We start from the raw sequence: 113290 nt of genomic DNA, 5'->3' as shown, positions 1-113290 counted from the left end.
CGGTGAGGGCGAGCGGCAGCACCGCCCGCGGGTGCGGCTTGACCAGGACCGGGTTCCCGGTGGCCAGGGAGGCGAAGAGGGCCGGGTAGCTGTTCCAGGTCGGGAAGGTGTTGCAGCCGATGAGCAGCGAGACGCCGCGGCCGACCGGGGTGAAGGTCTTGTGCAGCGCGAGCGGGTCCCGCTTGCCCTGCGGCTTGGTCCACTCGGCCTCGCCGGGGGTGCGCACCTGCTCCGCGTAGGCGTAGGCGACGGCTTCGAGGCCGCGGTCCTGCGCGTGCGGGCCGCCGGCCTGGAAGGCCATCATGTAGGCCTGACCGCTGGTGTGCATCACGGCCTGCGCGAACTCGTGCGAACGGGCGCTGATGCGGGCCAGGATCTCCAGGCAGACGAGGGCGCGGGCCTCGGCGCCCGCCTCGCGCCAGGCGCGCATGCCCGCCCGCATCGCGGGGAGCAGGACGTCCGGGTCGGCGTGCGGATAGCTGATGTGCAACTCGGGTCCGTACGGCGAGACCTCGTCGCCGGTCCAGTCGTCCGTACCGGGCTGGTCCAGGTCGAGGCGGTTGCCGAGCAGGGCGTCGAAGGCGGCCTTGCCCTCGGGGAGGGAGAGGCTGCCGTTCTCCCCGTAGGCCTTGGGGTGCTCGGGGTGCGGGGACCAGTAGGCGCGGGAGCGGATCGATTCCAGGGCCTTGTCGAGGGTGGGCCGGTGCTTCTCGATCAGCGCGGACACGGGCAGGGCGGCGGCCATCAGGGACCAACTCCTCCTTTGACCGGCTCCTCTTCGAGCCGGGCGAGCTGGGCAGGAACGGGCGGACAGAGTTAGAGTAACCGAACGATCGGTCGGGACAAGAGGGTCCGCTGAACCTGTGGAAAACCCCGTGCGGGAGGATCGCGAGCATGACAGCAGTCGACCCCAGCAGTCCCGAAGGCCCCGAGACCCCCGGTGCGGGCGACACCGTGGGCGTCGTCGGCACCGGCACCATGGGCCAGGGCATCGCCCAGGTCGCGCTGGTCGCCGGGCACACCGTGCGGCTGTACGACGCCGCGCCCGGCATGGCCCAGGCGGCGGCGGAGGCGATCGCGGCGCGCCTGGCGCGGCTCGTGGACAAGGGCCGGATGAGCGCCGCCGACCGCGAGTCCGCGCTCGTCCGGCTGCGTCCCGCCGCCGAGCTGGCGGAGTTCGCCGACGCCGTGCTCGTCGTCGAGGCCGTACGCGAAGACCTCGCGATCAAGCAGGAGTTGTTCGGCGCCCTCGAAGACCTCGTCGCCCCCGACTGCCTGCTCGCCACCAACACCTCCTCCCTCTCGGTCACCGCGATCGGCGGCGCGCTGCGGCAGCCGGGCCGGTTCGTCGGCCTGCACTTCTTCAACCCCGCCCCGCTGCTCCCGCTGGTCGAGGTGGTCTCCGGTTTCGCCACCGACGTCACCTCGGCGACCCGCGCGTACGAGCTGGCCCGCGCCTGGGGCAAGACCCCCGTGGCCTGCGCGGACACCCCCGGATTCATCGTCAACCGGATCGCCAGGCCGTTCTACGCCGAGGCCTTCGCGGTCTACGAGGGCCAGGGCGCCGACCCGGCCACCATCGACGCGGTGCTGCGCGAGTCCGGCGGATTCCGGATGGGCGCCTTCGAACTGACCGACCTGATCGGCCAGGACGTCAACGAGTCCGTCACCCGTTCCGTCTGGCACTCCTTCTTCCACGACGTGAAGTTCACGCCCTCGCTCGCCCAGCAGCGCCTCGTGGAGTCCGGCCGGCTCGGCCGCAAATCCGGCCAGGGCTGGTACGGCTACGGGGAGGACGCCGAGCAGCCCGAACCGCACACCGCCGAACCCGCCGAACCGCCCGCCCATGTCGTCGCCGAGGGCGACCTCGGCCCGGCCGCCGACCTCCTCGACCTCATCAAGGCGGCGGGCATCCCCGTACGCGAGGAGGAAGAGGACCACGGCACCCGGCTCGTGCTGCCCGGCGGCGGCCAACTCGCCCTGGCCGACGGGCAGACCTCCGTCGAATTCCGCGATGTCGTCTACTTCGACCTCGCCTTCGACTACCGCAGCGCCACCCGGATCGCCCTCTCCGCCTCCCAGGACACCAGCCCGCGCACGGTCGCCGAGGCCGTCGGCCTCTTCCAGGCCCTCGGCAAGAAGGTCAGCCTCCTCGGCGACGTACCCGGCATGATCGTCGCGCGCACCGTCGCCCGCCTCATCGACCTCGCCCACGACGCCGTCGCCAAGGGCGTGGCCACCGAGGAGGACATCGACACCGCGATGCGCCTCGGCGTCAACTACCCGGCCGGTCCCTTCGCCTGGAGCCGCACCCTCGGCCGCACCTGGGCCCACTCCCTCCTCGACGACCTGCACATGCGGGACCCCAGCGGCCGGTACGCCCCCTCCCTCGCGCTCTACCGGCACGCCTACGCCTCCGAGAACCGGGAGTCCGCCCCATGACCGGTGCCAAGCGGGACACCTACACCCCGGACTCGCTGCTCGCGGTCGCGGTGACCGTCTTCAACGAACGCGGCTACGACGGCACCTCGATGGAGCACCTCTCCAAGGCCGCCGGGATCTCCAAGTCCTCGATCTACCACCATGTCTCGGGCAAGGAGGAACTGCTGCGCCGGGCCGTGAGCCGCGCCCTCGACGGGCTCTTCGGCATCCTCTCCGAGGAGGCGGCCCTCGGCGGCCCGCCGGTGCAGCGCCTGGAATACGTGACGCGGCGCATGGTCGAGGTCCTCATCGCCGAACTCCCCTATGTGACGCTGCTGCTGCGGGTCCGCGGGAACACCGACACCGAGCGCTGGGCGCTGGAGCGCCGCCGCGAGTTCGACCACCGGATCGCGGAACTGCTCCGGGCGGCCGCCGCCGAGAACCAGGTCCGCACCGACGTCGGCGTACGCCTGGCGGCCCTGCTGGTCTCCGGGATGATCAACTCGATCGTGGAGTGGTACCGCCCCGGCGGCGGCCCACTGGCCGAGCGGGAACTCGCGGACGCGGTGGTGCGGGTGGTGTTCTCGGGGGTGCGGGGGTAGGGCGGGGGCCGGTCGGTGGGGCTGGGAGTACGGAGCCGGGGGCTGGTGGGGTTCGTAGCCGTAGCCGTAGCCGTAGCCGTAGCCGTAGCCGGACTCGGACTCGGACTCGGATCACTCGGGCCCGGACTCGAACCCGGAGCCGGACTCGGCCCCGGAGTTGAGGGCTGGGCGCTCGGCGCGTGGCAGGTGTCGGCTGACAGGTAACAGCTGACAGATGACGGATGACGGATGACGGATAGTGAAATCTGTCATCCGTCATCTGCTACCTGGCATCTGTTTCCCGCCACCCGGCCCCCCTCACACCCCCGGCTCCAGATCCTCCTCCTCGAAGACCAGCAGCGTCCGGGTGCTCAGTACCTCCGGGATGGACTGGAGGCGGGTGAGGACGAGTTCGCGCAGGGTCCTGTTGTCGGGTGTGTGCACCATCAGGAGGACGTCGAAGTCGCCGCTGACCAGGGCGATATGGGAGGCGCCGGGGAGTTCGCGCAGCTGCTCGCGGACGGTGCGCCAGGAGTTCTGCACGATCTTCAGGGTGATGTACGCCGAGGTCCCCTGCCCCGCGCGCTCGTGGTCGACGCGGGCGGAGAAGCCCCGGATCACGCCGTCCTCGACCAGGCGGTTGATGCGGGCGTAGGCGTTGGCGCGGGAGACATGGACGCGTTCGGCGACCGAGCGGATGGAGGCGCGGCCGTCGGCGCGGAGCATGTGCAGGATCTGGCGGTCGACGGCGTCCAGCGGACGGGGCGGAATCCACGGTTCGGGCGTCTGCGGCGGGGGCGGAGGCTCGTCGCGGACGGGTTCCCCCTCGGCCATTCGTTCAGATGCCATGTCCTCTCGCCTCCTTACCATGGACGTACTGCATTCATCTCAGGTTGTGCAGAACCGATTGTCCACAGCCTTGAGGCGCCTGTAGCCAAAATGTGCCGCTGACCGAACAATCGGTTGGTGAGGCGCATCACAGCCCGTTGCGCCCCGGATCCGGTCCCCCACGAAGCGATCCTCACGAGGAGGTGCACGCGGTGAAGAGGAACAGCCCGACGGTTCTCGAGCAGCGGGGCGCTTATCGGCCCACCCCGCCGCCCGCCTGGCAGCCACGTACCGACCCCGGCCCGCTGCTCCCCGACGCGGAGCCCTACCGGGTGCTCGGCACCGAGGCCGCGCGCAAGGCCGACCCCGCGCTGCTGCGGCGCCTGTACGCCCAGCTGGTGCGCGGCCGCCGCTACAACGCGCAGGCCACCGCCCTCACCAAGCAGGGCCGCCTCGCCGTGTACCCCTCGACGACCGGCCAGGAGGCCTGCGAGATCGCCGCGGCGGACGTCCTGGAGGAACAGGACTGGCTCTTCCCCAGCTACCGCGACACCCTCGCGGCGGTGGCCCGCGGCCTCGACCCGGTCGAGGCCCTCACCCTGCTGCGCGGCGACTGGCACACCGGTTACGACCCCCGCGAGCACCGCATCGCGCCCCTGAGCACCCCGCTGGCCACCCAGCTGCCGCACGCCGTCGGACTCGCGCACGCCGCGCGGCTGCGCGGTGACGACGTGGTGGCCCTCGCCATGGTCGGCGACGGCGGCACCAGCGAGGGCGACTTCCACGAGGCGCTGAACTTCGCCGCCGTCTGGCAGGCCCCGGTGGTCTTCCTGGTGCAGAACAACGGCTTCGCGATCTCCGTGCCGCTGGAGAAGCAGACCGCGGCGCCCTCGCTCGCCCACAAGGGCGTGGGGTACGGAATGCCGGGCCGCCTCGTCGACGGCAACGACGTCGCCGCGGTCCACGAGGTCCTCACCGAGGCCGTCCGGCGGGCGCGCTCCGGCGGCGGCCCCACCCTGGTCGAGGCGCTGACCTACCGCATCGAGGCGCACACCAACGCCGACGACGCCACCCGCTACCGCGAGGAGGACGAGGTGGAGGTCTGGCGCGAGCACGACCCGATCGCCCTCCTGGAGCGGGAGTTGACCGAGCGCGGGCTGCTGGACGACGAGGGCAGGCAGGCCGCCAAGGACGCGGCCGAGACGATGGCCGCCGAGCTGCGCGCCCGGATGAACGCCGACCCGGTCCTCGACCCGATGGACCTCTTCCAGCACGTCTTCGCCGAGCAGACCGGCCAACTGCGGGAGCAGGCCGCCCAGTTGCGCGCCGAGCTGGACGCGGCGGCGGAGGACCAGCAGCACGACGAGCTGGGAGGGACCGGACGATGACCACCGCTGCCGCGAAACCGGCGACCATGGCGCAGGCCCTCGGCCGCGCGCTGCGGGACGCCATGGCAGAGGACCCCACCGTCCATGTGATGGGGGAGGACGTCGGCACCCTCGGCGGTGTCTTCCGTATCACCGACGGGCTCGCCAAGGAGTTCGGCGAGGACCGCTGCACCGACACCCCGCTCGCCGAGGCGGGCATCCTCGGCACCGCCGTCGGCATGGCGATGTACGGGCTGCGTCCCGTCGTCGAGATGCAGTTCGACGCCTTCGCCTACCCCTCCTTCGAGCAGCTCGTCTCGCATGTCTCGCGCTGGCGCAACCGCACCAGGGGCGCCATGTCGCTGCCGATCACCGTGCGCGTCCCGTACGGCGGCGGCATCGGCGGCGTCGAGCACCACAGCGACTCCTCCGAGGCGTACTACGTGGCCACCCCCGGACTGCACGTGGTCACCCCGGCCACCGTCGAGGACGCCTACGGGCTGCTGCGCGCCGCCATCGCCTCCGACGACCCCGTGGTCTTCATGGAGCCCAAGCGGCTCTACTGGTCCAAGTCGGCGTGGAATCCGGAGACCCCCGGCGAGGTCGAGCCGATCGGCCGCGCGGTGGTCCGCCGCACCGGCCGCAGCGCCACCCTGCTCACCTACGGCCCCTCGCTGCCGGTGTGCCTGGAGGCCGCGGAGGCGGCCCAGGCCGAGGGCTGGGACCTGGAGGTCGTCGACCTGCGCTCCCTGGTGCCCTTCGACGACGAGACGGTGTGCGCCTCGGTACGGCGTACCGGCCGGGCCGTGGTGGTCCACGAGGCCACCGGCTTCGGCGGTCCCGGCGGGGAGATCGCCGCGCGGGTCACCGAGCGCTGCTTCCACCATCTGGAGGCCCCGGTGCTGCGGGTGACCGGCTTCGACATCCCCTATCCGCCGCCCATGCTGGAGCGGCACCATCTGCCGGGTGTGGACCGCATCCTGGACGCGGTCGCGCGGCTGCAATGGGAGGCGGAGGGCTGATGGCGCAGGTGCTCGAATTCAAGCTGCCCGATCTCGGCGAGGGTCTGACCGAGGCCGAGATCGTCCGCTGGATGGTGCAGGTGGGCGATGTCGTCGCCATCGACCAGCCCGTGGTCGAGGTCGAGACGGCCAAGGCGATGGTCGAGGTGCCCTGCCCCTACGGCGGCGTGGTCACCGCCCGCTTCGGCGAGGAGGGCACCGAACTCCCGGTGGGCGCACCCCTGTTGACGGTCGCGGTCGGCGGTACGGAACCGGGGGCGCCCACCCTGGACTCGACCGGCGCGGCACCCGGCGCCGAGCCCGTCGCGGGCGCCACCGGTACGGGCCGGGGCGCCGCCGCGGGGACGTCCACGGACTCCTCCCCGGCCTCCGCCACCGGACAGGGCTCGGGCTCCGCCGAATCCTCCGGCAACGTCCTCGTCGGCTACGGCACGGGCGCCGCCCCCGCCCGGCGGCGCAGGGTGCGCCCCACGCAGGGCTTCGGCGCCGCGCCCGCCCCGTCGGGGGACGCGGCCTCGACCCCGGCGGCCGGAAGCTCCCCCCGCGGGGCGGCCGGAACCGCGGGCACCACCCGCGCCCATCCGGCACCCGCCGCGGCCGAGCCCGCGCTCTCGGCTCCGTCCTCCGCCCCGGCGGGGGCCGCAGGCACCGCCTCGGTGCACGGCGACGGACCCGTCCCGGTGATCTCCCCGCTGGTGCGGCGGCTGGCGCGCGAACACGGCCTGGACCTCAGGGAGTTGCCGGGTTCCGGGCCGGAGGGGCTCATCCTGCGCGGAGACGTCGAGAACGCGATCCGCGCCGCGGGGGCCGCGACCCCCGCGGACCGGGCCGCCGCGCGCCCGGCCGGACAGACCTCGGCGGCAGCGGCACCCGCGGCCGCCCAGCCGGTGCCGTCCCCGGCGGCCGGAGCCGCCTCGCTCCAGCCCGGTACCGAGTCGGTGCGCAGCAACCCCCTCGCGGGCTCGGCGGCGGCCGGTGCCCGGATCCCGCTGCGGGGCGTACGCGGGGCGGTCGCCGACAAGCTCTCGCGCAGCCGCCGCGAGATACCGGACGCCACCTGCTGGGTCGACGCCGACGCCACCCTGCTGATGCGGGCCCGTACGGACATGAACGCCGCGGGCGGGCCGAAGATCTCGGTGATCGCCCTGCTCGCCCGGATCTGCACGGCGGCGCTGGCCCGCTTCCCGGAGCTGAACGCGACCGTCGACACCGAGGCGCGGGAGATCGTGCGCCTGGACCAGGTGCACCTGGGCTTCGCCGCGCAGACACCGCGCGGTCTGGTGGTGCCGGTGGTCCGGGACGCGCAGGCCAGGGACGCGGAGTCGCTCAGCGCGGAGTTCGCCCGGCTGACCGAGTCGGCGCGGGCCGGAAACCTCAGCCCGGCCGAGCTGACCGGCGGGACCTTCACCCTGAACAACTACGGGGTGTTCGGGGTCGACGGTTCCACGCCGATCCTCAACCACCCCGAGGCCGCGATGCTCGGCGTCGGGCGCATCGTGGACAAGCCCTGGGTGCACCAGGGCGAGTTGGCGGTCCGCAAGGTGGTGCAGCTCGCGCTCACCTTCGACCACCGGGTCTGCGACGGCGGTACGGCGGGCGGCTTCCTGCGGTATGTGGCGGACTGCGTGGAACAGCCGGCGGTGCTGCTGCGGACACTGTGACGCAGACCCCGCCGCGAGCGGCGCTTTTGGCCCCGTGACGGCCGCCGGAAGCGCCCATACTCGGGGCATGAGCGCTTCCGCCTCCGAGGCACCCGCCCCGCGCTTCGACGCCGTGATCCTCGCGGGCGGCGGGGCGCGGCGGCTGGGCGGCGCCGACAAGCCGGGGCTCCGCGTCGGGGGGCGCCGCCTCCTCGACCGGGTCCTCACGGCCTGCGCCGACGCGGAGCGCACCGTCGTCGTCGCGGCCCCGCGCCCCACGGTCCGCCCGGTGCACTGGACCCGCGAGGAACCACCCGGCTCGGGTCCGGTGGCCGCACTGGCGGCGGGCCTGCGCGCACTGGACGGCGGCATCGGACCGTCCGCGCGGGTACCGGCGTCCGGGGGCGGGCCCGGTGGCGCGCCCGGGCCTGGGGGCGAGCGTCCCGCGGTCACGCGCGCGTCCGCCTCCCCGGAGGCGGCGGCCGACCCGGCGCCCCCGTACGTCCTCGTCCTCTCCGCCGACCTGCCGTTCCTCGACGAAACCGTCGTACGGCGACTCCTGCGCGAGCTGGACGCCGCCACCCCGGCGACTCGGGACGCCACCCCGCCGACCGCTCCGGATGCCGTCCGCCGAGAGGGCACCGAGGCCTTCGGACAGGAGGACGCCGTCCTCCTGGTGGATGCCGAGGGGCGGGATCAGCCGCTGGTCGGGGCCTATCGGACCGAGGCCCTTCGGCGTCGGCTCGAGGAGATGGCCGCCGCGTACGGCGGTCTGGAGGGGCTGCCGCTGCGGCGGTTGACCGAAGGGCTCGCCCTCGGCCGTCTGGCCGAGTCTCCGGATTCCGTGGCCTCGTTCGACTGCGACACCTGGGCGGATCTGGCCACCGCCCGTACACACATCAGGGAGCATGGGCACGTGCTGGACGAATGGATCTCCGCAGTCAAGGACGAGCTGGGTATCGACCTGGACGTCGACACCGCCGTACTGCTCGACCTCGCCCGGGACGCGGCGCACTCCGTCGCCCGCCCCGCCGCACCGCTGACCACCTTCCTGGTCGGGTACGCGGCGGGACGTGCGCAGGGCGGCCCCGAAGAGGTCGCCGAAGCGGCGCGGAAGGCCGCGGCCCTCGCCCTGCGCTGGGCCGAGGAGCAACCTCCCGCGCCGGAAGCCTGATGACCGCCCCGCACGGCACCCCCTCCCGCCGGGGGAGGACGAACGGAGAGGACCCCTCCGTGGACGAGGACTTCGGCGCGGCGGAGGCACTGGCTCTCGTCAGGGACGATGCCCGCCGCGAGACCCGGAGCGGTGCACGGCAGGACGCCCGCCCGGACACCCGGCCGGACGGCCCCTCGCACGAGGAAGCCCGGCGCGACGAGGCCTCCGGGCGAGCCGAGGCACCCCGCCCGGCTGCCCGGCGCGAGCAGCCCTCACGCGAACGAGCCCGCGAGCAGTACCCACACGACCAAGCACCATACGATCAAGCCCCACGCGACCAAGACGCCCCACGCGACCAAGACGCCCCACGCGACCAAGCTCAACAGGCGCCCCCAGCAAGGGAAACCGCCCGTACGGCCGCGGACCCCGAGGTCTTCGACTTCGACGCGGTCGAGGACCCTGCCGGGACGCCGACGGCAGCTGCTCCCGACCCCGCACCCCGCAACGCCATGACCCCTGACCCTGGGCCCTCCAACCCCCCAACCCCCCACCCCGCAACCCCCTGGCACCAAGCGCGCCGTATCGCGGAGCGGGCGGTGGCCGGGGGGCGGGCGCCCGAGCGGGTGGCGTTGGCGGGGGCGGGGGGACTGGTGCTCGCGGCGCCGTTGGCGGCGCTCACGGATCTGCCGCCCTTCGACACCTCGGCGATGGACGGCTGGGCGGTGGCGGGGCCCGGGCCCTGGCAGTTGCGTGCCGGGGGTGCGCTCGCCGGGCATGCGGAGCCGAAGGGCCTGGAGGACGGCGAGGCGGTGGCCATCGCGACCGGCGCCCGGGTTCCGTATGGCTCAACTGCCGTGCTGCGCAGCGAACATGGGCAGGTCGACGCCCGGCAGCGGCTGCATGCCGTCCGGGAGAGCGGCCAGGGGCAGGACATCCGGCCGCGTGGTCAGGAGTGCCGGTCCGGGGACCAGTTGCTGCCGCTGGGCACCGTGGTCACCCCGGCGGTGCTGGGGCTCGCGGCGGCCGCCGGGTACGACGGGCTGCTGGTCGTGCCGCGTCCGCGGGTCGAAGTCCTGGTGCTCGGCGATGAGTTGCTCACCTCCGGGCTGCCTCGGGAGGGGCTGATCCGGGACGCCTTGGGGCCGATGCTGCCCTCCTGGCTGCGGTCGCTCGGCGCGGAGGTCACCGCGGTGCACAGGCTCGGGGACGATGCCGAGGCGCTGCGTACGGCGCTCGCGGAGTCCACGGCGGAGGTGCTGGTCACGACGGGCGGTACGGCCGCCGGTCCCCTGGACCACGTACATCCGACCCTGCGGAGACTGGGCGCCCGGCTCCTGGTGGACGGCGTCGAGGTGCGGCCCGGCCACCCGATGCTCCTCGCCCAACTCCCCGACGGGCGGCACCTGGTGGGGCTCCCCGGCAATCCGCTGGCCGCGGTCTCGGGGCTGCTGACGCTGGCCGAACCCCTGCTGCGGGTGCTGTCCGGCCGTATCGCCGCCCGGCCCGGCGCCGTGGCCCTGCGCGAGGAGGTGCCCGGCCACCCGCGGGACACCCGGCTGGTGCCCGCGGTGCTGCGTGAAGGGGAGGCGGTGCCACTGCACTTCAGCGGACCTGCGATGCTGCGGGGCATCGCCGGTGCGGACGTGATGGTCGTGGTCCCGCCCGGCGGTGGACGTGCCGGTGAGGAACTGCTGACCCTTGACCTTCCGTGGTCGGCCTTCGGTGACGGAGAGTGTTTCACGTGAAACTTCCGGGCAATGACGCCATAGCCCGTGAGGCGGACGAGCACATCGTCACCCGGCGGGTGCAGTTGCCGCGCAGGGTGGTCGAAAGGCCGCTCCGGCAGGTCAGCAAGCGGCTGTTGATGGCGCTGCTGGTACTCGTGGGCACCGCGCTGATCGTCTACTTCGACCGCGCGGGCTACGGCGACAACTCCGACGACCACGTCGATCTGCTCGACGCCTTCTACTACGCGACCGTCACGCTCTCGACCACGGGCTACGGGGACATCACCCCGGTCAGCGACGGCGCGCGCACGATCAACATCCTGGTGATCACGCCGCTGCGCGTGGTCTTCCTGATCATCCTGGTCGGTACGACTCTTGAGGTGCTCACCGAGCGGACCCGGGAGGAATGGCGGCTGAATCGCTGGAGGTCCACCTTGCGTGACCACACCGTCGTCGTCGGCTTCGGCACCAAGGGCCGCTCGGCGATCAGAACCGTCTGCGCGACCGGGCTCAAGAAGGAGCAGGTCGTCGTGGTCGATCCCAGCGGCAAGGTCATCGACGCGGCCAATGCCGAGGGCTTCGTGGGCGTGGTGGGGGACGGTACGCGCAGCGATGTGCTGCGCCGCGCCGAGGTCCACAAGGCACGCCAGATCATCATCGCCACCCAGCGCGACGACACCGCGGTCCTGGTCTCCCTGACCGCGCGTCAGCTCAACAAGGGCGCGAAGATCGTCGCCGCGGTACGGGAGGAGGAGAACGCACCCCTGCTGCGGCAGTCGGGCGCGGACTCCGTGATCACCAGCGCCAGCGCGGCGGGGCGTCTGCTCGGCCTCTCGGTGCTCAGCCCGAAGGCGGGCCGCGTGATGGAGGATCTGATCCAGCAGGGCAGCGGGCTCGACATCATCGAACGCCCGGCCATAAAAGCCGAGGTGGGCCTGAGCCCCCGGGAGACCGACGATCTGGTCGTCAGCGTCGTCCGCGGACACCGGGTGCTCGGCTACGACGATCCGGCCGTGGGGAAGCTCCAGTTGACGGACCGCCTCATCACCATCGTCCGCTCGACCACCTCCCCGCACCCGGAGATCAAGGCCGCCCCGCGCGAACGGGACTAGCCTCGGCGCCTCCCCGCGCAGCGGACGACCGGCCGCGGACGTCGTCCGTGGTGGCGCCCGAGCACCCAGGGCGCGGCCCCGCCGCACTCGTACGCCGTACGTGAGGTCGTGGGCGCCCGGAACCTCGTTCCCCCCGGGTGCCTTCGCCTCCGCTGTCCCGCCCTCGTCGCCCGCCCTTGAGATTCTCTGTCCACAGCCTGTGGACAGAGAATCCCGACTGACGACCCCGCGCACACCTCCCGGCGAACCGCCCGCCGCGTCCACAGCCTGTGGACACCGAGACGACGCGCCGGGAACGGAAGCCTGAGAGAGCGCCGAACTGGCCCGGAGCGAGGGCGACGGAGGCCACAGCGGAGGACCGCGGGTCGGCCGGGGGGTCGGCGGTAGCGTCGTCCTCATGTACGCGATGACGATTCCCGAGCCCGGCGGACCGGACGCGCTCGTCTGGGCCGAGGTCCCCGATCCGACCCCCGGCGAGGGGGAGGTGCTGATCGAGGTGGCCGCCGCCGCCGTGAACCGCGCCGATCTGCTGCAACGGCAGGGCTTCTACGACCCGCCGCCCGGCGCCTCGCCCTACCCCGGCCTGGAATGCGCGGGCCGGATCACCGCGCTCGGCCCCGGGGTCGCGGGCTGGGCGGTCGGCGACGAGGTCTGCGCACTGCTGGCCGGTGGCGGCTACGCGGAGCAAGTGGCGGTACCGGCAGGGCAGTTGCTGCCGGTACCCGCGGGGGTGGACCTCGCCGACGCCGCCGCGCTGCCCGAGGTCACCAGCACCGTCTGGTCGAACGTCTTCATGGTGGCCCACCTGCGCCCCGGCGAGACCCTTCTCGTGCACGGCGGCGCGAGCGGCATCGGCACCATGGCCATCCAGCTCGGCAAGGCGGTGGGTGCCAAGGTGGCCGTGACGGCGGGCAGCGCGGAGAAGCTCGCACAGTGCGCCGCGCTCGGCGCCGAGATCCTCGTCAACTACCGGGAGCAGGACTTCGTGGCGGAGGTCAAGGCCGCCACGGACGGTGCCGGGGCCGATGTCATCCTCGACATCATGGGCGCCAAGTACCTGGAGCGGAACATCAAGGCGCTGGCCCGCAACGGCCGTCTCGCCATCATCGGGCTCCAGGGCGGCACCAAGGCCGAGATCAACCTCGGCGCCCTGCTCGCCAAGCGGGGCGCGGTCACCGCCACCTCGCTCCGCACCCGCCCCGTCGCCGAGAAGTCGGCGATCATCGCGGCGGTACGGGAGCACGTCTGGCCGCTGGTCGAGGCGGGCCAGATCCGCCCGGTCATCGACCGCCGCATCCCGCTCAGCCAGGCCGCCGAGGGCCACCGCGTCCTGGACTCCGGCAGCCACATCGGCAAGGTCCTCCTGACCCGCTGACCCGCTGACCCGCTGACCCGCTGACCCGCTGACCCGCTGACCCGCTGACCCAGCCCGGAGTGGCCCGGCGCCGGGAGTGGCCCGGTGCCGGGCGCCGGGCCGCCGGGCCGCTGCTCCGCCCGGCCCACCCCGGATGCCGGACCCACCCCCTCATGTGAAGCTGACCGCGTTGATCTTGGCGGTTTCGGTACGACCCTGAGGGGGCCGCCGTCGTGACTGAACGGCACAGCCAGCTCCGTACGCCCAGCCATCTCCGTACGCACAGTCAGTTCGAGACGGGCAGTCGGTTCGAGACGGACAGTCAGTTCGAGACGGACAGTCAGTTCGAGACGGACAGTCAGTTCGAGACGGACAGTCGGTTCGAGATGGGCAGTCGGTTCGAGATGGGCAGTCGGTTCGAGACGGGCAGTCAACTCAAGACAGACGGCCAGTTCGAGACGGGCAGTCGGCTCGGCACGCGCGGCGAGCCCCGTACGCAGAGCGGGCCCGGCACACGCAGGCGTACCGCGACGTCCTCGCGCCCGCCCGAGACCAGGACCCGACTCCGGGGCGGACCGGGACTACGGTCCGCCCCCGCCGCCGGACTCCCCCTCGCCCTGGCCGCCCTGCTGCTCGCCCCCACCCCGGCCGAAGCCAGCCCTTCCTCGGCAGCGAGCCCTTCTCTGACCGCCAGCCCTTCCTTGACCGCGAGCCCTTTCCTGACCGTCCGCTCTTCCCTGGCCGCCAGTCCTCCCCTGGCCGCCAGTACCGCGATGCCCTCCGCCGTGACCGCGGCACCGCACCTCGCCCCGCTCACTCGTCCGAGTGGTGTTGCCCCGGGGGTACGCCCGGGGCCGTACGCCCCCGCCGGACCGCACTCCGCACCGCGCACCGCGGCGGCCCCCCTCCCTCCCGCGCCGCTGCCCGGCCTCGACCCCGCATGGACCCGGAACCGTACGGAGGACGCCCCCCGGACCCGCACCGAGGACGCCGACCGGAACCGTACGGACGAAGCGACCCAGAACCCCGCGGAATCCGCGTTCGCCTCCCTCTCCTCGCTCCCCTCGCTCCTGCTCCTGCGACCCGGCACCGCCGCCGCCCCCGCCTGGTCGGGCGACCAGCCCGGCGGCCTCCCCGGTGCTCTGCTGGACCGGCTGCCGGGCGGCCCCCCGGACGCCCTGCACCCCGAGTCCCGATCCGGCGAACTCCGCCCCGGCGAACTCCGCCCCGGCGAACTCCACCCCGACCAACTCCGCCCAGGCGAAGCCCACTTCACGGAACCCCGCCCCGGAGAACCGCACCCCGGAGAACCGCACCCCGGAGAACCCCACCCCGGTGACTCCCGTGCCGGAAGCCGTCCGGGCGAGGGCCGTGACCGCCCCGGCCGCAGTGAGGCACCGGAACGCCCCGGTCAGGGGAACCGCCCGGGGGAGTCCTCCCCGGCGCCCTCCGCCACCCGCGGCCCCCGGGATCCCGGCGCGGCGACGCCCTCCGCCTCCGGGCGCGGCCGGGGCGAGGAGGACGCGGCTCGGCACCCGGAGGCGGCGTCCCCGCACGACCGGTCCCCGCGCGACCCGTCCTCGCAGGCCGCCCCGCGGTCGCCGGAGGACGAGGCGGCGGGCTCCGTTTCGCCGGGGCCCGGGGAGGGCCGGGACGGCACGGCGCCCGGGACCCCGGCCGCGGGCGCCGCCGAACCGCTCATCGATGTGCTGCCGCTCGGCGTCGGGATGGTCCTGATCGGACTGGGTCTCGGCTTTCTCGGGGTGCGGGTGCGCCGCGGCTGAGCCTTCGCCGCGGCCCCGGCGGCGCGCGGAGGGCGGCTGACCGGGGCGGCACGGTGCACGGCCGGGGCGGTGAGCGACAATGGCCGCATGGAGATGCCGAGGAACGAAAGATCGTCGGAGAACCCCCAGGTCCTGGTCGTGGGCCAGGACGGGATGGCGCTCGGTGGTGGGGACGACGACTCCCGCGAGGTCCCGGTGACCGACATGGTGGAACAGCCCGCCAAGGTCATGCGCATCGGCAGCATGATCAAGCAGCTGCTCGAAGAGGTGCGGGCGGCTCCGCTGGACGAGGCGAGCCGTCAGCGGCTGAAGGAGATCCACGCCAGTTCGGTCAAGGAGCTGGAGGACGGCCTCGCGCCCGAGCTGGTCGAGGAGCTGGAGCGGCTCTCGCTGCCCTTCACCGAGGAGGCCACCCCGAGCGACGCGGAACTGCGTATCGCGCAGGCGCAGTTGGTGGGCTGGCTGGAGGGGCTCTTCCACGGGATCCAGACCACGCTCTTCGCCCAGCAGATGGCGGCCCGCGCCCAGTTGGAGCAGATGCGGCGCGCGCTGCCGCCCGGTATGGGCGGCGAGGAGGACGACCAGCACCTCGGCCCCGCCGCCGGACGCTCGGGCGGACCCTACCTGTAGCCGAGCCGCTCGGCCGGGCCCGTACAGCCCGGGGCCCGAGGAGGAAGCGGGCCGTACGGTCCGGGGCCCGACGAGGACGGCCGCGCGTCCAGCCCGTAGCCGGCGAGGAGTCGGGCCCGTACCAGTAGTGGCGTTCAGCCGACGAGAGAAGCCCGGGACCTGTCTGCCGAGGTCCCGGGCTTCTCTGCCGAGCTGGTGATGTCCCGTCCCGGGGTCAGCCCTGCGGCGGGTTGCCCGTCGAGACGTCGAGCTGGAGCTCCGGTGGATCGCCCTTGTCGAACTCGGTGCCGGCCTTCGGGGACTGCCGCATCACGGTGTCCTCGCCGTAGGTGTTCTCGTCGACCCGGGTGATGTCCGAGCGCCAGCCGGCCGCCTGGAGGCAGGCCTGCACCGACTTGAGGTTGGTGTAGGTCAGGTCGGGGACCTGGAGCCGGTTCTCGTCGTTGTCGGCGATCTGCGGCTCGGTGCACTTGGTGGTCTCGATGGTGTCGTCCGGGTTGGGCCCCCGGTGACCGGCCACCGGGCTCTTGGTGTCCTCCTCCTTGCCGCCGTCACCGCCGCCGCCGGAGAGCGCGAGCGCGGTGATGAGGCCGCCGATGGCGAGCAGGGCGACCACGATGGAGCCGACGACGACCGGCATATTGCTCTTCTTGCCGCCGCCCGCGGGGCCGATCGAGGTCGGACCGCCCATCTGGTACGGCGCCGGGGTGCTCGGCCCCTGCGGCTGGTACGCGGCCGGGGCCGGGGTCTGGTACCCGCCCTGCTGCGGGTAGCCGTACCCCGGGGTCGGCGCGGGCGTGGTGTAACCGCCCTGCTGGTACGGGCTCTGGACGTGGCCGCCGGGCGGGACCGTGCCGTCGACCGGCGGGAAGACGGCCGAGCCGACGCCGGAGCCGTTCGCCGTCTGCGCGCCCGGCACGATGCTCGGGGCGGCGGGCTGGAGGGACTGGGCGATGCGCAGGCACTCCTCGCGCATCGACTCGGCGCTCGGGAAGCGCTCGTTGGGGTTCTTGCGCAGGGCGCGGGCGACGATGGCGTCCACTGCGGGGGGCAGCGCGCGGTTGATGGAGGAGGGCGCGACCGGCTCCTCCTGGACGTGCGCGTAGGCGATGGCCAGCGGGGAGTCCGCCTCGAAGGGCAGGCGCCCGGTGGTCAGCTGGAAGAGCATGATGCCGACCGAGTACAGGTCGCTGCGGGCGTCGACGCCGCGGCCGAGGGCCTGCTCGGGGGAGAGGTACTGCGGGGTGCCGACGACCATGCCGGTCTGCGTCATCGAGGTGACCCCGGACTGCATCGCGCGGGCGATGCCGAAGTCCATCACCTTGACCACGTTCCGCTTGGTCATCATGACGTTGCCGGGCTTGATGTCCCGGTGCACCAGGCCCATCTCGTGGCTGATTTCGAGCGCTGCCAGCACATCCGCGGTGATCTTCAGGGCACGATCGGCGGGCATCGCGCCGTACTGCGCGACGTCCGCGTCGAGGACCGAGCCGAGCGGCTTGCCCTCGATGTACTCCATGACGATGTACGGGGTGGTGGCGCCGTCGAGGACGTCCTCGCCGGTGTCGAAGACGGAGACGATGTTGGCGTGGGTGAGCCGGGCCACGGACTGGGCCTCGCGGCGGAAGCGCTCGCGGAAGGCGGGTTCACGGCCGAGTTCGGTGTGCAGGGTCTTGATGGCGACGTGCCGGTCGAGCACCGAGTCGTAGGCAAGGTGGACCGAGGCCATGCCGCCCTCGCCGAGCAGATTGCGGAGCTGGTAGCGGCCCGCGGCGACCGATCCCCCCGCATAGCGGCCCTGCGCGCCGTCCTGACTCATGTCGTGCGTCCCCCATCGGCGCGTGGCGGTGGCTCCTGCCCCGCGGCTGGTGATCGGTAACTCTGATTACTGGCCAAGTCTGCCCGAGGCCTCTGACACGTCAAGCTCGGTGCCCGTTCCGTGACCGTACGGGCAAGAAGCGTCGCGCAAGCGTTACAGCCGTGTCGGGTGCGGCACATCCCGGGGTGCTGCGGGCGCCGGTCCGGGCCTCGCGGGGGCGCCCTCGGTGCAAGGGGGGACGGCCTGTCATGAGGAGGCTGTAGCGTGGGCGGGCCAAGACGGTGAAGCAACGCCCGCGCGGATCGCGGATGATGACGACGGCGAGGACTGATGGCACAGACGCAGCGCTCTCAGGGCTCGCCCGACCCCGAAGCGACTGGCGGAATGTCCGATGCGCCCGAGTTGTGGGGTAATAACGGGCTGGTGGGTGACGGCCGGTACCGGCTGACCCACCGCCTCGGCCGCGGCGGCATGGCGGAGGTCTTCGCCGCCGAGGACGTCCGCCTCGGCCGCACCGTCGCCGTCAAGCTGCTCCGCGCCGACCTCGCCGAGGACCCGGTCTCCAAGGCCCGCTTCACGCGCGAGGCCCAGTCGGTCGCCGGGCTCAACCACCATGCCGTGGTGGCGGTCTACGACTCCGGCGAGGACGTCGTCGGGGGCAACACCGTCCCGTACATCGTGATGGAGCTGGTCGAGGGCCGCACCATCCGCGACCTGCTGATCAACGCCGAGGCGCCCGGCCCGGAGCAGGCGCTGATCATCGTCTCCGGTGTCCTGGAGGCGCTCGCCTACTCGCACCAGCACGGCATCGTGCACCGCGACATCAAGCCCGCGAACGTGATCATCACCACCTCGGGCGCGGTCAAGGTGATGGACTTCGGCATCGCCCGCGCCCTGCACGGCGCGCAGTCCACCATGACCCAGACCGGCATGGTGATGGGCACCCCGCAGTACCTCTCCCCCGAGCAGGCCCTCGGCAAGGCCGTCGACCACCGCAGCGACCTCTACGCCACCGGCTGCCTGCTCTACGAACTCCTCGCGCTGCGCCCGCCGTTCACCGGCGAGACCCCGCTGTCCGTGGTGTACCAGCACGTCCAGGACATGCCGGTGCCGCCCTCGGAGTACGCGGACGAGGCCCCGCCGGAGCTGGACGGGCTCGTCATGCGCTCGCTGGCCAAGGACCCCGACGACCGCTTCCAGACCGCCGAGGAGATGCGGGCCCTCGTCCAGTACGGCCTCCAGATGCTCTACGACCGGGGCAGCCACACCGGCACCTGGAACACCGGCCCCGTCACCATGCACGAGGGCGGCGTCACCCCCGCCATGGGCGTCCCCGGCGCGGCCGCGCAGCAGCACCCCGACTACGGCACCCGGCCGGTCCCGCAGCCCATGCTGCGCCCGATCGGCGGGGACGACGGCGGCTTCGACGGCGGGGGCGGCAGCTACCGCGAGGGCGGCGGCTCCGGCCGGGGCGGCCGCGGGCGCGCCTGGATCTGGGTCCTGGTGCTGCTCGCGCTGATCGGCCTGGGCGTCGGCCTCGGCCTCGCGCTGAGCGGCAACGACAACGGCAAGAAGCCCGACCCGGACCAGTCGGTCACCGACTCGCCCAGCGAGGACACCTCGGAGCCCAGCGAGGAGCCGACCGAGGAGACCACGGACGAGCAGACCGACCCCGGCGGCAACACCGGCGGCCAGACCGACGTCACGCCCACCGACGAGCCGAGCGAACCGACGGACGAGCCGACCGACGAGACCCCGACCGAGCCGACCGGCGAGCCCACCGACGAGCCGACCGAGCCGACGGACGAACCCACCGACACCCCCACCGAGACCGACGGCGGCAATGTCGGCGGCGGCCCGGGTGTCCCCACCGGCGAGACCCCGGACGAGGACGACGAGGGCTTCTGAGCGGGAGCGGTCCGGAGCTGTCCGGGAGCGGTCCGGAGAGGTCCGGGAGCGCATCGGAGAGGTCCGGGAGCGGACCGTAGCGGTCGTGCCCCGGCGGACCGTAGCGGTCGTGCCCCGTCGGACCGGAGTGGTCGTGGACCGGAGCGGTTCAGTGCGCCCCCGGCGACTCCGGTGACGGGCGGGGCCCCGGGATCGAACCGGCCGAGCGCTCCCGCTGCTCCAGCCGTGCGAAGTCGCGCTCCAGGCCGTCGTCGGCGGAGTGGGTGGTCACGAACTGCGGGGTCAGCCGCACGTAGACCGGATCGAAGGGCGCCCCGTCGACCGTGCCGGGGCCGGGCCCGAAGCGGGTGATCTGCTCGTCCGTGGGCCGGACCGCCTCCCCGGTGCCGATGACCTGGACCGCCCACTGGCCCGCGCCGGGCGCGGTGGTCGCGACATTGTCGGCGCCGTAGGCGACCACGGAGCCGATGACGGCCTCGTGGTAGCCGTGCCCCTTGTGCATCCGGAGCATCAGATGGCCGTCGGCCACGATGTGCCGCGCGGCGACCACGAAGGGCATGGCACGCCTGCTCGCGGCCAGGCGTCCGTATGCGGAGCGGCTGAGCAGGTGGATCGCGCGCTGTTCGTGGCTGGGCATGTACACCAATGTCGCCCGCCGCGGGGGCCCGGCTTTAGAGGCCCCGGGCCCCGGTTCCGGGGCCGTAAGTCCCGAGTGAGCCCAATCCGGACGCGGCCGCACGAAGGCGGAGCACCACGACGAATCCCGAAGCCGGCGCCGCGGCGAGGGGCCTCCGCACGGGCCCCAGGCCGACAGGTCTCCGTACGAACCCCCGGCCGACGAACCTCAGGGCTGCTGCCCCGGTCCGCCCTTCTCCGCCTCCCGCCGCGCGACGAAGGCGGCGGCCTGGGAGCGGCGCTGCATGCCGAGCTTGGACAGCAGGCTGGAGACGTAGTTCTTGATGGTCTTCTCGGCGAGGTGGAGCTGCTCGCCGATGGCGCGGTTGGTCATGCCCTCGCCGATCAGGGCGAGGATGCGGCGCTCCTGGTCGGTCAGGTCGGCGAGCTGGTCGTCCTGCTCGCCGGTCTTGCCGTCGCGCAGGCGCTCCAGGACCCGGGCGGTCGCCACCGGGTCGAGCAGCGACTTGCCGGCGGCGACATCGCGTACCGCCGAGAGCAGTTCGCTGCCGCGGATCGCCTTGAGGACGTAGCCGCTGGCCCCGGCCATGATCGCGTCGAAGAGGGCCTCGTCGTCGGCGTAGGAGGTGAGCATCAGGCATTTGATGCTCTCGTCGGCGGAGCGGATCTCGCGGCAGACCTCCACGCCGCTGCCGTCGGGCAGCCGCACGTCGAGGACGGCCACGTCGGGGCGGGCGGCCGGGATGCGGGCCCGGGCGTCGGCGGCGGTACCGGCCTCGCCGATCACCTCGATGTCGCCCTCGCCGGCCAGCAGCTCGTGGATGCCGCGCCGCACCACCTCGTGGTCGTCGAGCAGGAAGACCCGGATCGGACCACCGCCCTGGGGGTCGACAGCGGGGTCGCGCATATCCGGATCTGGCACATTCAGTCCGTTTTCAGGCACGCTGTCAGTGTCACACAAGGACGGAGTCACACCACGACAAGAACGGAGCTTTCCGAGAGGATCCCGGGACGGGCCCGGGGTAGCAGGGGGTCCGTCCGGCGTCCGGCCCGCGTCAACAAGCCGACTCTTCCCGAGTCCGGGGTGACCGGGATAACGTTCGCGTGTTCCGGCTCACGGCAAAGCTGTGACCAGCGGCTGGTCCCCTCGCCTCGTTTTACTTGGAAATCCAAGTAAAAACGCAGGTCAGAGGGGGGATCGCGGATGTGCGAAGCACTGGGTAACGTGCCCTGTGCAGGGCTCGCCGGAACGTGCGTTATTTCCTGTTCACTGCCTGCTTCCGGTCGAGCCGCACCCACCCCGTGCGCGGGACGGACAGCAGGCGAGCCGCCCTTCCCTGCTTCTCGGAGCCGGGGAGACACCGGCTCCCGGCAGATCCCGGGGGCCGGACCGACGGAGGAGCACACGTGACCGTGGAGAGCACTGCCGAGCGGAAACCACGCCGCACCGGTGGCAACCAGCGCGCCAGCGCGAAGAAGGCAGCCCCCGCGAAGAAGGCAGCCGGTACGAAGAAGGCCGCCGCAGGCAAGGCCGCGCCCGCCGCACAGCCGGAGACCGACCTCGTACAGCTGCTGACGCCCGCGGGCAAGCGGGTCGAGCAGCCCGAGTACGAGCAGTACGTCGAGGACATCACGCCCGAGGAGCTGCGCGGCCTGTACCGCGACATGGTCCTCACCCGCCGCTTCGACGCGGAGGCGACCTCGCTGCAGCGCCAGGGCGAGCTGGGCCTGTGGGCCTCGCTGCTCGGCCAGGAGGCGGCGCAGATCGGCTCGGGCCGGGCCACCCGCGAGGACGACTACGTCTTCCCGACCTACCGCGAGCACGGCGTCGCCTGGTGCCGCGGGGTCGACCCCACCAACCTGCTCGGCATGTTCCGCGGCGTGAACAACGGCGGCTGGGACCCGAACAGCAACAACTTCCACCTGTACACCATCGTGATCGGCTCGCAGGCGCTGCACGCCACGGGCTACGCGATGGGCGTGGCCAAGGACGGCGCGGACTCCGCGGTGGTCGCCTACTTCGGCGACGGCGCCTCCAGCCAGGGCGATGTCGCGGAGGCCTTCACCTTCTCCGCGGTCTACAACGCCCCGGTCGTCTTCTTCTGCCAGAACAACCAGTGGGCGATCTCGGAGCCGACCGAGAAGCAGACCCGGGTGCCGCTCTACCAGCGCGCCCAGGGCTACGGCTTCCCCGGCGTCCGCGTCGACGGCAACGACGTACTGGCCTGCCTCGCCGTGACCCGGTGGGCGCTGGAGCGTGCGCGCCGCGGCGAGGGGCCCACCCTGGTCGAGGCGTTCACCTACCGGATGGGCGCCCACACCACCTCCGACGACCCGACCCGCTACCGCCACGACGACGAGCGGCAGTCCTGGGAGGCCAAGGACCCGATCGCCCGGCTGCGCGCCTACCTGGAGTCCGAGAAGCACGCCGACGAGGCCTTCTTCACGGAGCTCGAGGAGGAGAGCGAGACCCTGGGCCAGCGGGTGCGCGAGGTGGTGCGGTCGATGCCCGACCCGGATCACCTGGCCATCTTCGAGAACGTCTACGCCGACGGGCACGCGCTCGTCGACGAGGAGCGTGCGCAGTTCGCCGCCTACCAGGCGTCGTTCGCGGACACCGGTGCCGAAGGCGAGGGCAAGTGACCATGGCCGTGGAGAAACTCCCCCTCGCCAAGGCGATCAACGTCTCGCTGCGCACCGCGCTGGAGACGGACCCGAAGGTCCTCGTCATGGGCGAGGACGTCGGCAAGCTCGGCGGCGTCTTCCGCGTCACCGACGGGCTCCAGAAGGACTTCGGCGAGGACCGGGTCATCGACACCCCGCTCGCCGAGTCCGGCATCGTCGGCACCGCGATCGGCCTGGCGCTGCGCGGCTACCGCCCCGTCGTGGAGATCCAGTTCGACGGTTTCGTCTTCCCCGCGTACGACCAGATCGTCACCCAGCTGGCGAAGATGCACGCCCGCGCGCTCGGCAAGATCAAGCTGCCGGTCGTCATCCGCATCCCCTACGGCGGCGGCATCGGCGCGGTCGAGCACCACTCGGAGTCCCCGGAGGCGCTCTTCGCGCATGTCGCGGGCCTCAAGGTGGTCTCCCCCGCGAACGCCTCCGACGGCTACTGGATGATGCAGCAGGCCATCCAGTCCGACGACCCGGTCATCTTCTTCGAGCCCAAGCGGCGCTACTGGGACCGCGCCGAGGTCGACACCGAGGCCATCCCGGCCCCGCTGCACGGCGCCCAGGTGGTCCGCCCCGGCACCGACGCCACCCTGGTCGCCTACGGCCCGATGGTGAAGGTCTGCCTGGAGGCGGCCGCGGCCGCCGCCGAGGAGGGCCGCTCCCTTGAGGTCGTGGACCTGCGCTCGATGTCCCCGATCGACTTCGACACCGTGCAGACCTCGGTGGAGAAGACCCGCCGCCTGATCGTGGTGCACGAGGCGCCGGTCTTCCTCGGCACCGGCGCGGAGATCGCCGCCCGGATCACCGAGCGGTGCTTCTACCACCTGGAGGCCCCCGTGCTGCGGGTCGGCGGCTACCACGCCCCGTACCCCCCGGCGCGCCTCGAAGAGGAATACCTGCCGGGTCTGGATCGCGTGCTCGACGCCGTCGACCGCTCGCTGGCGTACTGAGAAGAGGCGTGACCACCATGACGCAGTCCCAGGTACGCGAGTTCAAGATGCCCGACGTCGGTGAGGGGCTCACCGAGGCGGAGATCCTCAAGTGGTACGTCCAGGCCGGTGACGAGGTCACCGACGGCCAGGCGGTGTGCGAGGTGGAGACCGCGAAGGCCGCGGTCGAACTCCCGATCCCCTTCACCGGCATCGTCCGCGAGCTGCGGTACGAGGAGGGCACCACCGTCGACGTCGGCCAGGCGATCATCACGGTCGAGGTCGGCGGCACCGGCGGGGCCCCGGCCCCGGCCGCCCCCGCCGAGGAGCCCGCGCCCGCCGCCCCCGCCGCCGACGACGAGCAGCCCAAGGGCCGCCAACCGGTCCTGGTCGGCTACGGCGTCGCCGAGTCCTCCACCAAGCGGCGCCCCCGCAAGTCCGCCCAGCCGGAACCGGCCGCCGCGGCGGTGCAGGCCGAGCTGAACGGCCACCCGGCCCCGGTCGCCCCGGTCGCGGAACCGGCACCCGCGCCCGCCCCGGCCCCGGCGGCTCCGACCGCCGCGGCCGGTGCCCGCCCGCTGGCCAAGCCGCCGGTGCGCAAGCTGGCCAAGGACCTCGGCGTGGACCTCACCACGGTCACGCCCACCGGTCCGGACGGCATCATCACCCGCGAGGACGTGCACGCGGCGGTGGCTCCGGCGCCCGCGGCGGCCCCGCAGGCTCCGGTGGCGCCCGCCCCGGCTCCGGCCGCCGCCCCGGTCACCGCTTCGGCGGCCGGTGCGCGCGAGACCCGGATCCCGGTCAAGGGCGTCCGCAAGATGACCGCCCAGGCGATGGTCGGCTCGGCCTTCACCGCGCCGCATGTCACCGAGTTCGTCACGGTCGACGTGACGCGCACGATGCGCCTGGTCGAGGAGCTGAAGAAGAACCCGGACGAGTACGGCATGCCGGCGGGCCTCAGGGTCAACCCCCTGCTGCTCATCGCCAAGGCCCTGCTCGTCGCGGTCCGCCGCAACCCCGAGGTCAACGCGGCCTGGGACGAGGCCGCCCAGGAGATCGTGCTCAAGCACTACGTGAACCTGGGCATCGCCGCCGCCACCCCGCGCGGCCTGATCGTGCCGAACATCAAGGACGCGCACGAGCAGTCCCTGCCTCAACTCGCCCAGTCCCTCTCGGAACTGGTCGGCACCGCCCGGGAGGGCAAGACCTCCCCGGGCGCCATGCAGGGCGGCACCCTCACCATCACCAACGTCGGCGTCTTCGGCGTCGACACCGGTACGCCCATCCTGAACCCGGGCGAGTCCGCGATCCTCGCGGTCGGCGCCATCAAGCTCCAGCCCTGGGTCCACAAGGGCAAGATCAAGCCCCGCCACGTCACCACGCTCGCGCTCTCCTTCGACCACCGCCTCATCGACGGCGAACTCGGCTCGAAGTTCCTCGCGGACATCGCAGCGGTCCTGGAACAGCCCAAGCGCCTGTTCGTCTGGGGCTGACCACCCTTCCGGTGAGCCTCCGCAGAGGCTCACGACATGGCGGAAACCGCGGCCCGGCTGGAGGGTTACTCCGGTCGGGCCGTGGGGTTTCGCTCCGATCGAGCAGATCCGCTAGGAGTTGCAGCCACGCCGCCCTTCGACTTCGCCACATCCGGCTACAGCGGCGGTGGCGGTGCATGTGTCGACGTCGCGGCAAACGTTCCTGGCGTCATCGCCGTCCGCGACTCCGAGCAGACGGACAGCCCCGTCCTCCGCTTCACCCCCGCCTCCTGGTCCGCCCTCCTCGGCGAGCTGCGCGTGGATGAGCTGAGCGCGCCATGAGCCCTGAAGCGCGGTTCGCTGGTTGAGTAGGTCCCCCAGGAGCCGTGGTCGTGCGGGAGGGTTTGCGATGCGCAAGGTGACCTATGCGATGGGGGTCTCGCTCGACGGGTACATCATCGGGCCGGACGGCGGCTTCGACTGGTCGGAGCCCGATGCGGAGGTCTTCCGGTTCGTCACCGAGGAGATCCGGGGGGTCGGTGTCCATCTGATGGGGCGGCGGCTGTACGAGACGATGCTGTACTGGGAGACCGCCGAGCAGGACCCGGGGCTCGACGACTCCGAACGCGCGTGGGCGGCGCTGTGGAATCCGCTGCCCAAGGTGGTGTTCTCCAGGACGCTTTCGGCGGTGCGGGGCAATGCCCGGCTGCTCTCCGGTGGTCTGGCGGAGGAGATCGGGCGGCTGCGGGCCGAGCCGGGGGAGGGCGAGATCGCGATCGGCGGCGCGGGGCTCGCCGCCGGGGCCGCCGCCGCGGGGCTGATCGACGAGTACCGGCCCAGGGTCCACCCGGTGCTGGTCGGCGGGGGCGTCCCGTTCTTCCCGCGGAGCGAGCGCCGGGTGGATCTCGAACTGGTGGAGAACCGCGCCTTCGGCTCGGGGGTCGTCTGCTTCCGCTATCGGGTGAGGCGGTAGGGGCCGTACGCCGAGCTCGTACGCGAAAGGGCCCCCGGCCGAAACCGGAGGCCCCTCCCGCGTACGTACGGACGTACGTACGGACTCCCCTGCGGAAGCCCCTGCTTCGCCTGCTGCGGCTACTTCGCCTGGGGCTTGCGTACCGAGATGTTGAGTTCGCGGAGGCGGGACTCCTCCAGCTCGGTGGGGGCGCCCATCATCAGGTCCTGGGCGTTGCCGTTGAGGGGGAAGGAGATGGTCTCGCGGATGTTGGGCTCGTCGGCGAGGAGCATCACGATGCGGTCGACGCCGGGGGCGATGCCGCCGTGCGGCGGGGCGCCGAAGCGCAGCGCGCGGAGCATGCCCGCGAACTCGCGCTCCACGGTGTCGCGGTCGTAGCCGGCGATCTCGAAGGCCTTGATCATGATGTCCGGCTCGTGGTTCCGGATGGCGCCGGAGGAGAGCTCGACGCCGTTGCAGACGATGTCGTACTGCCAGGCCAGGACGTCCAGCGGGTCCTTCTCCGCCAGGTCCTTCATGCCGCCCTGGGGCATCGAGAAGGGGTTGTGCGAGAAGTCGATCTTGCCGGTCTCCTCGTCCTTCTCGTACATCGGGAAGTCGACGATCCAGCAGAAGCGGAAGACGTCCTCCTCGAAGTGGCCGGAGCGCTTGGCGGCCTCGACGCGGACCGCGCCCATGATCTTGGAGACCTCCTCGTACGCGCCCGCGCCGAAGAAGACGGCGTGCCCGGCGGCGAGGCCGAGGCGCTCGGTGAGGACCTTGACGTTCTCCTCGGTGAGGAACTTCGCGATCGGGCCGGAGAGCGAGCCGTCCTCGGCGACGCGGACCCAGGCGAGGCCCTTGGCGCCCTGCTCGACGGCGTAGTCGCCGAGCTGGTCGAAGAACTTGCGGGGCTGGTCCTGCACGGCCGGCACCGGCAGGGCGCGTACGTGCTTGCCGGCGAAGGCCTTGAACTCGCTGCCCTCGAAGACGTCGGTGATGTCGACCAGTTCGAGCTGGGCGCGCAGGTCCGGCTTGTCGGAGCCGTACTTGTCCATCGACTCGCGGAAGGGGATCCGCGGGAAGGGCGAGGTGACGTGGCGGCCGCCGCCGAACTCCTCGAAGAGCTCGGTCATCATCTTCTCGATCGGCTGGAAGACGTCCTCCTGCTCGACGAAGCTCATCTCCACGTCGAGCTGGTAGAACTCGCCGGGCGAGCGGTCGGCGCGGGCGTCCTCGTCGCGGAAGCAGGGCGCGATCTGGAAGTACCGGTCGAAGCCGGAGACCATGAACAGCTGCTTGAACTGCTGCGGGGCCTGCGGCAGCGCGTAGAAGCGGCCCGGGTTCAGGCGGGAGGGGACGACGAAGTCGCGGGCGCCCTCGGGGGAGGTCGCGGTGAGGATGGGGGTCGCCATCTCGTTGAAGCCGAGGGCGGTCATCTTCGAGCGGATCGCGGCGACCACGGCGGAGCGCAGCATGATGTTGCGGTGCATGCGCTCGCGGCGCAGGTCGAGGAAGCGGTACTCCAGGCGGCGCTCCTCGTTCACCCCGTCCTCGGTGTTGATGGTGAAGGGCAGCGGTCCTGCCGCGCCGAGCACCTCGACCTCGGCGGCCTCCACCTCGATCTCGCCGGTGGGCAGCTCGGCGTTGATGTTGTCGGCGCCGCGGGAGACGACCTTGCCGTCGACGCGGACCACGGTCTCCTTGGAGAGCTTGTCCAGCGCCTCGGCGGCGGCGGTGCCCGGGCGGGCCACGAGCTGGGTGATGCCGTAGTGGTCGCGCAGATCGATGAAGAGGATGCCGCCCAGGTCTCGGCGATTGTGCAGCCAGCCGCTCAGCCGGACGTCGCTGCCGACGTCAGAGGCGCGGAGCTCGCCGCAGGTGTGGGACCTGTACCGGTGCATCGTCGTTCATCCAGTCTTCGCGTCAGTGGGGTGTGCCCTGGGTTCGGGTGGTTCCGGTCGTTCCGGCGCCTCGTGGTTCCGGGGGCCGGCTCGCGCTTCGTGCGCCGGTGGTCCCGGTGCCCGGATCCGGCGGCGGGTGGCGCCCGCCGGAGCCGTGAGACCCGTCAAGGTTACCGTCCGCGGCGGCCGCGGTTTCCGGTACGTACGGGCCCGCCCGGGCCCCGCTCTCGGTGGCGGCTCTCCGGTGCCTCTTCTTAAGGTGAGGCAATGCGCACCGATGATCCCTTCCGTCCGGAAAGGGATGTTCTGGTGACCCTGGCCACCGGGCTGTGGCACTGGGACACCGCGGCGGGCGCCGTACGGCTGGACGCCGAGGCGGCCCGGCTCGTGGGGCTGCCCGCGCACCCGGTGACGCTCTCCGAGGCGGGCGCCCGCTCCCGCTTCCACCCGGTGGACTGGAACGAGATCGAAGGGGTGGTACGGCTCGCGGTCGCCGAGGACACCCTGACGGAGGTGCGGCTGCGGGTCATGGACGAGGAGGGCCGAGTGCTGCGGGCCGTCCGCAGCCGCTCCAAGCCCAGCCAGGACCCGGAGACCGGGCACTACCGGCTGCTCGGCACCCTCCAGGAGATCAGCGAGCCCTCGGCGGACGGCGGCCGGGCCCCCGTCATCGGCGACTGGCGCCGCGCCCGCGAGGCCTTCCTGCTCGACGCGGGGCGGGCGCTCGCCGAGGCGCGCTCCACCCAGGAGGTGCTGCGGGTCGCGGCGGGGCTGTCGATGCCGGGTTTCTCGCCGGACGGGCTCGCCGTCTTCGGGGCGGAGGGCGACCGGCTCACCGTGATCGGCCACCACGGGCACGCGGAGGGCGACGAGAACCCCTTCACCGCGATGCCCCTGGAGACCGACTACCCGGCCGCCGAGGTGGTCCGCACCGGCCGCGCCGTCTACCTGGCCTCGCCGGAGGCCTACCGGCGCCGCTATCCGGTGACCTGGCCGCTCGCCGAACCCTTCGGCCGGGAGTCCTGGGCCTTCCTGCCGCTGATCGTGGCGGGGCGCACCATCGGGGCGTGGATGGCGGCCTTCTCGTACCGGGTCTCCTTCACGCCCGACGAGCGCTCGGTGCTGACCACGGTGGCCCGGATGCTGGCGGGCGCGCTGACCCGCGCCAACACCGCCGAGACCGAGCGCGAGCTGACCGACGGCCTGCAGCGCGCGATGCTGCCCACCCTCGGCCCGCAGGTCCCCGAACTCCAGGTCGCCGCCCGCTACGTCCCCACCGGCGGCGGGCTCCAGGTCGGCGGCGACTGGTTCGACATGATCTCGCTGCCGACCGGGCGGATCGCGCTGGTGGTCGGCGATGTGCAGGGCCACGACGTGCGCGCCGCGGGGCTGATGGGCCAGCTGCGGATCGCCCTGCGCGCCTACGCCTCCGAGGGGCACCGGCCCGACGCGGTGCTCGCGCGGGCCAGCCGCTTCCTCGCCGGGATCTCCGACTCGGTCGCGCACAGCCTCAACCCGCAGACCGAGGCCGACCCGGAGCCCCGCTTCGCGACCTGCCTGTACGTGGAGGCCCAGCCCGGCACCGGGATCCTCGACATCGCCCGGGCCGGGCACCCGGACCCGGCGATCCGGATGGCCGACGGGACGGTGGTGCTCCGGCCGACCGCGGGCGGGCTGCCGCTCGGCATCGACCCGGACCCGGACTATCCGACCACCCGGCTGGTCCTGGAGACCGGCGAGACCATGCTGATGTGCACCGACGGGCTGATCGAGACCGGCGGGCACGATCTGGACTCCGGCTGGGCGCGGATCCGCACGATCATGGAGGAGCACCGCGGCGAGCGCCTCGAAGGCCTCGCCGAGGCCCTGGTCCAGGCGGTGCACGGCCCTTCCTCGCACTACACCACGGGGCCGCTCGCCGACCGCCGCGAGGACGACATCGCGATGCTGCTCGTCCGGCGCAACAAGCGGCCGCAGCAGCTGACCCCCGCCCGCCGGGTGGCCCTGACCGTGGCGCAGGCCGAGCCGGAGCGGGTCGCGGGCGCCCGCCAGCAGGTGCGGGAGGTGCTGCACGACTGGTCGGACGCGGAGCAGGTCGACGCGGCGGTGCTGATGGTCTCGGAGATGCTCACCAACGTCCTGGTGCACACCGACGGCGACGCCCTGCTGGTCGCGGTGGTCAGCGGGGAGGCGGGCCGGCGGCGGCTGCGGGTCTCGGTCGGCGACGCCAGCGACGACCTGCCGCATCTGCGTCAGCCCGGCGAACTCGCCTCCTCGGGCCGCGGCCTGGTCCTGATGGACCTGCTCGCGGACTCCTGGGGGGTGGACCCGCAGGGCGACGGCAAGTCGATCTGGTTCGAGCTGCACGAGGTACGGGGGCGGGGGCGCCGGGCCCGCGCGGGCGGCGGCGGGAGCGCGGCGGGCCGGACGGCCGGTCAGCCGCCCGGCGGGGGCGGTCCGGGCGGACCGGGCGGTTCCTCGCGGGACGCGGCGACCGCCGCCGAGTAGCGGCCGCGCAGCTCGGCGTAGACCCCGAAGCCCGCGGCGGTCATCGGCACGGCGAGCAGCATCCCGAGGATCCCGGCGACGGAGGCCCCGGCGGCGATGGCGAGCATGACGATCGCGGGGTGCATCTGCACGGTGCGGGACTGGATCAGCGGCTGGAGCAGGTGCCCCTCGACGACCTGCACGGCCAGCACCACGCCGAGCACCCACAGGGCGATCACGAAGCCGCGGTCGGCGAGCGCGACCAGGATGGCGACCGCGCCGGAGAGGAAGGCCCCGAGGTAGGGGATGTAGGCGCCGACGAAGACCAGCGCGCCGAGCCCGACGGCACCGGGGACGCCGAGCACGAGCAGCCCCACGGTGATGAAGACGGCGTCGATGAGGGCGATCAGCGTCGTCCCGTGCATGAAGCCCTCGACGGCCCGGAACGCCCGGCGCGCCATGGCCTCCAGGAGCGAGCCGGAGTTCGCGGGCGCCAGCGAGTGCAGGGCGCGCACCGCCCGGTCGGAGTCGCGCAGGAAGAAGAAGAGCAGCAGCAGGGCGAGCACCGCCGTGGCGATCGACTCGCCGACCACGCTGATCCCGCTGAGCAGCCCGGAGGCGGCCGTACCGCCGAACTTCCCGCCGAACTCGCGGGCGCGGGAGGTCAGATCGTCCAGCGAGGTCCCCTCGGCGCCGAAGTGCCGGGCGACCGACTCGGCGGTGTCCCGCAGCGAGTCGACGATCTCGCCGCCGGTGTCGATCAGCGCGGAGACCACGATGTACACGGCCCCGCCGACCACCGCGAGCACGGCGAGCACCGTCAGCCCCGCGGCCAGCGACTGGTTGAGCCGCCGCCGCACCAGCCACCGGTACAGCGGCCCGAGCAGCGCGGCCCCGAGCAGCGCGAGCAGCACCGGCACCACGGCCGCCCGGAAGAACACCGCCAGCCGGATGACGACCACCGCGACCGCGGTCACCAGCAGGATCAGCAGACACCAGGCCCCGATACGCCGCGCCGGCTCGGGCAGCAACGCCCCTCCGGCTCCCCGCCCCGCCCGCGCCCCGGTTCCCTGTCCCTCTGCCATACGGCCAGCTCAGCACGGCGGCTGCCCGGGCGGGGGCAGGCGGGGCCGGAGGGGGTGCGGATGGGGGAGGGGGTGAGGGCGGCCGGAGAACGGGGCGGGCACGCTGTAGCACCATGTAGCACCAGCCGCGTACGATGGATCCCGTGAGTATTCAGCCTGAGGTGACCCAGCGCGATCTGCGCAACAGGTCCAAGGAGATCATGGACGCGGTCCAGGGCGGACAGGCGTTCACGGTGACCCGTGACGGCCACCGGATCGGCGAGCTGGTCCCGCTCCGCCGGCGGCGCCGCTTCGTACCCCGCGCGGAGTTCGCCGCGATGTCCCGGTCGGCGCCCGAGGTGTCGCGGGAGGCCTTCCGGGCCGACCAGGACGCGCTGGCGGACCAGGCGCCGAGCGACCCCTATGACCGCTGAGCGGACCGGGCGCGGGGAGCCCGATCCCCCAGGTGCGGCCGCGCCCTCGTACCGGCAGGGCCTGCTCGACACCAACATCCTGATCCAGCGGAGCCGGATCGCCGTGGCGGATCTTCCGGACGAGGTCGCGATCAGCGCGCTCACCCTGGCGGAACTCTCCGCAGGGCCGCACGCCGTGCGCAGGAACGAGGAGCAGGACCTCTACGACGAGCACGCCGAACGCGCCCGGCGGATGGACGTACTCCAGCGGGCCGAGAACGAGTTCGATCCGCTCCCCTTCGACGCCGAGGCCGCCCGCGTCTACGGGCGGGTCTGCGCCGCGGTCGTCGCGGCCGGGCGCAAACCGCGCGGCCGGGTGGTGGACCTCATGATCGCGTCCACCGCGATCGCCGAGGGCCTGCCGCTCTTCACGACGAACCCGGCCGACTTCACCGGGCTTTCGGAACTGCTGACGGTGGTTCCGGTACGGCTCGGTGGCGAGTCGGACCGAGGCTGAGCAGGGCACAGCCCCGGTCGCCGTCATCGCGCCGCGACCGGGGCCGGTGCCCCGCTCCTCACATCCCGTGCACCGCCGGAACGGTGCCGAGGCGGCCCTTCTGGAAGTCCTCGAAGGCCTCCTGGAGTTCCTGGCGGGTGTTCATCACGAACGGGCCGTAGTGCGCCATCGGCTCGCGCAGGGGGCGGCCGCCGAGGAGGACGACCTCCAGGTCGGGGGTGTGGCCGTCCTGCTTCTCGTCCGCGCGGACGGTGAGCGAGGAGCCGGGGCCGAAGACGGCGGTCTGGCCGCTGTGCACCGGGCGGCGTTCGGCGCCCGCGCTGCCCGCTCCGGCGAGGACGTAGGCGAGGCCGTTGAAGTCCGCGCGCCAGGGCAGGGTGACCTCGGCGCCGGGGCGGACCGTCGCGTGGACCATGGTGATCGGGGTGTGGGTGATGCCGGGGCCCTCGTGGCCGTCCAGCTCACCGGCGATCACGCGCAGCAGCGCGCCGCCGTCCGGGGAGCTGAGCAGCTGGACCTGGCCGCCGCGGATGTCCTGGTAGCGGGGGTCCATCATCTTGTCCTTGGCGGGCAGGTTCACCCACAGCTGGAGGCCGTGGAAGAGGCCGCCGGAGACGACGAGTTCCTCGGGCGGCGCCTCGATGTGCAGCAGCCCGGACCCCGCGGTCATCCACTGGGTGTCGCCGTTGTTCAGGGTGCCGCCGCCCCCGTTGGTGTCCTGGTGCACAAAGCTTCCGTCGATGAGGTACGTGACGGTCTCGAAGCCGCGGTGGGGGTGCCAGGGGGTGCCCTTGGGCTCGCCGGGCGCGTAGTCCACCTCGCCCATCTGGTCCATCATGATGAACGGGTCGAGGTGCTTGTAGGCGAGCCCGGCGAAGGCCCTGCGCACCGGGAATCCCTCGCCCTCGAAACCGCTGGGCGCGGTGCTCACGGCCAGCACCTTGCGGGCGGTGGCCTCGGCCGGGGCGGCGACCCGGGGCAGGGTCAGCGGGTTCTCTACGGTCACTGCGGGCATGGTCCGTACCTCCTTGTGCGCCGAGTTTAGTTGAACTCTGAACTTTCTGTCGAGGGGAACCGCACCCGGCGTCCGGGTATTCCCGCGCCCCGGGCGCCCCAGCCCGCGCCCGGACAGCGCGAAGGCCCCCGCGGGCGGAGGGATCCGCTCGCGGGGGCCGTGTTCGGCTGTGCGGTGTTCGGCCGTGCTGTGCCCGGCCGGGTCGGCCGGAACCGGGGGGGTCAGCCGCACATGGTGGGCGCCATGACCTCGTCCGGGCTGTTCCAGCTCATGCACGCGTAGCCGGAGTGGCCGTACCAGTTGTGGCCGAACTCGTGGGCGGCGAGCAGCTGGAAGTCGCTGGCCAGCGTGGAGAGCGTGATCTTCTGACCGGCGCCCCAGTTGCAGCCTATGACCCCGCCGGCCTGGTAGACCGGCTCGGAGCCGCGGGCGCCGCAGCCCTCGACGTAGCCGCTGACGCAGTTGACCGGGGTGCCGGAGCCCTCGGTGGCGCCGCCCCAGTAGTTGGCGCCGCCGCGGATCTGGCCCTCCCGGCCGCCACAGGAGCCGTCGATGACGTAGCCCCAGGCCGCGGCCTTTCTGGCGTCCGCCTGCGGGGCGGACTTCGCCGCCTGCGCCGTGGTCGCGGCGTCCGCCGAGCGGGTCGTGGTGGCGCGGGCCGGGGCGCTGTCCGCGTTGTCGGCCGCGGCGGGCACCGTGAGGGCCACGGCGGCGACGAGTGCGGCTCCGACCGCCGTGGCGATTCGTGTGAGCATGACAAGTCTCCTCATGAGTGGGGGGAGAGACGCCCTGCCCGGGGCCCGTCCTGGGCCGCGGACGTGTGCGCCGGACCGGAACAGGGGTATTCCGGCCGCCCGGCCGGGGGTTGGGGGCATCCGGCCGGTTGCCAGGAAGCTAGAGCCCCGCACCGCGCCCGCCCATCCGGGAGGGGCCTGCTACGGATACGTAAGAAAAGAGCGCGCGAGGTCAGGGCACCGGCGCGCGGCCGGCCGCGGGGGCGCGGCGGCGCCCGCCCTCAACCGGGCGGAGGGGAAAGGGAGTTGCGCGGGGCAGGGGCGGAGGCGCGCGGAGGAGGAGCGGTGGTGCGGGGCCGGGCGGCGGGCCTCAGCCGTACATCCGCCGCATCGCGAAGTCGACCATCTGCTCCACGGCCTTGGCGTCGAAGACCATGCGGTGCTCGCCCTCCATGTCCAGGACGAAGCCGTAGCCGGTCGGCAGCAGGTCGATCACCTCGGCGCCGGTGATCACGAAGTACTTGGACTCCTTGCCCGCGTACCGGCGCAGCTCCTTCAGCGAGGTGAACATCGGGATCACCGGCTGCTGGGTGTTGTGCAGGGCGAGGAAGCCGGGGTTGTCGCCGCGCGGGCAGTACACCTTGGCGGTGGAGAAGATCTGCTGGAAGTCCTCGGCCGCCATGGAGCCCGTGGTGAAGGCCCGCACCGCGTCGGCGAGCGAGGGCGGGGAGGGCTCGGGGTAGAGCGGCGGCGGCTGCTGGCCGTACCCGCCGGGGGCCTGCTGTGGCGGCGGCTGGGGCGGCGCGTACTGCTGCCCCTGGGCCGTGGGCCCCGCGTGCTGGTCGTAGCCGTACATGGCGCACAGAGTACCGAGCGGGGGTACGCGCCGGGGAGCGGACCGGGGCGGCGGGGGCGGATCCCGGCCAGCGGGTCGGGTCCGCGGTCCGGTCCGGGTAGACCACCTCACACTTCGCCACGCGGGCTTGCGCGTTATTACCGGTGGGTAGCATCATCATGACTACGACTGCCGGTAGGGGGTCGCCACCCGACCACCGAACCGGTCACACCGTCACCAGACGCACCGTCACAGGGTCAGCACGAGGAACCGCCGTCCGCGGCCGGCACCCCCGCCCGGGGCGCCGTGCGCCACCGCAATTGAATTCGGAGCTTTACGCCATGGGGCACTACAAGTCGAATCTCCGTGACATCGAGTTCAACCTCTTCGAGGTGCTCGGCCGCGACAAGCTGTACGGCACCGGCCCGTTCGCGGAGATGGACACCGACACCGTCAAGAGCATCCTCTCCGAGATCAACCGCCTCGCCGAGAACGAGCTCGCGGAGTCCTACGCCGACGCGGACCGCAACCCGCCGGTCTTCGACCCGGCGACCAACACCGCGCCCGTCCCCGAGTCCTTCAAGAAGAGCTACAAGGCCTTCATGGACTCCGAGTACTGGCGCCTCGGCCTGCCCGAGGAGATCGGCGGCACCAGCACCCCGCCGTCCGTGATCTGGGCGTACGCGGAGCTGCTCCTCGGCGCGAACCCGGCGATCTGGATGTACTCCTCCGGCCCGGCCTTCGCGCGCATCCTCTTCGAGGAGGGCACCGCGCAGCAGCAGGAGATCGCGAAGATCGCGGTCGAGAAGACCTGGGGCGCCACCATGGTGCTCACCGAGCCGGACGCCGGTTCGGACGTGGGCGCCGGCCGCACCAAGGCCGTGCAGCAGGAGGACGGCTCCTGGCACATCGAGGGCGTGAAGCGGTTCATCACCTCCGGTGAGCACGACATGGAGGAGAACATCATCCACTACGTGCTCGCCCGCCCCGAGGGCGCGGGACCGGGCACCAAGGGCCTCTCCCTCTTCCTCGTGCCGAAGTTCCTCTTCGACTTCGAGACCGGCGAGCTGGGCGAGCGCAACGGCGTCTACGCCACCAACGTCGAGCACAAGATGGGCCTGAAGGCCTCCAACACCTGCGAGATGACCTTCGGCGACCAGCACCCCGCCAAGGGCTGGCTGATCGGCGACAAGCACGACGGCATCCGCCAGATGTTCCGCATCATCGAGTTCGCCCGCATGATGGTCGGCACGAAGGCGATCTCCACCCTCTCCACCGGCTACCTCAACGCCCTGGAGTACGCCAAGGAGCGCGTGCAGGGCCCCGACCTCGCGCAGTTCATGGACAAGACCGCGCCCAAGGTCACCATCACCCACCACCCCGACGTGCGCCGCTCGCTGATGACGCAGAAGGCGTACGCGGAGGGCATGCGCGCCCTGGTGCTGCACACCGCGACCGTGCAGGACGCGATCGCGCTCGGCGAGGCCAACGGCGACGACGTCACCGAGCTGAGCAACCTCAACGACCTGCTGCTGCCGATCGTGAAGGGCTACGGCTCGGAGAAGGCCTACGAGCAGCTCGCGCAGTCCCTGCAGACCTTCGGCGGCTCCGGCTACCTGCAGGAGTACCCGATCGAGCAGTACATCCGGGACGCCAAGATCGACACCCTCTACGAGGGCACCACCGCGATCCAGGGTCAGGACTACTTCTTCCGCAAGATCGTCCGCAACCAGGGCGCCGCGCTGAACTCGCTCGCCGAGGACATCAAGAAGTTCCTCGCCGAGGCCTCCGGCGGCGAGGAGCTCGCCGAGGCGCGCGAGCAGCTCGGCAAGGCCGCGGTCGACCTGGAGTCCATCGTCGGCACCATGCTGACCGACCTCGCGGGCACCGAGAAGGACGTCAAGTCCATCTACAAGGTCGGCCTCAACGCCACCCGCCTGCTGCTCGCCTCCGGCGACGTGGTCGTCGGCTACCTGCTGCTGCGCGGCGCGGCCGTCGCCGCCGAGAAGCTGCCGAGCGCCTCCAGCAAGGACAAGGCCTTCTACCAGGGCAAGATCGCCGCGGCCAAGTTCTTCGCCGCGAACATCCTCTCGGGCCTGGCGCTCCAGCGCCAGCTCTCCGAGTCGGTGGACCTCGGCCTGATGGAGCTGGACGAAGCGGCCTTCTGAGCGCCCGTCATCCCTCAGCGCCCGTGCGCCAAGGGCCCGTTCCCGGACATCGGGGACGGGCCCTCGCCCGTGCGGGCGGCCGGACGAAAGCTTCCCCCGGACCGCGCAGGCGTACGTAGCTAAGGTGAACCCATGAGCACACCCCCCCGCTTCGACCGCGGCCACACCGACGACCTGATGTCCTTCCTGGCGACGAGCCCCACGCCGTACCACGCGGTGGCGAACGCCGCGGAGCGCCTGGAGAAGGCCGGATTCCGTCAGGTCGCCGAGACCGACGCCTGGGAGGGCGGCACCGGCGGCCGCTACGTCCTGCGCGGCGGCGCGCTCATCGCCTGGTTCGTGCCCGAGGGCGCCGAGCCGCACACGCCCTTCCGGATCGTCGGCGCGCACACCGACTCCCCGAACCTGCGGATCAAACCCCTCCCCGACACCTCCGCGCACGGCTGGCGCCAGGTCGCCGTCGAGGTCTACGGCGGCCCGCTGCTCAACTCCTGGCTGGACCGCGACCTCGGCCTCGCCGGGCGGCTCTCGCTGCGGGACGGGGCCAGCCGCCTGGTCAACGTCGACCGCGCCCTGCTGCGCGTCCCCCAGCTCGCCATCCACCTCGACCGCGCGGTCGGCACCGACGGCCTCCAGCTCGACAAGCAGCGCCACGTCCAGCCCGTCTGGGGACTCGGCGAGGCGCACGAGGGCGATCTGATCCGCTTCCTGGAGCAGGAGTACGGACTCGCCGAGGGCGAGGTCACCGGCTGGGACCTGATGACCCACTCCATCGAGCCGCCCGCCTACCTCGGCCGGGACCGCGAACTGGTCGCGGGCCCCCGGATGGACAACCTGCTCTCCGTGCACGCGGGCACCGCGGCGCTGGCCGCCGCGAGCAGCTCGGGCTCGCTGCGCCACATCCCGGTGCTCGCCGCCTTCGACCACGAGGAGAGCGGCTCGCAGTCCGACACCGGCGCCGACGGCCCGCTGCTCGGCTCGGTCCTGGAGCGCAGCATCTTCGCCCGCGGCGGCGGCTTCGAGGACCGCGCCCGCGCCTTCGCCGGTACGGTCTGCCTCTCCTCCGACACCGGCCACGCGGTGCACCCCAACTACGCCGAGCGCCACGACCCGACGCACCACCCCCGGGCGGGCGGCGGCCCCATCCTCAAGGTCAACGTCAACAACCGCTACGCCACCGACGGCAGCGGCCGGGCGGTGTTCGCCGCGGCCTGCGAGAAGGCCGGGGTGCCCTTCCAGTCCTTCGTCTCCAACAACTCCATGCCCTGCGGCACCACCATCGGCCCGATCACCGCGGCCCGGCACGGCATCAGGACGGTGGACATCGGCGTCGCGATCCTGTCCATGCACAGCGCCCGCGAGCTGTGCGCGGCCGAGGACCCCTCGCTGCTCACCAGCGCCCTGGTCGCCTTCCTGGACGGCTGAGCGGAGGCGGCCCGGCCCCGCGCGCGGCGGCTCCGTCCGCCCCTCGTGCATGGCATGACGCCCTGCGGGTACCCGCAGCAGAGCCGAACGACCATCCATACGGAACGAACACTCCGTACGCACGAGGGAGTTGAGACATATGGGCCTGGGCGGATCGATTCTCCTGATCGCCGTGGGGGCCATTCTCGCCTTCGCCACCGACTGGGACATTGACGGGGCGAATGTGAACCTCATCGGGGTGATCCTGATGGCGGCCGGTCTGCTCGGGGTCGCCGCGTTCACCAGCATCTACAAGCGGCGCCGGGCCGTCGTGCCGCAGGCCACGGTCATCGAGGACCGCCACCAGAACCCGCTGTGAGCCCGGCCCCGGAGGACCCCGGCCGGGTCCCGGAGCCCCCCGCGGTGTCCCGTCACGTCCCAGCGGACCCGCGGGTACGTCCCGTCCCTCGCGTACCGGCCTGACGTCCCAGCAGGTCAGCGCGGTGCGGCCGAGATCCCTGTCCCACCGGGGGCCCGGGCGCCGCGCGGGCCCCCTCGGGCGGCCGAGGATGAGTCCCGTCGACAGGGCCACCCGGTACGGCGCCATCCGGCGCGGTGCGGGCGGCCCCCTGATCGAGGGGAGAGAGGCATGCGGAACGACGGGGGCACGTCCCACGGGCATGGCACACTCCGCAGGCGACTGACCCGCAAGGTGCTGCCCGCGCTCGCCGCGGGCGGGATCACCGTCGCGGGACTCTCGGGGCTCTCGGCCGCCGCCGGTGCCGCGGAACCCGGCCACGCGGCCGTGGACGTCCAGGACCGCGCGGCGGGCACCACGGCGCGTTCGGTCGCGGACGTCCGGCAGGGCGCCGCCGGAACCGAGTTCCCGACCTGGGGGACCGGCTGGGTGGTGCACGCCGAGGCGGACGCGGGCTCGGCGGCCGTCGGCACGCTCAACAAGACGGCGCCCGGGGCGGACCGGATCACCGCGGACTACCAGGTGGACACCGGGCGCAAGCTCTGCGAGGGCAGCGCCTGTTCGACCTATATGGCGCACCTCACCGCACCCGTCGAGGGCTTCCTCAGCGTGGTCGCGGTGGACATCCCGCAGGACTCGCTGCCGGGCGTGCCGGTCAAGGGCGGCGAGACCCCGCCGCAGCAGCCCGGCGGCACCCGCGCCGAGGCCCTGCAGCGCGCGGCCACCTGGCTCACCGCCAACAACGGTGCCCAAGTCCCGTACAGCCAGACCGACTTCTGGACCGACGGCTACCGCCAGGACTGCTCCGGCTATGTCTCGATGGCGCTGGACCTGGGCGCACCCGGACCGAACACCGTGGGCCTGACCAGCCCCGAGATCACCACGCCCATCGCGGTGGCCGACCTGCGCCCCGGTGACCTGCTCATCGACGCGGACGGCGACAGCAACACCCGGCACGTGGTGATGTTCGAGAAGTGGGACGACGAGGCGCACACCTCCTACACCGCCTACGAGCAGCGCGGCGGCCACGGCACCGACCACCGTTCCCTGACCTACGGGCTGAACGACACGGTGTTCACGCCCTACCGGCCGCTGAAGTACACCGACTGAGCGGTCCTTCCACCAGCGGCGTCCGGTACCCCACGACCGGACGCTCCACGAGGCGGACCCGGACCGGCGTACGGGAGAGGCGAGCGAGCTGCCACGGGGGGCCGCTCGGTCACCGAGTCACCCGTCCGGTCCGGGCCACCGCCCGAATCGTGTCACTAGGGGCACCTTCGCCACACGAGAGCGGAGGTGCCTCTCGCATGTACGCTCCGGCTGTGCTCAAATGCCGTGCGTGCATGGGAATCAGAAGCGCCCCGACAACCCGCGCCGCAAGCCGCTCGCCCCATTGCCCGAGCAACTCACCGGGCCGGTACGCGACTTCGTGACGGCGCTGCGCCACATGCACGGCGAACTGGGCCTGAGCCTCTCGGACTTGGAGAGCCGGCTGCCGGCCAGCCGCTCCTCGCTCTCCCGCTATCTGCGCGGCCAGTCGCTGCCCGACGAGCGCCTCCTGGTGCAGTGGTGCAAGCTCTCCTTCACCGGCGAGGACCGCCTCCCCGAGCTGGTACGGCTGCTGCATCTGGCCGTGGACGCCGCGGGGGCACAGGAGTTGGCGGGGGAGCCCCCGCAGGGACCGGACCGGCCGGAGGAGGGTGCGGACCGCGCCGACGGTACGGACCGGGATCCGGCGGACGGCGGGCCCGAGGGGGGCGGTCCGCGCCGCGGGAAGCGGTTCGCCGTGCTCGCGGGCCTCGGTGTGCTGGTCGTGCTCGCCGGTTCCGCGGCCCTCGCCATGTCGCTCGGCGGCGGCTCCTCCTCCGGCGGCGAGGACGGGCAGAAGAGCAGCGCGACCGAAGTGGTCACCGTCCACAACATCGACCAGAACTGCACCCGGGAGCACGCGCGGGAGCGCGCCCGCGAGTGCCGCCTCGGCCTCGCCCTGGACCCGTACGCGCCCTACCGGCCCTCCAATATCGGCGGCCATGTCTGGCACGGCGACCGGCTGACCGCCGACTGCCGGATCGCCAACGGGGTGACGGTCACCGACGAGGTCGGCGGCCACAGCAGCGTCTGGTACCGGGTCCGGCAGAAGGAGCACACGCTCTGGCTGCCGGGGATCCGGCTGGCCCACGACCGGCTCCAGTACTCCTCGCTGCGCAACTGCCCGGACTGAGCCCGTCCGCCAACCGACCTGCGCCTAGCGCGTGTTGACTCCCCCTCTCTCCCAAGGTGATCCATGCCCGCCACCCCCACCGCCCGCCGCGTCCTCGTCAGCGGGGCCTCCCGGGGCCTCGGCCGCGCCCTCGCCCAGGCCTTCGCCGCCCGGGGCGACCGGGTCGCCGTGCACTACGCGAGCCGCCCGGAGCAGGCCCGCGCCACCCTCGACTCGCTCGCGGCCCCCGCGGAAGGGGCCCATGTCCTGGTCGGCGGCGACCTCTCGGTGCCGGAGGGCGCCGAGCGCGTCGCGGCCGAGGCGGCGGACGGCCTCGGCGGGCTCGACGTGCTGGTCAACAACGCGGCGGCGAGCACCCCGGCGCACCCGCCCGCCGAGACCTCCTACGCCGCCTGGGCCGCCGCCTGGCAGCAGCATGTGAACGTCAACCTGCTCGCCACCGCGCACCTCAGCCACCTCGCCGCCCAGCGCATGATCGCGCAGGGGTCCGGCGGACGGATCGTCAACATCGGCTCCCGGGGCGCCTTCCGGGGCGAGCCCGAGCACCCCGCCTACGGCGCCACCAAGGCCGCGGTGCACGCCCTCGGGCAGTCCCTGGCGGTCGCCCTCGCCCCGCACGGCATCGGGGTGGCCTCCGTCGCGCCCGGCTTCTTCGCCACCGAACGTGTGGCGGACCGGCTCAACGGCGCCTCCGGCGAGGCGATCCGCGCCCAGTCGCCGTTCGGCCGGGTCGCCGAGCCCGAGGAGGTCGCCGCGGCGGTGCTCTGGCTGGCCTCGCCGGAGGCCGAGTGGGCCTCCGGCACCGTCCTCGACCTCAACGGGGCTTCCTACCTGCGGACTTGAGGACCCGGGGCGGGAGAACCGGTGCGGCGGGCTCCTCAGGCCTGCGCGCCGCCCGCCCCCTGTTCGTCCATCCCCGCGAGCACCAGCGGCAGCCGGGCCGCGCCGCCCTCGGTGACGGTGACCGGCACGCCCCAGTCCTGCTGGTGCACATGGCAGGCCGGGTACTCGTTGGCCGGGTCGTCGTCGCAGGAGGCGGCCATCGCGGAGACGTGCAGGACGCCCTCGGTCAGCTCCGGGTTGAGCTCCAGGGTGCGGGCCAGGTCGGTGCCGGGGCCCTCGCCGCCGAGGAGGAGCTCCGGCGGGGTGGCGGAGACGAGCAGGCGGGTGGAGGGGCCGTAGCGGGTGTCGAGCTTCTGGCCCGCGGGGGCCTGGAAGACGATGTCCAGGGCGAGGCTGCCCGGCGCGACCTCGGTGGCGGCGCGCTGGGTGCGGTGGGCGACGGACTCCACCCGTACCGCCTCCTCGGGCAGCCTCAGCCGGGTCAGCCGGTGCCGGGCCGACTCCACCACCACGATGTCCTCGCCGACCAGGACCGCGTCCGAGGGCTCCCGCAAGTCCGTTGCCAGCGTGGTGACTTCGCCGGTCGCGGGGTCGTAGCGGCGCAGCGCGTGGTTGTAGGTGTCGCTGACGGCGACCGAGCCGTCCGGCAGCGCGGTGACCCCGAGCGGGTGCTGGAGCAGCGCCTGGTCCGCCGCCCCGTCGCGGTGGCCGAAGTCGAAGAGGCCGGTGCCGACCGCGGTGTGCACGGCGCCGCCGGTGTCCACCCAGCGCAGCGCGGAGGTCTCGGAGTCGGCGAGCCAGAGCCGGTCCCCGGCCGCGGCGAGCCCGGAGGGCTGCGCGAACCAGGCCTGCTCCCCGGGGCCGTCGAGCAGCCCCTCGTTGGTGGTGCCCGCCGCCACCCCGACCCTCCCGGCGGCCGGGTCGTACGTCCACAGCTGGTGCACGCCCGCCATGGCGATCCACACCTGGCCGCCGAAGAGCGCCACGTCCCAGGGCGAGGAGAGGTCGACCTCGCGGGCGGGGCCGCTGACGGGCGAGCCCTGCCACCACTGCCTGCCGGTGCCCGCGAGGGTGCGCACCCGCCCGGAGTCCAGGTCGAGGGCGCGCAGCGCGTGGTTGACGGTGTCCGCGACGACCACGGTGGAGTCGTCGAGCAGCGCGAGCCCCTGCGGCTCGCTGAAGGAGGCCGCGGCGGGCTCCCCGTCGGTGAGGCCGCGCTGCCCGGAGCCGATCCGGCGCACCACCCGCTCCCCGTCCGGGGCCAGCTCGACCAGCTGGTGCCGGGTGGTGTCGGAGACCAGGAGGTTCCCCGAGGGGAGCAGCAGCGCCTTGCCGGGGAAGCGTAGATCGGTGGCGACCGGCTCCGGCGGTACGTAGGGGCCGTCGCCGCGCCGCAGGGTGCCCTTGGCGGCGTGCTCGGCCTCCAGCTCCGCGACCAGCCGGGCCAGCGCGTGGGCGTGGCCCTCGCCCGCGTGCTGGGCGACCACATAGCCCTCCGGGTCGACCACCACCAGGGTCGGCCAGGCCCGGACCGCGTACTGCTTCCAGGTCGCGAGCTCCGGGTCGTCGAGGACCGGGTGCTCGACCCCGTAGCGCTCGACGGCGTCCACCACGGCCGCGTGCTCGGCCTCGTGCACGAACTTCGGCGAGTGCACCCCGATGACCACCACGGTGTCGCGGTGCTTCTCCTCCAGCTCGCGCAGCTCGTCCAGGACGTGCAGGCAGTTGATGCAGCAGAAGGTCCAGAAGTCCAGGATCACGATGCGCCCGCGCAGCCCGGCGAGGCTCAGCTCCTTGCCGCCGGTATTGAGCCAGCCGCCCTCGCCGGTCAGCTCAGGGGCGCGGACACGGGGGCGGCGGGGGGCCGGGGGCACGTCGTTCATGGTTCCAGGGTGCCATCCCCGGGGTCCTGGCCCGGGCCCGGCGCCGGCGCCCGGTAGCCGGGCACCGAGGGCCAGCGCACGGTGAGCACCACCGAGGCCTCCTCCGCGTACCAGGAGTGGTCGACGCCCTTGCCCCAGACCACGTACTCGCCCTGCTCGGCCAGGGTCACCGCGCGGCCCGGGAACTCCATCCGGAAGCGCCCGGAGATCAGCACGAGCAGGGCGGTGCGCTCCTCGCCGCGCACCCACTCGGCGCGGGTGTCGCCGGGCGGGTGGACGCCCCATTTGATCTCCACGGCCTCGCTGTGCCGGGGGTCGCCGGGGTCCTTGAAGTGCCCGAGCAGCCAGCCGCGGTCGAGCGCCGCGTCCGGGCCCGCCCGGCCCACGTAGACCTCGTCCGCCATCAGCCGTCCCCGCCTGCCGTGAGTCGTCCTGTCCGAGCGGCGAGGCTAGCAACCGGGCGCCGGGCCGCCGCGGGCCGCCCGCTCCCGCCCGAGGGCGAGCAGCCGCGTGGTGCTCCCGTCCTCCTCCGCGAGGTCCCGTACGTGCCGGAAGCCGAGGCGGTCCAGGACGGCCAGCGAGCCGGAGTTCGGCGCGGCCACCGTGGCGTGCACCTCCGCGAGGCCCAGCTCCCCGAAGCCGTACGCGACCAGGGCCGCCGCCAGCTCCGAGCCGAGGCCCCGGCCCCAGGCGGCGGGGTCGAGGGCGTAGATGATCTCGTGGCCGCCGGGTACCGCCCCGGAGGGCTTGACCTCGGCGTGGCCGATGTACCGGTGGCCGCCGGGGGCCGCCGCGTCCCGCAGCCGCACCGCCCAGACGTCGAAGAGCCCGCCCGCGTACACCCGGGAGAAGATCCGCCCGAACAGCGCCCGGTCCTCCGCCTCCGGGGCCAGACCGTCGCCCATCCACCGGGCCACCTCCGCCTGCTGGAACAGGCCGAGGAAGGACTCCTCGTCGGCGGGTGCGTACGGGTCGAGCCGCAGCCGGGCGGACCGGAGCGCGGGAGAGGTGCGGGGCGTGCGGGGCGTGCCGGGGGCGGACATGCGCCGGGAAGCTACCCGGGGCACGCCGGGGCGGGCAACGGGATTTCGCGCGCCCCGCGCCCGTGCCGACCCCCGCCTTCTCAGTCCCCCGGCCTACCGCCCGCGTGAGCCGGGCGCCCCCGGGGAAGCCGTCCAGCATGCGGAACTCCCCCGGGGACCACACTCCCCGCTCAGGCAAGTACCTCGTACGCGACCGGCTCCTCGGCATCGGGGAGGACTACTGGATCGAGGACGAGCACGGCGGCAAGGTCTTCCTCGTCGACGGCAAGGCGATGCGGCTGCGGGACACCTTCGAGCTGAAGGACACCGGCGGCAACGTCCTCATCGACATCCACCAGAAGATGTTCGCGCTGCGCGACACCATGGTGATCTCCCGGGACGGCGAGGACCTCGCCACCATCAAGCGCAAGCGCCTGTCCCTGCTGCGCAACCACTACCGCGTCAGCCTCGCCGACGGCACCGAACTCGACGTCAGCGGCAAGATCCTGGACCGCGAGTTCGCCATCGAGTACGACGGCGAACTCCTCGCGGACATCTCCCGCCGCTGGCTGCGCGTGCGGGAGACCTACGGCGTCGAGGTGGTGCGCGAGGACGCCGACCCGGCGCTGCTCATCGCCGTCGCGGTCTGTGTGATCCATCTCGCGGACAAGGAACGGGACGAGGACTAGGGGACCGGCGGACGGATGGCCGCCGGCCGGAACCGGCGGCCGCTCGGGAGCCCGAACCGGCCGCCGCCCGGGGCCGGTTCAGCGGCCGAGGACCCGGTCCTTCAGCGCCGGGAACTCCTCGCGGGTGGCGGCGACCCGGGCCGGGTCCAGGTCCACGGTGAGCACCTGCTCGCCGTGGCCCGCCTCCGCGAGCACCGCGCCCCAGGGGTCGACGGCGATGCTGTGCCCGGCCTGCGGCACCCCGGCGTGCGTACCGGCCGAGCCGACGGCCAGGACGTACGCCTGGTTCTCGACGGCGCGGGCCTGGGCGAGCAGGGTCCAGTGGGCGCGGCGGCGCTCGGGCCAGCCCGCGGGGACCAGCAGGAGTTCGGCGCCCGCGTCGACCAGGCCCCGGAACAGCTCGGGGAAGCGCAGGTCGTAGCAGGTGGCCAGGCCGAGCGTGGTGCCGGGCAGCGGAACCGTGACCAGCTCCGTGCCCGCGCCCATCAGGACCGCCTCGCCCCGGTCGAAGCCGAAGCGGTGCATCTTGCGGTAGGAGGCGGCGAGTTCACCGTCCGGGCCGAAGACCAGCGAGGTGTTGTAGAGGGTGCCGTCCTCGGCGCGCTCCGGGATCGACCCGGCGTGCAGCCACACCCCGGTCTTCCGCGCGGATTCGGCCATCAGCTCGTAGGTGGGCCCGCGCAGCGGCTCGGCCTCCGCGGCGAAGCGCTCGAAGGCGAAGGCGCCGGTGGTCCACAGCTCGGGGAGGATCACCAGATCCGCCCCGGCTTGTTCCTGTACCAGCGAACTCGCCCTGTCGCGAAGGGAATCCACCGGTTCGTCGCCGTCTGGTCCGATCTGGAGGAGGGAAGCGCGCACAGTACCACCGTCCTGGCGTTGGGGTCGTCGTTACGGCCTACGATCGTCATCCGAAAGCACTGCCGGGGTGCCTTCGGGCAGCGTACTGTCTGTAGCGGGGGAGCCCCCGGCCTTCCACGACCGAAAACAGTCGGCACCGCTCCACCGCGGTCGGCCTCCGCGCCGGTCCGCCGCCCGGCCGACACCGTCCGACCAGCAACCGCCGGCCACCGTACGTCCGCCACGCCCGAGGGGTCTCGTGAGTCTCCATCCCAGCCTTCAGCCCTATGCCGATGCCTGGACCCACGCCGCAGAAGCGATATCCCAGCTCGTGACGCCGCTGCCCGACCAGGAGTGGAACCGGGCGACCCCCTGCCCCGGCTGGTCGGTGCGGGACGTCGTCTCCCATGTGATCGGCATGGAGTGCGAGGCGCTCGGCGACCCCCGCCCCATCCACACCCTGCCGCGCGACCTCTACCACGTGAAGACCGAGCCGCAGCGGTACATGGAGGTCCAGGTCGACGTCCGGCGGCACCACACCGCCCCGGAGATGACCGCGGAGCTGGAGTACACGATCATCCGCCGCTCGCGCCAGCTGCGCAACGAGTACCGGGAGCCCGACACCGAGATCCGCGGACTCCTCGGCCGGAACCAGACCCTCGAGGACCACCTGCGCGGCCGGGTCTTCGACACCTGGGTGCACGCCCAGGACCTGCGCGCCGCGCTCGCGACCCCCGGCGACCTGGACTCCCCGGGCTCCGCGGTCGTACGGGACACGATCCTCGACGAGCTGCCGAAGATCGTCGCCAAGCGGGCCGGGGCGGCGCCCGGTTCGGCGGTCGTCTTCGACGTCGGCGGCCCCGTCGAGTTCCTGCGCACCGTACGGGTCGACGCGAACGGCCGGGGCACCATCGACGGCTCCCCCTCGCTCGGCCCCACCCTGACCCTCAGCCTGGACTGGGAGACCTTCTACCGGCTCGCCTGCGGCCGCGTCACCCCGGAGTCCGCCGCCGGGGAGATCAAGGCCGAGGGCGACCAGGAACTCGCGGACGCGGTGCTCCGGGAGATCGTGGTCACCTTCTGAACGCCTGCTCCCCGTACGGCGGTCAGACGGGGACGTGCACCGTCTCCACCCGGCTCGCGACCAGCCGCTCGTCCTCGCGGCGGGCGGCCCGGCCGCGCAGCCGCAGGATCTGGCTGAGGCCGAGGGCCTGGAGCACGAAGAGGGCGCAGAAGGCCAGGCGGTAGTTGTCGCCGGTGAGGTCGAGGAGCACGCCGACCAGGAAGAGCGTCGTCATCGAGGCGACGAAGCCGCCCATGTTGACGATCCCGGAGGCGGTGCCCTGGCGCTCCGGCGGGTTGGCCGGGCGGGAGAAGTCGAAGCCGATCATCGAGGCCGGTCCGCAGGCGCCGAGGGCCGTGCACAGCACGATCAGCAGCCACAGCGGGGCGTGCGCCCCGGGCCAGGCCAGAACGGCCGCCCACAGCAGGGCACTTGAGGCCACCGTGCCGAGCGCGATCGGCATCCGGGCGTTCTGGTGCCGGGCGATCACCTGCCCGTAGACCAGGCCGACGGCCATGTTGGAGAGCACGACCAGGGTGAGCAGGGTGCCCGCGCCGCCGCGTGACATGCCCTGCGCCTCGACGAGGAACGGCAGCCCCCACAGGAGCAGGAAGAACATCGCCGGGAACTGCGTGGTGAAGTGCACCCAGAGGCCGAGCCGGGTGCCGGGTTCTCGCCAGGAGGCGGCGATCTGGCGGCGTACGAAGGCGGCGCCCCGGTGGGTCGCCGGTTCCGGCGCGAAGCCCTCGGGGTGGTCGCGCAGGAAGAGCAGCAGCAGGACCAGGACGAGCACCCCGCACAGGGCGCTGCCCGCGAAAGCGGCGGTCCAGCCCAGACCGTGCAGCAGCCGGGCGAGCACCAGGGTGGAGACCAGATTGCCCGCCATGCCCACCAGACCGGCGAGTTGGGCGACCAGCGGCCCGCGCCGGGCCGGGAACCAGCGGGTGCCGAGCCGCAGCACGCTGATGAAGGTCAGCGCGTCCCCGCAGCCGAGCAGCGCCCGCGAGGCCAGCGCGGAGCCGTAGGAGGTGGAGAAGGCGAAGCCGAGCTGGCCGAGGGTGAACAGGACCACGCCCATGGTCAGGACGCGCTTGGTGCCGAGCCGGTCGACGAGCAGGCCCACCGGTATCTGCATGCCCGCGTAGACGAGCAGTTGCAGGATGGAGAAGGTGGACAGGGCCGAGGCGTTGACGTCGAAGCGGTCGGCGGCGTCCAGGCCGGCGACGCCGAGCGAGGTGCGGAAGATGACGGCGACGAAGTAGACGGAGACGCCGATGGACCAGACGGCGATCGCGCGGCGCCCGCCCGGAGGATCGCCCGGCAGCAGCGGCGCGGCCGCCTCGCGGGTGCTCACCGGGCCTCACCCCGGGCCAGATGCGAGAACCAGCTGACGTGCCGGTGCACCAGGTCCTCGGCGAGCGGGGCGTCCTCGGCGCGCAGGGCGGCGAGGATCTCGGCGTGCTCGGCGATGTTCTTGGCGATGCGGTCCGGGTGCGAGTGCATCACGGCGATGCCCATCCGCAGCTGCCGGTCGCGGAGTTGGTCGTAGAGCCGGGAGAGGATGTCGTTGCCCAGGTTGCGGACGATCTCGGCGTGGAAGCAGCGGTCGGTGACGGCGGTGGCGGCCAGATCGCCCGCGGCGGCCTGCGCCTTCTGCCGCTCCAGGAGTTCCGCCAGGCGCGCGAGCAGGGCCGGCGGGGCGGGGACGGCCTTGCGCACCGCGTGCGTCTCGACGAGCTGCCGGGTCTCGACGACATCGGTGATCTCCTGCGCGGAGACCGGGAGCACCATCGCCCCCTTCTTCGGGTACAGCTTGAGCAGCCCCTCGACCTCCAGCTTGAGCAGCGCCTCCCGCACCGGGGTGCGCGAGACCCCGGTCGCCTCCGCCAGCTCGCCCTCGGTGAGCAGGGTGCCGCCCTCGTAACGCCGTTCCAGTACGGCGTGCTTGACGTGCTGGTAGACCCGCTCGGCGGCGGGGGGCTGTTTGCCGGGGGCGTGCGCGGCGGCGGTCGGGCCGGGGGTCGCGGCGGGGGAGCCGGTGGTGGTCAGGGCGGTCTCGGCGGGCGCGGCAGGCATGCGCACAGCTTAGATGCAACAGGTATCCGAGAGCTCCGGCGTTTCGCCATGCGGACAGCGGAAAGACGCCGTACGGATCGCCGCGCGGCCGGGAGGTCCCGTCCGCGGGTGTGGTCCGGTGCGGCGATGCGGTTCCGATTTCGGCACGTTGGAGGGGGAGGGCGGTGCGGGCCGCCGGGGACCGCGTATTCTCCGGTTGCCCCGGTTCGTCATGCGGATCACAGGCGCCCCGTCCGGGATCGCCGTGGTCGCGGGCGGACTGCTCACCGACGGCTGAGCAGACGCGGGCACCCATACCAGACGTTCCGCCTTATTCCAGACATCACCTTTCGGCATCTCGACAGAACCTCTCAGGTAGAGCGAACCATTCGGTCCTTCGATCACACCGGAGCGTTCACCTTGACAAGCGAATCAACGGGGGTACGCGCTGTGAGCGCACGTCTTCGCCTCACCGGCGCCCGCACGACCGCGGGCATCGCCCTGACCACCGGCCTCGTCCTCGCGGGCGGCGCCCTGGCCGCGCCCGCCCAGGCGGCACCGGTCCAGGCCGCACCGGCCGCCGCCAAGGCCCCGACGGTCGGCGCCAAGGGCGCCTATCTGCTGGACAACGCCAACGGCAAGAGCCTGTTCAGCAAGGCCGGTGACACCCGCCGCCAGATGGCGAGCACCACCAAGATCATGACGGTCAGCGTCGTCCTCGACACCAAGGGCGTCGACCTCAACCGCAAGGTCACGGTCAAGCAGGCCTACCGCGACTACGTGGCCAAGATGGGCGCCAGCACCGCCGACCTGCGCACCGGCGACAAGCTCACCGTGCGCCAGCTCCTCTACGCGACGATGCTGCCCTCCGGCTGCGACGCCGCCATGGCGCTCGCGGACACCTTCGGCAGCGGCAAGACCACCGCCGCGCGTACGAAGTCCTTCATCTCCAAGATGAACGCCAAGGCCAAGGAACTCGGCCTGAAGAACACCGCCTTCGACTCCTTCGACGGCAACTCCCCCAAGGGCAAGACCTATTCGAGCCCGAAGGACCTGGCGAACCTCACCCGCCACGCCCTGAAGAAGACCGACTTCCGCACCGTCGTGAAGTCCACCCAGACCGTCCAGAAGGCCCCCGCCGCGAACGGCGGCACCCGGACCTACACCTGGTACAACACCAATAAGCTGCTCGGCTCCTACAAGGGCACGATCGGCGTCAAGACCGGCACCAACACCCCGGCCGGACCCTGCCTCGTCTTCGCGGGCACCCGCGGCTCCAAGACCGTGGTCGGCGTCCTCCTGAACGACTCCGCCGACCGCTTCAAGGACGCGGGCAAGCTCATGGACCACGCCTTCGGCACCAAGACCGCGAAGAACATGACCCTCCGCAAGCTCCCGGCCTCGGCCCAGCGGGACTGAGGGGCGGCGGCGCAACAGCCGTAGCAGCACTGCGGGAAGGGCCCGTCGCGATGGTCGCGGCGGGCCCTTCGGCGTGCGTGCGGCGTCGGTGCGCGGGCGGGCGGGCGGGCGTGCGTGCGGGCGTCGGCGGTCCGGTCACGTATTCGGTTCCGGATTCGGTTCCGGTGCCGCGCTGGTGGCCGGGCTCAACGGGGCCCGTCTGCACGGCAGTTGGACGGCTGGTCCGTTGGTCTCGGCCTCGGAGACCGGAGACCGGAGACCGGAGACCGGAGACCGGAGGCCGGAGACGGAGACCGGAGCGCCGGGCGCGGCCTACCGGAACGGGATGTTGCGCCAGGGGCTCGCCTCTTCGGTCATCAGGATCCGGTGGGCTTCGGCCATCTCCTCGTACCAGGAGCCGAACTCCTCCTCGTCGAAGTGGAGGCAGCGCCCGAGGATGTATCCGGCCGAGAAGTCCTGCCAGGAGCGGTAGGTGAGGGCGGCGCTCCGGCCCGCCTGGACCACCGCGCGCTCCGCCTCCTCCAGGGTGCCGAACCGGGCGCCGAGACCCCATCTCGCCATCTTCGAGGCCCGCCCGAGGTCCCAGGCCTCCACGGAGGTCACGTATCTGTTCGCGTCCAGGATGCCGTCGGCCCGCATCCGCGCCTCGTAGCGGGTGATGCGTCCGATCAGCCGCTGCACGCCCTCGATACGGGCCGCCGTTTCGGACTCGGGCCGGGGCTCGATCCGGGTGACGCCCTCGGCGGTCAGCTCCGCCGCCTCGCCCGCGTTGCGGCGCATCACGATCTCCACCGACTGCCGCCAGTACGCCGGGTCGACGTGCCCGCCGAAGTCGCGGGCGATGGTGCGGCGCAGCCCGAGCGCGAACTCCCATACCGCGCTGTGCGCCTCGCAGTCGAGCAACTGCCCGAGCGCGCCCAGCCATTGCTCCCGGGTGGTGATGCCCCACCACTCCTTGAGCCGCTGCCGCTCACCCGGGTATCCGGTGCCGTGCCAGGCCATGGCGTTCCACAGCGAGCCGTTGCTGACGCAGAGCAGCGCCCCGCAGGCGAGCCCGTGCGCGACCGGTCCGCGCAGCGCGCCGCCCACGTTCAGGGCACGCAACTGTCCCGCGAAGCGCGGCATTCCGGCGCGTTCCCCGGCCCCCGCCCACAGCGCGTGGTGCGGCGGCACGGTCGGCAGCACCGCCTCGCAGGGGCTGCCCGGGTTGACCACGAAGCTCGTCGCCACCCGCGGCACCAGCCAGGAGGGCTGGGCGAACCAGCGCAGCGGCTCCCAGTCGAAGAACTGCCCCGGCACCGGCGGCGGCAGCATCCCCTCGGTGTACAGGTGCAGCCAGCGGTTCCTGCCCCAGGGGTCGTGCCGGAAGGCCGGGTAGACGGAATCCTGCGCGTCCGCCTTGTCCGGCCGTATCTCGAAGAAGAGCTTCGCCCGCGCGAGTACGTCGAAGTACCCGGGCCAGTCGCCGCGGCCCCGGGCCTCGTACAGGGCGTGCTCCACGGGCGTCGGGGCGGTCCAGGGAGCGGGGTGCCCCGGGGCGGGGTGGGCAGGCGGCGGGGCGAAGTTCATGGACGGGCTCAACTCGGGTTCGGCCGTGCACAGGAAGGGCACGCGGTGACGGGCGCTTCAGTATCGCCCGGGGTCGGGGGCGTGGTCGAGGCGGTCCGGGGCTGCCGTGGACCTCTTCGGGGTCAGGCCTCCGCCACCGGCAGGGTCACCTCGAAGCAGCAGCCGCCGGTGACGTTGCGGACGGCGGCCTGGCCGCGGTGGGCCTCCACGATGCCGCGGACGATGGCGAGGCCCAGGCCGGCGCCGGGCGGGGTGCGGGAGGCGGTGCCGCGCCAGCCGGTGTCGAAGACGCGGGGCAGGTCCTCCTCGGGGATGCCGCCGCAGCCGTCGGTGACCGCGAGGACGACGCCCCCGGGGGAGCGTTCGGCGGTCACGGCGACGGTGCCGTCGGCGGGGGTGCGGCGGATCGCGTTGAGGAGCAGGTTGCCGAGGACGCGGCTCATCTCCTTGCCGTCGACCTCCACCGGCAGCGCGGCCACCCGGTCGCCGACCAGCCGTACCCCGTGCTCGCGCGCCACCGCGTCGGCGCCCGCGAGCGCGTCGCCGACCAGGTCGTAGACGCTCATCCGGGACGGGGTCAGCTCCATCGCCCCGGCGTGTATACGGGAGAGTTCGAAGAGGTCGCCGACCATCGAGTCGAGGTGTTCGACCTCGGTGCGCATCCGGCGCAGATAGCGTTCCGGCTCGGCCGCCACCCCGTCCTCCAGGGCCTCCGCCATGGCGCGCAGGCCCGCGAGCGGGGTCCGCAGATCGTGCGAGATCCAGGCGACCAGCTCGCGGCGGGAGGCCTCCAGGGCGCGCTCGCGGGTGCGGGACTCGGCCAGCCTGCTGCTGGTGGCCTCCAACTCACGGGAGAGCGCGGCCAGTTCGGCGGTCGCCGGTTCACCGGGGGCGTCGAAGCTGCCGCCCTCGCCGAAGGTACGGGTGGCCAGGGTGAGCGCCCGGCTGCGGGCCACCACCCACCGGCCGAGCAGCAGCGCGGTGGCCAGCGAGACCACGGCGGCCATCGCCACCACCGTGGTGACCACCGTCAGATCGTGCGCCGAGAGGAACATCGCCCAGGCGACCGCCAGCGTGCCCGCGAGCATCGCGGTGACCGCGACCGCCGAGACCACCGTCAGCGAGACGGTCAGCGAACGGTGCCGCAGCAGCACCAGCGCTCCCGCGCCGAGCAGGCCCGCGGCCGCGGCCCCGAGGAAGGCGAGCAGGGCCATGGCGAGTACGTCGTGCACGGGATCAGACCTCGGGATCGGGGCGGGGGAGGCGGGGAGAGGGAGGGGGAGCGGGGGCGAGGGTGGGAGGCAGATGAGCGGGACGCGGTGCGGGGAGGGTGCGGTGGTGGTCCTTGGTCTGCCCGGGATCGTTGGGTTCAGACTCGGCGGTTCCGGGGGCGGGGGGCCGAGGAGTCGTGGTTCCGGGGGTGGGAGTCCGAGGAGTCGTGGTGCCTGGATCGGGGGTCCGAGGAACTCCGGTCCCTGGAGCGGCTGTCCCGGGATCGGTGGTCCTGGGATTGCCAGTCCTGGGATCCCCGGGCCTGGGATCGGTGATCCCGGAACCGCCGGTCCTGGGATCCGTGATCCCGGAACCGCCGATCCTGGGATTGGTGATCCCGGAACTGCCGATCCTGGGATTGGCGGTCCCGGAACTGCCGGTCCTAGGACCGGCAATCCCAGGACCACCGATCCCAGAACCGCCGGTCCGCGGATCGCCGACCCCCTCACCGCCCGGGTCGCCCGCCGGGCCGCCCCCGGACTCACCCCCCGCTTCGAGGCGATAGCCCACCCCCCACACCGTCTGGATCAACCGGGGCCGGGCCGGGTCGTCCTCGATCTTGGCGCGGAGGCGGCGGATGTGGACCGTGACCGTGGACAGGTCGCCGAAGTCCCAGCCCCAGACCTCGCGCATCAGCTCCTCGCGTCCGAAGGCCCGGCCCGGGTGCCGCAGGAAGAAGACCAGCAGGTCGAACTCCCGCACGGTGAGGGCGAGTTCGGTGCCGTTCTTGGCGGCCCGGTGCGCGGCGGGTTCGGCCCGGAGGGCGCCGGCCCGCAGGGTCTCGGGCACCGGTTCGCGTGCCGCGGCGGCCCGGCTGCGGCGCAGGACGGAGGTGACGCGCAGCACGAGTTCGCGCGGGCTGAAGGGCTTGGTGACGTAGTCGTCGGCGCCGACCTCCAGGCCGAGGATGCGGTCCTCCTCGTCGCCGCGCGCGGTCAGCATGATCACCGGGACCGGGCCCTCGGCGCGCAGGCGGCGGCAGACCTCAAGACCGTCCATGCCGGGCAGCATCAGATCGAGGACCACCAGGTCGGGGCGGCGTGCGGCGGCCCGGGCGAGCGCGGCGGGCCCGTCCGCCACCCGGTCCACGCCGAACCCGGCCCGCTCCAGGTACCCGGCCACCACCTCGGCCACGGTCGGATCGTCGTCCACGACCAGGACATGTCCCGCGGAGGCGGCGGGCGGCTCCCCGGCGCCGGGCGCTCCCACGGCGGACGGCTCCCCGGCGCCGGGTGCTCCCGTGGCGGACGGCTCTCCGGCTCCCGGTGCTCCCGCGGCGGAGGCACCGGCCGCCGGTCCGCCCCTGGACGTACCGCCCGCCGGTCCGCTTCCGGACGGACCACCAGCAGGCCCGCTCCCGTACGTACTGCCCGACGGTCCGCCCGGGGACGTACCACCAGCCGGTCCGTCCCCGGACCCGCCGCCCGACGGTCCGCTCCCGGACGCCCGCTTCCCCCCAATGGCCGAACCGGTCTCCTCTGGCGCGGGCGGTTCCGGATCTGCTGACTGCTGCATGCGGCAAGCCTCCCACCGGGCCCGCGTACGGGGGGTGGTGTGGAGGGCGGCGGGATCGGACGTCCGCGTTTCGTAAGAAGCTGACGTCCGCGTTTCGTAAGCAGTTCGCTTCCATTTTGCCCGGAATGTCTCCGTAGGCTGAGACGCGTGACTGCCTCCTTCCCACTCCCGCGCGCCGACCTGGTGCTCCCGTGTCTCGACGAGGCCGAGGCCCTGCCCTGGGTGCTCGGCCGCGTACCCGCGGGCTGGCGGGCGATCGTCGTGGACAACGGCTCGACCGACGGCAGCGACCGGATCGCCCGCTCGCTCGGCGCCACCGTGGTGTACGAGCCGCGGCGCGGCTTCGGCTCCGCCTGCCACGCCGGGCTGCTCGCGGCCGAGGCCGAGTACGTCTGCTTCTGCGACTGCGACGCCTCGCTGGACCCCGCCCTGCTCGACCCCTTCGTCCGGCTGCTCGCACAGGGCCGGGCCGACCTGGTGCTCGGCCGCAGGCGGGCCCGCGGCCGGGGCGCCTGGCCCGCGCACGCCCGCGCGGGGAACCTCGCGCTCGCCCGGATGCTGCGCCGGCGCACCGGCCTGGCCCTGCGCGACCTCGGCCCGCTGCGCGCCGCCCGCCGCGCCGAACTGCTCGGCCTCGGCCTCACCGACCGGCGCAGCGGCTATCCGCTGGAGATGGTGGTACGCGCCGCCGACGAGGGCTGGCGGGTGGCGGAGCACGACGTGCCGTACCTGCCGCGCAGCGGGAAGTCGAAGGTGACCGGGACCTGGCGCGGCACCTGGCAGGCGGTACGGGACATGCGCGGCGTACTCGCCGCACCCCCGCGCCCGGGCACCGCCCCGGCCCGCGACCGCGACCGGGAGCGGTTCGACGACGACCGGGAGCGGTTCGGCGATCAGGACCGGCTCGATGAGGGGGACCGGATCGATGGGCGGGAGCGGCGGCCCGAGGAACGGGAACCGCGGGAGGCGTCGCGGGCGCGGGGCGAGGTGAGGGGACGGTGAGTGCCGCCACGCTGCTCGTGCTCGCCAAGGAGCCCCGGCCGGGGCGGGTGAAGACCCGTCTGGTGCCGCCGTTCAGCCACGAGGAGGCGGCCCGGCTCGCCGAGGCCGCGCTCGCGGACACGCTGCACACCGTGCTCGCGCTGCCCGCCGCCCGCCGCGTCCTCGTCCTCGACGGCGCCCCCGGGCCCTGGCTGCCGCCCGGCTTCGAGGTGTGGCCGCAGTGCCCGGGCGGGCTCGACGCCCGCCTCGCCGCGGCCTTCGCCGCCGCCGAGGGGCCCGCCCTCCTGGTCGGCATGGACACCCCGCAGCTCGCCGCCCGGCACCTCGCCCCCGCGCTGGCGCCGGACGCCTGGACGGACACCGGGGCCTGGTTCGGGCCCGCCGAGGACGGCGGCTTCTGGGCGCTCGGCCTCGCCGTGCCGGACCCCGCCCTGCTGCGCGGCGTCCCGATGTCCACCCCGCACACCGGCGCCTACCAGCGGGCCCGGCTGACCGGCGCGGGCCTCAGGGTGCGGGACCTGCCGGTGCTGCGGGACGTGGACACCGCCGCCGACGCCACCGCCGTCGCCGCCGAGGCCCCCGGCAGCCGCTTCGCCGCCACCCTCGGGCGCCTCGCCGCGGGGGCGAGGTGAGTACGGCCCGGGAGGCGGCACCGCCCTGGTGTACGGCGCCCGGCGACCCGTACGCGCAGGCACTGCGCGCGGGGCGCGGGCCGCTGTTCCTGCGCCGCCACGACGGCTGGCTGCTGCCGCTCGACGTGGAGCGCTGGTGCGCCACCGCGGACGAGGCCGACCTCGCCGCGCTCGGCCGGTGCGAGGGCGCCGTCCTCGACATCGGCTGCGGCCCCGGACGGCTGGTCGCCGCGCTTGCCGGGCGCGGCAGGCGCACCCTCGGCATCGACATCAGCCAGGCCGCCGTCGCCCACACCCTCGCCCTCGGCGGCCAGGCGCTGCGCCGCTCGGTCTTCGCCCGGCTGCCCGGCGAGGGGCGCTGGGGCACGGTGCTCCTGCTCGACGGCAACATCGGCATCGGCGGCGACCCCCGCCGCCTGCTCCTGCGCTGCGCCCAACTCCTCGCCCCCGGTGGCCTGTTGATAGCGGAGACGGTGCCGCTCGACGTGGACGAGAGGCTGTGGGTACGGGTCGACGACGGCATGGGCCGCAGCAGCCCGCAGTTCCCCTGGGCCCGCCTCGGCACCGAGGCGCTGCTCCGGCACGCCCGCCCACCGCTGTGGCGCACGGCCGACCACTGGACCACTCCGGAAAGGGAGTTCGTCTCCCTGCGCCGCAGTACGGGTGTGGCCCCGGCGGCGGCCATGGAGGCGGAGGCGCCGGGGCGGGGCTGAGCCCGTTCCGCTCCGGGTGCGTGAACTCGGAGCGGTGGCGGTCGAGTTGGGGACCGCCGCCGGGGAGGTACGCGGTCGGGGCCGCCTCGGTGGCGTACGGCGGCCCGGAACCGTACGGCCCGGACCGCTCGATTCGCCGTTGCCCGGGGCCGGTTCAGCCCGCTGTGGTCGGGCGCCGGTCCATCTTGCCGTGGTCCGGCGCCCGTTCACTTCGCGGGGGTACGTGCGCGGTGCCGGGCGCGGGCCGCCCGCAGCAGGGCCCAGGCCGCGGAGAGGGCGAAGAGCGCGGCCGTCACCGCCAGCCAGCGGGGCAGGAACACGTCGGGGGACAGGCCCGTGGCGCCCGCGTACTTGGCCGGGCGGCGGCGGGTGATGAGCGGCAGCCAGATGATCAGCAGGAGCAGCGAGAGGGCGGCCGGCACCCGGAGGTGGTTCACCCGGCCGCGGCGGCGCCCCCGGAACAGGCTCCGCAGCGCGCGGTCGGCCAGCGCGTACAGCGGCAGCAGCACCAGGTCGTGCAGGAGCGCGGCCCCGGCGAACCACAGCAGTACGCCCCACCAGTCGTCCTCAAGCAGCCGTACCCCCGCGTAGCAGGCGAGCGCGAAGGAGGCGGCGAGCAGGAGGAGGGTGACCGGCCCGGCACCGACGAGGCGGGCCGCACGGCGGCGCAGGCCGTCCCGGGCGGTACCGCTCCGGGGGCGGTGGCCGCGGGCCGGGCGGCCACCATCCGCGCGGTGGGGGCGAGGCGGCCGGTCCCCGGCGGGGGGCTTCTCGTTCTCGGGGCCGGAGGAGTTCTCGGGACCGGAGGAGTTGTCGGGGGCGGGGGAGTCGTCGGGGCGCGGGCTCACGTCAGGTCTCCGAAGGTCAGCCGGGCCACCCACTTGGTGTTCAGGACGCCGGGGGCGGCGGGGACGATCACGCGGGCCGGGAAGCCGTGGTCGGGGGTGAGGGGGGCGCCGTTGACGGCGAGGGCGAGCAGGGAGCGCGGGTCGGCGACCTGGTTGGCGCGCAGCGCCGCCCGGCGGAAGGCGCCGCGCGTCTGGAGGGACTCGACGAGCAGATCGGGCAGCGGCCCGTCCCGGTACCCGGCGAGCCGGGCGAGGTCCCGCAGCCGTACGCCCCGCCAGTCCTGGTCCGGCGTCGACCAGCCCTCCACGCAGGCGATCGGCAGCGCCGCCCCGTACTGGCGCATGGCGAGCAGGTCCGTGCGGCTCAGCCGGACCGTGCCCGCCCGGCCCTCGACGGCCAACCGCCAAGCCTCGCCGGTCTGCTGGACCCGGACGCCCACCGCGGCCATGGTCTTGTTGATCTGGAACCCGCCCGGTCCGCCGCCCGGTTCACCGCCGCCGTGCGGGGCGAAGAGCGCCGTCTCGCGCAGCGGGCCGCCGATGCTCTGCCCGACGGTCGTCACCACCAGCAGGGCCGAACCGGCGCCCACAACTCCCAGTGCCCCGCGCCTCGTCAGGGTCCCCGGGGCGGGATCGGGGGACGCCAGCTCGGCTCCGGTGGACGCCAATCCCGTTGCGGAGGCGGCCAGTTCGGCGTGGGCGCCATGGGGGGCGGTGCCGTGAGTGCCGGTGCCGGTGCCGGTGCCGGCGTGGGTGCTGGCGCCGGTGCGACTGCCGTCCTCGTCCTCGTCTTCGTCGTGCTCGCCGTCGTGGTGTGTGTCGCCCTTGCCGCGGGTCCCTCGCGTACGCAACTCCCCGCTCCGCAGGGTGCGCAGGGCCTGCGGGAAGCGCAGGGCGGCGTGCAGGGCGAAGGCGGCGAAGAAGACCCAGGCGCCGTAGAAGTGCAGGGGGTAGAAGGAGCCGGGGAAGAGGTAGTCGAGCTGGATGTTGAGCACCCCGGTCGCGAACTGGAAGAGCACGCCGCCGACCAGGAGCAGCAGCGAGAGCCGTTCCGCGCCGTGCGCGAGCGAGCGCACCGGCGGCAGCGACCAGAGCCTCGGGACCACGGACCAGAGCTTGGCCAGGACCACGGGGATCAGGGCGAGGCCGAGGGTGACGTGTACGCCCTGGGTGAGGCGGTAGAGCCAGTGCGGGTCGGTCGGCCAGTCGAAGAGGTAGAAGCCGAGGACGCCCTTGTCCGGGGTCTTGTCGTTGACCGGCGAGAGGGAGGGGTTGTACGCGGCGTAGGACAGCAGCCCCGTCACGAACACCACCAGGAGCCCGAACAGCAGGACGAGCCCGAGGACCGAGGTGAACCAGGGCCCGCGCAGGGGGCTGCGCCAGAAACCGGGCGAGGTGGGCAGCACCGGGTGCGCGGGCGGGCGGAGACGGATGCCGGTGCGGCGATGCGGGGTGGTGCGCATGCCCCGAAGGTATGCCGCACCGGCGGCGCAGGCGGGGACGCGGCGCATGACGAAACCCTGACGCCGCAACCAGGGATCTGACAGTTGTGTGACGCCACGGGGTCGCACCACGGGATCCGCCCGCCCGGCGCCTAGCGTGCCCACGTGACCCGCGACGACCTCACCCCCTCCGGGGGCCTGCCCGGCGAGACGGGGAGCATCGGCCCCGGGACCGGCGAATCCGGGACCGGTGGACCTGGGACTGGCGAACCTGGGACCGGCGATCCTGGAACTGGTGGACCTGGGACCGGTGAACCTGGGATCAGCAATCCCGGGATCAGGGAGACCGGCACCGGTGATCCTGGGAGCGGCGATCCCAGGACCGGCGAACCCGGGATCAGGAACACCGGCACCGGCGGCCCCGGACGCGGCGCTTCTGGGAGTACCGCTCCTGGGAGTACCACTCCTGGGACCGGCAATCCCAGGAGCACAGGTCCCGGCACCAGCGATCCCGGCACCAGCGATCCCGGGATCAGCGATCCCAGGACCAGCGACCCAGGGACCGGCACTCCCACGACCACCAAGTCCACTCCCCCACCCCCACCACGCCACCCCCACCCCCGCTTCCCCCGCTACCCCGCCCTCCGCCCCGATCTGCTCGCCGTGCTCTGCGCGCTGCTGCTGTTCGTGGCCGCCGCGGTCGTCGGTACCCGGATCGAGGACCGCGAGGGGACGCTGCACGTCGGCTGGCCGCCGCTGTACGCGAACTGGGATCCGCACGGGGGCCCCGGCACCCCGGCCGCCCTCGCCGTCGCGGTGCTGGTGGTCGGCTTCGGCCCGTACCTCGCGCGCAGGCTGCCGTGGCGGGCGCTGCTTGTCACCGTCTGGCTGGCCGCGATGGCGTGGACCTGGTCGCTGGCGCTCGCCGACGGCTGGCGGCGCGGTGTGGCCCGGCGGCTGGCCACCAAGTACGAGTACCTGCGGTCCGTCGACCGCTTCGACGACATCGGCGCCACCCTGCGGGACTTCACCCGGCACATCCTCATCGACTCCCCGGACCACTGGCCCCCGCACGTGGCCGGGCACCCGCCGGGCGCCACCCTCACCTTCGTCTACCTCGACCGGATCGGGCTCGGCGGCGGCGCCTGGGCGGCAACCTTCGTACTCACCGTGGCCACCTCCGCGGCGGTCGCCGTCCTGGTCGCGGTGCGGGCGCTGGCCGGGGAACGCCTCGCCCGCCGCGCCGCGCCCTTCCTGGTGCTGAGCCCCGCCGCGGTCTGGGCGGGGGTCTCCGCGGACGGCTACTTCGCCGCGGTCGCCGCCTGGGCGGTGGCCCTGCTCGCCCTCGCGGCCACCCGCCGGGAGCGGCCGGTACTCTCCCTGGCCTGCGGCTTCGGCGCGGGCCTGCTCTTCGGCCTGACCTGGTACCTCTCCTACGGACTCGTCCTGTTCGCCGCCTTCGCGGGCGCCGTGCTGCTGCTCACCCGCACCGCCCGCCCGCTGCCCGCCCTCCTCGCGGGCGCGCTCGTGGTCCCGCTCGCCTTCACCTTCGCGGGCTTCGCCTGGTGGGAGGCGTACGACATCCTGGTCGACCGCTACTACCAGGGCGCGGGCGGTGTCCGGCCCTACGGCTACTGGGTCTGGGCCAACCTGGCCTGCACCACCCTGCTCCTCGGGGCGGCGGGGGTGGCGGGGCTGCGCCGGGTGCTCGCGGCGGCGCCCCGGACCCTGCGGGCGGTGCGCACCGGGCGCCTCGGGCCCGCCGAGCGGTTCACCGGACTGGTGCTGACCGCCCTCCTGGTGCTGCTCACCGCCGACCTGTCCGGCATGAGCAAGGCCGAGACCGAACGCATCTGGCTGCCCTTCGCCCTCTGGCTGCTGCCCGCCGCCGCCCTGCTCCCCCGCCCGGGCCGCCGCGCCTGGCTCGCCGCCCAGGCCCTGCTCGCCCTCGCCGTCAACCACCTGCTCCTGACCGGCTGGTGAGCCCCCGGGCAGGCGGGCCGCCGGACCACGGCCCCGGGCCGCCTCACGCCCAGAACACCTCGCCGAGCGCCACCCCGGCGAACACCGCCGCAAGCCCGGCCACCAGCGTGCCGCCGACATTGGCGAGGGCGAGCAGCCGGGTACCGGGCCCGGCCAGCCGGAGGGTCTCGTAGGAGAAGGTCGAGTACGTGGTGAGGGCGCCGCACAGTCCGGTGCCGAGCAGCAGCGCGAGCCGGGAGGAGGCGGCGCCCGCGCTGACGGCGCCGGTCAGCAGGCCGAGGGCGAGGCTCCCGGCGACGTTGACGGTGAGGGTGCCCCAGGGGAAGACGGAGTCGTGCCGGGTCTGCACCGCACGGTCCGTCAGATGCCGCAGCGGCGCCCCGACCAGCGCGCCCGCGATCACCAGCAGCCAGTTCACGCGGGCGGCTCCGTATCGTCGGCATCGTCGGCGTGTGCTCCGCGGGTGCCGGATGATCCGTGCCTGCCGCGCCACCTGTGCGATCTGTGCGAACTGCGCCCACCGTGAGCGCCGTGGGCTCCATGCCCACCGTGGGCTCCGTGCGCGCCGGTGCCGGGAGCCTCGCCCGGCGTCTCCGCCGTCTCGGGCGCCTCCTGCCTCTCGGGTGCCTCCCGCGTCTCGGGTGCCTCCCGCGTCTCGGGTGTCATCGGCGTCCCCGCCGTTTCCGCCGTTCGCGCTGTCCCCGCCCCGTCGAGGGCCACGATCTCGCAGGCGTCGAGTACGGCCGTGCCCTCCGGCACCAGGCCCCGCAGCCGCGGCAGGAACTCCCGTACCCGCTGCGCCGCGTCCACGATCACCACGGCCACCGGCAGGTCCTCGCTCAGCGACAGCAGCCGCTGGGTGTGCACCAGGGACGAGGAGCCGAAGCCCTCGATGCCCCGGAAGACGCTCGCCCCGGCGAGCCCGGCCTGGTGCGCCCGGTGCACGATCTCCGCGTACAGCGGCCGGTGCCGGTACTGGTCGCTCTCCCCGACGAGCACCGTCAGCCGCAGTCCCGACCGCACGGGCCAGTCCTCCCGCGTTTCGCTCGGCGCATCCCGGGACTCCCTCCGCGCGTCCCGGGCGTCCCGCGCGCCTCGCGCATCCGGTGCTTCCCGTACGCCCTGTCGTCCGTCGTCCGCGTCCGGTGTCATGGCGCTTCCTCCCGGTGTCGTGAACCCTCAAGCCTCCGGTTCGCCCGGCCGCCCTTCCCCCTGGCCGACCCGCCGTTCCGCGGGGCTGTTTCCCGTTCCTCCCGGCCGGTGCTCCTCATGCCGGTCTCGGTCGTCCTCGGGCGCGCACCCGGGCGAGCAGGGCGCGGGTCAGCGCGGCGGCCGACCAGACCGCGAGCAGGGCCCCGGCCAGGGTGAGGGCGAGGGTCGCCAGGGCGAGGGGCAGGCGGTCCCGGTCCGTCAGGCGCTGGATGTCGGCGGCGTAGGTGGAGAAGGTGGTGAAGCCGCCGAGTACGCCGGTGCCGAGACAGGGGCGTACCAGCGGGTGCACCGAGCGGACCTCCGTGATGAGGGCCATCAGGATCCCCATCAGGGCGCAGCCGGTGACGTTGACGAGCAGCGTGGTCCAGGGGAACTCGGCGGGCCCGGTCGGCCAGAGCAGCGCGGCCCCGTACCGCGCCGAGGCCCCGGCGGCCCCGCCCGCGGCGACCACGAGCAGCACCGGCCCCTGCCCGCGCGGCCACGACCACCCGGCCACCCGCCCGCGCGCAGACCGCGGCCACATCCGGGCGAACCGCTGACGCCGTACGGAGAACTCACGCCGTACGGAAAGCTCCGGCCGTACGGAAAGCTCCGGCCGTACGGAGAACCCGTGCCGTCCGGCGAACCCCCGCCCGGCGGCTGCCGAACCGCGCGGCTCCGGCGGCCTCGGCGGCTCCGACGGCCCCAGTGGCTCCAGCGGCTCCATGGGAAAAGGCTAGAGCGGCTCCGGGCCCGCCGCGCGTCCCCGGGGGCTGCCGTCCGGCCACCGCAGGAGGGCGCCGAGACCGCCGAGGGGCGCGGGGGTGCCGGGTTCCGGGTGGACGAGGATCACCTCGGCGCCGGACATGGCGGCGGAGCGCAGCAGGGCGTCGTCGGCGCGGGCCGGGAAGGGCTCGCTGGCGCCGAAGTGCTGCACCTGGGTGCGCCGCAGGGCGAGTTGGTCCGGCTCCGGGCCCGCCCAGACCTCGCGGTGGGTGTCGGGGCCGCCGGGGCTCAGGACGAGTTCGGCGATGCGGTGCGCGCGGGCCGCGTCCATCAGCGCGGGTACGCCCTCGGTGGCGTCGACGCGGCCCGAGGCGGGGGTGCGGGCGGCGAGGAAGCGGTCCAGCTCCTCGTGCGTATGGCGGGCCAGGAAGGCGCCGCGGGCCTCGGCGACCTCCGCGTCACCGAGTTTCGCGGCGGCGCCCCGGCCGCCGTGCGGGGTCTCCACCACCGAGGCCCGCAGGTGCTGCGGCAGCTTCTCGTGGACCCAGCGGCGCTCCCGCGCCCCGCCCGCGAGGATCACCAGGCCCGCACCGGTCTGCTCCACGCACTCCTGGAGCGCCCGCGCGACGGCGAGGCCGTTCTCCTCCCAGCCCTGCTCCTCGCCCGGCCCGCCCGGCTCGGCCAGCGGGAAGTGCCGCTCCGACCAGTCGGCCGCGGAAGTACGGCGCACCGGCCACTCCCCGCCCGCGCTCTCGCCGGTGCCGCCGCCCCCGGTGGCCGTCCGCACCTCGAAGGCGGCGCCGCCGCGGTCCAGGTAGGCGATCAGGCAGAGCGGCTCGTCGGGCGCGTAGTCGAGCAGCGGGCCGAGGTGCGGCAGTGGCGCCCAGGTGCTCGCCGTGGTGAACGGCGGGCGGTGCGTCAGCGGCGGGTCGAGCACCACCTCGCCGTGCGCCGCGAAGACCGCGCGCCCCGGGTGCCCGGCCCCGTACGCCGCCGAGCCGAGCGCCTCCCGTACCGCCCGGCAGTTCGCCTCGTCGGCGCCCTGGGCGGCCAGCTCACCGGCCACCGCGCGGGCCTGCGCGGCGCGGTGCTCCGGGGTCGCCTCCTGCTCGGCGGGGGTGGCGGCGTAGGCGCTGGCCCAGGGGCCCGGGCGGTCGAAGAGCGGGGCGAGGGGGGCGAGTTCCATGGCTCCTCCTTGGCTCCTGCTTCTCCTCCTTCTCAGCGGGACGAGGAGGCGGCGGGCACCGGCGGGGCCCGCGGCACGGGACCACCGGTCCGGCCGGGCCGCAGGCGGGCACGTCCACCAGTGTGCACCTGGGCACGGGCGGCGCGCAGGACACGCAGGGGTGGCGCGCAGGACACGCACGGGCGGCGCGCGGGACGGCGGGCCCGCCCCGGCAGGACGCGGTACGTCGGGACCTGGCCCCGCCCGGCAGGACGCGGTACGTCGGGACCCCGGCCCCGCCCGGCCGGTCGCGGCAGCTCGGAACCCGGCAAGTTCGCGGCAGCTCGGGACCCCGCAAGGTCCCGGCAGGTCGGAGCCCGGCCCCGACTTGCCGCCCCCCGCCCCCGGGTGTGCTCTGGAAGGACGAGCCGCCCGCCCGGCGAGGCCCGCGGAGCCCGGGCCGGGGGCCCTGCGAGAGGAGTGCGCCATGGCGCAGGCAGTGCACGTACGCGGCAGCCACTCGGGAGCCGCTCAGCAGCGGGTCACCTCACCGGCCTGGGCGGTGGTCCTGCCCGTGGTGCTCGGCGTCCTCTACGGACTCTGGGCCGCCGGCATCCGGCGGCACGGCGGCCCGCCCACCCTGGAGAACGTGCTGTTCGGCGTGGTCTGCGGCGCGATCATCGCCCTGGCCTGCATGGTCCTGCACCAGATCGCCCACCTCCTGCCACCCCTGCTGCGCGCCGCGAGCTGGGCGGGCTTCACGGGTATCGCGGTCGGCTTCCTCTACAGCCAGAGCGGCATCTCGGTCCTGCGCTGCGCGGGTACGGCCCTCGCGGTGGCCGCCCTGGCCTTCGTCACCTTCTTCTACCGCTACTACACGACCGAGTAGCGGGAGAGCCTGCACCGCGCCCGCACCCGTACGACCGCCCGGCTCCGCGAACGAGCCGGGCGGTCCCCTGTGTCCGGAGGAGGCGGCCCCGAGCCGACGGCCAGTACGGGGTGCACAGCATCCCCGGCCCGGCTCCACAGGCAAGGGGAGGTACGCCATGAGCGCCGAGATGGCCGCCCCCGCGTGGTCGACCTCGACCTCGACCTCACCGTCCTCTGACCCCCGCCCTCAGCACCTCGCGTACCTGCCCCGCCACCCGGTAGGTGTCCCCGGTGGCCTTCTCCGGCCAGGGGCCGCCGGTGTCCAGCCAGCGGCGTTCGAGGGCGTACCAGTCGACCGGTTCGGGGTCGCGGCCCTCGGCGAGGGCGGTGGTGAGGGAGTCGAGGTAGGTCTTCCAGCGCAGGTGGTAGAGGCCGCCGACCAGGCCCGCCCAGTCGCGGTTGGCGTAGTCGTGCAGCTTGCCCTCGCCGGCCTGGCGGCGGCCGCCCCAGGTGGTGAGCAGGGTGACGGCGTCCTCCTGGAGGCGGTCGCGTTCGGCCTCGTCGGCGCCCCAGGCGCGGGCCTCGCGCACCCAGCCGCCGAGGAGGTGGTCCGGATCGGTGGCCACCAGGGTGTCGAGCAGGGTGATCCGCTCCAGCCAGGCCTTGCCGAGCCGGGCGAAGGCGGGGCGGTCGGCGGCCTCGTAGGCCCTTCGGAGGGCGGGCAGGCGGGTGCGGCTCTCGTTGGCGAGGCACTGGCGGGCCACGTCGAGGAGGTCGCGGCGGTAGGCGGCCGAGCCGCGCAGGGCGGGGGCGACCGCGAGCAGGGCGTCCAGGGCGCGGGCGAACTCGGCGGCGTCGTAGCGGAGTTGCTTGGGTGACCAGCTGGCCGCGGTGGTGGCGGTCAGGCTGGGGCGGGCCGCGAAGAGGGAGTCGGCGGGCTCGCTCCAGCGGTCGGCGCGGGTGGTGCCGTAGGCGGTGCGGCGCAGGATGTCCCAGGCCTCGGCGGCCTTGCGGTCCTGGGCGCCGTAGCGGCTCAGCGCGTAGTCGGAGAACCACTCCTTCAGGTCGGGGCCCGCCTCGGTCCAGGGGAGTTCGGAGAAGAGCTGGAAGGCGGCCGGGTTGTTGTCGGCGGCCTCCGGCATCAGGGCGATGCCGCGCATCAGGCTGCCCGCGCGGGTGAGCCAGGAGTGGTAGAGCGCGGACCAGTCGGGGGTGTTGGCGCCGAGCGCGGTGTGGCCGCCGAAGTTGGAGATGGAACCGAAGGCGTAGGGGGTGCCCGGCCAGTCGTCCTCGCGGCGGGTGACCTCGGGGAAGCGGTCGGAGAGGCCGTCGAGGACCAGGACGCGGTCGCGGTCGGCGGCGGCCAGCAGCTCCTTGGTGGGGTTCTTCTGCCAGCCGAGGATGGCCCACAGGGCGTCGGGGTGGGCGGCCTTCAGGGCGCCCTGGACGCCCTTGACCGCGTCCGCGACCGGCACGTCACCGGGCTTTCCGCCCTCGTGCAGGAGGTCCATCTTGTACAGCGTGGAGGCGCCGAACAGCTCGGCGTGCAGGCGGTAGTAGGCCTTCGCCACGGCGCGGAAGTGGGTGCCGCGCGGGTCCAGCCAGTCGGGGCGCTCGAAGCCCGCCCAGTCGCCCTGCGGGACCAGGTGCGCCCCCGGGTTGCGGTCGGCGAAGCCGGGCGGGACGGTGCCGAAGTAGCCGGGGAAGACCGGGGTCATGCCGAGTTCGCGCAGCCGCTCGCAGATCCGGCGGCCGAGGGCGGCGCGGCGGTCCAGGAGCTGACGGGAGACCGGGCCGCCGAAGGCCGACATGTTCTGCAGCAGCCACCAGGGCTGGTGGGCGGGGCCCGGGATCCAGGCGCGCACCTCCGCGTCGGTGTAGCCGAACTCCTGGAAGAGCCGGTGGTAGACCGCGTCGGCGCCGACGTAGACCAGCACCTCGTTGTAGCCGTGCAGCGCGAGCAGGTCGATCTCGCGCTCCCAGTAGGCCCAGTCGTGGTACGGGCCGGTGTAGCCGTCGTTGGTGTCGTTGAGGACGAAGCGGTGCGGGACGTTCGCGGTGCGGGCGAGCGGGGTGCCGACGGCGGGCAGCCGCGCGGGGAGGTCCGTCTGCTCCCCGGCCCAGGTGAGGTTGGCCCGGGCGAGGTGGGCGAGGTACCAGTACAGGCCGCGCAGCCGTACCGCCGCCGTGGTCCCCTCGACCAGGACGGCGCCCTCGGTGCCGGAGACCCGGAAGGCGTCCCGGCCGCCGGCGGCCGCGGGCAGCGGGGCGAAGCGCACCTGGTCCGCGTGGCGCGGCAGCAGCCGGCGCGCCGCCCGGCGGTCCGCGTCGGCGGCCTCGGCGGGCTTGCCGTCGGCGGCCGGGGAGCCGGGATCCGCGGGCGGTTCCGGCCCGTCGGCGAGGGTGAACGCGCCCGCCGCGCCCGCGGCGGCGGTCACGACGGCGGCGGTGACGAATGCTCGGCGCTTCATGGGGATCCTCCTCGCCGCAGCGGCTCTGCGGCCGGTCGGGGACGAACGGGAACGGGGATGGGAACGGGAACGGGAACGGGGACGGGGACGGAGGGAGTGGGGTGGAGTCGAGGGGCGTGCGGGGTGAGGGCCGGGCGGGGTCCGGTGCGAGGGGCCGCGTACGGGCGGCAGGCCGGTCCGGCTCGGGTCGGGGGCGTACGGCAGCAGGCAGGAACGACGGGAAGGGCAGGAAGGACGGGAACGGCGGGAACGGCAGGAACGACGGGGAAGGCGGGAACAGGCAGGACGGCGGGTGCCGGGCGGCCGGTGGAGGGCCGCGGCGGCGGTCACCATACGGGCGGAACGTGGCGCTGAGGAGGACGCCGGGCGGACAGCGCCCGACATGGGGCGCGTTCGTGGGGCGGCGCGTGGGCCGATCGCCGCACGCCCCTCCTGTTCAGGTGGTCCTGACCTCCCCTTCCGGTGGACCTGACCGCCGTATGCCGTGTTCCGGCTGGCACCGGTGCCCCGGGGCCTCTTGGCTGGAACCGTGTCCCGGATCCTGCGCGGAGTGCTGGCGGCGGTGCTGCTCACCACCGCCTGCCTCGCCCTGCCGCTCGGCACCGTCTCCCTCTGGGGCCGCTTCCAGCTCGCGGACCAGGAGCGGTACGTCGACACCATGGCGCCGCTGGCCGGGAACCCGGCGGTGCGCACCGCGGTCTCGGACGCGGTCGCCCGGGCGGTGAACGAGGAGGTGGACGCCGGTCCGCTCCAGGACGCGGTGGACAGCTACGTGCACCAGGCGGTGCGCTCCTTCTCCACCACCGAGGCCTACCGCAACGCCTGGGACGCCGCCAACCGCGCCGCCCACAAGGCCGTACTGCAGGCCCTGCGCGGCGAGGAGGGCGGCGAGGTGACCATCGAACTCGCACCGCTGGTACGGCAGTTGAAAGCGCAGCTGGAGGCGGACGGGGTGCCCTTCGCGGACAACATCCCGGTCCGCGAGAACCGGGTCACCGTGCTGCGCGCGGACGACCTGGCCCAGGTGCGGGCGCTCACCAACTTCCTGGAGGCGGTCGGCGTCTGGCTGCCGCTGGCCTCGCTGGTCCTCGCGGCGGGCGGCATCGCGCTCGCCCCGCGCCGGGCGGTCGCCGTCGCGGGTACCGGCCTCGGCATCGCGCTCGGGGCCGCGGCCGTGCAGATCATGACCGGCACCGGCCGCCGGATGACCCTCGGCGAACTCCCGCCGGACGTGCCCCGGGACGCCGTCGGCGCGGTCTACGACGCCCTCACCTCCTCGCTGCGCACCGCCAACTGGTGGCTGCTCGCCTTCGGCCTGCTCCTCGCCCTCGGCGCGGCGGGCTACGGCTACCGGGCCGCCCGGCGGTCCCGGGCCCGGGACGCGGAGGAGACCGGCGCGGGGTCCTGAGCCGTCCCTGTCCGGGATCCGCGGGGCTCCCTCAGCCACCCCCGCGCCATTCCCGTCCGGGCCCCGCACGACCCTGAACCGCCCCCCCCGCACCGCCCTCAAACCGTCCCTGTCCGGGACCCGCACCCGTCCCCGTCCGGGACCCGCGCCCGTCCCCGTCCGGAACCCGCGCAACCCGCGCGCCCCTGAACCGCCCCCGCGCGCCCCCGACTCAGCTCCGGGCAAGCTCCGCCAGGGTCCCGAGCGCTGCCGCCAGAGCCGGGCGAGGGGCACTCGCGAGCCCCAGGCGGACCGCGTCCGGGGCGCTCTGGGGGCCGACCGCGAAGGCGGAGCCGGGGGTGACGGCGATGCCGCGTTCGGCGGCCGCGGCGGCGAAGCGGTCGGCGCGCCAGGGGGCGGGCAGTTCCCACCAGGCGTAGTAGGCGTGCGGGTCGGTGTGGACGCGGAACTCGCCGAGCTCGCGGGCGACGAGCTGCTGGCGCCCGGCGGCGTCGGCGCGCTTGGCGACCACCAGGCGCGCCACGGTGCCGTCGGTGAGCCAGCGCACCGCCGCCTCCAGGGCGAAGCGGGAGGCGGTCCAGCCGCCGGAGCGCAGCACGGCGGCCACGTCGCCGATCGGCGGGGAGCAGACGGCGGGCTCGGCGGGGGTCACCAGGAGGCCCGCGGTCAGGCCGGGGGCGATCCGCTTGGAGAGGCCGTCGACGACGTAGGTGCGCTCGGGGGCGAAGGCGGCGAGCGGCGGCCGCTCGTCCTCGTGCAGGAAGGCCCAGATCCGGTCCTCCACGATGGGCAGCCCCAACTCCCGTATGGTCCAGGCGAGTTCTTCGCGGCGTCCGGCGGAGGCGGTGACCGAGGTCGGGTTGTGCAGGGTGGGCTGGACGTAGACGCCGCTGAGCGGGGCGGTGCGGTGCAGGGTCTGGAGGGCGTCCGGGCGCATGCCCTCGGCGTCCATGGCGACCGGCACCAGGATGATGCCGAGCCGGTCGGCGATCTCCTTCACCAGCGGATAGGTCAGCTGCTCCACGGCGATCCGCGCCCCGGCGCCGGAGCCCGGCCTGCCGTGCGCGCACAGCGCGGAGAGGGCGCCCGCGATGGCCTGCCGGGCGTTGCCCGCGAAGAGCAGCTGCCGGGGGTCGGGCCGCCAGGTGCCGGAGGCGAGCAGCGCGGCCACGGCCTCCCGGGCCTGGGCGGTCCCGGCGGCCGGTGCGGTACGGGTGGCCAGGTCCAGGACGTCGGGCCGCAGCAGCGGGGCGAGTCCGGCGGCGAGCAGCTCCGACTGGCCGGGCGCGACCGGGTAGGTGAGTTCGAGGTTGACCGGGACGAGGGTGGAGGCCTCGGTGAGCGGGCGCCCGGTGGGCACCGGCGCGGCCCGTACGAAGGTGCCGCGCCCGACCTCGCCGACGACCAGGCCGCGGCGCACCAGTTCGCCGTAGACCCGGCCCGCGGTCGAGACGGCGATATGGCGGCGGCGGGCGAAGGCGCGCTGCGGGGGCAGCCGGTCGCCCGGCCGCAGCACGCCCGCGGCGATCTCCTCGGCCACCCGGTCGGCTATCCGCCGGTAGTCCTCCATGTCGCACTCCCCGTTTCCCCGTTCACTCCCGGTTTCGCCGGGTTCGCACCCGGCAAGATTGCACCGAGAGCAATGTTTTCATTGCACCGAGTCAGCGGGGCCGCCTAGGGTCGCACCCATGGCTCCCCTCCTCGCATACGAGGACGAAGGCGCAGGTCAGGCGCTCGTCCTCGTCCATGGTCATCCCTTCGACCGGTCCATGTGGGCCCCGCAGCGGGCGGCCTTCGCCGCCACCCATCGCGTCCTCACCCCCGATCTTCGCGGGTACGGGGACTCACCTGTCACTCCCGGTGCCGTACGTCTCTCCACTTTCGCCGAGGACATCCGTGCCCTCCTCGACGAACTCGGCGTCCGGCGCTTCGTGCTCGCCGGGCTCTCGATGGGCGGGCAGATCGTCATGGAGTGCCTGCGGCGGTTCGGGGACCGGATCGACGGACTGGTCCTCGCCGACACTTCCCCGGAGGCCGAGTCCCCGGCGGGCCGCGCCGAGCGCCACCGGGCGGCCGACCGGCTGCTGCGCGAGGGCATGCGCGGATACGCCGACGAGGTCCTGTACCGGATGGTGGCCCCGGGCGCCGACCCGGAGGTGGCCGCCCATGTGCACCGGATGATGTGCTCCACCGACCCGGTGGGCGCGGCCGCCGCCCTGCGCGGCCGGGCCGAACGCCCCGACTACCGGGAGCTGCTGGCCCGTACCGCCGTTCCCGTGCTGGTGGTCGTCGGCCGCGAGGACGGCTTCACTCCGGTCGCCGGGGCGGAGGCCCTGCACGCCGCGGTGCCCGGCTCCTCGCTCACCGTCGTGGAGGGCGCCGCCCACCTGCCGAACCTGGAACGGCCCGAGGCCTTCAACGCGGCGCTCGCGGACTTCCTCGACCGGCTCCCGGCGGGGACGGGGACCTGACCCGGGGAGCGGGCGCCGGCCGCCGGTTCCGGGGGTCCGGCCGGGGCGGAAACGACAGCGCGGACCGCCCTGGAGAGGGCGGCCCGCACTTGTGGGGGGTGGGTTCGGTCTACGGACCCGCGGACGTGGAGCCCGGGATCAGCGGGCGTTGACCTTGTGCAGCGCCTTCTCGAAGCCGTTGGCCCACAGCTGCTCGACCTTCGAGCGCTCCGCGGAGTCGGGCTGCGAGTTGGTGCAGGACGTGCCGGGGCCGCCGCCGGACATCAGCTGGCTGCACGGGCCGTCGTAGGTGTCCGGGAGACCGAGGACGTGGCCGGTCTCGTGGGCGGTGACGCGGGTGGAGTCGTACTCCTCGTTCTGCGCGTAGTCGAGGAAGACGTAGCCGCTGCCGTGACCGTCGGTCGAGGCGTACGAGCCGCGGGGGTCGTTGCCCTCGCGGTACTCGAAGTCGGCGTTGGAGCCCTCCTGGAGCTGGACGTTGGCGACGGCGCTGTTCCAGATGCTGGTGGAGGAGGCGATCTGCGACGCGAAGGTCGGGGCACCGGAGGCGTCGTAGGTGACGGTGACGGCCTTGATGCCCGGGTTCTCGGCGCGCTTCTCGGCGACCGACTTCATCACGGCCTCGAAGAAGGCCGCGTTCGCCTTCGCCTCCGCCTTCGAGCCCTGGTACGCGGCGGCCGAGGTGGTGGCGGTCGGCGCCTGGGCGGCACCGGCGGGGGCGGCACCGAAGGCGGCGAGGGCACCGGCGGTCAGCGCGATACCGGCGGAAGCGGAGACGAAACGACGGGAAAGCTTCATGGTGGGGGGACTCCTACTCGTTCTTGGGTGGGGGCGAGAACGGTTGGTAGGGAGTTTCAACGAACCTCGGGCCGCCGGGATGATGGCAAACATCGATAGCTTCCGGCTATCCCCGGGCAACTGGGGCGGATAAGGCCCGATTTGTATATCTGGTGCGGGGGGCCCGGGCGGCCCTACGCTCACAGCCATGGAGCTCGAGGTGAGGCACCTGCGCGTGCTGACCGCCATCGCCGATCACGGCAGCCTGCACAAGGCGGCGCGCGAGCTCGGCATGGCCCAGCCCTCGATGAGCACCCAGCTGCGCCGGATCGAGCAGGCCCTCGGCGGCCAGCTCTTCACCCGCGAACGCACCGGCTGCCGTCCGACCCCGCTCGGCCGCGTCGTGCTCAGCCGCGCCCGGCCGCTGGTGGCCGACATGCTCGCACTCGTCACCGAGAGCCGCGCCGCCGCCGCCCGCGCCGGGGGCCCGCAGCTGCGCATCGGCTCCACCGCGAGCGTGGCCCTGCCGGCCTGGCTCAGGCGGCTGCGCACCAGCGAGACGGCCGGTGAACCGACCCTCCAGATGGACGTCTCCGGCAACTCCCTGCTGCGGATGGTGGCAGCCTGCCAGATCGACATCGCCTTCGTGCACGAGGTCGAGGGCACCACCATGCTGAACCTCCCCGGCGGCCTCGCGGTGCGCGAACTCATCGCCCGCGAACCGCAGTTCCTCTCGCTCAGCGCCGACCACCCGGCCACCGCCAAGTCCGTGGTGGAACTCTCCGACTTCGCCGAGGACCGCTGGATGGTCGACCCCACCGTGGACGGCGAGTGGGACGGCCTCTCCCGGGTGCTGCGCGAGGCCCGGCTCGACCCGCCCCTGCTGCACGGCGACTACATGACCGCCGCCCAGCTGGTCGCCATCGGCGAGGTCGTCACCGTCATCCAGCCCACCGCCCAGGCCCGCCCCGGCACCGCGATACGCCGCATCGCGGGCGATCCCATCGGCGTACGGCTGCTGCTCGCGGCCCGCACCGAGGAGGACCTCGACGCGGTCTACGGCCACCTGGAGGAGGCCTACTGGGAGGCGGCCTGGCAGGCGCCGGAGTACCGGGCGCTCCTGGAGGCGGAGGACGCGGAGCGGTCCGGGGACGCCGGTGCGGCGTTCCCTGCGGCGAAGGCGAAGGCGGCCCGCCCGCCCGACCGCGAATCGGCGCCGTATATATAGGGACGGGCCCGCGCCTCCCGCACCGGCCACTCGCAAGGAATTTCCGCCCCTGCCCGGGCAGGGAACCGTTTCGCCTCGCGGCTCTTCCCTTCGGTTGCAAGGTCATTCGCGGAGCAGTCGCCGCGCCCCCTCGCGCCGCTCACCGCCTCCCGGCCCCGAGCGAATCCACGCGTCCGCAAACGCCGCCGCCCGGCGGCGATGCCCTCACGGCCTCGGCACCGCCACCGCGCGCGACTCGGCGGAACGTCCCCGAACTCCCTTGCGGGGAACCGGCAGGGAAGGGGGACTCACCGGCCGGTCCCACCTGCCGGACTCAGACCCCGATGTCGCGGCCGTCCTCGCGCCAGACCGAGACCACCGACGGACGCACATACGAACCCGGCCCGTCCGGCCACTGGCTCGCGGGCTTGTCGACGGTGGCGCCGTCGACCTCGCCCGGGTGCTGTACGGAGACGAGCACATGCCGGTCCTGGACCAGCGGGCCGCAGGTCTCGGCGCCCTTGGGCATGGTGAGGAACTGCTTGAGCTCGCCGCGCCGTTCCCCGCGGGTGGCCACGCCGAAGAGGCCGTCGTGGGTGCCGAGGGCGTTGCCGTCGGTGGAGATCCACAGGTTGCCGTGCGGGTCGAAGGCCACGTTGTCCGGGCAGGAGATGGGGCTCACCCGGTCCTTCGGGAAGCCCGCGAAGTAGGTCGCCGGGTCCTCCGGGTCACCGGCCACCAGGAAGAGCGACCAGGCGAAGCGGGTGGCCTCGGGGCGCTCGCGGTGCTCGGTCAGCTCCAGGATCTGGCCGTGCTTGTTGAGGTTGCGCGGGTTGGCCTCGTCGGGGCCCGCCTTGCCCTCCTTGCCGCGGTCGGTGTTGTTGGTGAGCGCGACATAGACCTTGCCGGTCTTCGGGGAGGGCTCGATGTCCTCGGGGCGGTCCATCTTGGTGGCGCCCGCCTTGTCGGCGGCGAAGCGCGTGAAGACGTAGACCTCCTCGGCGCTCATCCCCTCGACATGCGAGACGGCGCCCTCGGGGCCCGCCGTCGCCAGCGGGATCCACTCGCCGCTGCCGTCGAACTCGCCGTCCGCCGGAAGCTTCCCGGAGCCGTCGATCGACCCGGCGGGGGAGTCGCCGGTCAGCTTGGCGACGTAGAGGGTGCCCTCGTCGAGCAGGGTCAGGTTGTGGGCGTGCGCCGCGCGGCCGCCGCCGTGCCGCATCCGCTTGGAGGAGACGAACTTGTAGAAGTAGTCGAACTTCTCGTCGTCGCCGAGGTAGACCACCGGACGCCCGTCGCGGGTCAGCCGCGGCTGCGCGCCCTCGTGCTTGAAGCGGCCGAGCGCGGTGCGCTTGCGCGGGGTGGACTGCGGGTCGTACGGGTCGAGTTCGACCACGTACCCGAAGCGGTTGATCTCGTTCGGCTCCTTGAGCAGGTCGAAGCGCTCGTCGAACTCCTCCCAGCGCCGCTCGGAGGCGGCGCCGACGACCCCGTACCGCTTGAGCCGCGCGGCCCGGTCCTTGTCGGTGACCTTCTCGGCGTTGGCGAAGTACTGGTTGAAGTTCTCCTCGCCGTGCAGCGTGGTGCCCCAGGGGGTGGTGCCGCCCGAGCAGTTGTTGAGTGTGCCGAGGACCGTGGTGCCGTGCGGGTCGGCCTTGGTGCGCACCAGCTCGCTGCCCGCGGCCGGGCCGCTGAGGCGGAACTCGCTGGTGACGGTGAGCCGCCGGTTCAGCTGGTGGCGGCGCACCGCGCGCAGCCCGCCGCGGTGCTCCTCCTCCACCACGACCACCGAGAGCCCGTGCGCGGCCCAGGCGATCTCCACCTGCTCGCGGGTCGGCTGCTCCTCGTCGTAGTCGCGGAACATCAGGATCTCGTCGGTGTACTCGTGGTTGGCGACGAGGAGTTGGCGGCACCGCTCGCCGCGCAGCGGCAGCAGCGAGAGGAAGTCGTTGTTGTAGCCGAACTGCCCGGCCTGCGCCTTCGCCGACTGCCGCTCCGGGTCGAAGTCGGGGGCGCCGCGCAGGATCGGCTCGCCCCAGCTGATGACGAGGTTCTGCGCATAGCCCGCGGGGACCGTCACCCGGTCGTCGGTGTTCGGCGCGACCGGCGCGAACCGCAGCCCGCGCGCCCCGTCCCTGCCGTGGTGCTTCCCCCCGCCGTGGCCGTCCTGACCGCTTCCCTCCCGGCCGTCCACCGGTCCGGCGCTCGCGTCCCCCGCGCCCGCGCCGAGCACGGCACCGCCCGCGGCGGCGGCGACCGTGACCACGGCCGCGGCCCGCACCATCGAACGGCGGCTCAGCGCCCCGGCGATGACCTCGCCCACGTAGGTGTTGCCACTGGTGTTGGGCACCTCGTGGAAGCAGGCGTCGCCGCAGCGGAACCGGCAGGTCATCGCGGACCGGCCGCCCTGGTGCGAGGTGATGATCGGCAGCTGTTTGCGCACTTGCGCCTCCGTAGTCGCGCACGTTCGCCGGTACGCTCCGCACCGGCCGAAGACCGGAGCGCCCGCGGAACACTGCGCGAGATGCGCGGCCCTGGCTGGATTCCGGCTGTTTTCGGCCAGACGCTAGGGGCGCCAACGGGCCCTGCGTGAACCGCGGAATGAATACGAGGTGAACGCGCGGCCAGACCGTGTTCCGGGTACGACCTGGGGCCGCGCCCGCCCGGCCCCTGATTTCCGGGCCCGCTCCCCGCCCGTACCCCGGCCAAGATCGCCGACAGCGGCGGCTAACCTTACGTGTCCGCCCTGGCCAGGGTTTGCCAGGCATCACGGGAAACAAAGCACGCAAAGGGTCGCGCACATGGGCATCTTCAGCCGCCTGCGGAACACCTTCACACGCTCCCGCAAGGGTCGCCCCGCCGAACAGGCACCCGGCACCACCGAGCCGACCGGCACCGCCGCACCGGCGGCCGCCGAGGAGCCCGCGCGCGCCGACAGCGCGGGCAGCGGCGGCACGGACAACGTCCGTACGGGCAGCGGCGGTACGGGCGCCGGCCGTACCGGCGGCGGCAGCGCGGGCACCTCGGCGTCCGGCACCACGGTCCCGGCCGCGCGCCGCAGCACCGAGTCCGGCGCCTCCCGGGACGCCTCGGTCGCCGACGACCTGGTCGCCGCGGCCTTCGACAACGTGACGGTGCCGAAGCAGGGGGCGCCGCGGGGGGAGGGGGCGGAGACGGCGGAGGCTGCGGAGTCCGCGAAGCCCGTGGAGTCTGCGGAGCCTGCGGTGACCGAGCCCAAGTCCGGTGCGGAAGAGCCGACTTCGGGTGCCGGAGAGCCGACTTCGGGCGCGGAGGACGCGGAGGACGCGGAGGTCTCGCCTCAGGCAGAGGCCTCGCCTCAGGCGGAGGCCTCGCCCCAGGCGGTGGAGGATCCCGTGGTGGACGACGCGGCGGGGGATGCCGCGGCGGAGGTCACCGAGCAGGCTTCAACGGAGGCTGCCGGGGCGGTAGTTGCGGAGCCGGAGGCGAAGCCCGAGCCCGAGGCGGAGTCGACCTCCGAGCCGGAGGCCGAGCGCGAGCCGGAGCCCGAGCCCAAGCCCGAGCCGGTGGTGGCCCCCGAGCCCGCCGCGACCCCCGAGCCGACCGCGGCAGCGGAGCCCGAGCCCACCCCGGAGCCGGAGGCATCCCCCGAGCCCGTGGCAGCCCCCGAGCCCGAGGCGGCCGCCGAGCCGGAGCCCACCCCCGAGCCGGAAGCAGCCCCGGAACCCGAGGCGGCCCCCGAACCCGAGCCTTCCCCCGGCCCCGGAGCCGCCCCCCTGGCCGCGGCCGACGAATCCCCCTCAGCCCCTGCCGACACGGACACGGACACCGTCACCGAAAACGACACCGTCACCGAAACCGTCACCACCACCGCCCCCCTCTCCCCCCTCCTCACCGGAGCCCACACCGCCGCCGCGCAGGTGCTCGCCGACCGGGGGCTGAGCGGGGTGCGGGCGCGGGTCTACCTCGTACTGGACCGGTCCGGTTCGATGCGGCCGTACTACAAGGACGGTTCGGCGCAGGCGCTCGGTGAGCAGGTGCTCGCGCTGGCCGCGCACACCGACCCGGCGGCGACCGTGCCCGTCGTCTTCTTCTCCACGGAGATCGACGGCACCGGCGAGCTGACCCCGGACTCCTTCGAGGGACGCGTCGACGCGCTGCACGCCGAGTGCGGCCGGATGGGGCGCACCAGCTACCACGCCGCGATCGAGGAGATCGTCGCGCAGCACAAGAAGTACGAGAAGGCCGAGGGCGGGAAGGCACCGGCCCTCGTCGTCTTCCAGACCGACGGTCCGCCGGACACCAAGGGCCCGGCCACCGCGGCGCTGAAGGCGGCCGAGCGGCTGCCGCTGTTCTTCCAGTTCGTGGCCTTCGGCGAGCACGAGGCCAAGGGCTTCGACTACCTGCGCAAGCTCGACGTCCCGAACGCCGCCTTCTTCCACGCCGGACCGGCCCCGCGCGAGCTGACCGACGCGGAACTGTACGAGGGCCTGCTCGCGCACTGGAAGCCGGCCACCGGCTGAGCGCCCGGAGCACCGGCGTCACACAGCGTCCCGGAGGCCGTCCGCACCGTAAATCCAGGAGCGGGCGGCCCCCGCATGTCGGCTACGATTTCGGGGTTCGTACGACGAGATTCCGGCACCCGCCGCTCGTCACTCCGCGTAACGACCTGGGAGCAGCCCCCGATGGCTCGACACCTCATCACCAGCGCCCTTCCGTACATCAACGGGATCAAGCACCTGGGCAACATGGTGGGGTCGATGCTCCCGGCGGACGTCTACTCCCGCTACCTGCGCCAGCGCGGGCACGATGTCCTCTACATCTGCGCCACCGACGAGCACGGCACCCCCGCCGAACTGGCCGCGAAGGCGCAGGGCGTACCGGTCGACGAGTTCTGCGCCCAGGCGCACGAGGCGCAGAAGGCGATCTACGACGGGTACGCGCTCGCCTTCGACTACTTCGGCCGCAGCTCCAGCCCGCAGAACGTCGAGATCACCCAGCACTTCGCGCGCCGCCTGAACGAGAACGGCTTCATCGAGGAGCGCGCGATCCGCCAGGTCTACTCGCCCGCGGACGGCCGCTTCCTGCCGGACCGCTATGTCGAGGGCACCTGCCCGCACTGCGGCTACGACAAGGCCCGCGGCGACCAGTGCGAGAACTGCACCCGGGTGCTCGACCCGACCGACCTGATCGATCCGCGCAGCGCCATCAGCGGCTCCACGGACCTCGAAGTCCGCGAGACCAAGCACCTCTTCCTGCTCCAGTCCAAGCTCCAGCAGGAGGTGGAGGCCTGGGTGGCGCAGACCTCCCAGGCCGCCCCCGAGTGGCCGCAGCTGTCCACCTCGATCGCCCGCAAGTGGCTGACCGAGGGCCTGCACGACCGCGCGATCACCCGCGACCTGGACTGGGGCGTCCCGGTCCCGGCGGACACCTGGCCCGAACTGGCCGCCGAGGGCAAGGTGTTCTACGTCTGGTTCGACGCCCCGATCGAGTACATCGGCGCCACCAAGGAGTGGTCCGACGCGGCGGGCGAGAGCGCCGGGCACGACTGGAAGTCCTGGTGGTACGAGGCCGCGGACGTCCGCTACACCCAGTTCATGGCCAAGGACAACGTCCCCTTCCACACGGTGATGTTCCCGGCCACCGAGCTGGGCGTCCGCGAGCCCTGGAAGATGGTCGACTACGTCAAGGCCTTCAACTGGCTGACGTACTACGGCGGGAAGTTCTCCACCTCGCAGAAGCGCGGCGTCTTCACCGACCAGGCCCTGGAGATCCTGCCCGCGGACTACTGGCGCTACTTCCTGATCGCCAACGCCCCCGAGTCCGACGACTCCTCCTTCACCTGGGAGCACTTCACCGCCACCGTCAACAAGGACCTGGCGGACACCCTCGGCAACTTCGTCAACCGGGTGCTGTCCTTCTCCCGCAAGCGCTTCGGCGAGGCGGTCCCCGCGGGCAGCGAGGCGGGCGAGGCGGAGGCGAGGCTCGGCACCGAGATCGCCCGCCTGCTCGCCGAGTACGAGGAGCAGATGGAGGCCCTGCAGTTCCGCAAGGCGGCCGCCGCGCTGCGCGCCCTGTGGTCCGCGGGCAACTCCTACCTGGAGGAGAAGGCCCCCTGGCTGGAGATCAAGACCGACCAGGACGCCGCCGCCCTGACCCTGCGCACCGCGATGAACCTCATCCACCTGTACGCGGTGGTCTCCGAGCCCTTCATCCCCACCTCCGCCGCCGCCATGCGCACCGCCTTCACCCTCCCCGACGACACCGCCACCTGGATCACCCCGACCCAGGCCACCACCCTGGACACCGTCCCCGCGGGCACCCCCTTCACGGTGCCCCCGGTCCTCTTCGCCAAGATCACCGACGAGGAACTGGACTCGTACAAGGACCGCTTCGGGGGCGAGGGGGCCTGAGGGGACGGGCGGGCGGGCAGCTCACACCGCAAGGCGCGGAGAGCTATGGTCGGGAAAGCGAATATCTGCAGCGGCACAGAGGAGGACGACCGGTCATGACTGCTCACGCGGCGGAACACACACCGGCTGTCCCGCCCATGCCCGAGCGCAATCCGAAGGCCCTGCGCGAGGCGATCGCGCAGCACGCCCCCGAGCTCCTCGCGGACTTCGACAGCCACTGGCGGTGGGCGGTCGCCGAGACCTACGACATCAGCACTGTGCCCGCCTTCATGGCCCGCTGGTGGGGCCAGTACGCGATCGCCCGTGACCCGAAGCTCGACGCGCATGTCACGGACCTCGAACACCGCGCGTCCGAGTCCACCGATCTCACCGAGGCCAGGTCCCTCCTCGAAGCGGCGTCCCACATCCGGCATCAGGTGCAACGCCTGGAGCCCGGGCAGTGATCGACGACGGGTTCATGGGCCCGCCATGGCAGATGGACTGGACCCTCAAGGCCCAGGCCGCACGGGACGTACTGCCCGAGCATGCACGCAAGATCGTCGATGCCGTACGCGCTGAGTTGGTCACCGCGGACGACCCTTACTTTCGCGGCATCGAGACGGACATGGGTCTCCCCACCGGCATGCGGGTGGAACCCGTGCGCTCCAGCGATCCGAAGGGCGCCCGTGTCTTCCTCTTCGATGGCGGCCACGGCTGGCTGATCTACACCTTCGTACAGCGCACGGAAGATCCGCAGATCATCGTGGAAGAGATCTTCTGGCAGTGACCTGAGGCCCATCTGGAGGAAGCTGATGAGCGTGGTCACCTACTTTCCCGGCCGCGGTATCTACCGGGAGCCGGCCTACTTGGAGGGCAAGGAGGTCGGCAAGGAGGAAGGCGCCATAGAGGCGAAGGCCGCGGTGGTGGTTCGGGTGCTGGAGCTGCGCGGCATCGAGGTGTCCCAGGACGTCCGCGAGCGGATGGCCGGCTGTGCCGACCCTGTTCTCCTCGACCGGTGGCTGGAGCGCGCCCCCACCGCGACACGTGCCGAGGCGCTCTTCGAGCAGCCATCCACCGTCGGCCAGGCGCCTGCGCCCATCCCCGCCCCGGCCTCGGAACCCGCGGCGGCCGACTCGCTCCCGCAAACGCGGCAGGACTGAGCCCGGCGGCGGAACAGCGCAAGGCCCGGTACCGAAGGAGTCTGCTTCGGTGCCGGGTCGTCGTCGTCCGCGGGCCCGACTCCCGCGTACAGCAAGGCGGTCAGCCGGTACAGGAAGGCGGTCAGCCGGCCCGTTCGCCGTCCCCCCGCAGCGCCGCCCCCGCGAACTCCTTCATGCCCTCCGCGAAGGTGATGCGGGGGTGCCAGCCCAGGTCGGTGCGGAGGCGGGTGGAGTCGGCGGTGATGTGGCGGACGTCGCCGAGGCGGTATGCGGCGGTGGTGACCGGGTCGGGGCCGCCGTGGGCGCGGGCGAGTTCGGTGGCCATCTCGCCGATGGTGTGCGGGTCGCCGCTGCCGGTGTTGTACGCGGTGAAGGGGGCCCGGCCGCCCGCGTGCAGGGCGCTCAGGGCGAGGACGTTGGCGTGGGCCACATCGCGTACGTGGACGAAGTCGCGGCGCTGGCGGCCGTCCTCGTAGACCTGGGGCGGCTTGCCGTTCGCCAGGGCCGAGCGGAAGAAGGAGGCGACTCCCGCGTACGGGGTGTCGCGGGGCATGCCGGGTCCGTAGACGTTGTGGTAGCGCAGCGAGACGGCCGTGGAGCCGGTGGAGCGGGCCCAGGCGGCGGCGAGGTGCTCCTGGGCGAGCTTGGTGGTGGCGTAGACGTTGCGGGGGTCGGTGGGGGCGTCCTCGCCGACGAGCCCGGGAGCCAGCGGTTCACCGCAGTCGGGGCAGCCGGGCTCGAAGCGTCCGGCGTCGAGGTCGGCGACGGCGCGCGGACCAGGCCGTACGGTGCCGTGCGCGGGGCAGGTGTAGCGGCCCTCCCCGTAGACCACCATCGAACCGGCGAGGACCAGGGCCTTCACCCCGGCCCGCGCGGCGGCGGCGAGGAGGACCGCGGTGCCGAGGTCGTTGCAGCCGACGTAGTCGGGGGCGTCCGCGAAGTCCTTGCCGAGGCCGACCATCGCGGCCTGGTGGCAGACGGCGTCCACCCCGCGCAGCGCGGCGCTCACCGCCTCCGGGTCCCGTACGTCGGCGGTGAGCTGCGGGGCCCCGGGGTGCGGCGCGGGGGGCCGGTCGCCGTGGGCCGAGGGCAGCAGGGCGTCGAGGACGAGGGGTTCGTGCCCGGCTTCGAGCAGTTCCGCCACGATGTGGGATCCGATGAATCCGGCGCCGCCGGTGACCAGTACGCGCATCCGGCCACCGTAGGACGGCGGTGCCGGTACGGCGGGCGGCGCGCGGGGGACGTCACGGGTCCGTAAGGGGTGAGGGGTGAGGGGAGGATCAGACGAGCGGGTCGTGGGGGCGTCGGGGGGTGGTCACCAGGCCGGTGCGCGGGGGCGGCGGCGCGTGGGCGTCGTCGGGCGGGGTGGCGAACTCGGCCAGCATCGTGGTGCCGGTGGTGGTCAGGCGGGCGACGGTGCGGGTGGTGTGGGCGCGGACCAGGGCGAGGCCCCGGCCGCAGCGGGGGTAGCCGTCGCCGGGGCCCTGGGCGGGTACGGGGGCGTGCCGCCAGCGGCCGATGTCGTGCACCTCGGCGCGCAGGGTGCCCTCGCCGGAGCTGAGGCGCAGGGTGACGACGGGGCTGCCGCTGTGCCGGACCGCGTTGGTGACCAGCTCGGTGACGACCAGGGCGAGGGATTCGCAGGTGTGCCCGGCCAGGCCCCAGCGGCGGGCCATGGCTCCGGCGAAGCGGCGCATGACGGTCGGCGCCTCCGGAGTGGACGCCAGGGTGCACAGGGCGTGCTCGGACGGCGGGTCTGCGGGGTGCCCCCGTGTCGGCACGGTGGGCGGATGGGCTCCGGTGGTCATGCGGCTCTCCAGCGTGGGACTGCCGGGTCCCCGGCGCCCTCCGTGGTCCGCGGGGAAGGAGATCTCCTCGGGGCGGGGCGGGGGACGAGGCGCCCTGGGGCGGGAGGCCCTTGGCGAGACGTCCGCCGCGAGGTGCCCTCGATGTCCTCGGCGCGATGTCCTCGGTCGAGAGGGGGACCCGTAGTCCCATGCTGGGGGCACGACACGGGGGCAGCAATCAGGGCAGACTGGACTACGGATACGTAAACAAGCCGGAAGTGCCGGGTGAACAGCTCCGGAAGTGCCGGGTGAACAGCTAGGGGGCGGTGTGGCCACCGTCGAGGAGACCTCCGCCGAGCGGAGCCTGCGGCGCGCCTGGGAGAGCGCGGGCGGCGCCGCGGTGAGTGCGGGCGGAGCACCGGTGCTGCTGCTCGTGGAGGGCGCGGCCGGGGCGGGCAAGACCACGTATCTGCGGCGGCTGTGCGCGCAGGCCGAGTCCGCGGGGGTCCGGGCGGTGCGGTGGTGGGGTGGGTCTGACGTCCTCCATCCTCCGGGGCCGGGGGACGGGGACGGGGACAAGGACAGGGATGAGGATGAGGAGGGAGAGGGGGACGGGGACGGAGAGTCGGGTGGCCTGGAGGCCGTAAGGGCTGCGGGTGCGCCGGGTGCGCGGGGCCTGCCGGATGCCGCTGAGGCTCTGCGTGCTTCGGGGGCCTTCGATGGGCTGCGGGCTCCGGGTGGCGCGGGTGGCGCGGGTGGGTCCCGGGGGCAGCGGCGGCCGGAGGATCGCCAGTACCAGGATCGGCAGTCCCGGGACCGGCGGCCCGGGGAGCGGCAGTCAGCGGATCGATGGCCCTCGGACCGGCAGTCCTCGGACCGGCAGCTCTCCGACCGGGACCCCCGGGACCCCCGGGACCGGCAGCTCTCCGACCGCCAACTCCCGGACCACCGAGCCGCAGGGGCCCCCGTCCTGCTCACCGTGGACGATGCGCACCTGGCCGAGCCGGACCTGCTCGAGCGGCTGCGCGGGGTGCTCGCCCGGCCCGCGCCGCGGCTGGTGGCGGTGGTGCTGGCCTACCGTCCCGAGGAGCTGGCGGAGCCGGGGCTGCCGCTGGGTGCGCCGCCGCCCCGGACGGCACCCGAGTTCACGGTGCTCCGGCATCGCCTTGAGCCCTGGGACGAGGACCGGGTCCGCCGGGCCGCCGAGGAGGTGCTCGGCGACCGCGCCACCGCGGGGGCCGTGCGGCGGCTGCACCAGGTCTCCGGCGGGGTGGCGCAGGTGGTGGTCGACCTGCTCGCGGTGCTGCGCGAGAGTCCCCGCCAGACGGTCACGGCGGCCGAGGTGGACGCCGCCGGAGTCCCGGTCCGCCTGGCCGAGCTGATACTCGGGCGCACCGCCGCGCTGCCCGCCCCGTACCGGATCGTGGTCGGCGCGGCCGGGGTGCTCGACGAGCCGGTGCGCGGCGACGAGCTGCTCGCGGTGGCCGGGCTGAGTCCCGTCGAGGGGCATCTCGCGCTGCTCGCCGCGCTCTCCGGTGCGGCGCTCGTGGCGCGGGGCGAGGAGGGCGGGCAGTACGCCTACGGGCTGCCGGTGCCGCTGGCCGCGGGGCCGGTCCGGGAGAGCCTGCCCGCCCCCGTACGGGAGCAGCTGCACGCGCGGGCCGCGGAGGTGCTGGTGCGCAGGCAGCCGGTGCCGTGGGCGGCGGTGGCCCGGCACCGGCGGGCCTGCGGCCGGGTCAAGGGCTGGCTGCGGGCGGTGGAGCGGGCGGCGACCGAGGCCACCGCCGCCGGGCGGCACCCGGAGGCGATCGCCCTGCTCGAACGCACCCTGGCCTCCGCCGCGGTGCCGCCCCGGGCCCGCGGGCGGCTGGCGCCGATGCTCTCGCGCAGCGCGGTGGTGGGGCTGCGCTCGGACGAGACGGTGCAGGTGCTCACCCAGATCGTGCAGGACGAGGACCTGCCCGCGGTGGTGCGCGGCGAGGTCCGGCTCGACCTCGGCCTGCTGCTCTGCAACCAGGTCGGGCTCGGCGTCGAGGGCTGGGGCGAGCTGGAGCGGGCCTCCGACGAACTGCGCGAGGAGCGGCCCGACCTCTCCGCCCGCGCCATGTCCGCCCTCGCCATGCCGTACTGGCCGATCTCCTCGCTCGCCACCCACAAGGAGTGGATGGACGGCGCCGAGGAGGCGGCGGCCGACAGCGGCGACGTGGCGGTGCGGGCGGCGGTGGCGGCGGGCCGGGCGAGCCTCGCCATGAGCTACGGTGACCCGGGCGCGGTGGACCTGCTCAAGACGCTGCCGGTGGACAGCACCGACCCGCCCTGCCTCCAGCACGCGGCCCGCGGCCTGTGCAACGCCGCCGACTCCTCGGTCTGGCTCGGCCACTACTCCCGCGCCGTCGATCTGCTCGCCGAGGGCCAGGAGCTGGCCGCGCGCAGCGGCGCCCCGTACACCGAGCACACCGCGCTCGGGGCCCGGCTCCAGCTGGAGTGGGCCACCGGGCGGTGGGCCGGGCTCACCGAGCGCTGCGAGGCCTTCGTGGAGGCCACCGCCGACATGCCGGTGATCTCCGCCGACGCCCGGATGGTGCTCGGCCTGCTCGCCCTCGCCCGCGGCGAGTGGGGCCGCGCCCTGTCCTGGCTCTCCGGAGAGCAGGCCTCCCCGCCCGGCGCGGCCCCGGCCCCGCTGGCGGCGGCCGTCGCCGGTGCGCTGATACGCCTGGAGCTGGTCCGGGAGAACACCGCCGCCGCGGCCGGGATCGCCCGCAAGGCCTGGGCGGGAATCGCCGACAAGGGGGTGTGGGTCTGGGCGGCGGAGCTGGCGCCCTGGGCGGTCGAGGCGGTGGCCAGGGACGGGGACGCGGCGGCGGCCCGTGCCATGGCCGAGGAGTTCGCCGCGGGGCTCGACGGGCTCGACGCCCCCGCCGCGACCGCCTCCCTGAGCTGGTCCCGGGCCGCTCTCGCCGAGGCCGCCGGTGCGCTGACCGAGGCCGCGGGCCACTACCGCCGGGCGGCCGCGGCCTACGGCAAGATGCCCCGCCCGTACGCCGCCGCGCTCACCGCGGAGGGCGCGGCCCGGTGCGTACTCGCCGCGCTACCGGACGGGGAGGGCGAGCCCCCGGGCGGAGGCGGCGGACGGCGTCGGCAGGGCGGGGCGCCCTCGGGTGCGCCGGACCGGGCACTGGCCGAACTGGACGGCTGCGTCGCCGGGTTCACCGAGCTGGGGGCGGTCTGGGACGCCGCCAGGGCGCGGGCCGCGCTGCGCGAGCACCAGCCCGCCGAGGAGCGCCGCCGCGCGCCGGGCAGGCCCTCGTACGGGGACCGGCTCTCCCCGCGCGAGAGCGAGGTCGCCGAACTCGCCGCCTCCGGTCTCACCAACCGGGAGATAGCCGGCACCCTGCACCTCTCGCACCGCACCGTCGAGCAGCACGTCGCCCGCGCGATGCACAAGCTCGGCACCGTCTCCCGCCGCGATCTGGCGGCGGCCTCGGCGGCGGATCGCGGTGGGCAGGACGGCGGCGGGGGCGGGGGAGGGGGCAGGGCCGGAGGCGGGAACGGTGCTCGGGGCGGGGGTGGTGCCAGGGGCGACGGCACCAGGGGCGACGGTGCCCTGGGCGGGACCGGAACCGGGACTGGGACTGGGACGGCGGCTGGGGACGGGGCCGGAGCCGCCGGGCGCGGCGAGCACTGAACCGGGTCGCATCCGCGGCGGGGCTCGCGTACGGAGTCGAGCCCGCAAGAAGCCCGAGCCGACGTCCGGGCCTCAGCCGCCCCGGATGCTCCAGCTGCCCCCGATGCGCTACGAGGCTGCTCCCTCGCCCTCCAACTGTGCATCCTGGCAACCCAGTTGGCCGCCCGCTCGGCACCCGGTCGCCCCCCGGCACTGAACCGGGCCCGGCTACCCGACCCTGACCCCGGCTGCCCTGACCCCGGCTGCCCTGACCCCGGCTGCCCTGACCCCGGCTGCCCTGACCCCGGCTGCCCTGACCCCGGCTGCCCTGACCCCGGCTGCCCTGACCCCGGCCGCCCCGGCCTCGATGACTGTCCCCCGTCCCCCGTCCCCCGTCCTCCCCCGTCCTCACAGTGCCTTGCGTCGCCAGTACGGTCCGACGACCTCCCATTCGCGTTCCCACTGGCGGATCCGCCGCCGGTCGAGGGCGTAGCGGGCGCCGCGTTCGGTGAGCAGCACGCCGCCCGCGACGCCGAGCGCGGTCAGGCCGCCGGTGGCCGCCGCGCCGCCGAGCAGTTCGCCGGTGGAGGGCGGTGCGGAGGCCGGGCGGCCGTCCCGGTCGACCCAGAGCGGGACCTCGGCGCCCTTCTCGGTGTTCGGCGGCACCTTGGTGTCGCTGTGGTGGACGCGGCCCCCGTCGTCGCGCCACCGGATCGCGGTCCGCACCCGGTCGTCACCGAAGCCGGTGTCGTCGGGGGAGGCGCGGGAGGCGGCCTCGGTGACCGTCGCGGTGACCTCGCGGCGGGCGGACTGCTGCTCCTCCGCGCTGTCGACCACGACGCCCGCCGCCAAGGCGCCCGAAGCCGCACCGCCGGTGACCGCGAGGGCCAGCGCGGCGAGCAGGATCCAGCCCTCGGCGCGGTCACTGGGCCGCCGCAGGTCGTTGTGGCGCCAGTGCCACAGCCAGCGCCCTGTCCGTACGGTGGCCGCCATGACTCACGCACCTCCTGCCTCACGCGAGGCAGTGCCACCGGTCACGGTTCCGCTGGGGGGAGGCCCGGCAACCGGTACCACTCCTTCCACGAAAGCCCCGCGGGCGCCGCGCGGCAAGATGTGCGCAAGGGGTGAACTGCCGCGCACGGTGTGTTTCCTTCTGGGGCGGTGGCGGACGGTACGGGCCGTGTGCGAGCTCAGACGCGTCCTTCCGCCGCGCGCTGTTCCCGGGTCATGGTCACTTCCAGGTGTGTCGGATCGCTGACGGTCCACCACGTGCCGCCGCCATGTACCGGCCGCAGGACGTAGGTCCCGTCGCTCATGTCGGTGACGATGCCGCTGCGGTCGGCGTTCACGTCGCGGATCTGGTCTCCCACGCGAGCCGCTGAGCGGGCCGTCACGTGTCCGTCCCGGTCGGCAGCTCGCACCAGACGCACTTGCCACCGGGTAGGGGATCGGTCCCCCAGCTGTGCGTGAGCGCGTCGATCATGGTCAGACCGCGCCCCCCGGCGTCGTCGGCGTCCGCCTGTCTGAGTACCGGGTGGACACGGGACGTGTCCACGACGCTGATGCGTACCCGGCCCTCCGCCGTATGCCTCACCGCGACGCGGATCGAGCGACAGGCAGTGTGTTGCGAGGCGTTCGCCACCAGCTCTGTGATCGCGAGTTCCGCGTCTTCGGCGAGGTGAGGCAACTCCCACGCCGTCAGAGCGGTGCGTACCAGGGCGCGGGCGGTTCTCGCGCTCGCGGCCTCGCACGGCAGGGTCCTGGTGTAGCCAACGGAGCCTGGTGGACTGGGAATTGTGGGCACGGTCATCTGAGGCCTTGTCACTCGGGAAGAGGAAGTGCCGTGTCCGCACAGGGGAGGCGGGCACGCATCCAGTCCAACGGCAGGCGGTGCGGAGCTCACAGGGCCGCGCAGGGGTGCATTTTGACGAGACGCCGGGCAGGGGGCCGCCCGGGGGGCCAGGATGGTCCCGAGTCACAAGCGGAAATGCGAGGCTGACGATGGTGAGTCCAGACGGAATTGGCCAGCTTTTACGCGGTCTGCGGGAAGGGGCCGGGCGGACCCGGAAGCAGCAGGCAGAGCTGTTGGAAGGCATCGGCGGCCGGTGGGTCGACCCCGAGAACATCAAGCGGTGGGAGACCGAGAGGAGAGTGCCCGTTCCTCACTGGCACCGGTTGATTGCCGACGGCTATGGGCTCACCATTGGGGAAGTACAGCGAGCGGTCGCGTCAAGTCGCACATTCCGCAAGCTCGTTCCGGCACCTACGTCCTCGGAACCTGAGCAGGAGGTACCCCCGGTGGAACGGCGTGATTTCCTGGGTGTCTCGGTGCTCGCAGCTGGCCTCACGGGCCCAGCCCTGGCCTGGATCTCCGACACCCGCGAGCGGGTGGACCATGCGCTCAGCAGTGGCGCGCGGGCCGATCTTCCACATCTGGAATCAGCCGTCGAGCACTACAGCCACGGATACGGCGGCCGGACGCCTGCCGCCGTACTGAAGGAACTCGGCTCCGACTTCGCCGATATCGGTCCACTCTTCGAACAGCCGTTGTCGGCCGGGTCGCGAGTACGGCTGTCTCGGGTCGCGGGGCAACTCGCCGGGATGATCGCCATCGTGCTCCACGATGTCGGGGACCGTAAGGAGTCCTCGGCGTGGTTCCGTACGGCGCGGCTGGCCGCAGTCGAGTCGGGCGACCGTTCCTTGCAGGCCTGGGCGTTGGCGAGGGAGGCGATGGTGCCGCTCAACTTCGGCGCACCGAGGACCGCCGCCGAACTCGCCGAAAAGGCACGGCAGACGGCCGGGACGGCGCCCACCGCCACCGCTGCGCTGGCTGCCGCTGTGGCCGCCCGAGCGCATGCGCTGTGCGGTCGGCGTGACCAGGCCCGGCAGGCGATCGCCGACGCGAACCGGTTCGCCGGACAGCTCACCGGCGAGCAGCGCGCGGACACCTGGTTCGGGCTCGGCGAGCAGAAGCAGCATGTCCACCTGTCCCACGCGCTCACCGTGCTCGGCGAGACCGGGCGCGCTCGGGAGAGCCAGGATCGCGCGCTCGCCTTGTCGAGCCCGACCAGCGCGATGACTCGTACCCTGCTACGGATCGACGGCGCTGCCTGCCTGCACCGCGAGGGCGACAGCGAGCAGGCGTGCCGTACCGCCGCTGCCGCCCTCCGGGGTCTGCCTCCGGGCTTCCGTATCGGTCTGACCCGTGCCCGGGCCATGGACCTGTACCGCTCCATCCCCACCCGCCACCACGCCGAGCCTGCCGTCCGGGAGCTCAGGGAGACGCTCGCAGCCTGAGGGGAGCGCCTTACGGCAGGATCGAGTCCACGTACCCCCCGTCCACCCGTACCGCCCCGCCGGTGGTCGCCGAGGCGAGGTCGGAGGCGAGGTAGACGCACAGGTGGGCGATCTCCTCCGGCTCGATCAGGCGCTGGAGGAGGGACTGCGGGCGGTGCTCGCGCATGAAGGCGCGCTGGGCCTCCTCCCAGCGCAGGTCCGTGCCGACCAAGGAGTACACGAAGTCCTCCACGCCGCCGGTGTGCGTGGGGCCCGCGAGTACGCAGTTGACGGTGACGCCGGTGCCAGCCGCCTCCTTGGCGAAGCCCCGGCCGACCGCGAGCAGCGCCGTCTTGGACATGCCGTAGTGGATCATCTCGGCGGGCACCGCGACCGCCGAGTCGCTGGCGAGGTACTGGACCCGGCCCCAGCCCCGGCTCATCATCCCGGGCAGGAAGGTGCGGGTCAGGCGCACCGCGGAGAGGACGTTGACCTCGAAGTAGCGGCGCCACTCCGCGTCGCTGATCTCCAGGGCGGGCTGCGAGCCGAAGATGCCGAGGTTGTTGACGAGGATGTCCGCCTCGGGGAGCAGTTCCGCGGCCCGGGCGGCGCCCTCCTCGGTGGCCACATCGGCGGCGACCGGGACGAACTCGCCGTCCGGTACCGCCTCGGCCATCGTCTCGATCGCCTCGGCCACCCGCTCCTCGCTGCGGCCGTTGACGCCGACACGGGCTCCGGCCGCCGCGAGCCCCTGGGCGATGGCGGCGCCGATGCCCTGCGTCGAACCGGTGACCAGGGCCGAACGCCCGGACAGATCTGCCTTCATGGTGTGCTCCCGGGTGCGTGGTCCGCCCGTGGCACTCGCGGCCGCGGGCCCTCCGGCCGGGTGCCGGACCCCTCGATCATCGGCCCGCGGAGGCGCCCCGGGCCGCACCCGCCGCCCGGGCGTGCCGCCCCGCCACCCGGGCGTGCCGCCCCGCACCCCGGTCCGTACGAGCGCTCTCGGTGACCCCTCGCCTACGGAGCGCCGAAAAAATGGCGGCCGCCCGCGTATTGAAGGTGTGGTGTTACCGCGGGTACCTTCGCGAAAGTCCCGGTGGGCGGGCGGCTCCTGCGGGGCGCCCGGACCCGACGAAGCGGAGAGAGCCATGAGTTCCCTTCTCCTACGTGCCGCGGAGGCCGGGCGGGCGCTGACGCTGCTGCACCGGGCGCGGCTGTTCGACCCGGCCCGCCCCGACCGCTCGCTGCGGTTCGAACGCGACGCCCGCCGCTGGGGACCGCTGTGCGCCTCGGTGCGCGGGGCGGCCCGGCGCATCCCGGACAGCACCGGCCTGATCGACGACCTCGGGCCGCTCACCTACGCCGAACTCGACCGCCGCTCCGACTCCTTGGCCGCCGCCTGGCGCGCGGACGGGATCGGGGAGCGCGCGGTGATCGGCGTGCTCTGCCGCGACCACCGCGGACTCTTCGACGCCCTGCTCGCCGCGGCCAAGCTGGGCGCCCGGCTGCTGCTCCTCAACACCGGCTTCGCGGGCCCCCAACTGGCCGACGTGGCCCGGCGCGAGGGCGTGGACGTCCTCGTGTACGACGAGGAGTTCACCGCGGTCGCGGACCATCTCCCCGCGGACGTCGAGCGGTTCCTCGCCTGGACGGAGGAGGGGGAGACCGGGGATCGGGAAACCCAGGATCACCACTCCCAGGCTCGCGCGACCGAGGACCGCCGGTCCCAGCACCCCCACTCCAGGGACTCCCCCTCCCCGGATCGGAAACCCCACCCCCCGGTCACCCGCATAGAGGCCCTGATCGCCGACACTGCCCCCGAGCCGCCGCGGGCGCCCTCGCAGGTGGGGGCCGTGGTGCTGCTGACCAGCGGGACGACCGGGCTGCCCAAGGGGGCGCCGCGGCAGGTCAAGGGCGTGAAGCTGGTGGTGCAGCTGCTCGACCGGGTGCCCTGGGAGCCGGGCGGGGCCCTGCTGGTCTGCTCGCCGCTCTTCCACGGCACCGGGCTGGCGCACGCGGGCCTCGCCGTCAGCCTCGGCTCGACCCTGGTGGTGCAGCGCCGCTTCGACGCCCGGCGGGCGGTGGCGGCGCTGGCCGAGCACCGGTGCACCGGGATGGTCCTGGTGCCGACGATGCTGCACCGGATGCTCGAACTCGGCCCCGAGGTGCTCGCCGGCCACGACCTCTCCCGGCTGCGCATCATGCTCAGCGCGGGCGCCGCCCTGCCGCCCGCCCTGGTGGAGCGCGCCCTCGACACCTTCGGCGAGGTCCTCTACAACCTCTACGGCTCCACCGAGGTCGCCCTCGCCACCATCGCCCAGCCGCAGGAGCTGCGCGCCCACCCGGCCACCGCGGGCCGCACCCTGACCGGCTGCGAGGTGCGGCTCTACGACGCCCAGGGGCGCCCGGTGCGTGAACCGGGGCGGCCGGGGCGGGTGTTCGTCGGCAACGGCATGAAGTTCGGCGGCTACACCGACGGCCAGTCCAAGCACGAGATCGACGGCCTGATGAGCACCGGCGACACCGGGCACTTCGACGCGGACGGGCTGCTCTTCCTCGACGGCCGCGAGGACGACATGGTGGTCTGCGGCGGCGAGAACGTCTTCCCCGCCGAGATCGAGAACCTGCTCTGGGCCCACGAGGACATCGCCGAGGCCGCGGTGATCGGCGTGGAGCACCCGGAGTTCGGCACCCGCCTCGCCGCCTTCGTGGTCCTCGAACCCGGCCGGGGCCTGACCGAGGAGCAGGTGCGCGACCACGTACGGGCCCATCTAGCCCGCCACAAGGTCCCAGCCCAGGTCCTCTTCCTCGACGCACTCCCGCGCAACCCGACCGGCAAGTTGCTGCGGCGCACCACCCGCGCACTGGCGACCGGGGACGTGAGCGGGGACGGGAGAGGGGTCGGCAGAGGGGACGCGGCCGGTGGCGGGACGGGCGAGGTCGGCAAGCCAGGCGGGATGAGCGGGACGGGTGAGGAGAAAGCCCGGGCCCGGGACGGCGGCTGAGCCGCACGCCCCGGGCCCGGGCCGGGGGGGACGGGCGCGCTCAGCGCACGCCCAGGGCCTTCTTCACCTCGGCGGCCATGGCGGCCTCACCGGCGGCGTTCGGGTGCACCGGGACGAAGTTGGTGCCGAAGAGGACCGGCTCGATCCAGCGCTTGTCCGCCGGGGCGCAGGCGTCGTGCCCCTCGGAGGCCGTGTTCAGGTCGACGTAGGTGGCGCCGTTGTCGGCGGCGGCCTTCTCCACGGCGGAGTTCAGCTCGGTCTGGAGGTCGCGCAGATAGGGCACGTCGCCCTTGGCGATCGGCATCTTCAGATAGCAGCCGCTGACGCTCTCCTTCGGCATGATCCACGGGTAGCCGAGGATCGCGACCTCGGCGTGCGGGGACTTCTGCCTGATCGTCTTCAGTGACTTCTGCAGCGCGGGAAGCGTCTTGTTCCGGATGTCGTCGGTGAACTTGTCACCCCAGGCGTCCTTGCAGGGGCTGCCCTGTCCGAGGCTCAGTACGCCCGCGCTGCCGCAGGCCAGGATCGCGCCGATGAAGGTGTTGTTGTCGTTGCCGCCGATGGTGAGCGTGACCAGGTCGGTGTCGCTCTTCAGGGCGTCGAACTGCGGGGCCACGCCCGGGTACTGGGACTCGGTGAAGTGCGAGGTGGTCGCCCCGCCGCAGGTGACGTCGCGGAGCTTGGCCCCGGTGGCCTCGGCCAGCAGGTGCGGATAGTTCTTCGAGGTACGGGCACACAGCAGCGAGGCCTCCGGGTCGAGGGGCAGCACCCCCGAACCCGCGCTGTAGCTGTCGCCGAGGGCGACGTAGTCGAGCGGCTCGGCGGCCTGGGCGGAGGCGGGCGCCCCGAGGCCGAGGGCGGCGAGCCCGGCCGTGGCCAGGGCGGCGGCGGCCACCCGGTGCTGTGCGCGGACCGGCATCAGAGTTCTCCTTCGAACTACGGGACAGGCAGGGGCGGAACCGGCCGCCGACCCGCGCACCACGGGGTCAGGAACCCGCACACCCCGGGGCACGGCAGGGGCGTACCCGTGGCGGAGGCAGCGCAGGAAGCAGCGGCGGCGAGGGCGGCCGGAAGAGGGAGGAGGGGAGGCGGGGGAGGCGAGGAGGAGGGGGGCTGGACGGGAGAAGCAAGGGTGCTGCGGCTCCCGCCACTACTACGACTGGTGTTGCTTATACGGCTGGTGCGGCTCGTGCGGTCATGCGGCTCGTGCGGCTCAAGCGGTCGTCCCCGGGCCGCCCGGGGAGGCGGTGCACGGGGCCACCGCCCGTTCGCCGGAGCCCGTTCACCTGATCGGTGCCGTGAATCTAGGGGAGCCGTTGCCCACTGGCCATGTGGGGGACGGACAACATGGCGGAAGTTTTTGGCGACGGACGACAATGAAAGCCCGGAGTGGTCCGCTCCGGTTCCCTCGACCGCCCGCCGCTTCTCCGCCGCTCTTCTGTCGCTGCTCCGTCGCTCTTCCTTCCGCTGCTCTTCCCCCGGACCGTCCGCCCGCTTTCGCCGCTCGTCCGCCTTTTGTCCGCTTCTTGTTCGTCGTTTGTCCGATCTCGACCGGATGGATCTCTTCCGGATCCAATCCATCCCTCGACCTGATCCGAAGCATTTCCGTCCCCAGCCGTGGAGTGGCTGGTTCGTGACCCAGGAGGGTGTGGAGTGACAACGTCCCTGAATCAGCCGGAGTCCCCGGAGCAGCCCCCGTCCCCGGTGCGGCCGGGGCGGGCTCCGGTCGACCCGGAGCGCTGGCCCGATGTGGCCGGACTGCCGTCCGCCTCAGGCCCGCGGACCGCGGTGGCCAGGCTGCTGGTGGGGCAGGCGCTGCGGCGGCTGCCGCTGACCGTGCGCCTGGCGGGCGGGGGCCGGCTCGGCCGCGGCGGGCCCCTCCTGGACGTCCACCGTCCCGCGGCCTTCCACCGGCGGATCGGCGCGGGTGGCCTGGTCGGCTTCGGCGAGTCGTACATGGCCGGTGAGTGGGACGCCCCCGACCTCGCCGCCGCGCTCACCGTGCTCGCCGACAACGCGGCCACCCTGGTCCCGGCCGGGCTCCAACGCCTGCGCCGCGCCTGGGCGTTGAAGCAGCCCGGCGCCCGCCGCAACACCCCGAGCGGCGCCCGGGACAACATCAGCCACCACTACGACCTGTCCAACGACCTCTTCGCCCTCTTCCTGGACGAGACGCTCAGCTACTCCTCGGCCGTCTTCGAGGAACTGCCCGCCGACTGGCCCGCCTTGGCCGCGGCGCAGGGCCGCAAGATCGACCGGCTGCTCGACCTCGCCCGGGTCGGCGAGGGCACCCGGCTCCTGGAGATCGGTACCGGCTGGGGCGAACTGGCCCTGCGCGCCGCCCGCCGCGGCGCGCGGGTCACCTCGCTGACCCTCTCCGCCGAGCAGCGCGCCCTCGCCCTGGAGCGGATCGCCGCCGAGGGCCTCGGCGACCGGGTCGAGGTCCGGCTCTGCGACTACCGCGAGGCCACCGGTACGTACGACGCGGTGGTGAGCGTGGAGATGATCGAGGCGGTGGGCGAGGAGTTCTGGCCGGTGTACTTCCGGACCCTCGACGCGCGGCTCGCCCCCGGGGGCCGGGTCGCGCTCCAGGCGATCACCATGCCGCACGACCGCCTGCTGGCCAGCCGCCGTACGTACACCTGGATCCAGAAGTACATCTTCCCCGGCGGCCTGCTGCTCTCCACCGAGGCGATCACCGGGACCGCCCGCGCGCACACCCGGCTGCGGGTCACCGGCCGCGACTGCTACGGACCGCACTACGCGGAGACCCTGCGGCTGTGGCGGGAGCGCTTCGCGGCACGCGCGGCCGAGGCGGATGCCCTCGGCTTCGACGAGACCTTCCGCCGGATGTGGACCTTCTACCTCGCCTACTCGGAGGCCGGATTCCGCTCCGGCTACCTGGACGTGCAGCAGATCCTCCTCGAACGGGAGGGCAGGTGAACCGATCCGGACGGGAGGACTGACCCGGCCGGGCAGCGCAGCGCAGGCGAAGGGCCCCTCGAACACGCCGTGTCCGAGGGCCCTTCGGCCGCGGGGGCGGTACGCGCCCCTCCGGCGGCCGGGTGCCGGTGTCGTTGCCGGGGCCGGGCCGGGCGGCTCAAGTGCTGCCGTCGGCAGGTCAGTTGGTGTTCAGGGTGAGCCCGTAGTACCGCAGGGTGTCGTCGAGGGGCTGGAAGTACGAGGAGCCCTCGTCGTCGGGGCCGCCGCACTGCTGGTTGGTCGGGCCGCCGGAGGTCATCCCCTGGGCCTGGTTGCCGGAGATGTAGGCGCCGCCGCTGTCGCCGCCCTCGGTGCAGACGGTGGAGGTGCCGAGGCCGCTGACGTAGGTGCGGGTGCCGGTGTTCGGGTTGGTGTAGGTGACGCTGACGTTGTAGCCCTTGACCCGGCCGCAGGTCCAGCCGGTGGTGGAGCCCGACTTGCAGAGCGCGGCCCCGGTGGCGGCCCGCTGGCTGCCGCGCACCGCCACCGAGGAGCCGTTGCCCCAGGTGCCGACCGCGGTGCCGATGGAGGAGCCGGAGTCCAGGGTGGCCAGGCCCATGTCGACGCTGTCGCGGCCCTCGGCGTACCGGCTGTAGGTGCCGACCGCGAAGCGGGAGCGGTTGAAGTAGAGGCCGGGGCCACTGGCGACGCAGTGGCCGGCGGTGACCAGGAACTGCTTGCCCGAGGAGTTGCGGGCGCCGTAGCCCACCGAGCACCAGGAGTTGTCGTTGTTGTTGAGGGTCATCCGGCTGCCGGGCGGGACCACGGCCTGCGGGGAGAGGGTGCCCTCGCCCTTGACGACGCGCACCGCCTCGCCGTAGGAGGCGGCCTTCTTCAGGAAGGCCGCGTCGGCCGAACCGCGGGAGCCGGAGAGGGCGACCGTCACCGTGTCGCCCGCGACGTCGACGCCCCAGGAGGCCACCCCGGCGGGCGCGGTCCGGGAGGCGCTCGCGTCCAGCGCCGCCTTGATCTCCGTCAGGGCCGCCTCGCCCCGGACGGGTATCCGGGCCCGCAGCCCGGCCTCGCGGACCTGCGCGGCCTCGGTGCGGTCCGCGACGTTGACGGTGAGCCTGCCCGCCGCGTCGAAGAAGGCGCCGTCGGCCTCGACGCCCCGGCCGTCCAGGCGGTCGAGCTGCTTCTGCTGCCGGGCCTGCGCGTCGAGCCGGTCGATGGCGCCGGAGGTGTCGGTGCCGAGGTCGGCGGCGAGCGCCTCGACCATGGCGGGCTCGTACCGCGGGGAAGAGGCCTCGGCGGTGGGCGCGGGGGCCGCCGAGGCCGGGGCGCCGAGGGTGATGCCGAGTCCGGCCGCGAGGGAGCCCGCCGCGGTCAGGGCGAGAACGCTGGTGCGCACACGTCTCATTGCAGGGCCTTCCGATAAGAGGGGGGTGGAGTGCGGCGGGCCGCGAGGAGCCCGGCTGACCGCCGCGGCAGAACTCTGTGGCCGCGCGCCCCGGGGTGACAAGTGGCGTGCGCGGCACAGAAATCAAGGAATCCCGGCGGGATTCTTAATGACCCGCCGGTACGTTCCGCTTGCCGAAAGGGAAAAGGGGGCCCGCCCGTTGACAGGGGACCGCGGTCCGGCTTGAGTGGGCGCCCGGAGCGCAGCAGACGGAAGAATCCGGGGGTCGCGGAATGCCCGCGTCGGAGCAGGTACGGAATGAATCCGAAACGTTTGCCGTAGCCCTTCGCAAAGCGCTGCGGGCCGGCAGTCTTCCGCTGGACCGGGTCTGCGAGCGGCTCGCGCTGCGCGGGGTGCGGATCACCCCGGCGACCCTGAGCTACTGGCAGTGCGGGCGCACCCGGCCCGAGCGCCCGGAGTCGCTGCGGGCGCTCGAGGAGGTCGAGGCGCTCCTCGACCTGCCCGCCGGGAGCCTGACCGCCCTGGTCGGACCGCCGCGGCCGCGCCGAAGACCCGTGGCCGGGGGCGATTTCAGCGCGGCGACCTACCGGGTCTACGGCCGCGACTCCTGGCAGGAGGGCCTGCTCGGTCCCCGGGTGACGCGGGTCAACCGGGACCTCGCCTTTCTGCTCACCCAGGAATCCCTGCGCCTCGACGAGCACGGCTGCATACGGACGGTGCGCGTGCACCATGTCGTGAAGGCACTGCGCGGCGGCGCCCAGGAGCTGGGCAACTTCTGCGAACTCGACGGCAGGCCCTTCGAGATCGTCCCGCACTGCGGACAGCTCGGCGAAGTCGTGCACGGCGAGAATTCCGGTGCGCTGCTCCGCTTCGGTTTCGGCAGAAAGCTGGAAGCGGGCGAAACCGCGGTCGTCGATTACGAGATCCTGGCGGGCTGCTGCGCCGCACCGCGCCCTTTCTATCTGCGCGGGATCCGGCGCGTCCAGGATGTGTACACCCTCCAGGTGCACTTCCATCCGGACCGCGTCCCGGTCCGGGCCGTCACGCACTTCCAGGAGAATTTCACCGCCCCGCGGACCCGGGTGCGCCCGGTGCGTCTCGACGGCTCGGGCTGCGCCCACCTCTACCGAGCCAAGTGCCCGCCCGGGGTGCACGGCCTCAGCTGGAACTGAGCGCTCCGCCGCGGCCGCCCCGGCGGCCCGCCCCGCCCCGGCCGCCGCCCCGTACGCTGGGCCCGTGGCCGTAATCGTCGAGCTGGTGACCTATCCGATCAAGGGCTGCGCGGGAGTCCGGCTGCCCGAGGCGGAGCTGACGGACGCCGGGCTGCGGCACGACCGCTCCTTCATGGTGACCGACCCCGAGGGCGTCTTCCGCAGCCAGCGCCGCGACCCGCGCCTCGCGCTGATCCGCCCCGCGCTCGACGCCGGGGCCGCCGGGGAGGGCCTCCGGATGACCCTCGGCGCGCAGGGGGCCGGGAGCGTCGGCTTCGAGGTCGACACCGAGGGGCCGCGCCGCGCGGTCACCCTCTTCAAGAACCCCTTCCTCGGCATCGACCAGGGCGAGGCCGCCGCCGAGTGGCTCTCCGGGGTGCTGGGGAAGCCGAGCAGGCTGGTGCGGGTGCCGCCGGAGCACGACCGGGTCACCGACGGCATCACCCCGGGCACCTCGGGCTACGCGGACAGCAGCGCCCTGCACGTCCTCTCCCGGTCCTCGCTCGACCTGCTGCACGAGCGGCTGGCGAAGCGGGAGGCGCCGCCGCTGCCGATGGACCGGTTCCGCCCCAACGTCGTGGTCGACGGCTGGGAGACCCCGCACACCGAGGACCGCGCCCGGCGGGTACGGGCCGGGACCACCGTCTGGGGCTGGACCAAACCGGCCGTGCGCTGCGCGGTCACCACCGTGGACCAGTCGACCGGCGTCCGGGAGGGCCCCGAGCCGCTGCGCACCCTCGCCGACTACCGGCGCGGCGAGGGCGGCGGTGTCGTCTTCGGCGCCAAGTTCTCGGTGCTGCGCGGCGGGCGGCTCGCGGTCGGGGACGAACTCCTCGTCGACGAGTGGGCGCCACCGGAGCCGGACTGAGCCCGGCCCGCCCCCGTAACCGGGGTTCGGCGGCGGCGAGTTGACGGCCTTCTTCGAGGAGACCGCCAACTCCACCGATGCACCCGGGCGTTGAGCGGTCGGCGTCCCAACTCCCCTACCAGCTGGTCTTCTTGTGCAGCTCCCACATCTGCATGATCGTCGAGGGGTCCAGGGCGCGTTCGCCGCCCGCGATGTCCTCGCTGGCGGCCACGTACTGCTTGCCCTGCCACAGCGGCAGCAGCCGCGCGTCGTCCACCAGGATCCGCTGCGCCCGCTCGAACTGGTCGACCACGGCGCCCCGGTCGGTCTCCCGGCGGGACTCGGGCAGCAGCCGGTCGGTGATCTCGGGGGACTCGTAGGGCATGCCGAGGACGTTCTGCTTGCCGACGAAGGGGGCGATGAAGTTCTCGGCGTCCGGGAAGTCGGGGAACCAACTGTTGCCGATGGCCGGGTACTTGCCCTTGCGGAAGCCCTTGGCGTACTCCTTCCAGGGGCGGCCCTCGACCGTGACCTCGAAGAGTCCGGAGGCGTTGAGCTGCCGCTTGATCTCCTCGAACTCGGGGCCGGTCACCGAGCCGAAGCGGTCCGTCGGGTACCAGAAGGTCAGCGGCACCTTCTTGCGGATGCCCGCCTTGGTGAGGATGCGCTCGGCGGCCTCGGCGTCGGGGTTGCCGTAGACGTCGAAGAAGGCGGTGGTGTGGCCGGCCAGGCCGCGCGGCACCATCGAGTACAGCGGGTCGACGGTGTCCCGGTAGATCTTGTGCGCGATGCCGCCGCGGTCGAGGATCTGCGCGATCGCCCGGCGCACCGCGGGCTTCGAGGTCCAGCGGTGGTCGGCGTCGAAGGCGAGGTAGCGGACCTCGGTGCCGGAGCCCTCGACGAGTTGCAGGTCCTCGTGGCCGGTCTCGGACTCCAGGGCGACGATGTCCTTTGCGGCGAGCCCGCGGTAGGTGGCGTCGATCTCCTCGCGGTGCAGGGCCTTGATCATCGCCCCGGAGTCCTGGAAGTACCGGATGGTCACCGCGTCGTTCTTGCGGTCCGCGAAGCCCTTGTAGCGGTCGTTGCGGACGAGTTCGGCCCGTACGTCCTCCTTGAAGGACTCCAGGGCGTACGGACCCGAGCCGGTGACCTTGCCGTCCTCGCGGAGCTTGGTCTTCGGGTAGGCCTTCGGGTCGACGATCGACATCGCCGGGGTGGCGAGCACGAAGGGGAAGGTCGCGTCGGGCTTGTTCAGGCGGAAGACGACGGTGCGCTCGCCCTTGGTCTCCACCCGGTCGAGGCTGCCGAGGAGGCCCGCGGGGCCGCCCTCGACGTCGATGGCGCGGATCCGGTCGAGGGAGTGCTTGACCGCCTTCGCGTCCAGCGTGTCGCCGTTGGAGAAGGTCAGGCCCTCGCGCAGCTCGCAGGTGTAGACCCGGTTCGACAGATCGGTGAAGCGGCAGGACTCGGCGGCGTCGGGCTGCGGGGAGCTGCTGCCCGAGGGGTAGTTGAGCAGGGTCTGGTAGATGTTGCGGAACAGCTCCCAGGAGCCGTCCCAGGAGGCCGCGGGGTCAAGCGTGCTGGGGGCGCTGGAGGTTCCGACGACGACCCGCTTCTCCTCGTCCGAGGAGGAGAGCACCCCGCATCCGGCGAGCGGCGGCAGCAGCGCCAGGGCGGTGGCGAGGGCCGCGACGCGGGGCAGCGGGCGGAGGGGTATCAGGGAGCGGTGGACCGGGGGTGTCCGGTGGGGGACGCGCATGTGTCTGTGGGCTCTCTTTGGGTGGGGAGAGAGTGCTGGGGTGGGGGTGGCCCGGGCCGGAGGCGCGCCTTTGAGCGCGCTCCTCCTCATCCGGGCATGGCCAGGAACTTACGTCCCGCGGCCCGGCGTTCCAATCCGCGTGCGCACAAAGTCCGGGAAGTACGGATACCCAATCAATCATCTCCACGTATCCGTGCCCGTCCCCTCCCCGCACCTCCGCAGGGCCCTCGCACTTCGGGCACTTTCCGGCCAACAGCGCCCGCTCGTAGGGGTGTTGACCCAGTCCTAGCCCCCGGCGGCGCGTTCGGCCGCGCGGGCGATGTTGCGGCACATGCCGCCGAAGACGAAGGCGTGGAAGGGCGAGACGCTCCACCAGTACGCCTGTCCGGCGAGGCCGTGCGGATGGAAGAGGGCCCGCTGCCGGTACTGGGTGCGGCCCGCGGAGTCCTTGCCGACGGAGAGTTCCAGCCAGGCCAGGCCCGGCAGCCGCATCTCGGCGCGCAGCCGCAGGAGTTCGCCCTGCCGGACCTCCTCCACCCGCCAGAAGTCCAGCGAGTCCCCGGCCCGCAGCCGGTAGGGGTCGCGGCGCCCGCGGCGCAGGCCCACCCCGCCGACCATCCGGTCGATCCAGCCGCGCACCCCCCAGGCCAGCGAGAAGGAGTACCAGCCGTGCACCCCGCCGATCCCCTCGATGACCCGCCACAGCTCCTTGGGGCTCGCCGCCACGGTGCGCTCCCGGCGGTCGGTGTAGAGGCTGCCGCCCGCCCAGTCCGGGTCGGTGGGCAGCGGGTCGCTCGGGGCGCCGGGCAGCGAGGCGGAGGACCAGCGGGTGGTGACCTGGGCCTCCTGCACGCGGCGCAGGGCCAGTTCGAGGGCGCGGGTGAAGCCGAGGTAGCCGCCGGGCGGGTCCGGCACGTACCGGGCGATGTCGTGTTCCCGGCAGACCACCTCGTGCCGCAGGGACTCCACCAGGGGGCGCGCGATGGAGGCCGGGACCGGGGTGATCAGGCCGACCCAGTGGCTGGACAGGTTGGGGCTGAGCATCGGCACCGAGATCACCAGGCGCCGCGGCAGCCGGGCCGCCTTGGCGTAGCCGAGCATCATCTCCCGGTACGTCATGATGTCGGGTCCGCCGATGTCGAAGTTCCGGGAGACCTCCGCGGGCATCCGGGCGCTGCCGACCAGGACCCGCAGCACATCCCGTACCGCGACCGGCTGGATGCGGGTGTGCACCCAGCTGGGCGTGACCATCGCGGGCAGGCGCTCGGTCAGATAGCGCAGCATCTCGAAGGAGACCGAGCCGGAGCCGAGGATGACCGCGGCCCGCAGCACGGTCGTCGGCACCCCCGAGTCGAGCAGGATCCGGCCCACCTCGGCGCGTGACCGCAGATGCGGGGAGAGCTCCTCCTCGGGCACGTCGACGGGGGTGAGCCCGCCGAGGTAGACGATCCGGCGTACCCCGGCGGCCTTCGCCTCGGTGGCGAAGACCCGCGCGGCCCGCCGGTCCTGCTCCTCGAAGTCGCCCTTCCCGCCGAGCCCGTGGACCAGGTAGTACGCCACCTCGATGCCCCGCATCGCCTCGCGCACCGCGGCCGCGTCGGTGACATCGGCCTTCGCCACCTCCACCTGGCCCGCCCACGGGTAGTCCCGCAGCTTGGAGGGCGTCCGCGCCAGGCAGCGCACCCGGTGCCCGGCCTTGAGCAGCTCGGGGACCAGGCGCCCGCCGATGTACCCGGTCGCCCCGGTCACCAGGCAGCTCAGGCCGCCGCCGTCCGGGGTCGGCACCTGCGCGTCCGGGTCGGTCCGCCGGTGCGCGGGCTCCTCGGGTACGGGGGCTGGGGACTGGGACATCGCGCCTCCTGGCCGTGGCGGCGGCACCACCGTGCGCGGCGCCGCTCTGCGTGCGTCTCTCCTGGTTCCCGGAACCCGCCGCCGAACACACGGCCGGGGTCCGCCTCCGACTGTCGCCGCCGCCCGGCGGCCCCGGGCGCCCCGGCGGGCGGGTGGCCGCGGCGGGGTGGCGAGGTTCAGCCGGTTGGCGGAGGAGGGCGGCGGTCCCGGCGGCGGGCCGCGGCGCCGGAGGGGACTCGGCGGCGGGCGACGGCTCCCGCGGATCGGCGGCGGGCGTCAGCCGCCGAGGATCCGGGCGCGGATCTCCGGGGTCCACTCCACGTACTCGATCTCGGCGCCGTCCGCGTGCCGGGCGTAGAGGAAGCGGCCGGTCGGTCCGCCGGTGAGCGGGGTGGTGACGGTGGCGCCCGCGGCGGCGAGGGCGGCGGCGACGGCGTCCAGGTCGTCCACCACGGCGGTGGCGGAGGCGTGCGCGTACCGGGCGCGCTCGGCGGCCGGGCCCGCGATGACCAGGAAGTCGCCGAGCGCGGCCAACTCGACGCCCTCGAAGGCGAGTCGGAGGTCCGGGCGGCGGCCGGTCAGCTCGGCAAGCAGCGGCAGGGCGGTGTCCAGGTCCTCGGTCCACAGGCGGGCGTACGTCTTCAGGATGCGCATCGGCGGTGGCTCCGTACGGTCGGGCACGGGCGGGGGTACGGGGAGTCCGCCCGGCGCCCTGCCGGTCTCTGCTGGTTACCGGGGAACCGTAGGTGAGTAGGCTCTGACGTGGAAGAACGCACTTTCCGGTGAGAAGGGAACCCCGCGGTGACCCAGCAGTTCAGCGGCCAGGGCCGGTCGGCGCAGAGCGCGGCGGAGGGTGTGGTGGAAGACGCGGCGATGGGCGGGGCGGCGGGCGTGGCGGCGGACCCGGCGCGGCGCGGTGATGTGACCCGCGCGGACTCGCTGGCGCGGGAGATCTTCGCCGGGGTGGCCAATAAGTGGGCGCTGCTGCTCATCAATGTGCTCGGCGACCGGACGCTGCGCTTCACCGAGCTGCGCGGCGCGATCGAGGGCATCAGCCACAAGATGCTCACCCAGACCCTGCGCGGACTCGAACGGGACGGGCTGGTGGACCGCACGGTGTACCCCACCGTGCCGCCGCGGGTCGAGTACCGGCTCACCGAGGCGGGCGGCGCCCTGCGCGACACCGTCAACGGCATGTGCGCCTGGACCCGCCGCTACCTCGACGAGATCGAGTCCGCCCGCGAACGCTTCGACGCGGGGCGGTAGTCGGGGCGGACGGCCCCCGAATCACTTGCCTGGCAGACCTGTTGGCCCGCCGCCCCCGGCCTCAGACCCCGCTGCCCCCGGGCCTCAGACCCCGCTGCCCTGCTCCTCGCCGCCGCGCCCCGCGCTCCCCGCCCGCGCGCCGAGCCGTGAACCGGCGTTCCGTGCCGCACCCGGGGCGAGGCGGCTCAGCACCGTCAAGTACGAGGCGGGGAAGAGGCGTTGGAGTACGTCGGGGGGCGTGGGCGGTCCAGGAGATGAGCACCCGGGCCCGGCGCCGGTGCACCCCGCGCAGGATCAACTCGGCGGCCCGGTCCGGGGGATGGGTGAGCAGCCGGGCGGAGGCGTCCTTGCCCTCCCGGTCCTCGGCCTCGCCGATCCCGCTGGCGGCGCCGGTCAGGACGGCGGTGCCGCCGGTGAAGCGGTAGGGGGCGGGCCGGTTCGGGCGGGTGGGCCGGGGCAGCCGGGGCACGGGGCTCCTCGCGTAGGGCGGTGAAGGCTGGTCGGAGGTCCGACTCGCCTCAGCGGGCGGCCTCGTGGAGCGGGGCGGCGGCCTTCTCCGCGGCCGCCCGGGCCTGGCGCACCTCGTGGGCCGGGGTCGCCGCCAGGGTGCGGTCGAGCCTGCGGCGCATGGTGGTCGCGGCGTCCAGGACGTAGTTCTGCCGGACCTTCCACGGGCCGCGGTCGCCCTGGCGCGGGAAGGCGTCGATGGAGCGCTGCACATAACCGGCGGCGAGGTCCAGCAGCGGGCGCGCGGTGAGGGGGCCGGTGGGCCGGGGCTCGACCGCGGCGTACTGGTTGCGGCGCATGTGGTTGAGCACCCGGCAGACCAGGCGCGAGGTGAGGTCGGCGCGCAGCGTCCAGGAGGCGTTGGTGTAGCCGATGCAGACGGCGAAGTTGGGGACGCCGGTCATCATCGCGCCCTGCCAGACGAACTGCTTGCTCAGGTCGACCGGTTCGCCGTCCACATGCGGGGTGATGCCGCCGAAGGCGAGCAGTTGCAGCCCGGTCGCGGTGACGACGACATCGGCCTCCAGGACCCGGCCCGACTTCAGCCGGATGCCCTCGGGCACGAAGCGGTCGATGTGGTCGGTGACGATCTCCGCCTCGCCCCGCTTGATCGAGCGGAACAGATCGGCGTCCGGCACCGCGCACAGCCGCTGGTCCCAGGGGTTGTACGTGGGGGTCAGGTGGTCCCGCACCAGCTGATCGTCCTGCAGGACGCGCTTGTTGAGGCCGGTGAGCACCCGCCGGGCGGCCTTCGGGCTGCGCTGGCAGAACTGGTAGAGCCCGATCGCGAAGAGGATGTTCTTGGTGCGGACCACCCGGTGCGCGGTGCCCGCGGGCAGCACCTTGCGCGCCAGGTCGGCGACCTTGTCCCGGGAGGGCAGCGAGCTGATCCAGGTCGGGGTGCGCTGCAGCATGGTCACCCGCGCGGCCTTCTCGGCCATCGCGGGCACCAGGGTGACCGCGGTCGCCCCGCTGCCGATGATCACCACGCGCTTGCCCGCGTACAGCTCGCCCTTCGGGTCCTCGGGCCAGAACTGCGGGTGCACGAGCGTCCCGGCGAAGTCCTCGGCCCCGGCGAACTCGGGGGAGTGGCCCTGCGCGTAGTTGTAGTAGCCCGCGCAGGAGTAGAGGAAGTCGCAGGTCAGCGTCTGGCGCACGCGCGCGCCGGAGGCGTCGGTCCGCTCCAGGGTCAGCGTCCAGCGGGCCGTCGCGCTCGACCAGTCGGCGCTGAGCACCCGGGTGCCGTACCGGATCCTGCGGTCGATGCCGAACTCGGCGGCGGTCTCCTTGATGTACGCGAGGATCGCCTGACCGTCGGCGAGCACCTTCTCGCCCGCCCACGGCTTGAAGGGGTAGCCGAGGGTGAACATGTCGGAGTCGGAGCGCACGCCCGGGTAGCGGAACAGGTCCCAGGTCCCGCCCATCGACTGCCGGGCCTCCAGGACGGCGTACGAGCGCTCGGGGCACTCGGTCCCCAGGCGGTAGGCGGCGCCGACGCCGGACAGACCGGCGCCCACGATCACCACGTCGAGGTGCTCGGTGGCCGCCTCGGCGGGCGCGGTCCGGCCCTCGGGGCCGGGGGTGCCGGTGCGGGAGTTCTCGGTAGGCGTCATGCTCCCAGTGTCCGGAAGCACAGCCCGGAAGAATTGACCCCGGACGACAGTTATTTGACCCTGGACGACATGTCGGTGATCAGATCCGCCGGACTGCGGGGCTTCCGCGCGACCGTGGCCGAACTCGGCGGGGACGCGGAGGCCTACGCCCGGCAGTCCGAGTTCCCGGTGTCCGCGCTGGACGCGGACGACGTCCTGGTGCCCGAGGAGGCGATGGCCACGATCCTGGAGGTCGCCGCCGCCGACCTGGACTGCCCCGACCTCGGCCTGCGCATCGCGGCCCGCCAGGACATCGGCATGCTCGGCGCCCTCGCCCTCGCCATCCAGAACTCCGAGACCCTCCGCGACGCCCTGGAGTGCACCACCCGCTACCTCTTCGTGCACGCCCCCTCGATGCGGCTGAGCCTGGACCCCGACCCGTACGGCGTACCGGGCGTGGCCGCGCTGCGCTACGGCGTCCGCGAGGGCCTGGAGTTCCCGCCCCAGGGCGCCGACCTCTCCCTCGGCTTCGTGCACCGCGCCATCACCTACCTCGTCGGCCCCTACGGACTGCGCGGCGTCGACCTGCCGCACCCGCCGCTCGCCCCCCTGACGGTGTACGAGGACTTCTTCGGCGTCCCGGTGCGCACCGACCGCCCCGAGGCGCTGCTGCGGGCCCCGGTCACCCTCGCCGACCGCTCCCTCGCGGGCAGCGACGCCCACCGGCGGCGGCTGGCCCTCGCCTATCTGGAGGAGCAGTCCTCCGGCGCCCGCAGCGACCTGGTGACCAGCGTCCGCGCCGTGGTGCAGCAGTCCCTCGGCACCTCGGCCCCGGAGATCCGCACCACCGCCCGCCTCCTCGACCTGCACCCCCGCACCCTCCAGCGCCGCCTGAGCGAACAGGGCACCAGCTTCGCCCGGGTCCTGGACGAGGAACGCCGCCGCGCCGCCCGCCGCTACCTCACCGGCACCCGCCTCCCCCTCGGCCAGATCGCCGCCCTCCTCGGCCTCTCCGAGCAGTCGGCGCTGACCCGGTGCTGCCGCAGGTGGTGGGGCGTGACCCCGCTGGCGGTGCGCCGGGGGGAGGGAGCGCAGGGGGAGAACTGACCGCGCTCTCCCGCCCCACCGGCAACGGCCCCGCACCCGCGCCCTCGTACGACCGCAAGGATGACCCCGGCATGACCACCCCCGACCGCTCCGACCACCCCGACCGCCCCGACCGCCCCGGCTCCTCGGCCGCCCCCGGCCCGGCGCCCGCGCCCTCCGGCGCCGACCCGCGCGTGCACGCCCGCCGGTGGGCGATCCTGGCGATCCTCTCCGGCAGCCTGCTGCTCATCGGGATGGACACCACGATCCTGAACGTGGCCTTCCCGACCCTGGTCGAGGACCTCCAGCCGGGCGCCGTCGAGCAGTTGTGGATCATCGACGCCTACTCGCTGGCGCTCTCCGGCCTCCTGGTGACCGCCGGGGCGCTCGGCGACCGCTGGGGCCGCAAGCGGCTGCTGCTCCTCGGCTTCTCGGTGTTCGCGCTCGCCTCGCTGGGCGCCGTCTTCGCCGAGGCGCCCTGGCAGGTGATCGCGGCCCGCGCGCTGCTCGGGATCGGCGGCGCGGCGATCATGCCGTCCACCCTGTCGATCCTGCGCGAGGTCTTCACCGACGGCCGCGAGCGGGCCCTCGCCTACGCGGTGTGGACCGCCGTCATCGGCGGCGGCATGGCGCTCGGCCCGGTCGTCGGCGGCCTCCTGGTCGAGGACTCCGGCTGGCAGGCGGCCTTCCTGCTCAATGTGCCGGTGGCCGCCGCGGCGGTCCTGCTCGGCCTCTGGCTGCTCCCGGAGTCCCGCGCGCCGCGCTCGGGCCGCTGGGACTGGCCGGGGGTCGGCCAGTCGGTCGCCGGGATGCTGGCGCTCTCGGCCGGGATCAAGGAACTCGGCGAGCGCGGGGCCGCCGACCCGCTGCCGCTCGCACTGCTCGCCGCCGCCGCGGTGCTGCTCACCGTCTTCGTCCGCCGGCAGCTGCGGATCCCCCATCCGCTGCTCCAGGTACGGCTGTTCACCCGGCGGGCCTTCACCGTCTCGGCGCTGGCGATCCTGCTCAGCATGATCGGTTTCGGCGCGGTGTTCCTGCTGCTCACCCAGTGGTTCCAGTACGCCCAGGGCTACTCGCCGCTCTCGGCGGGCCTGCACCTGCTGCCCGCGCCCCTCGCCCTGATCGTCAGCTCGATGGTGACACCCCGCCTGATCCACGCCCTGGAGGTACGGCAGGTGATGGGCGCCGGTCTGGTGGTGACCGCCCTCGGCCTGGTCCTGCCCTGGCTGGTGCAGAGCGGGGACGGCGGACTCGGCTACCGCTGGATGGCCGTGGCCCTGCTGCTGCTCGGCTTCGGCGCCGGGGTGGCGACCACCACCGCCTCGGTGACCCTGATGGCGGTGACCCCGGTCGAGGACACCGGTGGCGCGGCCGCGATCGACGAGACCTGCTACGAGTTGGGCGCCGCCCTCGGGGTCGCCTCACTCGGCTCCCTTGCCATGGTGCTCTACCGCCACCACCTCCCGGACGGGGTGCCCGGCGCCGCCCGCGACTCGGTGGGCGAGGCGGCGCACACCGCCGGGGAGCTCGGCGGCGGCGCGGGCGCCACCCTGCTCGACCAGGTCACCCACGCCTTCACCCTCGGCATGACCCCCGCCTTCGCCCTCGGCGGCCTCCTCGCCCTCGCCGCCGGGGCGATGGCCTGGGCCTGGGTCCCCCGCCACGTCCGCCCCACCGACGACGCGCACTGACCCGCGGCCGGACGGCCGCGAACCGGACGGCCGCGATGGGGAGACCCCTCGCCCGGTCTCCGACACGAAGAGAACAAGAAAAAAGAAGAGCCGAATGAACCCCGGAGCGCCTTTCCGCATCAGACAGTGCAGGGGGAATCATCAACTCCCTTGCACGGTAATTCCGTTGCTTCCGGGAGTGATTGACGGGCGCCGGAATTCCTGTCTAGCGTGGCCGGACGGGCCGTTCCCCTGCGCCTCCTGCCTGCGTATTCCGTATGCGGCGGGCGGCCGGACGCGCTGTCTCCATGAGCCGTGCGGAGGTGGCCCGATTCCGGAATTCCGTGGGACCGCGCACCCGTGAATTCCGGGCCTGTACGTTCTCGCACGCCTCGAAGGAAGCCACCCCCCATGAGATCTCGTACCGACCGCCGCCGCACCCTGACCAGAGGCGCCGCCGCCACCGCGGCCGCGGGCGCCGTGCTCGCGCTGATCGGCACCGCCGCGCCCGCCGGTGCCGCCTCCGCCGACCAGGGGCAGGGCGGCCCCGGCCGGCGCGTCGCCAAGCCGATCATCGGCGGCACCGAAGTCGCCGACGACACCTACCCGTTCATGGCCGCGCTCGCCTCCAAGGGCAAGGGCAGCCTCAAGGACCGCCAGTTCTGCGGCGGCAGCCTGCTCGACTCGACCACGATCCTGACCGCCGCGCACTGCGTCGAGGGCGAGAAGCCGAAGAACATCCAGGTCGCCGTCGGCCGCACGGTCCTCTCCGACACCCAGCAGGGCCGGTTGCGCAACGTCCTGCCCTCGACGGGCGCGGGCGACCCGGGCGGCATCCTGGTGCACCCCCGGTACGCGAAGAACCCGGCGTACGACCTCGCGCTCGTGGTCCTGGAGAAGCCGGTCAAGGGCGTCTCCCCGGTCAAGCTGCCCACCCCGGGCACCGACTCCCTGATCCGCCCCGGCGCCAAGGCCACCGTCACCGGCTGGGGCAACACCGATGTCGACCGGGAGCAGTTCCCGGACCGCCTGCGCCAGGTGAAGGTGCCGTTCCTCTCGCACGACGAGTGCAAGCTCAGCTACGACGAGTACGACACCAAGGTCAATGTCTGCGCCGGGGTCGAGGGCAAGGACTCCTGCCAGGGCGACAGCGGCGGCCCGCTCTTCCGCAGCGTCCCGGGCCGCGACGTCCGCTACCAGGTCGGCATCGTCTCCTACGGCGAGGGCTGCGGCGGCCAGGGCGCCCCCGGCGTCTACACCTCCACCAGCTCCCAGAAGCTCTGGAACACCCTCAACGAGTCCCCGAGCGGCAAGAAGATCAAGAAGATCGTGGACCGTCTGCGCTGACGTCCCGTCACCAGCCGTACCCGGTACGGACATTGACCGGCCCCCCTCCCCCGGGGGCCGGTCGCCCGTCTGCCCGACCGTCTCGCCCACCTCCGTGGGCCGAGCGCGGAGCAGCCTCAAGTCACCTGCACATACGGCTGGGTTGGCTGGCTAGCAGGTCAACGACCCCGCGCGCAGGGCGTGTCCGTCCTCGCCGCCGTCGTCGGACCAGAGCACCGGCAGGCGCCCGCCCGCGCAGGCGGCGGCCGGGGCGATCGCGAAGCCCTCGTTGTTGAGGTTCGGCATGTCCCCGGGGCGGTCGAGGACCTGGTCCACCGTAAAGGCCCCGTCCTCGATGCCGAGGGTGGCCGTCTGCCCGTCGCAGGTGTCGTCGCAGGCCGCCCAGAGCCGCCCGGTGCCCGGCTCGAACTCCAGGTCCATCACGGCCTCGAAGCCGGTCGGGAAGTCGGCGACCCGGGTGGCGTCACCGTCCTCGCCCAGCGCGTAGGCGTAGACCGCACCGGTGGACTCCAGGCCGACCAGGTAGAGACCGCCGCCGTGGCCGGGGTAGCCGCCCGGGTCGTAACTGCCGCCGGTGCGCTGGTCCTTGAAGCCGTGCGCGGTCAGATAGGCGTCCGGGACCCAGGAGATCGCCTCGATACCGGCGTTGGGTTCCGAGTCGGGCAGGTCCGCGGTGAGGTCCCACTCCTCGGCGGCGTCAAGCGAGTCGCCGGACCCGCTCCCGGTGTCGAAGCGCAGGATCCGCTGACTGCTCTCGTCCTCCTCGTCGTTGTCGCGCTCGGTGGCCGCGAAGACCCCCTCCGGGGTGGCGACCACGCCCTCCGCGTCCGCGTCGCCGCCGCCGTCGGCGTAGTGCAGGGCCTTGCCGTCCGCCCAGCCGCCGGACGGGTCCGGCACCCAGTTCTCGCCGTCGGGCACCAGGCGGTAGAGGGTGCCGGGACCGTTCTTCACCGCCCAGAGCACGTCCGCGTCGCCGCTGCCGTCCCCGCTGCCGAAGGACAGCCCGCTGAGGTTCTCGCCGAAGAAGTCCTTCTCGTCCGCGGTACGCACCGAGGCGTCCCCCGGCCACTCGGCCGCCGGGCCGCGCGCCCCGGCCGCACCCGCCGCCGGAACAGCCGCCAGGCAGCCGAGGCCGAGCCCCACCGCGAGGATCCCCGTCCGCATACGCCACCGGAATCGCACGACCGGCTCTCCCTCAAGTTCGGTGCCCCGCGGGGCAGTTCACGACGACCGGCGCACAGGACACGGCCGTACGGCAGGTCTCGGCCAGCGCGGGTGCGGCGGCCGGGCGACACCGTAGGCTCACCCGGCCAGATGGCGACAGGGCGAAATCCGGGCGGCTTCCCGGGGGCGTTGTGCGCACTTCGCCGGGTTGCCCGGGGCGGGCCGCACCCGCTGAGCTGCCCCGCACCCCCGCGCGAGCGGGCCCGTACGGCGCCGCCGGGTGGCGACTTCGCCGTACGGGCCCGGCCGGAGCGGTGGTCCGCCTCTTCCGCGGGTGCGGGTCAGCCGCCCGCGGCCTTGCGGACGTGGGCGTACCAGGTGGCGGGCCCGGTGCCGTCGACCTCCACCGCGTTGAAGTACTCCCAGCCGGCCACGCCGCCGAAGCCCTGGTGCTTGTCCTTGAGCGCGGTCAGCGTCGAGGCGAGGGTGCCGGGCTCCACGTAGCCCTGGCAGTTGGCCGGATTGGTGAGCGCTCCGGCGACGACCCGGGAGGGGCTGAAACCGTTGCCGATAACGTTGTCATAGCTGCCGGTGCCGCCGAGGTCGCCCCAGCCGCAGTAGAACTGGCCGGTGTAGAAGCTGATCTGGCTCCCGGCCTCCCGCTCCAGCTGCGCGTAGTCGAATCCGCCGGAGAAGTTCGAGGTGCCGGCGAGGTCGGTGGCGACCGGGGTGAGGATGACGCTGAAGTCCGTGCCGAAGTCGGTGCGCAGCCGCTCGATCAGCTTCTTGGTGTTCTCCAGCGAGAAGGTCTCCTCGATGTCCAGGTCGACGCCGTCGAGCCCGTACTTCTCCACCGTGTCGTGCAGCGGCTTGTAGTACCTCTCGAAGTCCGCGGCGAGGTTGGCGTAGGTGCCCTGGGCCGCGCCGCCGAGCAGGGCGTGCACCTTGGTCCCGGAGGACTGGAGTTCGGCGACGTCCTTCCAGACCTGGTCGAACTTGGCGTCGGACGGCGGGTCGTCGTTGAGGTGGATCGAGCCGTCGCCGTTGAGGTGGAAGGC

93 protein-coding genes and 3 pseudogenes (2 of these 96 only partly in view) are annotated in these 113290 nt (G+C 73.6%); 52 read left to right on the top strand and 44 right to left on the bottom strand.

Annotated features, from left to right (window positions below; all coding sequences use genetic code 11):
* A protein-coding gene (gene paaN, locus MID12_RS15510; protein ID WP_263167880.1) for a phenylacetic acid degradation protein PaaN crosses the window boundary here: on the bottom strand, positions 1–745 show its start. The gene continues 947 nt to the left of window position 1, outside the view; 745 of the gene's 1692 nt are visible here — the first part of the coding sequence; its start codon is at positions 743–745; the stop codon falls past the left edge of the window.
* 149 nt (positions 746–894) lie between these two features.
* Between paaN and MID12_RS15505 the strand changes: the two genes are divergently transcribed.
* Positions 895–2442 (top strand): 3-hydroxyacyl-CoA dehydrogenase, encoded by a 1548-nt coding sequence (locus tag MID12_RS15505; RefSeq protein WP_263167878.1) that lies wholly within the window; start codon positions 895–897, stop codon positions 2440–2442.
* A complete protein-coding gene (locus MID12_RS15500) occupies positions 2439–3023 on the top strand; it encodes a TetR/AcrR family transcriptional regulator (RefSeq protein ID WP_040251073.1) in 585 nt (194 codons plus the stop codon). The genes MID12_RS15505 and MID12_RS15500 overlap by 4 nt, the downstream gene beginning before the upstream one ends.
* 297 nt (positions 3024–3320) lie before the next feature.
* Here the strand turns inward: MID12_RS15500 and MID12_RS15495 are convergent, their stop codons facing one another.
* The gene (locus MID12_RS15495) at positions 3321–3836 is read right to left on the bottom strand and encodes an Lrp/AsnC family transcriptional regulator (protein WP_411577065.1); all 516 of its coding nucleotides are present in this window, start codon (positions 3834–3836) and stop codon (positions 3321–3323) included.
* A gap of 206 nt (positions 3837–4042) precedes the next feature.
* Here MID12_RS15495 and pdhA (MID12_RS15490) point away from each other — a divergent pair, with 206 nt between their 5' ends.
* The 9 genes from pdhA (MID12_RS15490) (at position 4043) to MID12_RS15450 (ending at position 15622) form a co-directional block, all read left to right on the top strand.
* Positions 4043–5218, top strand: coding sequence for a pyruvate dehydrogenase (acetyl-transferring) E1 component subunit alpha (gene pdhA / locus MID12_RS15490; protein WP_263167873.1), 1176 nt, complete (start codon positions 4043–4045; stop codon positions 5216–5218).
* Entirely contained in the window at positions 5215–6219 is a 1005-nt protein-coding gene (locus MID12_RS15485; RefSeq protein WP_040251067.1) for an alpha-ketoacid dehydrogenase subunit beta, read from the top strand. The genes pdhA (MID12_RS15490) and MID12_RS15485 overlap by 4 nt, the downstream gene beginning before the upstream one ends.
* A complete protein-coding gene (locus MID12_RS15480) occupies positions 6219–7880 on the top strand; it encodes a dihydrolipoamide acetyltransferase family protein (RefSeq protein WP_263167870.1) in 1662 nt (553 codons plus the stop codon). The genes MID12_RS15485 and MID12_RS15480 overlap by 1 nt, the downstream gene beginning before the upstream one ends.
* A gap of 67 nt (positions 7881–7947) precedes the next feature.
* Positions 7948–9033: a DUF6457 domain-containing protein gene (locus MID12_RS15475; RefSeq protein ID WP_263167868.1), complete on the top strand. Its 1086-nt coding sequence runs from the start codon at positions 7948–7950 to the stop codon at positions 9031–9033.
* 89 nt (positions 9034–9122) lie between these two features.
* On the top strand, positions 9123–10760 hold the full coding sequence (locus MID12_RS15470; protein WP_411577064.1) for a molybdopterin-binding protein: 1638 nt from the start codon (positions 9123–9125) through the stop codon (positions 10758–10760).
* A complete protein-coding gene (locus tag MID12_RS15465) occupies positions 10757–11854 on the top strand; it encodes a potassium channel family protein (RefSeq protein ID WP_040251063.1) in 1098 nt (365 codons plus the stop codon). Before MID12_RS15470 ends, MID12_RS15465 begins: the two co-directional genes overlap by 4 nt.
* Before the next feature lie 397 nt (positions 11855–12251).
* A complete protein-coding gene (locus tag MID12_RS15460; protein WP_040251061.1) occupies positions 12252–13229 on the top strand; it encodes an NAD(P)H-quinone oxidoreductase in 978 nt (325 codons plus the stop codon).
* Positions 13230–13981: 752 nt separating this feature from the next.
* A complete protein-coding gene (locus MID12_RS15455; RefSeq protein ID WP_263167861.1) occupies positions 13982–14992 on the top strand; it encodes a hypothetical protein in 1011 nt (336 codons plus the stop codon).
* A gap of 87 nt (positions 14993–15079) precedes the next feature.
* Positions 15080–15622, top strand: a complete 543-nt coding sequence (locus MID12_RS15450; protein ID WP_263167859.1) for a bacterial proteasome activator family protein — start codon at positions 15080–15082, stop codon at positions 15620–15622.
* Between the two features lie 214 nt (positions 15623–15836).
* Here MID12_RS15450 and MID12_RS15445 read toward each other — a convergent pair whose 3' ends face one another.
* Positions 15837–17441: a protein kinase domain-containing protein gene (locus MID12_RS15445; protein WP_263167856.1), complete on the bottom strand. Its 1605-nt coding sequence runs from the start codon at positions 17439–17441 to the stop codon at positions 15837–15839.
* A 330-nt stretch (positions 17442–17771) separates the two neighbouring features.
* Here MID12_RS15445 and MID12_RS15440 point away from each other — a divergent pair, with 330 nt between their 5' ends.
* The gene (locus MID12_RS15440; protein WP_078844994.1) at positions 17772–19349 is read left to right on the top strand and encodes a protein kinase domain-containing protein; all 1578 of its coding nucleotides are present in this window, start codon (positions 17772–17774) and stop codon (positions 19347–19349) included.
* Between the two features lie 148 nt (positions 19350–19497).
* On the opposite strand, the gene MID12_RS15435 is transcribed toward MID12_RS15440, so the two are convergent.
* Positions 19498–19986, bottom strand: coding sequence for a pyridoxamine 5'-phosphate oxidase family protein (locus tag MID12_RS15435; protein ID WP_063778657.1), 489 nt, complete (start codon positions 19984–19986; stop codon positions 19498–19500).
* Between the two features lie 207 nt (positions 19987–20193).
* Positions 20194–20892, bottom strand: coding sequence for a response regulator (locus MID12_RS15430; RefSeq protein ID WP_263167853.1), 699 nt, complete (start codon positions 20890–20892; stop codon positions 20194–20196).
* 500 nt (positions 20893–21392) lie between these two features.
* Here MID12_RS15430 and pdhA (MID12_RS15425) point away from each other — a divergent pair, with 500 nt between their 5' ends.
* From pdhA (MID12_RS15425) to MID12_RS15405, 5 genes are all read left to right on the top strand, one after another.
* Positions 21393–22628, top strand: coding sequence for a pyruvate dehydrogenase (acetyl-transferring) E1 component subunit alpha (pdhA, locus tag MID12_RS15425; RefSeq protein ID WP_263167851.1), 1236 nt, complete (start codon positions 21393–21395; stop codon positions 22626–22628).
* 2 nt (positions 22629–22630) lie between these two features.
* Positions 22631–23611 (top strand): alpha-ketoacid dehydrogenase subunit beta, encoded by a 981-nt coding sequence (locus tag MID12_RS15420; protein WP_040251043.1) that lies wholly within the window; start codon positions 22631–22633, stop codon positions 23609–23611.
* Between the two features lie 8 nt (positions 23612–23619).
* Positions 23620–25083 carry a dihydrolipoamide acetyltransferase family protein gene (locus MID12_RS15415; RefSeq protein ID WP_263167849.1) on the top strand — a complete coding sequence of 488 codons (1464 nt, stop codon included), beginning with the start codon at positions 23620–23622 and terminating at the stop codon, positions 25081–25083.
* 36 nt (positions 25084–25119) lie between these two features.
* On the top strand, positions 25120–25404 hold the full coding sequence (locus tag MID12_RS15410; protein ID WP_317633388.1) for a DUF397 domain-containing protein: 285 nt from the start codon (positions 25120–25122) through the stop codon (positions 25402–25404).
* Positions 25405–25471: 67 nt separating this feature from the next.
* Positions 25472–26035, top strand: coding sequence for a dihydrofolate reductase family protein (locus tag MID12_RS15405; RefSeq protein WP_263167847.1), 564 nt, complete (start codon positions 25472–25474; stop codon positions 26033–26035).
* A 119-nt stretch (positions 26036–26154) separates the two neighbouring features.
* On the opposite strand, the gene aspS is transcribed toward MID12_RS15405, so the two are convergent.
* Entirely contained in the window at positions 26155–27918 is a 1764-nt protein-coding gene (gene aspS / locus MID12_RS15400) for an aspartate--tRNA ligase (protein WP_040251038.1), read from the bottom strand.
* 267 nt (positions 27919–28185) lie between these two features.
* On the opposite strand from aspS, the gene MID12_RS15395 reads away from it, so the two are divergent.
* Positions 28186–30426, top strand: coding sequence for a SpoIIE family protein phosphatase (locus MID12_RS15395; RefSeq protein ID WP_263167844.1), 2241 nt, complete (start codon positions 28186–28188; stop codon positions 30424–30426).
* On the opposite strand, the gene MID12_RS15390 is transcribed toward MID12_RS15395, so the two are convergent.
* Positions 30354–31490 carry an AI-2E family transporter gene (locus MID12_RS15390; RefSeq protein WP_052482375.1) on the bottom strand — a complete coding sequence of 379 codons (1137 nt, stop codon included), beginning with the start codon at positions 31488–31490 and terminating at the stop codon, positions 30354–30356. The two genes, MID12_RS15395 and MID12_RS15390, sit on opposite strands and share 73 nt — an antisense overlap.
* 134 nt (positions 31491–31624) lie before the next feature.
* Here MID12_RS15390 and MID12_RS15385 point away from each other — a divergent pair, with 134 nt between their 5' ends.
* Together MID12_RS15385 and MID12_RS15380 are read left to right on the top strand one after the other, a co-directional pair.
* Positions 31625–31903: a type II toxin-antitoxin system prevent-host-death family antitoxin gene (locus MID12_RS15385; protein WP_040251034.1), complete on the top strand. Its 279-nt coding sequence runs from the start codon at positions 31625–31627 to the stop codon at positions 31901–31903.
* Positions 31893–32399 (top strand): type II toxin-antitoxin system VapC family toxin, encoded by a 507-nt coding sequence (locus tag MID12_RS15380; RefSeq protein WP_263167841.1) that lies wholly within the window; start codon positions 31893–31895, stop codon positions 32397–32399. Before MID12_RS15385 ends, MID12_RS15380 begins: the two co-directional genes overlap by 11 nt.
* 58 nt (positions 32400–32457) lie before the next feature.
* Here MID12_RS15380 and MID12_RS15375 read toward each other — a convergent pair whose 3' ends face one another.
* From MID12_RS15375 to MID12_RS15365, 3 genes are all read right to left on the bottom strand, one after another.
* Positions 32458–33414: a pirin family protein gene (locus MID12_RS15375; protein ID WP_040251018.1), complete on the bottom strand. Its 957-nt coding sequence runs from the start codon at positions 33412–33414 to the stop codon at positions 32458–32460.
* Positions 33415–33635: 221 nt separating this feature from the next.
* Positions 33636–34169: a hypothetical protein gene (locus tag MID12_RS15370; RefSeq protein WP_052482373.1), complete on the bottom strand. Its 534-nt coding sequence runs from the start codon at positions 34167–34169 to the stop codon at positions 33636–33638.
* Between the two features lie 349 nt (positions 34170–34518).
* The gene (locus tag MID12_RS15365; RefSeq protein ID WP_040251012.1) at positions 34519–35004 is read right to left on the bottom strand and encodes an SseB family protein; all 486 of its coding nucleotides are present in this window, start codon (positions 35002–35004) and stop codon (positions 34519–34521) included.
* Positions 35005–35324: 320 nt separating this feature from the next.
* Between MID12_RS15365 and MID12_RS15360 the strand changes: the two genes are divergently transcribed.
* The 6 genes from MID12_RS15360 to MID12_RS15335 all read left to right on the top strand — a co-directional run bounded on the left by MID12_RS15360 (position 35325) and on the right by MID12_RS15335 (position 42097).
* Positions 35325–37151, top strand: a complete 1827-nt coding sequence (locus tag MID12_RS15360) for an acyl-CoA dehydrogenase (RefSeq protein ID WP_040251010.1) — start codon at positions 35325–35327, stop codon at positions 37149–37151.
* A 132-nt stretch (positions 37152–37283) separates the two neighbouring features.
* A complete protein-coding gene (locus MID12_RS15355; protein ID WP_040251007.1) occupies positions 37284–38576 on the top strand; it encodes a M18 family aminopeptidase in 1293 nt (430 codons plus the stop codon).
* Between the two features lie 139 nt (positions 38577–38715).
* Entirely contained in the window at positions 38716–38934 is a 219-nt protein-coding gene (locus tag MID12_RS15350) for a DUF6458 family protein (protein WP_040251002.1), read from the top strand.
* A gap of 270 nt (positions 38935–39204) precedes the next feature.
* Positions 39205–40143, top strand: a complete 939-nt coding sequence (locus MID12_RS15345; RefSeq protein ID WP_263167836.1) for a hypothetical protein — start codon at positions 39205–39207, stop codon at positions 40141–40143.
* Positions 40144–40363: 220 nt separating this feature from the next.
* Entirely contained in the window at positions 40364–41254 is an 891-nt protein-coding gene (locus MID12_RS15340) for a helix-turn-helix domain-containing protein (protein WP_411576960.1), read from the top strand.
* 63 nt (positions 41255–41317) lie between these two features.
* Entirely contained in the window at positions 41318–42097 is a 780-nt protein-coding gene (locus MID12_RS15335; RefSeq protein ID WP_263167833.1) for an SDR family NAD(P)-dependent oxidoreductase, read from the top strand.
* Between the two features lie 35 nt (positions 42098–42132).
* On the opposite strand, the gene MID12_RS15330 is transcribed toward MID12_RS15335, so the two are convergent.
* From MID12_RS15330 to MID12_RS15320, 3 genes are read right to left on the bottom strand one after another with little or no spacing between them, the layout of a single operon-like run.
* Positions 42133–43980: an NHL domain-containing thioredoxin family protein gene (locus MID12_RS15330; protein WP_040250994.1), complete on the bottom strand. Its 1848-nt coding sequence runs from the start codon at positions 43978–43980 to the stop codon at positions 42133–42135.
* Positions 43977–44384 carry a signal peptidase I gene (locus tag MID12_RS15325; protein ID WP_263167831.1) on the bottom strand — a complete coding sequence of 136 codons (408 nt, stop codon included), beginning with the start codon at positions 44382–44384 and terminating at the stop codon, positions 43977–43979. The genes MID12_RS15330 and MID12_RS15325 overlap by 4 nt, the downstream gene beginning before the upstream one ends.
* 45 nt (positions 44385–44429) lie before the next feature.
* The gene (locus MID12_RS15320; protein WP_263167828.1) at positions 44430–45023 is read right to left on the bottom strand and encodes a GNAT family N-acetyltransferase; all 594 of its coding nucleotides are present in this window, start codon (positions 45021–45023) and stop codon (positions 44430–44432) included.
* 137 nt (positions 45024–45160) lie between these two features.
* Here MID12_RS15320 and MID12_RS15315 point away from each other — a divergent pair, with 137 nt between their 5' ends.
* Entirely contained in the window at positions 45161–45691 is a 531-nt protein-coding gene (locus MID12_RS15315) for an LURP-one-related/scramblase family protein (RefSeq protein WP_052482370.1), read from the top strand.
* 78 nt (positions 45692–45769) lie between these two features.
* Here the strand turns inward: MID12_RS15315 and MID12_RS15310 are convergent, their stop codons facing one another.
* Positions 45770–46549, bottom strand: a complete 780-nt coding sequence (locus MID12_RS15310) for a carbon-nitrogen family hydrolase (RefSeq protein ID WP_263167826.1) — start codon at positions 46547–46549, stop codon at positions 45770–45772.
* Positions 46550–46787: 238 nt separating this feature from the next.
* On the opposite strand from MID12_RS15310, the gene MID12_RS15305 reads away from it, so the two are divergent.
* Positions 46788–47612: a maleylpyruvate isomerase family mycothiol-dependent enzyme gene (locus MID12_RS15305; RefSeq protein ID WP_040250984.1), complete on the top strand. Its 825-nt coding sequence runs from the start codon at positions 46788–46790 to the stop codon at positions 47610–47612.
* Between the two features lie 22 nt (positions 47613–47634).
* On the opposite strand, the gene MID12_RS15300 is transcribed toward MID12_RS15305, so the two are convergent.
* Both MID12_RS15300 and MID12_RS15295 read right to left on the bottom strand, forming a co-directional pair.
* A complete protein-coding gene (locus MID12_RS15300; protein ID WP_040250981.1) occupies positions 47635–48945 on the bottom strand; it encodes an MFS transporter in 1311 nt (436 codons plus the stop codon).
* Complete coding sequence (locus MID12_RS15295) at positions 48942–49667, bottom strand: GntR family transcriptional regulator (RefSeq protein WP_078844991.1); 726 nt, start codon at positions 49665–49667, stop codon at positions 48942–48944. The genes MID12_RS15300 and MID12_RS15295 overlap by 4 nt, the downstream gene beginning before the upstream one ends.
* A gap of 429 nt (positions 49668–50096) precedes the next feature.
* Here MID12_RS15295 and MID12_RS15290 point away from each other — a divergent pair, with 429 nt between their 5' ends.
* The gene (locus tag MID12_RS15290) at positions 50097–51065 is read left to right on the top strand and encodes a D-alanyl-D-alanine carboxypeptidase family protein (RefSeq protein ID WP_040250975.1); all 969 of its coding nucleotides are present in this window, start codon (positions 50097–50099) and stop codon (positions 51063–51065) included.
* A gap of 312 nt (positions 51066–51377) precedes the next feature.
* Here MID12_RS15290 and MID12_RS15285 read toward each other — a convergent pair whose 3' ends face one another.
* From MID12_RS15285 to MID12_RS15275, 3 genes and pseudogenes are all read right to left on the bottom strand, one after another.
* Complete coding sequence (locus MID12_RS15285; RefSeq protein ID WP_040250973.1) at positions 51378–52634, bottom strand: DUF1266 domain-containing protein; 1257 nt, start codon at positions 52632–52634, stop codon at positions 51378–51380.
* Positions 52635–52756: 122 nt separating this feature from the next.
* Positions 52757–53848 (bottom strand): sensor histidine kinase, encoded by a 1092-nt coding sequence (locus tag MID12_RS15280; protein ID WP_040257309.1) that lies wholly within the window; start codon positions 53846–53848, stop codon positions 52757–52759.
* Between the two features lie 541 nt (positions 53849–54389).
* A pseudogene (locus MID12_RS15275) lies at positions 54390–55115 on the bottom strand (response regulator); the annotation flags it as partial.
* 444 nt (positions 55116–55559) lie between these two features.
* On the opposite strand from MID12_RS15275, the pseudogene MID12_RS15270 reads away from it, so the two are divergent.
* The 3 genes and pseudogenes from MID12_RS15270 to MID12_RS15260 all read left to right on the top strand — a co-directional run.
* Positions 55560–56243: pseudogene (locus MID12_RS15270) on the top strand (glycosyltransferase family 2 protein); the annotation flags it as partial.
* A gap of 176 nt (positions 56244–56419) precedes the next feature.
* Complete coding sequence (locus MID12_RS15265; RefSeq protein WP_078844987.1) at positions 56420–57055, top strand: DUF2064 domain-containing protein; 636 nt, start codon at positions 56420–56422, stop codon at positions 57053–57055.
* Complete coding sequence (locus MID12_RS15260) at positions 57052–57768, top strand: class I SAM-dependent methyltransferase (RefSeq protein WP_052482369.1); 717 nt, start codon at positions 57052–57054, stop codon at positions 57766–57768. Before MID12_RS15265 ends, MID12_RS15260 begins: the two co-directional genes overlap by 4 nt.
* A 206-nt stretch (positions 57769–57974) precedes the next feature.
* Here MID12_RS15260 and MID12_RS15255 read toward each other — a convergent pair whose 3' ends face one another.
* Both MID12_RS15255 and MID12_RS15250 read right to left on the bottom strand, forming a co-directional pair.
* Entirely contained in the window at positions 57975–58616 is a 642-nt protein-coding gene (locus MID12_RS15255) for a hypothetical protein (protein WP_317633387.1), read from the bottom strand.
* Entirely contained in the window at positions 58613–60079 is a 1467-nt protein-coding gene (locus MID12_RS15250; protein ID WP_263167817.1) for a molybdopterin-dependent oxidoreductase, read from the bottom strand. Before MID12_RS15250 ends, MID12_RS15255 begins: the two co-directional genes overlap by 4 nt.
* A gap of 510 nt (positions 60080–60589) precedes the next feature.
* Between MID12_RS15250 and MID12_RS15245 the strand changes: the two genes are divergently transcribed.
* Positions 60590–62041 carry a hypothetical protein gene (locus MID12_RS15245; RefSeq protein ID WP_411577063.1) on the top strand — a complete coding sequence of 484 codons (1452 nt, stop codon included), beginning with the start codon at positions 60590–60592 and terminating at the stop codon, positions 62039–62041.
* A gap of 43 nt (positions 62042–62084) precedes the next feature.
* On the opposite strand, the gene MID12_RS15240 is transcribed toward MID12_RS15245, so the two are convergent.
* The 4 genes and pseudogenes from MID12_RS15240 to MID12_RS15225 all read right to left on the bottom strand — a co-directional run bounded on the left by MID12_RS15240 (position 62085) and on the right by MID12_RS15225 (position 65144).
* The gene (locus tag MID12_RS15240; protein ID WP_263167816.1) at positions 62085–62459 is read right to left on the bottom strand and encodes a fluoride efflux transporter FluC; all 375 of its coding nucleotides are present in this window, start codon (positions 62457–62459) and stop codon (positions 62085–62087) included.
* Positions 62460–62746: 287 nt separating this feature from the next.
* Positions 62747–63064 (bottom strand): annotated as a pseudogene (locus MID12_RS15235) (DUF190 domain-containing protein); the annotation flags it as partial.
* Positions 63065–63308: 244 nt separating this feature from the next.
* Positions 63309–63713, bottom strand: coding sequence for a fluoride efflux transporter CrcB (crcB, locus tag MID12_RS15230; protein WP_317633386.1), 405 nt, complete (start codon positions 63711–63713; stop codon positions 63309–63311).
* A gap of 255 nt (positions 63714–63968) precedes the next feature.
* On the bottom strand, positions 63969–65144 hold the full coding sequence (locus tag MID12_RS15225; RefSeq protein WP_263167812.1) for a hypothetical protein: 1176 nt from the start codon (positions 65142–65144) through the stop codon (positions 63969–63971).
* Positions 65145–65610: 466 nt separating this feature from the next.
* Between MID12_RS15225 and MID12_RS15220 the strand changes: the two genes are divergently transcribed.
* Positions 65611–66012: a hypothetical protein gene (locus tag MID12_RS15220; protein WP_263167809.1), complete on the top strand. Its 402-nt coding sequence runs from the start codon at positions 65611–65613 to the stop codon at positions 66010–66012.
* 205 nt (positions 66013–66217) lie between these two features.
* Here the strand turns inward: MID12_RS15220 and MID12_RS15215 are convergent, their stop codons facing one another.
* Positions 66218–68470: an alpha-N-acetylglucosaminidase gene (locus MID12_RS15215; RefSeq protein WP_263173159.1), complete on the bottom strand. Its 2253-nt coding sequence runs from the start codon at positions 68468–68470 to the stop codon at positions 66218–66220.
* A 523-nt stretch (positions 68471–68993) separates the two neighbouring features.
* On the opposite strand from MID12_RS15215, the gene MID12_RS15210 reads away from it, so the two are divergent.
* On the top strand, positions 68994–69872 hold the full coding sequence (locus MID12_RS15210) for a hypothetical protein (RefSeq protein ID WP_263167808.1): 879 nt from the start codon (positions 68994–68996) through the stop codon (positions 69870–69872).
* Positions 69873–70083: 211 nt separating this feature from the next.
* On the opposite strand, the gene MID12_RS15205 is transcribed toward MID12_RS15210, so the two are convergent.
* On the bottom strand, positions 70084–71442 hold the full coding sequence (locus MID12_RS15205; RefSeq protein WP_263167806.1) for a PLP-dependent aminotransferase family protein: 1359 nt from the start codon (positions 71440–71442) through the stop codon (positions 70084–70086).
* 118 nt (positions 71443–71560) lie between these two features.
* Here MID12_RS15205 and MID12_RS15200 point away from each other — a divergent pair, with 118 nt between their 5' ends.
* Positions 71561–72343, top strand: a complete 783-nt coding sequence (locus MID12_RS15200; RefSeq protein WP_263167804.1) for an alpha/beta fold hydrolase — start codon at positions 71561–71563, stop codon at positions 72341–72343.
* Positions 72344–72481: 138 nt separating this feature from the next.
* Here the strand turns inward: MID12_RS15200 and snpA are convergent, their stop codons facing one another.
* A complete protein-coding gene (gene snpA, locus MID12_RS15195; protein ID WP_040250951.1) occupies positions 72482–73141 on the bottom strand; it encodes a snapalysin in 660 nt (219 codons plus the stop codon).
* Positions 73142–73328: 187 nt separating this feature from the next.
* On the opposite strand from snpA, the gene MID12_RS15190 reads away from it, so the two are divergent.
* A complete protein-coding gene (locus MID12_RS15190) occupies positions 73329–74348 on the top strand; it encodes a LysR family transcriptional regulator (RefSeq protein ID WP_263167802.1) in 1020 nt (339 codons plus the stop codon).
* Between the two features lie 313 nt (positions 74349–74661).
* Here MID12_RS15190 and MID12_RS15185 read toward each other — a convergent pair whose 3' ends face one another.
* Positions 74662–76770, bottom strand: a complete 2109-nt coding sequence (locus tag MID12_RS15185) for a PhoX family protein (RefSeq protein WP_263167800.1) — start codon at positions 76768–76770, stop codon at positions 74662–74664.
* A gap of 358 nt (positions 76771–77128) precedes the next feature.
* Here MID12_RS15185 and MID12_RS15180 point away from each other — a divergent pair, with 358 nt between their 5' ends.
* The 5 genes from MID12_RS15180 to MID12_RS15160 all read left to right on the top strand — a co-directional run bounded on the left by MID12_RS15180 (position 77129) and on the right by MID12_RS15160 (position 81858).
* The gene (locus MID12_RS15180) at positions 77129–78829 is read left to right on the top strand and encodes a VWA domain-containing protein (RefSeq protein WP_263167798.1); all 1701 of its coding nucleotides are present in this window, start codon (positions 77129–77131) and stop codon (positions 78827–78829) included.
* 162 nt (positions 78830–78991) lie between these two features.
* A complete protein-coding gene (gene metG, locus MID12_RS15175) occupies positions 78992–80719 on the top strand; it encodes a methionine--tRNA ligase (protein WP_263167796.1) in 1728 nt (575 codons plus the stop codon).
* Between the two features lie 95 nt (positions 80720–80814).
* Positions 80815–81162, top strand: coding sequence for a DUF6247 family protein (locus MID12_RS15170; protein ID WP_040250933.1), 348 nt, complete (start codon positions 80815–80817; stop codon positions 81160–81162).
* On the top strand, positions 81159–81485 hold the full coding sequence (locus tag MID12_RS15165) for a hypothetical protein (protein ID WP_317633385.1): 327 nt from the start codon (positions 81159–81161) through the stop codon (positions 81483–81485). Before MID12_RS15170 ends, MID12_RS15165 begins: the two co-directional genes overlap by 4 nt.
* A 25-nt stretch (positions 81486–81510) precedes the next feature.
* Complete coding sequence (locus MID12_RS15160) at positions 81511–81858, top strand: hypothetical protein (protein ID WP_263167794.1); 348 nt, start codon at positions 81511–81513, stop codon at positions 81856–81858.
* Between the two features lie 121 nt (positions 81859–81979).
* Here MID12_RS15160 and MID12_RS15155 read toward each other — a convergent pair whose 3' ends face one another.
* Entirely contained in the window at positions 81980–83050 is a 1071-nt protein-coding gene (locus tag MID12_RS15155; protein WP_040250930.1) for an NAD-dependent epimerase/dehydratase family protein, read from the bottom strand.
* A gap of 88 nt (positions 83051–83138) precedes the next feature.
* Positions 83139–83666 carry an ATP-binding protein gene (locus MID12_RS15150; protein WP_263167791.1) on the bottom strand — a complete coding sequence of 176 codons (528 nt, stop codon included), beginning with the start codon at positions 83664–83666 and terminating at the stop codon, positions 83139–83141.
* Between the two features lie 307 nt (positions 83667–83973).
* On the opposite strand from MID12_RS15150, the gene MID12_RS15145 reads away from it, so the two are divergent.
* Positions 83974–87330, top strand: coding sequence for a helix-turn-helix transcriptional regulator (locus MID12_RS15145; RefSeq protein WP_263167788.1), 3357 nt, complete (start codon positions 83974–83976; stop codon positions 87328–87330).
* Between the two features lie 387 nt (positions 87331–87717).
* Here the strand turns inward: MID12_RS15145 and MID12_RS15140 are convergent, their stop codons facing one another.
* The 3 genes from MID12_RS15140 to MID12_RS15130 all read right to left on the bottom strand — a co-directional run bounded on the left by MID12_RS15140 (position 87718) and on the right by MID12_RS15130 (position 89119).
* Entirely contained in the window at positions 87718–88302 is a 585-nt protein-coding gene (locus MID12_RS15140) for a DUF4124 domain-containing protein (RefSeq protein ID WP_263167786.1), read from the bottom strand.
* A 197-nt stretch (positions 88303–88499) separates the two neighbouring features.
* Positions 88500–88679, bottom strand: coding sequence for a hypothetical protein (locus MID12_RS15135; protein ID WP_040250926.1), 180 nt, complete (start codon positions 88677–88679; stop codon positions 88500–88502).
* A gap of 20 nt (positions 88680–88699) precedes the next feature.
* Positions 88700–89119, bottom strand: coding sequence for an ATP-binding protein (locus tag MID12_RS15130; protein ID WP_052482365.1), 420 nt, complete (start codon positions 89117–89119; stop codon positions 88700–88702).
* Between the two features lie 191 nt (positions 89120–89310).
* On the opposite strand from MID12_RS15130, the gene MID12_RS15125 reads away from it, so the two are divergent.
* Positions 89311–90606: a helix-turn-helix domain-containing protein gene (locus tag MID12_RS15125; RefSeq protein ID WP_263167784.1), complete on the top strand. Its 1296-nt coding sequence runs from the start codon at positions 89311–89313 to the stop codon at positions 90604–90606.
* A 10-nt stretch (positions 90607–90616) separates the two neighbouring features.
* On the opposite strand, the gene MID12_RS15120 is transcribed toward MID12_RS15125, so the two are convergent.
* Positions 90617–91411: an SDR family NAD(P)-dependent oxidoreductase gene (locus MID12_RS15120; protein WP_263167783.1), complete on the bottom strand. Its 795-nt coding sequence runs from the start codon at positions 91409–91411 to the stop codon at positions 90617–90619.
* Positions 91412–91733: 322 nt separating this feature from the next.
* Here MID12_RS15120 and MID12_RS15115 point away from each other — a divergent pair, with 322 nt between their 5' ends.
* A complete protein-coding gene (locus tag MID12_RS15115) occupies positions 91734–93590 on the top strand; it encodes an AMP-binding protein (RefSeq protein WP_263167780.1) in 1857 nt (618 codons plus the stop codon).
* A gap of 40 nt (positions 93591–93630) precedes the next feature.
* Here the strand turns inward: MID12_RS15115 and MID12_RS15110 are convergent, their stop codons facing one another.
* Positions 93631–94509, bottom strand: a complete 879-nt coding sequence (locus MID12_RS15110; protein WP_040250921.1) for an SGNH/GDSL hydrolase family protein — start codon at positions 94507–94509, stop codon at positions 93631–93633.
* A gap of 746 nt (positions 94510–95255) precedes the next feature.
* Between MID12_RS15110 and MID12_RS15105 the strand changes: the two genes are divergently transcribed.
* Positions 95256–96533 carry a class I SAM-dependent methyltransferase gene (locus tag MID12_RS15105; protein ID WP_052483152.1) on the top strand — a complete coding sequence of 426 codons (1278 nt, stop codon included), beginning with the start codon at positions 95256–95258 and terminating at the stop codon, positions 96531–96533.
* A gap of 178 nt (positions 96534–96711) precedes the next feature.
* Here MID12_RS15105 and MID12_RS15100 read toward each other — a convergent pair whose 3' ends face one another.
* Positions 96712–97932 carry a S1 family peptidase gene (locus MID12_RS15100; protein WP_263167778.1) on the bottom strand — a complete coding sequence of 407 codons (1221 nt, stop codon included), beginning with the start codon at positions 97930–97932 and terminating at the stop codon, positions 96712–96714.
* A gap of 272 nt (positions 97933–98204) precedes the next feature.
* Here MID12_RS15100 and MID12_RS15095 point away from each other — a divergent pair, with 272 nt between their 5' ends.
* On the top strand, positions 98205–99104 hold the full coding sequence (locus MID12_RS15095; protein WP_145945145.1) for an XRE family transcriptional regulator: 900 nt from the start codon (positions 98205–98207) through the stop codon (positions 99102–99104).
* 64 nt (positions 99105–99168) lie between these two features.
* The gene (locus MID12_RS15090) at positions 99169–100011 is read left to right on the top strand and encodes an MOSC domain-containing protein (protein ID WP_040250912.1); all 843 of its coding nucleotides are present in this window, start codon (positions 99169–99171) and stop codon (positions 100009–100011) included.
* A 115-nt stretch (positions 100012–100126) separates the two neighbouring features.
* On the opposite strand, the gene MID12_RS15085 is transcribed toward MID12_RS15090, so the two are convergent.
* From MID12_RS15085 to MID12_RS15075, 3 genes are all read right to left on the bottom strand, one after another.
* Positions 100127–101749 (bottom strand): ABC transporter substrate-binding protein, encoded by a 1623-nt coding sequence (locus MID12_RS15085; RefSeq protein WP_263167774.1) that lies wholly within the window; start codon positions 101747–101749, stop codon positions 100127–100129.
* 285 nt (positions 101750–102034) lie between these two features.
* Positions 102035–103600: an SDR family oxidoreductase gene (locus tag MID12_RS15080; protein WP_078844980.1), complete on the bottom strand. Its 1566-nt coding sequence runs from the start codon at positions 103598–103600 to the stop codon at positions 102035–102037.
* 276 nt (positions 103601–103876) lie between these two features.
* Positions 103877–104254, bottom strand: a complete 378-nt coding sequence (locus MID12_RS15075; protein WP_040250909.1) for a glyoxalase — start codon at positions 104252–104254, stop codon at positions 103877–103879.
* A gap of 219 nt (positions 104255–104473) precedes the next feature.
* Between MID12_RS15075 and MID12_RS15070 the strand changes: the two genes are divergently transcribed.
* Complete coding sequence (locus MID12_RS15070; protein WP_052483151.1) at positions 104474–104866, top strand: winged helix-turn-helix transcriptional regulator; 393 nt, start codon at positions 104474–104476, stop codon at positions 104864–104866.
* A gap of 61 nt (positions 104867–104927) precedes the next feature.
* Here the strand turns inward: MID12_RS15070 and MID12_RS15065 are convergent, their stop codons facing one another.
* A complete protein-coding gene (locus MID12_RS15065) occupies positions 104928–105335 on the bottom strand; it encodes a hypothetical protein (RefSeq protein WP_263167770.1) in 408 nt (135 codons plus the stop codon).
* Between the two features lie 49 nt (positions 105336–105384).
* Positions 105385–106986, bottom strand: a complete 1602-nt coding sequence (locus MID12_RS15060; RefSeq protein WP_263167768.1) for a flavin-containing monooxygenase — start codon at positions 106984–106986, stop codon at positions 105385–105387.
* 69 nt (positions 106987–107055) lie between these two features.
* Here MID12_RS15060 and MID12_RS15055 point away from each other — a divergent pair, with 69 nt between their 5' ends.
* The 3 genes from MID12_RS15055 to MID12_RS15045 all read left to right on the top strand — a co-directional run bounded on the left by MID12_RS15055 (position 107056) and on the right by MID12_RS15045 (position 111068).
* Positions 107056–108072 (top strand): AraC family transcriptional regulator, encoded by a 1017-nt coding sequence (locus tag MID12_RS15055; protein ID WP_263167767.1) that lies wholly within the window; start codon positions 107056–107058, stop codon positions 108070–108072.
* A 71-nt stretch (positions 108073–108143) separates the two neighbouring features.
* A complete protein-coding gene (locus tag MID12_RS15050; protein ID WP_263167764.1) occupies positions 108144–109742 on the top strand; it encodes an MFS transporter in 1599 nt (532 codons plus the stop codon).
* Between the two features lie 390 nt (positions 109743–110132).
* Positions 110133–111068, top strand: coding sequence for a S1 family peptidase (locus MID12_RS15045; protein ID WP_263167762.1), 936 nt, complete (start codon positions 110133–110135; stop codon positions 111066–111068).
* 150 nt (positions 111069–111218) lie between these two features.
* Here MID12_RS15045 and MID12_RS15040 read toward each other — a convergent pair whose 3' ends face one another.
* Positions 111219–112232, bottom strand: coding sequence for a hypothetical protein (locus MID12_RS15040; RefSeq protein WP_263167760.1), 1014 nt, complete (start codon positions 112230–112232; stop codon positions 111219–111221).
* Positions 112233–112573: 341 nt separating this feature from the next.
* A protein-coding gene (locus MID12_RS15035) for a glycosyl hydrolase family 18 protein (protein ID WP_052482359.1) crosses the window boundary here: on the bottom strand, positions 112574–113290 show its 3' portion. Its footprint extends 216 nt past the window's final position; 717 of the gene's 933 nt are visible here — the last part of the coding sequence; its start codon lies beyond the right edge, outside the window — the gene reads right to left on this strand; it ends in the stop codon at positions 112574–112576.

It is taken from the genome of Streptomyces sp. SCSIO ZS0520 (assembly GCF_025643355.1).
Classification (GTDB): Bacteria; Actinomycetota; Actinomycetes; order Streptomycetales; family Streptomycetaceae; genus Streptomyces; species Streptomyces physcomitrii.
This window is presented reverse-complemented; position numbering and strand designations above follow the sequence as displayed.

Excerpts from the sequence above, each read along its gene's own strand:
- MID12_RS15505 (WP_263167878.1), top strand. The coding sequence starts at position 895 with ATGACAGCAGTCGACCCCAGCAGTCCCGAAGGCCCCGAGACCCCCGGT.
- MID12_RS15500 (WP_040251073.1), top strand. The coding sequence starts at position 2,439 with ATGACCGGTGCCAAGCGGGACACCTACACCCCGGACTCGCTGCTCGCG.
- MID12_RS15495 (WP_411577065.1), bottom strand. The coding sequence starts at position 3,836 with ATGGCCGAGGGGGAACCCGTCCGCGACGAGCCTCCGCCCCCGCCGCAG.
- MID12_RS15485 (WP_040251067.1), top strand. The coding sequence starts at position 5,215 with ATGACCACCGCTGCCGCGAAACCGGCGACCATGGCGCAGGCCCTCGGC.
- MID12_RS15480 (WP_263167870.1), top strand. The coding sequence starts at position 6,219 with ATGGCGCAGGTGCTCGAATTCAAGCTGCCCGATCTCGGCGAGGGTCTG.
- MID12_RS15475 (WP_263167868.1), top strand. The coding sequence starts at position 7,948 with ATGAGCGCTTCCGCCTCCGAGGCACCCGCCCCGCGCTTCGACGCCGTG.
- MID12_RS15460 (WP_040251061.1), top strand. The coding sequence starts at position 12,252 with ATGTACGCGATGACGATTCCCGAGCCCGGCGGACCGGACGCGCTCGTC.
- MID12_RS15455 (WP_263167861.1), top strand. The coding sequence starts at position 13,982 with ATGCCCTCCGCCGTGACCGCGGCACCGCACCTCGCCCCGCTCACTCGT.
- MID12_RS15450 (WP_263167859.1), top strand. The coding sequence starts at position 15,080 with ATGGAGATGCCGAGGAACGAAAGATCGTCGGAGAACCCCCAGGTCCTG.
- MID12_RS15445 (WP_263167856.1), bottom strand. The coding sequence starts at position 17,441 with ATGAGTCAGGACGGCGCGCAGGGCCGCTATGCGGGGGGATCGGTCGCC.
- MID12_RS15440 (WP_078844994.1), top strand. The coding sequence starts at position 17,772 with ATGGCACAGACGCAGCGCTCTCAGGGCTCGCCCGACCCCGAAGCGACT.
- MID12_RS15435 (WP_063778657.1), bottom strand. The coding sequence starts at position 19,986 with ATGCCCAGCCACGAACAGCGCGCGATCCACCTGCTCAGCCGCTCCGCA.
- MID12_RS15430 (WP_263167853.1), bottom strand. The coding sequence starts at position 20,892 with ATGCGCGACCCCGCTGTCGACCCCCAGGGCGGTGGTCCGATCCGGGTC.
- MID12_RS15420 (WP_040251043.1), top strand. The coding sequence starts at position 22,631 with ATGGCCGTGGAGAAACTCCCCCTCGCCAAGGCGATCAACGTCTCGCTG.
- MID12_RS15410 (WP_317633388.1), top strand. The coding sequence starts at position 25,120 with ATGGCGGAAACCGCGGCCCGGCTGGAGGGTTACTCCGGTCGGGCCGTG.
- MID12_RS15405 (WP_263167847.1), top strand. The coding sequence starts at position 25,472 with ATGCGCAAGGTGACCTATGCGATGGGGGTCTCGCTCGACGGGTACATC.
- aspS (WP_040251038.1), bottom strand. The coding sequence starts at position 27,918 with ATGCACCGGTACAGGTCCCACACCTGCGGCGAGCTCCGCGCCTCTGAC.
- MID12_RS15395 (WP_263167844.1), top strand. The coding sequence starts at position 28,186 with ATGCGCACCGATGATCCCTTCCGTCCGGAAAGGGATGTTCTGGTGACC.
- MID12_RS15390 (WP_052482375.1), bottom strand. The coding sequence starts at position 31,490 with ATGGCAGAGGGACAGGGAACCGGGGCGCGGGCGGGGCGGGGAGCCGGA.
- MID12_RS15385 (WP_040251034.1), top strand. The coding sequence starts at position 31,625 with ATGGATCCCGTGAGTATTCAGCCTGAGGTGACCCAGCGCGATCTGCGC.
- MID12_RS15380 (WP_263167841.1), top strand. The coding sequence starts at position 31,893 with ATGACCGCTGAGCGGACCGGGCGCGGGGAGCCCGATCCCCCAGGTGCG.
- MID12_RS15375 (WP_040251018.1), bottom strand. The coding sequence starts at position 33,414 with ATGCCCGCAGTGACCGTAGAGAACCCGCTGACCCTGCCCCGGGTCGCC.
- MID12_RS15370 (WP_052482373.1), bottom strand. The coding sequence starts at position 34,169 with ATGCTCACACGAATCGCCACGGCGGTCGGAGCCGCACTCGTCGCCGCC.
- MID12_RS15365 (WP_040251012.1), bottom strand. The coding sequence starts at position 35,004 with ATGTACGGCTACGACCAGCACGCGGGGCCCACGGCCCAGGGGCAGCAG.
- MID12_RS15360 (WP_040251010.1), top strand. The coding sequence starts at position 35,325 with ATGGGGCACTACAAGTCGAATCTCCGTGACATCGAGTTCAACCTCTTC.
- MID12_RS15355 (WP_040251007.1), top strand. The coding sequence starts at position 37,284 with ATGAGCACACCCCCCCGCTTCGACCGCGGCCACACCGACGACCTGATG.
- MID12_RS15350 (WP_040251002.1), top strand. The coding sequence starts at position 38,716 with ATGGGCCTGGGCGGATCGATTCTCCTGATCGCCGTGGGGGCCATTCTC.
- MID12_RS15345 (WP_263167836.1), top strand. The coding sequence starts at position 39,205 with ATGCGGAACGACGGGGGCACGTCCCACGGGCATGGCACACTCCGCAGG.
- MID12_RS15340 (WP_411576960.1), top strand. The coding sequence starts at position 40,364 with ATGCCGTGCGTGCATGGGAATCAGAAGCGCCCCGACAACCCGCGCCGC.
- MID12_RS15335 (WP_263167833.1), top strand. The coding sequence starts at position 41,318 with ATGCCCGCCACCCCCACCGCCCGCCGCGTCCTCGTCAGCGGGGCCTCC.
- MID12_RS15330 (WP_040250994.1), bottom strand. The coding sequence starts at position 43,980 with ATGAACGACGTGCCCCCGGCCCCCCGCCGCCCCCGTGTCCGCGCCCCT.
- MID12_RS15325 (WP_263167831.1), bottom strand. The coding sequence starts at position 44,384 with ATGGCGGACGAGGTCTACGTGGGCCGGGCGGGCCCGGACGCGGCGCTC.
- MID12_RS15320 (WP_263167828.1), bottom strand. The coding sequence starts at position 45,023 with ATGTCCGCCCCCGGCACGCCCCGCACGCCCCGCACCTCTCCCGCGCTC.
- MID12_RS15315 (WP_052482370.1), top strand. The coding sequence starts at position 45,161 with ATGCGGAACTCCCCCGGGGACCACACTCCCCGCTCAGGCAAGTACCTC.
- MID12_RS15295 (WP_078844991.1), bottom strand. The coding sequence starts at position 49,667 with ATGCCTGCCGCGCCCGCCGAGACCGCCCTGACCACCACCGGCTCCCCC.
- MID12_RS15285 (WP_040250973.1), bottom strand. The coding sequence starts at position 52,634 with ATGAACTTCGCCCCGCCGCCTGCCCACCCCGCCCCGGGGCACCCCGCT.
- MID12_RS15280 (WP_040257309.1), bottom strand. The coding sequence starts at position 53,848 with ATGGCCCTGCTCGCCTTCCTCGGGGCCGCGGCCGCGGGCCTGCTCGGC.
- MID12_RS15250 (WP_263167817.1), bottom strand. The coding sequence starts at position 60,079 with ATGCGCACCACCCCGCATCGCCGCACCGGCATCCGTCTCCGCCCGCCC.
- MID12_RS15225 (WP_263167812.1), bottom strand. The coding sequence starts at position 65,144 with ATGGAACTCGCCCCCCTCGCCCCGCTCTTCGACCGCCCGGGCCCCTGG.
- MID12_RS15220 (WP_263167809.1), top strand. The coding sequence starts at position 65,611 with ATGGCGCAGGCAGTGCACGTACGCGGCAGCCACTCGGGAGCCGCTCAG.
- MID12_RS15205 (WP_263167806.1), bottom strand. The coding sequence starts at position 71,442 with ATGGAGGACTACCGGCGGATAGCCGACCGGGTGGCCGAGGAGATCGCC.
- MID12_RS15200 (WP_263167804.1), top strand. The coding sequence starts at position 71,561 with ATGGCTCCCCTCCTCGCATACGAGGACGAAGGCGCAGGTCAGGCGCTC.
- snpA (WP_040250951.1), bottom strand. The coding sequence starts at position 73,141 with ATGAAGCTTTCCCGTCGTTTCGTCTCCGCTTCCGCCGGTATCGCGCTG.
- MID12_RS15190 (WP_263167802.1), top strand. The coding sequence starts at position 73,329 with ATGGAGCTCGAGGTGAGGCACCTGCGCGTGCTGACCGCCATCGCCGAT.
- MID12_RS15180 (WP_263167798.1), top strand. The coding sequence starts at position 77,129 with ATGGGCATCTTCAGCCGCCTGCGGAACACCTTCACACGCTCCCGCAAG.
- metG (WP_263167796.1), top strand. The coding sequence starts at position 78,992 with ATGGCTCGACACCTCATCACCAGCGCCCTTCCGTACATCAACGGGATC.
- MID12_RS15170 (WP_040250933.1), top strand. The coding sequence starts at position 80,815 with ATGACTGCTCACGCGGCGGAACACACACCGGCTGTCCCGCCCATGCCC.
- MID12_RS15160 (WP_263167794.1), top strand. The coding sequence starts at position 81,511 with ATGAGCGTGGTCACCTACTTTCCCGGCCGCGGTATCTACCGGGAGCCG.
- MID12_RS15155 (WP_040250930.1), bottom strand. The coding sequence starts at position 83,050 with ATGCGCGTACTGGTCACCGGCGGCGCCGGATTCATCGGATCCCACATC.
- MID12_RS15150 (WP_263167791.1), bottom strand. The coding sequence starts at position 83,666 with ATGACCACCGGAGCCCATCCGCCCACCGTGCCGACACGGGGGCACCCC.
- MID12_RS15140 (WP_263167786.1), bottom strand. The coding sequence starts at position 88,302 with ATGGCGGCCACCGTACGGACAGGGCGCTGGCTGTGGCACTGGCGCCAC.
- MID12_RS15130 (WP_052482365.1), bottom strand. The coding sequence starts at position 89,119 with ATGACCGTGCCCACAATTCCCAGTCCACCAGGCTCCGTTGGCTACACC.
- MID12_RS15125 (WP_263167784.1), top strand. The coding sequence starts at position 89,311 with ATGGTGAGTCCAGACGGAATTGGCCAGCTTTTACGCGGTCTGCGGGAA.
- MID12_RS15120 (WP_263167783.1), bottom strand. The coding sequence starts at position 91,411 with ATGAAGGCAGATCTGTCCGGGCGTTCGGCCCTGGTCACCGGTTCGACG.
- MID12_RS15115 (WP_263167780.1), top strand. The coding sequence starts at position 91,734 with ATGAGTTCCCTTCTCCTACGTGCCGCGGAGGCCGGGCGGGCGCTGACG.
- MID12_RS15110 (WP_040250921.1), bottom strand. The coding sequence starts at position 94,509 with ATGCCGGTCCGCGCACAGCACCGGGTGGCCGCCGCCGCCCTGGCCACG.
- MID12_RS15100 (WP_263167778.1), bottom strand. The coding sequence starts at position 97,932 with ATGAGACGTGTGCGCACCAGCGTTCTCGCCCTGACCGCGGCGGGCTCC.
- MID12_RS15095 (WP_145945145.1), top strand. The coding sequence starts at position 98,205 with ATGCCCGCGTCGGAGCAGGTACGGAATGAATCCGAAACGTTTGCCGTA.
- MID12_RS15085 (WP_263167774.1), bottom strand. The coding sequence starts at position 101,749 with ATGCGCGTCCCCCACCGGACACCCCCGGTCCACCGCTCCCTGATACCC.
- MID12_RS15080 (WP_078844980.1), bottom strand. The coding sequence starts at position 103,600 with ATGTCCCAGTCCCCAGCCCCCGTACCCGAGGAGCCCGCGCACCGGCGG.
- MID12_RS15075 (WP_040250909.1), bottom strand. The coding sequence starts at position 104,254 with ATGCGCATCCTGAAGACGTACGCCCGCCTGTGGACCGAGGACCTGGAC.
- MID12_RS15070 (WP_052483151.1), top strand. The coding sequence starts at position 104,474 with ATGGGCGGGGCGGCGGGCGTGGCGGCGGACCCGGCGCGGCGCGGTGAT.
- MID12_RS15060 (WP_263167768.1), bottom strand. The coding sequence starts at position 106,986 with ATGACGCCTACCGAGAACTCCCGCACCGGCACCCCCGGCCCCGAGGGC.
- MID12_RS15055 (WP_263167767.1), top strand. The coding sequence starts at position 107,056 with ATGTCGGTGATCAGATCCGCCGGACTGCGGGGCTTCCGCGCGACCGTG.
- MID12_RS15050 (WP_263167764.1), top strand. The coding sequence starts at position 108,144 with ATGACCACCCCCGACCGCTCCGACCACCCCGACCGCCCCGACCGCCCC.
- MID12_RS15045 (WP_263167762.1), top strand. The coding sequence starts at position 110,133 with ATGAGATCTCGTACCGACCGCCGCCGCACCCTGACCAGAGGCGCCGCC.
- MID12_RS15040 (WP_263167760.1), bottom strand. The coding sequence starts at position 112,232 with ATGCGGACGGGGATCCTCGCGGTGGGGCTCGGCCTCGGCTGCCTGGCG.